This window comes from Pseudomonas sp. P8_241, from assembly GCF_034008315.1.
Taxonomy (GTDB): domain Bacteria; phylum Pseudomonadota; class Gammaproteobacteria; order Pseudomonadales; family Pseudomonadaceae; genus Aquipseudomonas.
This window is the reverse complement of record NZ_CP125377.1, coordinates 2,829,107-2,944,449: the sequence shown is the minus strand read 5'-3', so window position 1 is coordinate 2,944,449 and position 115,343 is coordinate 2,829,107. Positions and strand designations below refer to the sequence as shown.

Sequence of the window (115,343 nt, the reverse complement as noted above, 5' to 3'; positions counted from 1 at the left end):
ACCCAGTGGATTCCGCAGTGGTACGGCAAGACCCACAGCCTGGCACTGCCGGGTATGGCCACCCCGGTGACCACCGAAATCGCCAAGCTCACCGCCATTTGGGCGGTTCAGGCGGCGTTGCTGGTGGGCATCCTCATGGCGCTCGCGTTTGGTTTCCAGGCGATCCGCAGCAAGCTCGCTGAAGGCAGTAAAAGTGCGGTCAGCGGTGCTTTGCTGGCGGCGATGAACACCGCCTCGGAATACGGCTTCGGTGCGGTGATCGCCTCGCTGCCAGGCTTTCTGGTGCTGGCCGACTGGCTCAAGGGCATTCCTAATCCGCTGGTCAATGAAGCGATTACCGTGACCCTGTTGGCCGGTATCACCGGCTCCGCATCGGGTGGCATGAGTATCGCGCTGGCGGCGATGTCCGAACAATTCATCAGTGCCGCCCACGCCGCAAACATTCCCCTGGAAGTCCTGCACCGGGTTGCCGCGATGGCCAGCGGCGGCATGGACACCCTGCCGCACAATGGCGCGGTGATTACCTTGCTGGCGGTCACCGGCCTGACCCACCGCGAGGCTTATAAAGACATTTTCTGTATTACGCTGATCAAGACCCTGGCGGTTTTCGTGGTGATCGGCACCTTCTACGCCACTGGCATTGTGTGAGGTATTCATGACGACTCTTTCGGGCAAGACCGCACTGGTCACCGGTTCTACCAGCGGCATCGGCCTGGGGATTGCCCTCAGCCTGGCCAAGGCTGGGGCCAACCTGATCCTCAACGGGTTCGGCGATGCATCCAAAGTGATTGCCGACGTGGCACAGTTCGGCGGCAAGGTCGGCCATCACCCGGCCGATGTCAGCGACCCGGCGCAAATCGCCGACATGATCGCCTACGCCGAGCGTGAGTTTGGCGGCATCGACATTCTGGTCAACAACGCCGGCATTCAGCATGTTGCCCCCGTCGATGAATTCCCCGTGGAGCGCTGGGATTCGATCATCGCGATCAACCTGTCGTCGGTGTTCCATGGCACTCGACTGAGCCTGCCGGGCATGCGTGCCAAGGGTTGGGGTCGGGTGATCAACATTGCCTCGGTGCACGGGATGGTCGGATCGGTAGGCAAAGCCGCTTATGTCGCGGCCAAGCATGGGGTGATCGGGCTGACCAAGGTGGTCGCCCTGGAAACCGCGACAACCCAAATTACCTGCAACGCCATCTGCCCCGGATGGGTACTGACGCCGCTGGTGCAAAAGCAGATCGATGATCGCGCCGCCACCGGGATCGATCCGCAGCAGGCGCAGCACGATTTGCTGGCCGAGAAGCAGCCGTCGCTGGAGTTCGTGACACCACCGCAATTGGGTGAACTGGTGCTGTTCCTGTGCAGTGATGCGGGGAGTCAGGTACGCGGTGCGGCGTGGAATATCGATGGTGGGTGGTTGGCGCAGTGATCAACTGCCAGACCCTGTGGCGAGGGGGCTTGCCCCCGTTCGGCTGCGAAGCAGTCGTAAATTTTTATCATGAGTTGAAACGGGCGCAGGTTTAGGGCGGCTGCGCCACCCAACGGGGGCAAGCCCCCTCGCCACAAAAGTCCGATTTAATGCGAACATAAGAAGAGGCAAGCCATGTCCGACATCCTCTGGCAACCCAGTACCGCACGCATCGGCAAGACCCGCATTGAAGCGTTCCGGCGCTTGATCAATCAGCGCCATCACCTGCACATCGACGACTACCCCGCCCTCCACCAATGGTCCATCGATCAGCGACAGGACTTCTGGCAAGCCATCGTCGATTTTTTCGATATCCGCTTCCACCAGCAACCCGACGCGGTGCTGCAGGAAGGTTCGCAAATGCCCAACGCCGAGTGGTTCCCCGGCGCCACCCTGAATTTCGCCGAACATCTGCTGCGTCGTCGCGACGATGCCGTGGCGGTGGTGGCGATCGCTGAGAACGGCCAGCGCGAACACTTGACGTGGGCCGATTTGGCGGAGCATGTCGCCGGCTTTCAGAACGGCTTGATCGCTGCCGGTGTCAGCGTCGGCGATCGGGTCGCCGCGTGCATGCCTAACACTTGGCAGACCCTGGTGGCTATGCTCGCGACCACCAGCCTTGGTGCGGTCTGGTCTTGCTCGTCACCGGACTTCGGGACCCAGGGCGTGGTCGACCGCTTCGGCCAGATCGAACCGAAAGTGCTGCTGACCTGCGCCGGCTACCGCTATGCCGGCAAGGACATCGACCAGACCGCCAAGGTCAACGAAATCCTCGAACGCCTGCCGTCGTTGCAGCAACTGGTCGTTGTGCCTTACGCACGGCCAGAAGCGCACATACAAGACTTCCACACAATGGCCAACGTCACGCTGTGGGACGACTTCTATGTTGCCGGCGGCGAGCCGGATTTTGTCGCTGTGCCATTCGCCCATCCGCTGTACATCCTCTATTCCAGCGGTACCACCGGCGTACCCAAATGCATTATCCACGGCACCGGTGGCGTGCTGCTGCAACACGTCAAGGAACACGGTTTGCATTCCGATCTTGGCCCCGGCGAACGCTTGTTCTACTACACCACCTGCGGCTGGATGATGTGGAACTGGCTGGTCTCGGCGCTGGCGGTGGGCAGCGCTGTGGTGTTGTATGACGGTTCCCCCTTCCACCCTGACCCCCAACGCCTGGTCGACCTGATCGATGACGAGCGCATCAGCGTCTTCGGCACCAGCCCGAAGTTTCTCGCGACCCTGGAAAGCAGCGGCGTGAAACCTAGAGCAAGCCATGACCTGAGCGGTCTGAAAACACTGCTCTGCACCGGCTCCGCGCTCTCGCCGCAAAGCTACGATTACGTCTACCGCGACTTCAAGTCCGACCTGTGCCTGGCCTCGATGTCGGGTGGCACCGACATCGTTTCATGCTTCGTCAACGGTAATCCGCTGCAACCGGTACGCCGTGGCGAAATACAAGGCAAGAGCCTGGGCATGGCCGTCGAAGTGTGGAACGACGACGGTCATGCCGTGATCGGCGAGAAAGGCGAACTGGTGTGCACCCGACACTTCCCGGCGATGCCGATCGGACTGTGGAATGATCCGGATGGAGAAAAGCTGCGGGCGTCCTATTTCAGCCAGTTCCCCGGCGTCTGGGCGCAAGGCGATTACGCCGAGCAGTTACCCCATGGCGCGATGATGATCCACGGGCGCTCCGACGCGGTGCTCAACCCCGGCGGCGTGCGTATCGGTACGGCGGAGATCTATCGGCAGGTAGAAAAAGTTCCGCAGGTGCTCGACAGCGTTGCTATCGGTCAGCAATGGCAGGATGACGTGCGGGTGGTGCTGTTCGTGCGCCTGCGCGACGGCGTTGAGCTCGACGAACAACTGCAACAGCAGATCCGCCAGATCATTCGTGCCAATACCACGCCGCGCCACGTGCCGGCGAAAATTGTCGCGGTGACGGACATCCCGCGCACCATCAGCGGCAAGGTCGTGGAGTTGGCGGTGCGTAATGTGGTGCATGGGCAGAAGGTAAAAAACACTGATGCCCTGGCCAATCCCCAGGCACTGGAGCAATTCCGTGACCGACCTGAACTGATGGATTGAAATGGGATTACCTGTAGGAGCAAGCTTACTCGCGATAGCGGAGTGTCAGTTGACATCAATGTAATTTGACCCGACGCCATCGCGAGCAAGCTCACGCCTACATTGACCGCTCAAGCCTCTGAATCAACCGGCGCCTGTCACCTGTGCAAGAATAGCCCCAGCCAAAGCGACTCACGCGCAGGACCTTTTGATGAACGCAACACCGACCGGCAGCGACGCCCAAGCCTTGATCGCCCGAATGGACTGGACCAGCAGTCCACTGGGCGCTGCCAGTACCTGGCCTCAGAGCTTGCGAACCGCCGTGGATATCGTGATTCACTCACCGATGCCGATGCTGTTGCTGTGGGGACCGCAACTCACGCAGATCTACAACGATGGCTTCGCCCTGTTGGCCGGTGGCAAACATCCGCAGGCTTTCGGCCAGCCGACGCACCAGATCTGGCCCGAACTGAAGGACTTCACCGACCCGATCTACAGCGCTGTTTTGCAAGGCCAGGTGCGAACCTACAGTGAACAGCGATTCACCTTGCAGCGTGGCGGCCAGGATTCCGACTTCTGGCTGGATCTGACCTACAGCCCAATTCGCGATGAAAGCGCCCAGGTCGCGGGCATCCTGGTCACGGCGATCGAAACCAACGACCGGCGTCGCATCGCCCTCGAACTCGAACAGCGCTCGGCGGCGAGCCTCAAGGCCCAGCGTGAAACCGAGGAACGCCTGCAACTGGCTCTCGCCGCCACCGACGCGGTCGGCACCTGGGATTGGGACATTGGCGAGGACCGCTTTATCGCCGACGCCCATTTTGCCCAGTTGCACGGCATCGAGCCGTCCATGGCCGGCCGGTTGCCGATCAGTGAGTACCTGCACGGCGTGCACCCCGAAGACCGCACCCTGATCGCCCGCAGCATCAAACACTGCATCACCCACGGCACCGAATACGCCGAGGAATACCGCCTGCTGCAACCCGACGGTCAGCTGCGCTGGGTGTTTGCCCGCGGACGCTGCTACAAGGATCACCATGGCCGGCCGATCCGCTTTCTCGGTGCCGCCCTGGACCTGACCGAGCGCAAACACACCGAGCAGGCGTTGCGCCAGAGTCAGACCGAGCTGCAACTGATCATCAACGCCATGCCGATCCTGATCAGCTACGTCGACCGCGAAGAGCGCTTTCGCCTGAACAACGCCGCCTACCTCGACTGGTACGGCCTGACTCCCCAAGAACTCTACGGCCGCACCATTGTTGAAGTGCTCGGAGAAGAAGCCTACGCCCTGCGCGCCCCCTACATCGCCGAAGCCCTGTCCGGCAAACCCGGTTGCTTCAGCATCAGCACCCCACACCGCGACGGCAGCGTTCGTCAGGCCTTGATGAATTACCTGCCGCGTCACGGTGCCGACGGCGCGGTGAACGGTTTCTACATCTTCGTGATCGACGAAACCGAACGCAAAAAAACCGAAGAAGCCTTGCGTATTCTTAACGAAACCCTTGAAGAACGGGTCGTCGCCCGCACCCGGCAACTGGCTGAAGCGAACGAGCGTCTGCAGAACGAAATGTTCGAACGCGAACGCGCCGAAGACGCCTTGCGCCATGCCCAAAAAATGGAAGCGGTCGGCCAGCTCACCGGCGGCATCGCCCACGACTTCAACAACATGCTCACCGGCATTCTTGGCAGCCTCGACCTGATGCAGCGCTACATTGCCGAGGGGCGAACCGAAGAGATCGGACGTTTTGCCGAGGCAGCAATGTCCTCGGCCAACCGTGCCGCCGCCCTCACCCATCGGTTGCTGGCGTTCTCAAGGCGTCAGTCGCTCAACCGCAAGCCGCTAAATGCCAACGAGTTGATCCATTCACTGGAGGACCTGCTCAGCAGAACCAAGGGCGATCACATCGAGCTTCAATTGCAACTGACCGAGAATCTCTGGAGGGTCAACACCGATGTCAGTCAACTGGAAAACGCGTTGCTCAATCTGGTGATCAACGCCCGGGACGCCATGCCCGATGGCGGTGAACTGCGCATTGAAACAGCCAACGTGTATCTCGACGAGAGTGAAATCACGACCCTGGAACCGGTCAATGCCGGTGACTACGTGATGATCGCAGTCAGTGACAATGGCACCGGCATGACGCCTTCGGTGTTGGCCAAGGCCTTCGACCCGTTCTTCACCACCAAGCCCATCGGCCAGGGCACCGGTCTGGGCCTGTCGATGATCTACGGCTTTGCCCAGCAATCGGGTGGCCATGTCAGCCTGTTCAGCCTGCCCGGTCGTGGCACCAGCGTGCGTTTGTACCTGCCGCGCCTGCATTCGACCGAAGAAGAAAAAGAACCTGCACCGGTCGTTAGCGAAGCACCCGCGGCGATTGCCGGTGAAACCGTGATGCTGGTCGAAGACGATCCGGCGGTGCGCATGCTGGTCCTCGATCTGCTGAATGAACTCGGTTACCGCGCCCACACCGCCGAAGACGCCAGGGGTGCACTGCCCGTGCTTGAGTCCGGCTTGCGCCTGGACCTGCTGGTCACCGACGTCGGGCTGCCGGGCATGAATGGCCGGCAACTGGCGGAGATCGCCCGCCAGCATCGTCCGGGCCTGAAAGTGTTGTTCATGACCGGTTACGCGGAAATCGCCGCCGAGCGCCAGAGCTTCCTGGAAGACGGCATGGACATGGTGACCAAACCGTTTTCGATCGACCTGCTGGCCAACAAGATTCGTACGATGATCAGTCAACCAGGCTGACTTGAGGCATAATCGCGCGCCCCCGCTAGCACCCACATAGCCACCACCGTTGCAAGGTACCGTCGATGAAAGCTCAAGCCCGCCACATTTTGGTGAAAACCTCGGAAGAAGCCGAGCAACTCAAACAACGCATCGCCAAGGGTGAAGCGTTCGATGTGCTGGCCAAGAAGTATTCAACCTGCCCGTCCGGCAAACGCGGTGGTGATCTGGGTGAAGTACGACCGGGGCAGATGGTCGGTGCGATCGATGCGGTGATTTTCAAGAAACCGCTGCGTACCGTGCATGGACCGATCAAGAGCAAGTTTGGTTATCACCTGGTGCAGGTGTTTTACCGGGATTGATGTATCCCCCCTCCTACAGGGATTTGTGAATTGCACCGCTTACCGTGGAATCAATGTCCCCGGCACCTGAATCACCCGGCTCGCCAGCCGATGCCCGGCGTCGGCGGCTTCAACTGGACTCCCGTCCTTGAGCCGCGAGGCCAGATACGCCGCACTGAACGAATCCCCCGCCGCCGTGGTGTCCACCACCCGTTCGACCTTCTGCGCCGGCACCTCGAATGACTCGCCGGCACACCGAATCAGACAGGCATCGGCGCCACGCTTGAGCACTACTTCCGGCGTGCCGATCTGCTCATACGCGGCGAACACTGCATCGTCATCGGCAAACTGAAACAACGCCTGCTCGTCATCCACCGTCAGCAACGCCAGATCGATGTACGGCAACACACCACGATACGCCGCCCGCGCTTCTTCAACCGAAGCCCACAGTCGTGGCCGGTAGTTATTGTCGAACACAATGCGCGCCCCCCTCTGTCGCGCTTCGATCAGGGTTTCCAACAACTTCTGGCGCCCCTGCCCTCCCAGCACTGCCAGGGTTATACCGCTGAAATACAGCACGTCGCAAGCCGGTCTGGAAACCGTACTACCAGAGCTACCTGGCCAGAGGCCTAAAAGGTACTCAAGCCTTGGTTATCCTGGCACGCAAGCTCGCCAGAGTGATGTTCGCGCTGATGAAAAACCAAAGTGAATACACGCCAAATTCTATGCTTGGGGGTTCCCCCCCAAACATAGAATCTCCCACATTGGAGTGCATTCCACCGTAGGAGCCGGCTTGCTGGCGATGGCCGCACCGCAGTTTCTGTCTTAGAAACAGGTTTCCATGGTCTCGATGACATTCAACTGCTCATCCACCAGGCAGCCAACACGCCACTTGTCGAACGTCAGGCAAGGATGCGAAGTACCGAACGAAATGATGTCACCCACGCGCAAATCAATACCCGGCGCCACAATCATGAACGCATGTTGATCCATCACCGCCGTCACCTTGCAGGCGCCGACATCGTCGCCCGTGGCCGGCACCACACCCGCCTTGTAACGCAGCAACGGCACCGGCAGCCCGGCGTCGTAGGCAACGTCGCGCTTGCCCAGGGCAATCACCGCAAAACCCGGTTCCGGCAACGACTGAACGTGCGCCCAGACTTCCAGCGCCGGGCGCAGACCTTCGTGCAAGTCGCTGCGACGGTCGAGCACGCAGCATTGCGCTTCCTTGTAGATGCCATGGTCGTGCGCCACGTAACTGCCGGGGCGCAGCACGCTGAGGAATCGCCCGGCAGCGTTCTGCGCTTCGAAGGACTCGGCAATCAAGTCATACCAGGCCGAGCCCGACGCGGTGATGATCGGCTTGGGAATCGCAAAAGCACCGCTGTCCTGCAACTGCACCGCAAGACGTACCAGCGACGCGGCGAAATCACGAATGCCGGTCACCGCGTGATCGCCATGGATCACGCCTTCGTAGCCTTCAATACCAGTCAACGCCAGCGCCGGTTGCGCCGCAATCGCCTTGGCCAGATCAAGCACTTGCTGTTCGCTGCGGCAACCGCAACGCCCACCGACCACGCCGTATTCGATCATCACGTTCAGACGCACGCCGCGCGAGGCGAAATACGCGCCGAGGTCGGCGACGTTGTCCGGGTGATCGACCATGCAATAGAAGTCGAAGCCCGGGTCGGCCAGCAAATCGGCAATCAGTGCCATATTCGGTATGCCGACCAGTTGGTTGGCCATCAGCACCCGGCGCACGCCATGGGCGTAGGCCGCACGGGTTTGCGTGGCGCTCGCCAATGTGATGCCCCAGGCTCCGGCGTCCAGTTGCCGATGAAACAGCGCCGGAGTCATGCTGGTTTTACCGTGGGGCGCCAGTTGCGCACCGCTGTTGCTCACGAAGTCCTGCATCCAGCGGATGTTGTGTTCCAGCGCCTCGCGGTGCAGCACCAGAGCCGGCAGGCTGACGTCACGGACCAGATGGGCGCCGGTCTGGGCAAAGCCTTTTTCCACACCAGCAGTGTTTGGGGCAGTAGACATGCTCGAACTCCTCACAATCGCGGCAGCAGGCAGCCGCTGTTATTCGTTGATCCGACGGGCCAGGCCGTTTGCGCTGTCGATCAGCACCCGGCGATAGTCGTTGTAGTTTTTCTTCGCATCGGCCCGTGGGGCGACGATGCACAGGGTCGCGACAGCGACGCCGCCGGGGTCTTTGACCGGGGCGGCGAAGCAATGGGTAAAGGTGTCGGCAACGCTATCAAAGGAGAAAAAGCCGTCGATAGCGGCCTGACGGATTTCCTTGAGAAACTGCTCCAGCGGCAAGCGCTCGCCGCCTGGCAGGATGAAGTCGTCGTGATCGATCAGGTCGGTGATTTCCTGATCACTCATGTGCGCCAGCAGCAAACGCCCGGATGCCGTCCAGGGAATGGGGGCGTTCTCACCGATGTCCGAGGAAATGCGGAAATGCCGCTCACCTTCTTTCATCAACGCCACGGTGTATTTGCGCCCGTTGAGCAGGCACATCTGCGCGGTTTCATGGGTCTGTCGCACGATCTCTAGCAGGGCGTGGTCGGCTTCACGGGTCAAGTCGAAATGACGCAGGTGTGCCTGGCCGAGGAAGTACAACTGGCGGCCAAGATAGACATGGCCGTCCTTGCCCACCGGTTCGAGAATCCGTCGCTCCAGCAATGAAGCCACCAGCTCATAGACTGTGGATTTGGGGCTGCCGATGCCATTGGCGATGTCGTTCGGGCGCAGGGGCTGGCCGATTTCCTTGAGAAAATCGAGGATATCGAACGCCCGGTCCAGACCGCGTGCCCGGCGCTTGATGGTGTCTTCGGTCATTGCAGTGGTTCCCATAAAAGTGCCGGGCGAGGTCGCCATCGCCCGCAGGTCAGCTCCCATTCCCCCTGTGGGAGCTAGCCTGCTAGCGATGAAGCCACCTCGGTTCAAGCCTTTTTCTTGTACGCAACGCAGTCAATCTCGACCTTGCAGTCGACCATCATGTTCGCCTGCACACACGCGCGAGCCGGCGCGTGCTCTGGCTTGAAGTACTCGGAAAACACCTTGTTGAAACTCCAGAAATCCCGTGGATCTTCCAGCCAAACGCCGGTGCGCACCACGTCTTCCAGGCCATAACCGGCTTCTTCCAGGATCGCGATCAGGTTCTTCATGGTCTGGTGCGTCTGCTCGACGATGCCACCGACAATAATCTCGCCATCCAGCGCCGGCACTTGTCCAGACACGTGCAACCAGCCATCGGCTTCAACGGCACGGGCGAAGGGACGCGGCTGGCCGCCGCCGGCGGTGCTGCCAGTGCCGTAACGAGTGATGCTCATGAGTGCTTCTCCTGCTCGATGGTGGAGGTTCAAGCGCTTGCTTTCGGAAACACAAGGGAGGCGTGCGCCAGGACATATACGGTTCCGCTATAGCGGAACGTTTGTCGCTATAGCGGAGACTGCCGCAAAGTGTGCCACAAGATCGCAAGGAATGTGAAGAGATCCTGCCAGGTCTGTTCATGCTCCAACCTCAATGCTTGAAGGATGCCATCACCCGTTCGGCGTTTTCTTCGCAGGCCATGCCTTCGGGGCGGGCCTGGATGGTATCGATCCAGCCCAGCAGTTGAGCCTTGCTATGGGCGAGGTGGCGTTGCATTTCCTCGATCTGCCCGATCTTGCGGTTAAGTCCTGCCAGGAGTTCGTCATGCTTGAACGCCCCCGTCAGCGTGTCCGGCAACAGTTGCTTGAGCTCTTCGAGACTGAAACCGGCCTGCTGCGCGCACTGAATGATTTGCAGGGTTTGCAGCGCCTGTTCCGAGTAACGCCGATAGCCGTTTGAAGCGCGCTCGACTTGACGGATCAACCCCTGAGCCTCGTAAAAGCGGATGCGTGAAGCGCTCAGGCCGCTCAACTGTGCCAACTCGCCAATCTTCATAACGACCTCATTTACCTGCTTGACATTAAAGTTAACTTTAAGCTTAGGCTCTGCTCATCACTTCGAGGAGTCAAGCATGTCGCCCTTTCAGACATTGAAATTGCCTAACGGCCAGACCATCGGCAATCGCATCGCCAAAGCCGCGATGGAGGAAAATCTCGCCGACATCGACCAGGCGCCTGATCGCGCATTGTTTAGCCTGTATCAAGCCTGGGCAGGGGGCGAAGCGGGGTTACTGTTGACCGGCAACGTGATGATCGACCGCCGCGCCATGACCGGCCCCGGTGGCGTGGTGCTGGAAGATGAACGTCACCTGCAACGTTTCCGTCAGTGGGCCGACATTGGCCGGGCTGGTGGTGCGCAGTTCTGGATGCAGCTCAATCATCCCGGCCGCCAGACCATGGCCAACCTTGGCCAGCAAGCCTTGGCCCCCTCGGCGGTGGCGCTGGATCTGGGTTCTTTTTCGAAGATGTTTGCCGAACCCAAGCCCATGAGCGTGGGCGATATCGAAGACGTGATCCGACGTTTCGCCAGCAGCGCTGCGCTGGCAGAAAAAGCCGGATTCACCGGCGTGCAGATTCACGCTGCCCACGGCTACCTGATCAGCCAGTTTCTCTCCCCATTGACTAATCGCCGCACGGATCGTTGGGGCGGCACGCTGGAGAATCGTGCGCGCCTGCTGTTGGACGTGGTCCGCGCCGTGCGCAAGACCGTGTCGGCGCAATTCTGTGTCGCGGTTAAGCTCAACTCGGCGGATTTCCAGCGCGGCGGGTTCGACGCCGACGACGCCCGGCAAGTGATCGAATGGCTCAACGATCAACACATCGACCTGCTGGAACTGTCCGGTGGCAGCTACGAAGCACCAGCCATGCAGGGCGAAGCACGGGATGGCCGGACCTTGGCGCGTGAAGCGTACTTTCTGGAAATGGCCGGCGATCTGGCGAGTGCGGCAAACATGCCGGTGATGGTGACGGGCGGGATTCGACGTTTGCCGATTGTCGAACAGGTGCTCGACAGCGGCATCGCCATGGCCGGGATCGGCACGGCACTGGCCGTTGAACCGCTGCTGGTCAAACGCTGGCGCGAAGGACAGGACTGCCACCCGCAATTGCCGCCGATCCGCTGGAAACGCAAACCGCTGGCAGCGCTGGCGAGCATGGCCGTGGTGAAGTTCCAACTGCAGCGCTTGAGCCGAGGCCGCACGACCCAACCGCAGGTTTCAGCGATTTGGGCGTTGATTCTGGATCGTTTGTATATCGCCAGGCGCACGAAGCAGTATCGGCAGGCGATGGGCAAATGATTCAACATTGATAGTGACTGACATGCCGCCATCGCTGGCAAGCCAGCTCCTACAGGGGACTCCACCGTTCCTGTAGGAGCGAGCTTGCTCGCGATGAGGCCAGTGCAGGCAACCTCCAACTCAGCCCTGAAGCAACTCGTCGATATGCCGGTATTCAGCCTGCAACTGCGCTGCCAACACCTTGCTGCGTCCCAGCCGAATCGGCCCACGCTCGATATCAATCAACAATCCCGGACACGCCAGCTCCGACAGAATCGGCCAGTCCTTCAATCGCCCATCCGTCACCAACAACAATCGTTGCTGTTCCGACGGAAAGCGCTTTTGCCGCGCCGCCAGCCAGTGCCTCGCCTCACCCAACGCGGCCAATAACGGCGTCCCGCCACCCGCGCCCAACCCATCAAGCCAACCGCGCAAACCCTTCGACGCCTTCAAACCCTGCACCTGCCATTTCGGTGCGACACCGCTGGCGGTCAGCAGTGCCAGGCGCGCACGCTGGCGATAGGCGTCATCGAACAATTGCGCGAGCACGCCTTTGGCGTCACTCAATGCCTGATGGCGACGGGTCGAGGCCGACGCGTCGACAATCACCAGCCACAGCTCATGGGGTGAACGGGTGCGCAGGTGAAACAACAGATCGTCGCGCTGACGGGGCCGACCGTTAAGCAAAGTGCCAGGCCAATTGACCGGACCACTTCGGGCGGCGTGACGCTTGCCTTGTTTACCGTGATCCAGCCGTCCGGCGCGGGGTCTGGCATTCGCCCCCACATCAGAACGAGGGCGAATGCCTAGGGCTTTTTTGGCCAGCTGGGCACTTCTCGTCGGGCGCCGACCGGCAATGCCTGCGCGGGCATTTCACCCCACTGGCCCTGGCCGTCGTTCGCGTTGGTGTGCTGGGCGGCGGACGGCTGCGGGGCATGGGAGTTTTGCGGCGTCGGCGATGAATGCTCGCGACGACGATGACGCAAGGCGAATTCGGCGACCGCGTCGATATCTTCGTCAGCGATCGCATCGGCGGCGCGCCACGCGGCATGGGCACGCGCAGCGCGCAACCAGACCAGATCGGCGCGCAAGCCATCGACACCCGCGGCAAAACAGCGCTCGGTGATCTGTGCCAGCGCTGCATCGTCGAGGGGAATGCTCGCTAAAGCGCAACGCGCCTTGTGGCAACGCTCACGCAAAGTCGCTTGCTGGTTTTCCCACCTGGCACAGAAGCCTTCAGGATCGCTGTCGAAATCCAGGCGTCGACGGATGATCTGCCCGCGTTCAGTCGGCGCGGTGTGACCGGCAAGTGCAACGTTCAATCCAAAACGGTCAAGCAATTGCGGCCGCAGTTCGCCCTCTTCCGGGTTCATGGTGCCGATCAGCACAAACTTCGCCGAGTGCCGATGGGAGATACCGTCGCGTTCGACCAGGTTGGTGCCGCTGGCGGCCACATCGAGTAGCAGATCCACGAGATGATCGGGCAACAGATTGACCTCGTCGACGTAGAGCACGCCGCCGTCTGCCCTGGCCAGAACGCCGGGTGAAAACTGCGCGCGCCCTTCGCTCAGTGCGGCGTCGAGGTCAAGGGTGCCCACCAGCCGTTCTTCAGTAGCGCCCAGGGGCAAGGTGACCAACTGACCACTGGCCAGCAGGTCCGCCAAGCCACGGGCCAGGGTCGACTTGGCCATCCCGCGGGGGCCTTCGATCAGCACGCCGCCGATTTTCGGGTCGATGGCGGTCAAGCACAACGCGAGCTTCAAATCGTCGGCGCCGACCACGGCACAGAGGGGGAAATGCGGGGTCTCGGTCATCGTAAATACTCAGTCATGGTCGGGGTGTCATAGACGCCTTGAACCCTGTAGGAGCGAGCTTGCTCGCGATAGCGGTTTGTCAGGCAGCATTTTTGTCGACTGAACGAATGTCATCGCGGGCAAGCCCGCTCCCACAGGGTCTACGGCGTATCAACCATCTTCTTCTATGTCCAGCAACAGGTTTTCCAGTGCCTCACGGTACTCGCCGGGCTCCTTCCACATCCCGCGTTGCTGCGCTTCGAGCATCCGCTCGGTCATGTCGCGCAAGGCATGAGGGTTGTGTTCGCGAACAAAATCACGGGTTGCCGGATCAAGCAGATACGCATCGGCCAGCAACGCGTACTGGTGATCGTCGATCAACTGCGTGGTCGCGTCGAAAGCGAACAGGTTATCGACCGTCGCCGCCATCTCAAACGCACCTTTGTAGCCGTGACGCTTGACGCCATCGAGCCACTTCGGATTCGCCGCCCGGGAACGGATCACCCGGTTCAGCTCTTCCTTCAAGGTGCGGATTTTCGGCAGGTCCGGTTGACTGTTATCGCCATGATAGCTGGCCGCTGCTGCGCCGCTGAGGCTTTCGACCGCCGCGAGCATGCCGCCCTGGAACTGGTAGTAATCGTTGGAGTCGAGCAAATCGTGTTCGCGGTTATCCTGGTTCTGCAGCACCGCTTGAACCTGCCCGAGCCGTTGGGCGAACTGATCGCGGGCGGCGGTGCCATCGTCGGAACCGCCGTAAGCGTAGCCGCCCCAGTTCAAATAAACCTCGGCCAGATCCTCGCGGCTTTGCCACAGACGTCCGTCAATCGCACCCTGCACGCCTGCGCCGTAGGCCCCCGGCTTGGCACCGAAAATACGCCAGCCGGCCTGACGCCGCGCCGCGTCTTCGTCCAGCCCCGCGTGCAACAGCGATGCTCGTTCGGCGCGCACTTTGGCTGCCAACGGGTTGAGATCGTCCGGCTCGTCCAGTTCCGCGACCGCTTGAACGGCCGCGTCGAACAGGCGGATCAGGTTGGCAAACGCATCGCGAAAGAAACCTGAAACCCGCAGCGTCACGTCCACCCGAGGACGGTCCAGCAGGCTCAGCGGCAGAATCTCGAAGTCGTCGACCCGTTGACTGCCGGTAGCCCATACCGGGCGCACGCCCATCAGCGCCATGGCCTGGGCGATGTCGTCGCCACCGGTACGCATGGTCGCCGTGCCCCAGACCGACAAACCAAGCTGACGCAAATGATCGCCGTGATCTTGCAGGTGACGTTCAAGAATCAGGTTGGCCGACTGGAAACCGATGCGCCACGCCGTGGTGGTCGGCAGGTTGCGCACGTCCACCGAATAGAAATTGCGCCCGGTGGGCAGCACGTCCAGGCGTCCGCGGCTCGGTGCACCGCTGGGGCCGGCCGGAACGAAGCGCCCACTCAGGGCGTCGAGCAGGCCACGCATCTCTGCGGGACCGCAGGCATCCAGACGTGGGGCGATGACGCCACGCAAACCGTCGAGAATGGCTCGCACCTCGCTCCACTCCGTTTCCTGTAGGAGCGAGCTTGCTCGCGATGGAGTATCAGACGCATGGGTGTCGACTGACACACCATCACGAGCAGGCTCGCTCTCACAGGGATTATTCAACGCGCCCGAAATCAACTGCGTGGCGAACAACTCAAGCCGCTCGCGGGTATCGCCCGCCGTGCGCCAAGTCTCGTCGCTGATCAGCAAAAGAGGCCCGGGACGCGGCCCGGTCCACGGCTCGGCCAAGGCGCAATCGAGCGGATCGAAACCCAATGCGAAAGCCTTCGCCAGCGCTCGCAGCAGACTCGACTGCGCGCCACGACCATCGCCCCGCGGGATGCGCAGCAGCGCCAGCAGTGTGTCGATGCGCAATCGGCCCGTCGGGGACTCGCCAAACACGTGCAGGCCATCGCGAATCTGCGACTCCTTCAAGTCACATAGATACGTGTCCAGGCGCGGCAGCCAGATGGCCGCATCGGCATCGCTGTCGAGTTTTTCGTCCAACTGCAATTCGCGGTCGATGTGGGTGTCACGCACCAGTTGCAAAATGTCCCGTTGCAACTCTCGGGCACGGCGAGGATCGAGCAATTGCGCTTCGTAATACTCGTCGGCCAGCAACTCAAGGTTGCGCAGCGGGCCGTAGGTTTCGGCGCGGGTCAGCGGCGGCATCAGGTGATCAATGATCACCGCCTGGGTGCGACGCTTGGCCTGGGCACCCTCGCCCGGATCGTTGACAATAAATGGATAGATGTTCGGCAACGGCCCAAGCAACGCATCCGGCCAGCAGTTTTCCGACAACCCTACGCCTTTGCCCGGCAGCCATTCCAGGTTGCCGTGCTTGCCGACATGGATCACGCCGTGGGCACCGTAGGTGTTGCGCAACCAGAAGTAGAACGCCAGGTAAGCGTGGGGCGGCACCAGATCCGGGTCGTGGTACACGGCGCTCGGATCCACTTGATAGCCCCGCGCCGGTTGAATGCCGACGAAGGTCAGGCCGAAACGCAGACCGGCGATCATCATCCGGCCATTACGGCACATCGGGTCGGTCTCGGGCGCGCCCCAACGCTCCAGCACGGCCTGACGATTGACCTGCGGCAGCGCGTTGAACATCCTCCAGTAATCATCCATGGCCAGGCTTTGCTGGCAAGGGCGCTGGTCAAGGGTGTCCAGATCGTTGCTGACGCCGCCGAGCAATTGCTGGATCAGCGCAGTGCCGCTGTCCGGCAATTCAGCCGGCAACGGATAACCTTGCGCATGCAGCGCCCGCAGGATATTCAGCGCGGCGGCCGGGGTATCGAGACCGACGCCATTACCGATGCGACCGTCGCGGGTCGGATAATTGGCCAGAATCAGCGCGACGCGTTTTTCACTGTTCGGCACCCGCGCCAGATCGATCCAGCGCCGCGCCAACTGCGCCACGAAATCCATGCGCTCGGGTGCGGGCCGATAGCAGACCACATCCGACTGGCTGCGCTCGCTGCGCCACGCCAGGTCCTTGAAGCTGATCGGGCGGCTGATGATCCGCCCGTCCAGTTCCGGCAAGGCGATGTGCATCGCCAGATCACGCGGACCGAGGCCTTGTTCGCTGGCACGCCAGCCTGGCTCGTTGTCCTGGGCGCAAATCGCCTGGATCACCGGGATATTGCGACGAAACGGACGCAAGTGCGGCGCTTCCGGGCTGGACTGGGCGAATCCGGTGGTGTTCAAAATGACCCCGGCCTCGACCTCATCCAGCCAGTCCTCGACCACCGAGAGGCAGCCGGGTTCTTTCAGACTGGCCAGCGCAATCGGCAACGGGTTCAACCCCGCCGCTTGCAGGCGCTGACAGAAAACATCAATGAAACCGGTATTCGCCGCCTGCAAATGCGAGCGATAGAACAGCACTCCCGCCACCGGTTGATCAGCCTGCCAGTCGGCTTGCCAATCGCTCAATGTGGCCGGGCTTTTTTTCGGGTGATAGATCGCTGTGCGCGGCAGGATTTGTGGTTCGGACCATGCGAAGTCGCGCCCCAGCCACCGTCCGGCCAGACAACGGAACAGATCCAGCGCATTGGCCATGCCGCCCTGGCGCAGGAAATGCCAGAGGCGGTCGCGGTCTTCAGGGGACACGGTGCTCAGATCACTGAGTTCCGGATCCGGACGATCATCTCCCGGCACCAGAATCAATTGCACGCCGCGCTGCGACAGTTCGACCAACCGCTCAACGCCGTAACGCCAATAGGCGATACCGCCGTGCAATGAAATCAGGATCACTTTGGCGTGACGCAGCACTTCGTCGACGTACAGATCCACCGAGGCGTGATTCTGCACCTGCATCGGGTTGGCGAGACGCACGCTGGGATAATCGTCGGGCAACTGCTGCGCCGCTTCGGCGAGCAGCGCCAGGCTGGAGTCGCCGCTGCACAGGATCACCAGTTCGGCGGGGGTTTGTCCGAGGTCGGCAATGTTGTCTTGCGACACAAAACCGCCGGGCTGGGTCCTGAGCAGGTGCATGGCTACACGCTGAGCGCGGCGCGCAATTGCGCTTCGAGCGTGGCGGCATCCAGTGCCTGGCCGATCAGCACCAGGCGCGTGCTGCGCGCCTCGTCGGTCCCCCACTGGCGATCGAAGTGTTTATCGAAACGCGTGCCCACGCCCTGGATCAGCAGGCGCATCGGTTTGTTCGGGATCGCGGCGAAACCTTTGACCCGCAGGATGCCATGCTGGACCACCAACTGGGTCAGTGCATCCATCAGCAGGCTTTCGTCTGCTTGCGGCAGTTCGATGGAGATCGAATCGAAGGCGTCGTGATCGTGGTCGTCATGATCATCGCCGTCAAGATGGTGATCGTGGTGGCTGTGACGGCTGTCGATGTGCTCTTCGGAGCCGGCGCCGAGGCCGATCAACACGTCCAGTGGCAAGCGACCGCTGCTGGCTTCGATGATCTTCACCGCAGGCGGCAGCTCTTCGGCGACTTCTGCGCGTACCCGGGCCAGATCTTGCGGGTTGATCAGGTCGGCTTTGTTGAGGATCACCAGATCGGCGCTGGCCAATTGGTCGGCAAACAGTTCGTGCAGCGGCGATTCGTGGTCCAGGTTCGGGTCGAGTTTGCGCTGCGCGTCGACCTGATCCGGAAAAGCGGCGAAAGTACCGGCCGCGACGGCCGGGCTATCGACCACGGTGATCACCGCGTCGACGGTGCAGGCGCTGCGGATTTCCGGCCACTGGAACGCTTGCACCAACGGTTTTGGCAGCGCCAGTCCCGACGTTTCAATGAGGATGTGGTCGAGATCACCACGACGGGCGACCAGTTCGCGCATCACCGGGAAGAACTCTTCCTGGACGGTGCAGCACAGGCAGCCGTTGGCCAGTTCGTAGACACGGCCGTTGGCTTCTTCTTCGGTGCAACCGATGGAGCACTGCTTGAGGATTTCGCCGTCGATGCCCAGCTCACCGAACTCGTTGACGATCACCGCAATGCGGCGACCCTGGGCGTTGTCGAGCATGTGCCGCAGCAAGGTGGTCTTGCCCGAGCCGAGGAAGCCGGTGACGATCGTGACGGGGAGTTTGGCCAGTGTTTTCATCGGATACCCTTTGGCTTTGGAGGCGGGCATACGGGACGAGAGCCGGCCACGTGCACACGCGCCGGAAGCGTTCGCCACCGGATCACCCCGCCCGGTTGTAGTGAGAATCTGTATCGAGGCAGGTCTCCTGGCTGACGGCGTGCCGGCCTTGGGCCTGGCATTCACTGCGCCTTCCCGCGGGCTCAAGGGTTGAGCGTGCAGTGGCGTGGCAGCGAACATCACCGTTCACAGTTGCGGGGGCAGCCGCGGCATCGACCGCGTTCCCTTCTTAGCTTCGACAAACGCCGAAGAACCTCGAATGCGCAAGGCTACGCATCGTATTGGGGCGGGTCAATCACTGAGAGCGCCTCCTTCCTACAAAGTGCAAATCAACAGAAGACGCCAAGTGAGAACCACTGCCAATTGACGCGAACGCCTCGCCCATGCTCTCCTACACGCTTTGTTACGGGTGCCCTTCACAGGGTGAAACGGGAAACCGGTGAATCATGTGCTTTACTCCAAAGCCATGTCAGTCCGGTGCTGCCCCCGCAACGGTAAGCGAGTGAAGCGTCAAAACCACTGTGCCACTGCGGCATGGGAAGGTGATGCTTTCAGGTTCAGGCAAATGCCTGGCGCCCCTCGTGAGCCCGGAGACCGGCCCGCAACACAAAGTGACCTGTACGTTCACTGAACAACAAACCCGCGGTGGGCGGGCGCTGTTTGCACCCCCTTGCGCGCCCGTTCGTGCCGGGTTTTGCATGCGCCCTTATTCCCCGCTGACAGACCAGAGGGAAACGCCATGTCGATCACCAGCAGCGCCGAACACACCAGCGCCAGCACCACTTCTACCTTGACCCAACGTATGACCGCCGCCATTTTCGCGTCGATCCTGGGTGCCTGCCTTGTGTATTTCGCCGGTTTCTCGCACATCGAAGCGGTACACAATGCCGCGCACGATACCCGTCACAGCGCCGCGTTCCCGTGCCATTGAGACCTGATGACATGATCAAGCGTATCGCGCAAACCGCTGGTTTCACTGGACTGTTGGCCGCCCTGTTGCTCACCCTGCTGCAAAGCTTCTGGGTTTCGCCGCTGATTCTGCAGGCCGAAACCTACGAAAGATCCGGACCGGCTGCCGTTGAGGTCCACGAACACGCTCACACCGAAGGTGCAGTCGCCGCCCACACTCATGACGCCGAAGCCTGGGAGCCAGAAGACGGCTGGCAGCGTGTACTGTCGACCACCGGCGGTAATCTGGTGGTCGCTGTCGGTTTTGCCCTGATGCTGGCGGGCCTGTACACCCTGCGCGCACCGACCAAAACTTCCCAGGGCCTGCTCTGGGGTTTGGCCGGTTACGCAACCTTCGTGCTTGCGCCAACACTTGGCCTGCCACCAGAACTGCCGGGCACCGCTGCGGCCGATCTGGCACAACGGCAAATGTGGTGGATCGGCACCGCCTCTTCTACCGCCGTCGGCATCGCCTTGATCGCCTTCAGCCGCCACTGGTTGATGAAAGTCCTGGGGATGGCGATCCTCGCTGTTCCGCATGTGATTGGCGCACCACAACCGGAGGTGCATTCGATGCTCGCTCCCGAAGCACTGGAGGCCCAATTCAAAATCGCTTCGCAGTTGACCAACGTGGCGTTCTGGCTGGCCCTTGGCCTGATCAGCGCCTGGTTGTTCCGCCGCAAAAGCGACGGCCAATACCACGCATGACTGAAAACAGCGCAGCGCCGACGCTGGTCGTCGGTCTGGGCTGCCAGCGCGGCTGCCCCGTCAGTACGTTGTTGGCGCTGCTCGATCAGGCGTTGGCAGCGCACCAGATCGCACGGCATGAAATCAAAGCGCTGGCCAGCATCGATTTGAAGCGCGATGAACCCGCTCTGATCGAGTTGGCAAATCAACTGGCACTGCCGTTGCAGTACTTCAGTTGCGAAGAACTTGCAGCTTATGAGCACCAGCTAAGTCATCAATCGCAAATCGCCTTCGAGCGCACCGGTTGTTATGGCGTAGCGGAAAGCGCTGCGCTGGCTCTGGCTGAACAACTGGCTCAAGGCCCGGCAAAATTGCTGATTCCACGTCAAAAATATGCCCAGGCAACCCTGGCATTGGCCGGCGCGGCCTGAAACCCCGATAATCCCCGCTCTCGATCATGAACATTCTTCATCTGAAGCCCTGTTCAGCCCCTTTATCCCACAGGAACCGACGATGACCGTCTACTTTATTGGCGCAGGTCCCGGCGACCCGGAACTGATCACCGTCAAAGGCCAGCGACTGATTCGCAGCTGCCCGGTGATCATCTACGCCGGCTCACTGGTTCCCGCTGCGGTTCTGGAAGGTCATTGTGCCGAACAGGTGGTCAACAGCGCCGAACTGCACCTTGAACAGATCATCGACCTGATCAAGGCCGCCCACGCCAAAGGTCAGGATGTGGCGCGAGTGCATTCCGGCGATCCGAGCCTGTATGGCGCCATTGGCGAGCAGATTCGTTATTTGCGTGAGCTGGGCATCCCGTTCGAAATCGTCCCTGGCGTCACCGCCACCGCCGCGTGTGCAGCGCTGCTGGGTACCGAGCTCACGCTGCCGGACATTTCGCAAAGCGTGATCCTGACCCGCTACGCCGACAAGACCGCCATGCCACCGGGCGAGGAATTCTCAAGCCTGGCGCAGCACGGCGCGACCATGGCGATCCATCTGGGGGTTAATCATCTGGTGAAGATTGTTGCCCAGTTGGTGCCGCATTACGGCGTCGATTGCCCGATTGCAGTGGTGCACCGCGCGAGTTGGCCGGATCAGGATTGGGTGGTGGGAACGCTGGCAGATATTGTCGGCAAGGTTGAAGCGAAGGGGTTTCGTCGTACGGCGTTGATTCTGGTAGGACGGGTGTTGGGCAGTGATCACTTCAGCGAGTCATCGCTGTATCGTGCCGGGCATGCGCATCTTTATCGCCCTTGAGTCAAAAAATCGCAGCCTTCGGCAGCTCCTACAGGAGAACGCATTCTCTCGTAGGAGCTGCCGAAGGCTGCGATCTTTTATGCATCACCCATAAAAAAACGGCGCTCACGGGGCGCCGTTTTTTATGCCGCAGCGAACACCTTAGTAGTAGGCGTTTTCTTTCTGCGTGTGGTCGGTCACGTCCCGAACACCCTTGAGCTCCGGAATGCGCTCAAGCAATGTACGCTCGATGCCTTCCTTGAGCGTCACGTCGGCTTGACCGCAACCCTGGCAACCACCGCCGAACTGCAGAACAGCGATGCCGTCCTCGACCACGTCGATCAGGCTCACCTGTCCGCCGTGGCTGGCCAGCCCCGGGTTGATTTCGGTTTGCAGGTAATAGTTGATGCGCTCATTGACCGGGCTGTCAGCGTTGACCATCGGGACTTTGGCGTTTGGCGCCTTGATGGTCAGCTGGCCACCCATGCGGTCGGTGGCGTAGTCGACGACCGCGTCATCCAGGAATGCTTCGCTGAACGAATCGATGTACGCAGTGAAGCTTTTGAGCCCCAGTGCGGTGTCCTCGGGTTTTTCTTCGCCCGGCTTGCAGTAGGCAATGCAGGTTTCGGCGTACTGGGTGCCAGGCTGGGTGATGAAGACGCGGATACCGATACCCGGGGTGTTCTGCTTGGAGAGCAGATCAGCCAGGTAATCGTGGGCGGCGTCGGTAATGGTAATAGCGGTCATGGAAACTCCTCGCAGGCTTGGGCGCAGTTTACGCCAATCAACGCGCCGGACAAAGTCCTAGTATTTTTGTCAGGAAAAGATCTTTTCATACCCTGTAGGAGCTGGCTTGCCGGCGAAGGCGTCAGGTCAGTTGACATTTATATTGAATGTCTTGCCCTCATCGCTGGCAAGCCAGCTCCTACGGGGATTGTGGTGGATCAAAGGTTCTCGTAACGATTCATGTCCAGCACGCCCTCTTCCACCGGATCTGTCTCGTGGATATAGCGGCTCAGGTCATGAAAATACTGCCAGAACTGCGGATGACTGCGGCGAATACCCCAACGTTCGACGATTTTCTCGAAACTGTCGGCGTCCCTGGCGCTTTCCATCGCGCCCACAAACTCAGGCACTTGTCCGGCCGGGATGTTGAACATGAAGTTCGGATAACTGCTTAACACACCCGGGAAAATGGTCAGGGTATCGAGCCCCGGCTGAAAGCGCATCGATTCGCCGAGCATGAACGCCACATTGCTGTGCGCGCGGTTGCGCAGCAGGCTGTAGGCCACACGCTTGCCGCTCGCGGCTTCCACTCGCAGCATGGTGGCTTCGGGCAACTGATCAATGACCTTCAATCCGGCCGCCGGGCGCGAGGCCAGGTGGCTGAGAGCCTGTTCGGCGCTCTGCAGGTCAGGATCGATGTTCGGCCGGGAGCAATAGGCCCCCTCGCAGCGGTTGATGGGATCGGGCTGCGCATTGAGGTCGCCATAACGGGCCAGCAATTGTTTGGCAAAATCGCGCTTGGGGTCTGCCTCGTCGAGTTTCAGTGCAGTCGGCTTATCGTTGTCGATGGACTCGTAATCCAGCCACATTTTGAATTTGCCACTGTTTTGATACCAGTCATCAAGGTAACCATCGCGAGAATCGGCGGGCATCAAACGCAAGAAGTTCTGCTCGGCACCGTTACGGATCAGGTCGAAGTACAGGCGGGTCTGGGCCTGATGGGAAACGTTGCCGAACACATCGAAGTTGACCGCCAACTGGTAATAAGTGCGCTCCAGCAACGGATAGTCGAACAGCCATATCGTTTGCGGCACGTCGCCGATCAGGCCCTTGGTCACCGAGGCGCTGTCGAAGTGACGGAAGATGCTCAGCAACGAATTGTCGTTACCGGCCCAGAGTGTCGACCAGCTCGGCGCCGGTTCATCGGCGTAACTGTCGCGGCGCAAGGCCTCGTATTCGTTGCGTTTGTCACGGTAGTCGTGCCATAGACTCAAGACGCTGCCGACGTCATCGTTCTGCCCCGGCATCGCCAGCAACGGCGTGGCCTGGCCGCGGTAATTCGGGTCGGTGACATAAAGATCGTGGTCCGGCGCCTGGAACAACGCCCAGAAGTTGTCGCGAATTACATCTGTGGCGATCTGGCCGCGGCACACCGGCCCGCGAATAAAGGTGCGAACGAAGTATTCGGCGTTATCGAGCATGAACTGATAACGCGCCTGGGCCGGGATCGCCTCAAAGGTGGCGAAGGGGTTGGCCCGGCTCTGCGGCCCATAACCCGGCAGCGCGTCGACCTGCCAGCTGCCGTTGTAGAACAGGCTTTTGACCCGGGCCATTTTCGCCGGGCTCAGCGGATAGGCAATGTGGGTCTTGTGCACGATCACGCCCTGCACCGGCCACAAACGGTAATAAAAGACGGTACCCGGGTCATCGTTCGGGCGACGGCTGTTGATCAGGTCAATCGGCTGGCCGGTCGGTGTACGCGAACGCACCCACTGAAAGAAATGCCCGGCCTCGCCATCCTTGAAGTAGAGATGCGCAAGGAACCAGTGCTCATATAGCCAACGCCCCACCAGGCTCTGCCTGGCGCCGGGCGAATTGAGCAGGTTTTCCCACTGCACCACCTGCAGGGCCTCTTTGGCGTCAGGGACCAGGCCCTGCTCATCGATGGGTGCGCCGGAGGTCAGCCAGCGTTGCAACGTCTGGTATTGCTGATTGGTCAGGCCGGTCACTGCCAGCGGCATGCCTTCTTTGGGATGGGTTGAGGCATAAGCGTCAAACTCCGCCGGCATGGCGCACATGTTTTCGCGGTTCAGGCCCAGGACAATGTCTTGCGGCAGTTTGGCGTTAGGTTGCAAAGGTGTGTTGTGGCCCAGTTCAAGCATGCGTGCCATCAGTGCGGCCTGACTCGCCTGTGCATCAAGCACCGAATAGAAGCCCTTTTGCTGCCAGGCGGTTTTCCCGGAGGCATCCATAAACAGGCGCGTCGGTGCAACTGCTTTGCTGCGATCGCCATCGTAGACCGGAATTTTCGTCGCGCCTCGCGCCGCGCCTTCACCACTGCCGAGGTTGAGCTGACAGGCTGCATCGTTGCAGGCGTGGCAGGCCACGCACTTTTCAGTGAAGATCGGCTGGATGTCACGGCTGTAGGAAATCGCTGGCAAAATCGCTGGATCTTGCGCCGCAGCGCCCCAGCTTAAAAACAACAGCACAGCGCTGATGATGAAGCGATACGACATGTCCCTGGTCCCGATCCTTTAAAAAACGCCGCGATTCTACAGCTCAGACGCACCAGCCAACATGAGCGATATTCATGCTAAACCCGGTCATGCTCTAAAAGCGCACAAGTTTGTTATGATCCCGGCCCTTCGTCATGGTCTTTCCGAGTAGTCCCAATGTCCGATCGCAGTGTTCGCCTTCAAGCCCTCAAGCACGCCCTCAAAGAGCGCATCCTGATTCTCGATGGCGGCATGGGCACGATGATCCAGAGCTACAAGCTCGAAGAACAGGATTACCGTGGCAAACGCTTCGCCGACTGGCCAAGCGATGTCAAAGGCAACAACGACCTGTTGGTGCTGACGCGCCCGGACGTGATTGGCGGGATCGAGAAAGCCTACCTCGATGCCGGCGCGGACATTCTGGAAACCAACACCTTCAACGCCACCCAGATTTCCCTGGCCGACTACGGCATGCAGGGCCTGGCGTATGAGTTAAACGTTGAAGGCGCTCGCCTGGCCCGCAAGGTGGCCGACGCCAAGACCCTCGAAACCCCGGACAAGCCGCGCTTCGTCGCCGGCGTACTCGGCCCGACCAGCCGTACCTGCTCGCTGTCCCCGGACGTGAACAACCCCGGCTACCGCAACGTGACCTTCGATGAACTGGTGGAAAACTACACCGAGTCCACCAAGGGCCTGATCGAAGGCGGCGCCGACCTGATCCTGATCGAAACCATTTTCGACACCCTGAATGCCAAGGCGGCGATCTTCGCCGTGCAAGGTGTGTTCGAAGAATTGGGCATTGAATTGCCGATCATGATTTCCGGCACCATCACCGACGCCTCCGGTCGCACCCTGTCCGGGCAGACCACCGAAGCGTTCTGGAACTCCGTGGCCCACGCCAGGCCGATCTCGGTCGGCCTGAACTGCGCCCTCGGCGCCAGCGAATTGCGCCCGTACCTGGAGGAGTTGTCGAACAAGGCCAACACCCACGTTTCCGCGCACCCCAACGCCGGTCTGCCGAACGAATTCGGTGAGTACGACGAGCTGCCGTCGCAAACCGCCAAGGTCATCGAAGAATTCGCCCAAAGCGGTTTCCTGAACATCGTTGGCGGCTGCTGCGGCACGACGCCGGGCCACATCGAAGCCATCGCCAAAGCCGTGGCCGGTTACGCGCCGCGCCAGATCCCGGACATCCCGAAGGCTTGCCGCCTCTCGGGCCTGGAGCCGTTCACCATCGATCGCAACTCGCTGTTCGTCAACGTCGGCGAGCGCACCAACATCACCGGTTCCGCCAAGTTCGCCCGCCTGATCCGTGAAGACAATTACACCGAAGCCCTGGAAGTCGCCCTGCAGCAGGTCGAAGCCGGCGCTCAGGTGATCGACATCAACATGGACGAGGGGATGCTCGATTCGAAGAAGGCCATGGTGACCTTCCTCAATCTGATCGCCGGCGAACCGGACATCTCCCGCGTACCGATCATGATCGACTCCTCCAAGTGGGAAGTGATCGAAGCCGGCCTCAAATGCATCCAGGGCAAGGGCATCGTCAACTCGATCAGCATGAAAGAAGGCGTCGAGCAGTTCATTCATCACGCCAAACTGTGCAAGCGCTACGGCGCCGCCGTGGTGGTGATGGCCTTCGACGAAGCCGGCCAGGCCGATACCGAAGCGCGCAAGAAGGAAATCTGCAAACGCTCCTACGACATTCTGGTCAACGAAGTGGACTTCCCGCCGGAAGACATCATCTTCGACCCGAACATCTTCGCCGTGGCCACCGGTATCGAAGAACACAACAACTACGCCGTCGACTTCATCAATGCCTGCGCCTACATTCGTGATGAACTGCCGTACGCGCTGACCTCCGGCGGCGTGTCCAACGTGTCGTTCTCGTTCCGTGGCAACAACCCGGTGCGTGAAGCGATCCACTCGGTGTTCCTCCTGTACGCGATCCGTTCCGGCCTGACCATGGGCATCGTCAACGCCGGTCAACTGGAGATCTACGACCAGATCCCGGCGGAACTGCGCGACGCCGTGGAAGACGTGGTCCTCAACCGCACCCCGGATGGCACCGACGCCCTCCTCGCCATCGCCGACAAGTACAAGGGCGATGGCAGCGTCAAGGAAGCCGAGACCGAAGAGTGGCGCGGCTGGGACGTCAACAAGCGTCTGGAACACGCACTGGTCAAGGGCATCACTACCCATATTGTCGAAGACACCGAAGAATCCCGTCAGTCCTTCGCCCGTCCGATCGAAGTGATCGAAGGCCCGCTGATGTCCGGCATGAACATTGTTGGCGACCTCTTCGGCGCTGGCAAAATGTTCCTGCCCCAGGTAGTGAAATCCGCCCGCGTAATGAAACAGGCCGTCGCGCACCTGATCCCGTTCATCGAGCTGGAAAAAGGCGACAAGCCGGAAGCCAAGGGCAAGATCCTCATGGCCACGGTAAAAGGCGACGTGCACGACATCGGCAAGAACATTGTCGGTGTGGTGCTCGGTTGCAACGGCTACGACATCGTCGACCTCGGCGTGATGGTCCCGGCAGAAAAAATCCTGCAAGTGGCCAAGGAGCAGAAGTGCGACATCATCGGCCTGTCTGGCCTGATCACTCCGTCGCTGGATGAGATGGTCCACGTCGCCCGCGAGATGCAGCGCCAGGATTTCCACCTGCCGCTGATGATCGGTGGCGCCACCACCTCCAAGGCGCACACAGCGGTGAAGATCGAACCCAAGTACAGCAACGATGCCGTGATCTACGTCACCGACGCCTCTCGCGCCGTGGGCGTGGCGACCCAATTGCTGTCCAAGGAACTCAAGGCCGGTTTCGTCGAGAAAACCCGCCAGGACTATATCGAAGTCCGTGAGCGCACCGCCAACCGCAGCGCCCGCACCGAACGCCTGAGCTACGGCGCGGCCATCGCCAAGAAGCCACAGTTCGACTGGGCGAACTACACACCGGTCAAGCCGACCTTCACCGGATCGCGGGTGCTCGACAACATCGACCTCAACGTTCTGGCCGAGTACATCGACTGGACACCCTTCTTCATCTCTTGGGACCTGGCCGGTAAATTCCCGCGCATCCTCGAGGACGAAGTGGTCGGCGAAGCCGCTACCTCGCTCTACAAAGACGCCCGGGAAATGCTCACCAAACTGATCGACGAGAAGCTGATCAGCGCCCGTGCGGTGTTCGGCTTCTGGCCAGCCAATCAGGTACACGACGACGACATCGAACTGTACGGCGACGACGGCAAGCCAATGGCCAAGCTGCATCACTTGCGCCAGCAGATCATCAAGACCGACGGCAAGCCAAACTTCTCCCTGGCCGACTTCGTTGCGCCGAAGGACAGCGAAGTGACCGACTACGTCGGTGGTTTCATCACCACCGCCGGTATTGGTGCCGAAGAAGTGGCCAAGGCTTATCAGGATGCTGGCGACGACTACAACTCGATCATGGTCAAGGCCCTGGCCGACCGCCTGGCCGAGGCATGCGCCGAGTGGCTGCACCAGCAAGTGCGTAAAGAGCATTGGGGTTACGCGAAAGACGAGACCCTGGATAACGAGGCGTTGATCAAGGAACAGTACACCGGTATCCGCCCTGCTCCAGGCTACCCGGCGTGCCCGGATCATACCGAGAAAGCCCAACTGTTCGCCCTGCTCGATCCGCAAGCCCAGGAAATGCGCGCCGGTCGCAGCGGTGTGTTCCTGACCGAACACTACGCCATGTTCCCGGCAGCAGCGGTCAGCGGCTGGTACTTCGCTCACCCGCAAGCGCAATACTTCGCCGTGGGTAAAATCGACAAGGACCAGGTGCAGAGCTACACCTCGCGTAAAGGTCAGGAACTGAGCGTGACCGAGCGCTGGCTGGCACCGAATCTGGGTTACGACAACTAAGCACTTTGCTGGCCACAGTCATGTGGCCAACCAAGCCCCCCAGTGGGAGCGAGTCTGCACGCGATAGCGGACTGACAGTCATCATTGATTTCGACTGTAATGGCCTCATCGAGCAGGTTCGCTCCCACATTTACTTTGTCGATTCGGCGAATTGTCTATGCTTGCCTCACACACATCTGTGGTGAGGGATTTATGGACGATCCAGCCGACAACAAACCGCCGACCTTCTGGCAGATGCTGCACAGCGTCATGGCGGCGGCTTTCGGGGTGCAAAGCGGCAAGAACCGCGCCCGTGACTTCACTCACGGCAAACCCAGTCATTTTGTGGTGTTGGGGATAGTGTTCACGGCGGTGTTCGCGTTGACGCTGTTCGGCATCGTGAAGCTGGTGCTGCACCTGGCCGGCGTCTGACCCGGCTTAGTGCATCAAGGTCTGCAGGGTGAAGGGGTAGCGCCAGGACGTCGGTCGCCCCTTGGCGGACAGCTTATGAAAACTTACACCGAAGTCCTGCTTGGCGCCCAGTCCCAGCAACCGTCTGGCCTGAGTCTTATCAATGACCTCGAGCAAGGGTATCTGCCGGTCGCGGCCACCGAACTGGCTGGTGTCGATTCCTTCGTCGTAATCGTGCAATTGCACCATCGCCCAGCCACCCAGGCTGAAATGACCGCCCAGCAGCACGCTCAGGCGATTGTCCAGCAGAGCCTGCAACGCGGCCGGTGAATTGTTGATGGTGCCAAACAACGCGCCCTGGCCAGGCACGCCTCCCGTTTCGGCGTACGCCTGCATGACGCCAAATGCCATCTCGTCATTGGCAGTCCAGACGAGTGAGGCTCGGGGGTAACGCTTGAACAACAACCTGGCCTGCTCATAAGCACGCTGCCGTGTCCAGCCGCCATACACCAGCTGACGCAGCCGAACTTCAGGATGCTCGGCCAATGCCCGACGCAGACCCTTTTCACGCAACTGCGCCGACGGGGTGACCTTCAACCCGGAAAACGCCAGCAGCTCGATCGTATCCCCAGATGTAACAGGAGGATGTCGACGAATCAGCTCTTTGAGCATCAGATAGCCACCTTCCTCGTCATTGGGCACCAGGCTACCGACCCAACCGGGATACCTGTCCGGCCGCGCACCGAGTAGCTTCACCTGATCCGCTGACAGCGCGTTATTGACCAAAAACAGCTTTACACCGCTGCCTTGCGCCAGACGCAGGATTTCGGGCGCCACGGATTGCTCGTTGACGAACACCAGATAGTCGGGACGATTGTGTCCCTGCAGGGCTTCACGGGCCTGTTTGATGATGTTTTCAGGGACCCGGTCGGCATACTGGATGCGCAGGTCCATCCCCAGATTCGTGGCTGCGGCCTGCATGAACTGCGAATAACTGACCCAGAAAGCTTCTTTGGTGGTTCCCGGATTCAGGAACAACACCGACGCCGCTTGGGCACAATTTCCCGCGGCCAAGCCCAGCGTCAGCAGTACGCCCCTCAGAAACTTCAACATGTGTCGACCGAGCCCCGGAAATTCGCCGCGCATTATAGCCAGCGAATCTCCGCTACAACGGCGACTTTTCCGGTTTTTGCCTGACAATCGTCAGAACATAGGCCCGATGTAGTCGCTTACTGGTGACTGACCCAGAAAACCGCCGTCCCCACGACCAGAATGATCAAAAACAAAATCGCCCAGGCATCGACCGAGCTATCGCTTTTTTGTGCTTTGGTTGGGTTGCTCATTGCATCGCCTCTTGTCGGTTTTATCGGTGATTGCATAAAGACTCGATCACAGTAAAGACGACGATTGCCCGCACCACAAACAGGGTCTTTGCGACAACGATTCTCATTAGGCGATTTGGTTCTTTACATATGCTCAAACATCACTTTTACGCATAACTGCAAACTGGTATCTTGCCCCGGCTCCGTAGGGAGAGCGCGGCCGTGCGCGCAGAATTGCAGAGGTTTTATCGGACTCCGGCAAGCACAAAAACGCAGCTGTATCCGAGCGACCCAAGCCTGAGAACAGGACTTATATGTACGTATACGACGAATACGATCAGCGGATCATCGAGGACCGCGTCAAGCAGTTCCGTGATCAGACCCGACGCTATCTGGCAGGGGAGCTGAGCGAAGAAGAGTTCCGCCCGCTGCGCCTGCAAAATGGCCTTTATATCCAGCGTTTCGCCCCGATGTTGCGGGTCGCCGTGCCTTATGGCCAACTGACTTCGCGCCAGATGCGAATGATGGCCAAAATCGCCCGCGACTACGACAAGGGCTACGCCCACATCAGTACCCGGCAGAACGTGCAGTTCAACTGGCCGGCCGTGGAAGACATTCCGGACATCCTCGCTGAGCTGGCCACCGTGCAGATGCACGCGATCCAGACCAGCGGCAACTGCCTGCGCAACGTCACTACCGACCAGTTTGCCGGCGTTGCCGCCGATGAACTGATCGATCCGCGCCCATGGTGCGAGATCGTCCGCCAGTGGACAACGTTCCACCCGGAATTCGCCTACCTGCCGCGTAAGTTCAAGATTGCCGTCAACGGGTCGACTTCCGACCGTGCCGCCATCGAAGTCCACGACATCGGCCTTGAGCCGGTGCACAACGCCGCTGGCGAACTGGGCTTCCGTGTATTGGTGGGTGGCGGCCTGGGCCGTACGCCGGTGGTGGGCGCATTCATCAATGAATTCCTGCCGTGGCAAGACCTGTTGAGCTACCTCGACGCCATCCTGCGGGTCTACAACCGCTACGGCCGTCGTGACAACAAGTACAAGGCGCGGATCAAGATCCTGGTGAAAGCGCTGACGCCTGAAGTCTTCGCGCAGAAAGTCGATGCGGAAATGGAACACCTTCGCGGTGGCCAGACCACACTGACCGAAGCCGAAGTTCATCGTGTCGCCAAGCACTTCGTCGACCCTGAGTACAAGTCCCTGGACAACCAGGCCGGTGCATTGGCCGATCTGGACAAAGAACACCCGGGCTTCGCTCGCTGGCGTGTTCGCAATACCCTGGCCCACAAGAAGCCGGGTTATGTCGCCGTGACCCTGTCCCTGAAGCCGACCGGCGTTGCGCCGGGCGACATCACTGACAAGCAACTAGACGCCGTTGCCGATCTGGCCGACCGCTACAGCTATGGCCAATTGCGCACGTCCCACGAGCAGAACATCATTCTGGCCGACGTCGAGCAGGACAAGCTGTTCACCCTGTGGGGCGAGTTGCGCGAGCAAGGTTTCGCTACGCCGAACATCGGCCTGCTGACCGACATCATCTGCTGCCCCGGTGGTGACTTCTGCTCCCTGGCCAACGCCAAGTCGATCCCGATCGCCGAATCCATCCAGCGTCGTTTCGATGACCTGGACTACCTGTTCGACATCGGCGAACTGGACCTGAACATCTCCGGTTGCATGAACGCCTGCGGTCACCACCACGTCGGCCACATCGGCATCCTCGGGGTGGACAAAAAAGGCGAAGAGTTCTACCAGGTGTCTCTCGGCGGCAGCGCCAGCCGTGACGCCAGCCTGGGCAAGATCCTCGGGCCGTCCTTTGCCCAGGAAGCCATGCCTGACGTGATCGAAAAGCTGATCGACGTGTACATCGAACAACGTACCGAAGACGAGCGTTTCATCGACACCTACCAGCGTATTGGCATCGACCTCTTCAAGGAACGCGTCTATGCAGCGAATCATTAAGAACAACGAAGTCGTCGACGAAACCTGGCACTTGCTGCCGAAGGACTTCAACATCGACGAGATCACCAACTGCGACGACTACATTGTCCCGTTGCAGCTGTGGCGCGAACACAGCCGCATGCTCCTGGCCCGCGACGGCGGCCTGGGCATCTGGCTGGATGCCGATGAGGAAGCCGAGGAAATCAGTGAAGACGTGGCGCAGTTCCAAGTCATCGCCCTGAACTTCCCGGCCTTCACCGATGGCCGCAACTACTCCAACGCCCGCCTGCTGCGCGACCGTTACGGTTTCAAAGGCGAACTGCGGGCCATTGGCGATGTGCTGCGTGATCAACTGTTCTACCTGCATCGCTGCGGTTTCGATGCCTTTGCAATTCGCCCCGATAAAGACCCGTATGAAGCCCTTGAGGGACTCAAGGACTTCTCGGTAACCTATCAGGCCGCCACTGACGAACCGCTGCCGCTGTTTCGTCGCCGGTGATCATGAAGCCTCGAGCCCCTTGCGGGGCTCGAGGCTTTTTTACGTCTACAAGGCACCCTCTCCAGTCGGAAACGGCCGCCCCAATGCCACCCAGTCGTTATAGAGCCTCGCCCCATCCTCCAGCGCTGTGAACACGGCAAACGGGTTGTCAAACGCTCCCGATGGCAATCGAATATTGCGGGGCAATCGCGCCCACAGTTCCTGCGAAGCCTCTGCTTCAGTCAACAGCTGCCAGACCCGTGCCTGAAGATCCAGATAATCAACCTGGAAGTCCGCGGTCAGGGTCAATGCATTGATGGTCCCCAAAAATCGCGCCCCTCCCGGTCTGAGCGCCAGCCGTTGCCAGATCTGTAGCCCCGCCTCGCGCGGCGCCCCTTCAATTGCGCGCAACCAGGCGGCAGGGCCCGAATAGTCATGACCCGGCACGCTCAGCCACAAATTGACGCCCGTTCGTTGTCGATGGCTGACCAGCCGTCGTAACGTGTCTTCATCATCCAGAGGGTTGTTCCACAGCAGCACCCGATCCCTGGCGATGGCCTGGTTCAAGATGGCCTGCGGCACACGGCGAATCTGGTTGTCACGCAAGTCCAGAGTCGTCAGGTAGGGCTGGTCCATGATCCCGGCCGGGCACGTCGTGATGCCGGTATTGCTCAGATTGAGCGAACGCAACTGCGCCATCCCCATCACCATCGGCGGGACGCCCAATGGGTTATCGCTCAGATCCAGCGATTGCAGCTGGGTCAGCGAACTCAACTGTCCCGCTGTGGCCTCTTCGAAGGTCAGTTGGGTGGCACGCAGATTCAACACAGTCAGGTGCTGTAACTGCGCAATGGTGGGTGGCAAGGCGCTTTCAAGCTCACCGTCGATGTTGGGCAATCGCAGGTCGGTGTCTTGCAGATCGAGAGTGCGCAAATTGGGGAACCGCTCAAGGAAGCCGTTCAGCGTCTCCCTTTCGGTCAAGTGGAAGTTTCGCAGGTTCAGCTCCACGACATCGTTGAAACGCACATTCAGCGCTGGCAGCCGGTGGTAGTCTTCATGGCTCAGGTTCATGACGAAACCGTCCACGTGATTGCCTGAATAGTGACTTTGTTGTTGCGGTGAGCGTTTCTTCCAGATATCGATCAATTCATCGGCCAGATCGTTTCGGGTCGCGGCTTCCTGGCGCATGGCGTCTTGTAACGTTCGGGCATTTTGTGCAGCGAGTTGCGTGTGATCAAGGCCTTCGGTACCGGGATCGCCCATTTGCAGGAACGCTACCTCCATATCGTCGATGTCCACCCCCACTTGATCGATCCAGGTGTCTATATCGCTATAGAGTTGATGCATCTGCCGCCTCAGCTCCTCGAGATGACGCTGAGCGTTACCTCCCAGGCGCTGCAACACTTCATCGGCCTCGGCGTCGGAAAACTCGGGATAGATATCCTTGACTTGCAACCTCGATACCTGCCAGGTCAGGGCTGCCGCTTGAGGCGTGCCCGGATAACCGCCGCCTCTGAGTCCGTAAGCCTCGAAGGGCAAACCTGAATCCATCCTGCCCAGACCGAGTATCAGCTCTGAACGAGATAGGAGTCGTTCGCCAACTTGCAGTTTCAATTGCCCACCGAGATCCCGTGATCGCAGCCCCAGCGCTGAACGCTCATCCTTGGACAACACCCCAGCAACAGCTTCATAAAAATCTGTCACCGAACTACCGGACAGATAGCCCGTCCCCGACTTGATCACCATTCGACAATCCACTGCGTCGAGCGGACCGCTGCGATCGAGCAACCGACCTGCAATCGAGCCATCACGCACGTCGATGCGCAGGCCCTTGGACCAGCCGGGCAGGTTTTTCAGTGAGTGCAAAGCCAGGGTGTCCGCCTCGGGATTGGCGACCGAGTGCAGGTAAAGTCCTTCAAACGCCCGATTGAGGCGCACATGCTGCTGAAATTGGCGAGCCTTGCTGTTCAATTGTCTGAACAGTCGTCGCGCCTCGGCGGCGTCCGGCTCAGCCTTGAAGTCAACGCCGTAGCGGTCGAGCAGCTGCTCGAGGGCGAGTTTGGGCACGTCGGGATATTGCCGTTGAAACAATTGCACCCACTGGTGCTCCGACCGTTGCAGCGCCTGGTAAAGGCGGTTGAATCTTTCGCCGGGCGTGCCGAAAGTGTCCGGCAGCGCCCGAACCTCCTGATCGATCCTGAACCGGTCAATAGTGTCCGCCAGCAAAGGGGTCGGAGCTCTGCCCGACTGCATCAGACGCAGCATGTCGTCACTGACAGCACTGACCCTGCCAATCTGTGCCAGCACCTCATCATTGAATGTACCCGCCGGAGCACCGACGCCACGCAGCAAGTCGGTACGTGACAGCATTGGCGAGGTCGATTGCCCGGGCACGGCGATGACCGCTGGTTCGGGACCAGGGACTAACGAGGGTTCGCCCTGTGCATCCTCAAGTTTGATCTGCGCGCCTGCCTCCGTGCCTTTGCTGACTGAGGAAGCGGCATCCGCAACCAGCGGCAGCGCATTGAGCAAGCCGAAAACGGTGCGGGTCACGCCCTCGGAACGTTGCTCGGCCGTCTCGCCATTGAGGGCCTGATCCAGGCCGTAGGCGGCGTCGATCGCCCCGGCCAGGGCCAGCAACCCTTCACCGCCTGGTACAAACAGCGCCAGAGGACCAAACTGGCTCACCCAGTGGACAATCGGTTCAACGACCGCACTCAAGTTGTCGCGGTTGACTTGAGCATCATCACGGATAGTGTCGACACTGGCCTGGGCGGCCTGTTTCATGCTCAACACCAGTTGCGCAAAAGGGTCGGTTTTTGCGGGGGCAGGATCGAAACCGATGTAATCCTCAGGATTCCAATAGCCATCGTTGTTGAAAAATCCGGCTTCCTTGGTCAACCGATGTTGTTGCGGATATTTCACCATGCCATCCAGCGCGGTGAGCACGCCAGCGTGAAACGTACCGTCGCGGCGATCGTCTTCGGCGAAGTGTGAAGCCAACGCCTGCCTGGTTTCGGTCAACCTGCCCTGGTCGACGATCCAGCGGCGCAGCAAGTGTCCATCGGCAAATTCATGCAGGGGCGAGGAATTGCCCGGAATGTACATCAGCACCTTGCCGCTGGTGCGGTCGCGATAGCACCAGATATCCGTCGCGCTGTATCGATAGAGCAGCAGACGGCTTACCTCGACACCTGAGGCGATCCGGGTCGGCGCTTGCAACTGTTGAATCGTCAGGGTTTCCCAAGCCTGATCGATGGGCAATCCCGCCGACCGCATGGCCAGATGCAGGCCCTCTTCGCTCAAACAACCCTCCTTGCGCTGCAGCCAGGCCGCCATGACAAACGCGGCTTTGGTGGACATTCTCAAGGCGAAGGGTTTGACCGCCTCGATGGCCTCATCCGCGGGCCAGGCACTCTCGACATACGCTTGGTACAAGTCCTTGAAAGACAGGAGCCAGACCCATTTTTTGAAGTCGGCAGGCCTGAGACTGATCTGTGTCTGCGGCCCATAGGTTTGCGGTAGCGTACTGCGATAGATGCCCTCATAAGTTTTGTGATTACCGCTGCCGTCGTAGGCAAATTCGTCGACATTTTCAACGATTCGAACCGACGGGCCGACGTCTGGTGGCGTGAATAAACCGAAGGCGTTTTCCCCAAAGCGTCCGTCGGCGACGGTCTGGTAATTGGATAACAACGCTTGCACCAGTGTTTGCGAACGCGTCACTTGCCCCTGGTAAAGGCCGTTCTGGGCAGGATGCCCCGCGTAATCGTAATCGAGCGTAACCAGCAAGGCTGATTGCGGGTCGACGTCCCACCTTTTCTTGATCTCGCATTCAGCGAACTGGGCAGGTGTTTGTGGAAGCACCCTGGCCACGACAGCTTTCAGTTCGTCGAGCAGGGGCAGAGGTTGCGCGGAATTCGCTTCAGACAACTCGTTCATTTTGCATTCCGTTGCAGTTAGAGGAACTTCACCCTAACCAATCTCGGTGGTCTGCAACGTGGGAGTGATCGACAGCTTCTTTCGGAAAATTCGCGGTTTCCAGGCGGAAACCATAACGCTGTCAACTGCAGGGGCGAGCTTGCTTGCGATAGCCGTCTGGATACGTGCGCTCCCCAGACGGGGCGCGTTATCGCTGATGTCCATCGCGAGCAAGCTCGCGCCTACAGTATCGGGCTTACCAAAAACGTTGCTGGGTCAACCGGCTCCACCAACTCAGCAATACGCGATCGACCGAGCCGCTGGCAGCCATGCCGATGCGTTCCGGCAGACTTTTGCGCTCGGCATAGTGCAGGTGATAGAGCTCGGACTGTTTTGCGCGCTCGGCCAGGTACTCGTCGCTGGTCTTGAGCTCGTCCACCAGTTGTTTGTCCAGTGCCGCCACACCCAGCCATATCTCGCCGGTAGCGACATCATCGATGGCCAGTTGGGGGCGATAGCGGGACACGAAGTTCTTGAACAGTTGATGGGTGATATCCAGGTCTTCCTGAAACTTTTCCCGCCCCTTTTCGGTGTTTTCGCCAAACACCGTCAGAGTGCGTTTGTATTCACCGGCGGTGAGGACTTCGAAGTCGATGTCGTGCTTCTTCAGCAGGCGATTGACGTTGGGCAACTGCGCCACCACACCGATCGAGCCGAGAATCGCGAACGGTGCGCTGATGATCTTCTGCCCGATGCACGCCATCATGTAGCCGCCACTGGCGGCGACTTTGTCGATGCACACGGTCAGCGGCACACCCGCGTCACGGATGCGTGCCAGTTGCGAAGACGCCAGGCCATAACTGTGAACCATCCCGCCGCCGCTTTCGAGTCGCAGCACCACTTCGTCCTTGGGTGTGGCGAGGGTCAGAAGTGCGGTGATTTCATGGCGCAGGCTCTCGGTGGCCGAGGCCTTGATATCGCCATTGAAATCCAGCACGAACACCCGAGGTTTGGTCTCGGGTTTCTTCTTTTGCTTTTTATCGGTTTTAGCCTGGGATTTACGCAGCGCCTTGAGTTGATCCTTGTCGAGCAAGGTTTGCTCCAGGCGTTCGCGCAGCCCTTTGTAGAAATCATTGAGCTTGCTGACCTGCAACTGACCGGCCGTCTTGCGTCGGCCCTTGCTGCGCAGGGCCGCAAAACTGGCCAGGACCACCAGAATGGCGATCACCAGGGTCACGGTTTTGGCAAGAAAGATGCCGTACTCGGTGAAAAACTCCACAGGGACTCCTTGAACGATGCGCGACTTGGTACGCGCGCGGGATACCTCAAGCATACCCATGCGCCAGCTCATCGGCCAGCCGTGAAACCTCTGGCAACAGGCGTGTAACGAGCATTTCAAACAAGCGTATGTTTTTTCATTGACAGCTCACCGCCATCCCCATAACCTCGCCAAACCTTCAACGTACCGGGATGACGCGGACGTGGGCAGTATCTATTTGATTCGACATGGCCAGGCCTCCTTTGGTGCAGACGACTATGACGTCCTGTCGCCGACCGGTATTCGCCAGGCAGAAATCCTCGGCCAGCACCTGGCCGAACTCGGGATCAGCTTCGATCGCTGCCTCGCGGGCGATTTGCGCCGTCAGCAGCATACCGCCAACAGCGCGCTGGAACAGTTCGCTGCCGTGGGCCTGCCGGTGCCGATCCTGGAGACTGATTCAGCGTTCAACGAATTCGATGCTGACGCAGTCATCCGCGCACTGTTGCCGGCGATGTTGGCAGACGAGCCAGACGCCTTGAACATCCTGCGCAACGCGACGCAAAACCGCGGTGAGTTCCAGCGCATTTTTGCCCTGATCATCGAACGCTGGCTCGCCGGCACCCATGACACCCCCGGGCTGGAAAGCTGGTTGGGCTTCGTCGAGCGGGTTCAGGCTGGCCTGCACCGAATCCTTGAACAAGCCGACAATACCCAGAAAATCGCCGTGTTTACTTCCGGTGGCACCATCACTGCCCTGCTCCACCTTATTACGCAAATGCCTGCAAAACAGGCCTTTGAATTGAACTGGCAAATCGTCAACACCTCGCTCAACCACTTGAAATTCCGTGGTCGCGAGGTGTCGCTGGCTTCCTTCAACAGTCAAACGCACCTGCAACTGTTGAAGGCCCCGGAACTCATCACATTTCGCTGAGTCCGGACTATTGTGACCCTGGCTGTATTCACCCAGCTCTTTTTACCCAAGAAAGGATCGAACCATGACCTCCGTAGCTGATGCCGTACAAGCAATGAAAGCCAAGTTCAACCCAGCCGCTGCCGCCGGTCTGGACCTGGTCTTCGGTTTTCGCATCGACGACACCAAGAACTTCTCGCTGATCGTCAAGGACAGCACCTGTGAGTTGCAGGAAGGCGAAAACCCGGACGCCCAGGTGACCCTGGTGATGGACGAGGAAACCTTGAAAGGCATCGTCAGCGGCGAAACCGACGGCATGCAAGCGTTCATGGGCGGCAAGCTGCGCGCTGAAGGCGACATGATGCTGGCCATGAAACTGTCCGAGCTGTTCCCAAGCTAAGCACGCTGCTCCCGATCTTCGGGAGTCGTCTGGCTGCAAGCGAATCCCGCCCCTCGTGGCGGGATTTGTTGTTTGAGTCTTTCACAATCCTGTATCTGTGCCCGGCAGGCACTCCTACAATACGAGCACCTTCAACACCGGCCTGCCCATGGATATCGACCTCGCCCGCACCTTCCTCGAAATCGTCCGCCACGGCAGCCTGGCTGCGGCGGCGGAAAAACTGCATGTGACACAAACCGCAATCACCGCCCGCGTGCAGAAACTTGAAGGCCAACTGGGCAGCACTCTGTTTATACGAAATCGCGCAGGAGCACGCTTGACGCCCAACGGTGAAGCCTTTGTGGTCTACGCCAATCAACTGGTGGAAACCTGGGAAGCCGCACGACGGGACCTGCCGTTGCCAGAGGGTTATCACAATGTGTTGCACATTGGTGGCGAGGTCAGTCTGTGCAACCCGCTGATGCTCGGCTGGGCCCGCCAAATTCGAGTGAAGATCCCCAGCCATGCCTTGCGCATGGAAATCCGTGACGGCGAAAACCTGCTGCGTCAGCTGGAACTGGGGGTTTTGGATGCGGCGCTGGTGTATCAACCCCAATACTGGCCACGCCTTCAGGTCGAGCAGGTTCTCGAAGAAAAACTCATCCTGGTGCGCCTGGCCAATCGACCCGATCCTTATGTTTACATCGACTGGGGCCCTGATTTCCGGCGCCAACACGATACTGCCCTGCCGGAAAACTCCAAGGCTGCCTTGAGCTTCAACCTGGGGCCGCTGGGTTTGCAGTACATCCTTGAAAACGGTGGCAGCGGCTATTTCCGGACCCGCGTCGTACAGAGCTATCTGGAAAGCGGAGCAATGGAACGGGTGCCAAAGGCCCCGGAATTCAATTACCCGACCTATCTGGTTTACTCCCGCGACCGCGACTCGCCAACCCTGCAACAGGCCTTTGATCTGCTGCGCGAAGTCATCGACTCCAACGAAGACTGGTCGCAACGCTGGGATCCGCTGACCTGAATGCATTTTTCACCGGAGCATGGCGGTTGTGTCCTTCAGGTTCACCTGTCTGAACGCCGAAATCGACTAATCTGCTGGGGATAACAAAAACGACAGGTGATTGCAGTGAGGCAGACCACCGATGCATTCCGCAGCCGCTACCGTGCCGCCGTTCATCCACGCTACAACCCATGGCTACACGGCACATTTGTCTTGCTGTTCGGGTCGGTGGCCATCAGCGCTTTCTGGAGCAATGTGCATCAGGTTCGGCCAGCAGAATGGCTTGCGGTGCCCGTGACCCTGCTGCTCTTGAACCTCGGGGTATATGGCGCCCACCGTCACCTTGGGCATCACAAAAAAAGCTTCTCCCGAATGTTTTATGCCCGACATGCCGGCGACCACCACAGCTTTTTCGCTCCCGGCCACATGACCTACGAAGATGCGCGGGACTGGCGGGTGATTCTGTTTCCAGCGTGGCTGATTGTGTTGCACACCTTGGTCATCACCCTGCCGCTGTGGTGGTTGCTCAAACAATGGAATACCAATGTCGCCGGACTGGTCGCGGGTTGCCTGGTCGTCGGCTACCTGGCCTATGAAGTGTTCCATGCCTGCGAACACTTGCCCCCGCACATCCCGATTTCGCGTCTGCCGTGGATTCGCCAGATGCGCCGCCTGCATGAGCTGCATCATCGCCGCGAACTGATGCAGGAGCGCAATTTCAACATCGTTTTTCCGCTGATGGACTACCTGTTTGGCACCCTCTACTGGGAGCCGGAACCTGAACTGTTCAACCTGACGAGAATCCCCATGACCCGCATGCAGCATCAGACCGTCATTGCCGGACATCCAATCCAGGTACTTGCCTACGCCAGCACTGTGTCTCTGTGGCCGCAATGGCATCCGTCGTCGCTGCGGATCGACGGCCCAAAAGGTCCGTTGCATGCCGGTGCGCGCTTCGAGGAAGACATTCGCGCCGGTGGACGCGATGGTCACCTGAGCTGGGAAGTGCAGGAATATTTGCCCGGGCGACGTTGGAGTGCGCAGGCTCAGGGTGACAATGGTTTGTCCTTGATCGTGACCTACGAGTGCAGCCGCGAAGGTGAAGACACCCGCTTCACCCGTACGCTGGAGTACCGCTTCAGTAGCCTGGCGATGCGAATTGCCAACCAGTTGCTGCTCAAGCGTCGTATCGATCACGAGTCGGCGGCATCACTGCGGGCGTTGCGCGAGAAGGCTCAACACCACCTGGCGGCGGGAGTTGACGCGTGAAGGTGCGCCATTTCGTGCTGGCCCTGATCATCGCGATTGGTGCCTTCTTGCTGTTGATGCCGACCAAGGTCAAACCGGTGGCCTGGACACCTCAACCAGCGCCCTCTCTCACCGATGGCCCCTTTGCCGAGAATCAGCGCCTCAAAGGCGTGGAGCGCGTAGGCGCATCGGACATCGACGGGCCAGAAGCCTTGCTGCTGGAGAACGACAGCCTCATCACCGGACTGCACGATGGCCGTCTGATCCGCACCAGCCTTGACGGCAAGACCACCAAAGTTTTGGCCGATACGGGTGGCCGCCCCTTGGGGCTGGCTCGCCATCCCAATGGTTTGCTGGTGATCGCCGATGCGATCAAAGGACTATTGTCACTGGACGCCCAGGGACGGCTGGTCGCGCTGACCACCGAGGCTGGCGGCACGCCGTTTGGTTTTACCGACGATGTGATCATCGACAAGCCTGGTCATTACGCTTATTTCAGCGACGCATCCAGCCGCTTCGGTTACGGCCATGATGGAGAGGCAGTGCTTGAGCATGGCGGTGACGGTCGTTTGCTGCGCTATGACTTCCAGACGGGCAAGACAACCGTACTGCTCGACAAACTGGAATTCGCCAACGGCGTCGCCATGGGGCCGGACGATGCGTTTGTGCTGGTCAACGAAACCGGCGCCTACCGCATCAGCCGTTACTGGCTCAGCGGGCCGAAAGCGGGCACCCACGACCTGTTCATCGACAACTTGCCCGGTTTACCGGACAACCTGTCGTTCAACGGTCACGACCGCTTCTGGGTAGCGCTGTATGCGCCGCGCAATGCACTGCTCGACGCCACCGCCCCACACCCGTTCGTGCGCAAGATGATTGTTCGGGCCCTGACCGTGCTGCCCAAACCGGTAGAGAAACACGGGTTCGCCCTCGGCCTTGACCTTGAGGGCAAGGTCATTGCCAACCTGCAGGATGCTGGCGCAGGCAATTACTCGCCGATTACCACGGTGCGCGAATATGGGGACTGGTTGTATTTTGGTTCGCTAAAGGCGCAGCACATGGTGCGGTTGCCGTTGAGCAAGGCATTCTGACAAACAACTGAAGGAGCGAGACTGCTCGCGATGGGCCAGTCAACCAACATCAATGTTGAATGGACTGGCATCATCGCGGGCGAGCCTGCTCCTACAAGGGCGGGTTCAGTCTGCCTCTTCTTCCGGGTCAGGACGAAGACTGCAGTTGCTCGACGATCTTGTCCTTGACCTCCAAACGCTTCGCCTTGAGCTTTGTCACCGTGTCATCGCTGGATTTTGCTTCCTCTGCCTTCAACACTTCGGCATCTGCCTGTGAGTACTTGTTGAGCAACGAATCCAGTAATGGATCCTTGGAGCGTTTCTGCTGGATTTCTTCCTTTGAACGTTTCAGATCCTGATAAAGGTCATGGGACACCGGCATGGAACACCTCCGTATGATGATCGGTAGTGAAACGCGATCGATTGCGTTCACCAACTATCAGAATGGCCTTGGTTGGGCGGTTCTGTCGACCACCTGTCAGACCAGCGGTGTCCGTTCGTCGTCCTGTCGCAAATGCGATAAAACCTTTGTGTCTGAATCGGCCTCCACACGTTAACGATCACCGGATCACCCATGAAAACCCGTGTGGAGAAAGACCAATGGACGGATTGAACTTGCGCCACCTCGCCCTGGCCGTAGCCCTGAGTACCAGCATGGGCACGGCTTTCGCTGCCACTTCCAATGATTTTGTCGATAAAGCAGCCGCCGGCGGCATTGCGGAAATCGAAACCAGCCGCCTGGCGCTGGAAAAAAGTGCCTCTGCCGACGTGAAGTCGTTCGCCAACATGATGATCACCGATCATTCCAAGGCCAACGATGAACTGGCAGCCATTGCAAAAAAAAATGACATCGAGGTGCCAGACACCACCACGCTGGTGAAGCAGGCCAAGGAAAAGATCCTCGACATGCGCGATGAATCCTTCGACGAGGCCTACGCCAACAACCAGGTCAAGGCCCACGAAGACACCATTGAGTTGTTCAAGAAAGAAGCCAATACCGTGACGGACGATAAAACCAAAGGCGCCACCGAGCTCAAGGGCTTTGCGCAGAAAATGCTGCCGGCGCTGGAAAAACACCTGGAGATGGCGAAAAAACTTCAGGCTGCTCATCCGAGCAAATAATTGCCTCGCACAATCACCAAAAGCCGCGTCCCCTGGCGCGGCTTTTTTATTGGACGACGTTCGGCAAACGCAAAAAAAAAGATCGCAGGCTTCGCCAGCTCCTACAGTTCTGGGTGCACACAAGAAAAATTCCTGCCCGGGACGAACAACTATTTCGTACGGCAAATGTCACTGACTTGCGCCGATCATTTTTTGGAGAATCGGCACACACTTTCAAGGAGTCAAAGCACATGGCGGCACTGCAGACCAGCACACTCGATGCAATGATCAAAAACCAGGCTCAATTGCTGACCGAATGGAAAAACGGCCTGGAAGCCAGCGGTGCCACACGCAACCTTAAAGAGCAGGATTTGCAGCAGCAGACGTCCGACTTTCTGCAATTGATCGTCGCCGGCCTGCAAAACGGCAACGGCCAGAACATCACCGCCGCCGGCTGGAACGATATCCGTCAATTCCTCGAAAAACTCTCCCATAGTCGCGCCCTCCTCGGGCAGGACTCGCACCAGACCGCCAGTTTCATTTTTTCGTTGAAAGGTCCGCTCTTTGCACTGCTGCAAAATCAGTATCAGGACAGCCCGGCGCTGCTGGCCGAACAGCTCTGGGAGATTTCCGAACTGCTCGATGCCCTCGGCATGCACACCATTCGCACGTTCCAGAAGTCCCGCGAGGCGGTAATCAAGCGCCAGCAGGAAGAATTGCTTGAACTGTCGACACCCGTGGTCAAACTGTGGGACGGCGTGCTGGCACTGCCAATGATCGGCACCCTCGACTCACAACGCACCCAAGTAGTGATGGAATCGTTGCTGCAACGCATCGTCGACACGGGTTCGGAGATTGCAATCATCGACATCACTGGCGTGCCGACAGTTGACACTCTGGTGGCGCAACACTTGCTCAAAACGGTCACGGCGATTCGCCTGATGGGTGCCGATTGCATCATCAGCGGCGTGCGCCCGCAGATCGCCCAGACGATCGTGCACCTGGGCCTGGACCTGCAAGGTGTGGTGACCAAAGCCAACCTGGCCGATGCCCTGAAACTCGCGCTGACCCGACTCGGGCTGACTGTCAGCAAGGTGGATTGAGCCCATGGAGCGCATTCCTATTTTGCAGATGGGCGACTTTCTGCTGGTGACCATTCAGGTCGACATGCATGACCAGTTGGCCCTGACCCTTCAAGACGATCTGTCCGAGCGCATCAGCCGAACATCCGCCCGGGGTGTGCTGATCGATATCTCGGCCCTGGACATGGTCGACTCGTTCATCGGCCGGATGATTGGCACCATTTCCGGGCTCTCGAGCATCATGGATGCCCAGACCGTGCTGGTGGGCATGCAACCCGCGGTCGCCATCACCCTGGTTGAACTGGGCCTGACGTTACCCGGCGTGAAAACCGCGCTGAATGTCGAACGCGGGATGAAACTGTTGCAGGACCGAGTACGTGAGCAATGAACGTGCGCAGCAGCGGCACTCAGTCGATCAACATCGAGCAGGACGTGGTGCTGGCCCGCCAGACCGCGCGCAAACTCGCGCAGGAATGCGGCATGCGCCTGATCGACCTGACCAAACTGGTCACCGCCGTCAGCGAGCTGGCGCGCAATACCATGGTCTACGGCGGTGGCGGTGACATGGACTGGCAAATCCTCGATGACGATGCCCGTTGTGGCTTGCGCCTGACCTTCCGCGATGAAGGGCCGGGCATCCCGGACATCAAACTGGCGATGACCGACGGTTGGACCTCCGGTTCCGGTCTGGGTCTGGGCCTGACCGGCGCCAAGCGCCTGGTGGACGAGTTTGAGCTCGACACCGCGCCAGGCCAAGGCACTCGCGTTACGATCACCCGATGGACATGAACATCGGCGGGTCGATGACCCAAGTCCTGGCGATCGAGGACAGCAGCCAGATCGGCCATGCCCGGCGCACCGCGCAAAACCTGGCGCAAATACACGGTTTCGATGCGACCGATGCCGGGCGGGTTGCGTTGGTGGCCACGGAACTGGCGAGCAATATCCTCAAGCATGCAGCCCGGGGCGAAATGCACTTGCGCGTCTTGCCGCGCAAGGGTGGCTTCGGTATCGAAATGCTCGCCGTCGACCGCGCCCAAGGCTTTGATTTGCAGGCGTGCCTCACCGATGGTTTTTCCACGGGGGGCACACAGGGCATCGGATTGGGCGCGGTGTCACGCCAGGCACAGGTATTTGATGTGTACGCCGACCACCGTGGCGCTGTGTTGTTGACCCGACTTTACCCACGCGAAGACAAGGCCCCGGACCGGCGAATCGGCGTCAGCCAGCATTCTTTGCACAACGACCCGGCCTGCGGCGATGTCTGGCATCTGGCCTTTGACGGTCCACACATCAGCGCCCTGGTGATCGACGGACTCGGGCATGGCGAAGACGCCGAAGTGGCCGCACGCGCCGGCGAAAAAGCCTTCGCGTTGTCGCCATTTGTCTCACCGGTACTGATGATGGAGGACCTTCACCAAGCCATGACCGCCACCCGTGGCGGTGCCGTGGCCGTTGCGCAGGTCGATACGGCCCGCAATTCATTGACCTTCACCGGCATCGGCAACATCGGCGCCTGCCTGATTGCACCGGAAAAATCCCGCGGCCTCGCCTCGCACCCCGGCATCGTCGGCGTGCAATATCGAAAGGCACAACCCTTTGACTATGCTCAAGTGAACGGACAATTGTTGATCATGTACAGCGACGGCCTGCAATCACGCTGGAACCTGCAGGACTATCCCGGTCTGGTGCACCGGCACCCCGCCGTGATCGCCGCCGTCCTGCACCGCGATTTCTGTCGCGGTCGGGACGATGTCACGGTGTTGGTCATTGCTCTGGAGGCCACCCATGGCTGAATCACCCTTGAGCCCGCTTGATGAGCAAGCCGCGCAAATCGCCCGACTGCAAAGCGAAGCCACGGCATTGCGCGAAGAGCTCGATGAAACCAATCAGGGCGTACTGGCGCTGTACGCCGAACTCGATACCCAGGCCGAGCAGTTGCGCCAGGCGTCTGATCTCAAAAGTCGCTTCCTGTCGTACATGAGCCACGAATTCCGCACCCCGCTCGGCTCGATCCTGAGTATTGCCAGCCTGCTGAGCGATGAGCTCGACGGACCTTTGAGCCCTGAGCAGCACAAGCAGGTCGCCTTCGTCAGCACGTCGGCCCGCGAGTTGAGCGACATGGTCGACGACTTGCTGGACCTGGCGAAGATCGAAGCCGGGCGCATCACCATTTCCCCGGCCTGGTTCGACATGTTCGACCTGTTCGCGGCTCTGCGCGGCATGTTCCGGCCCATTGTCGATACCAGTGCCGTCGACCTGATTTTCGAGGAACCCGTTGGCCTCCCGCGCCTGTACACCGACGACAAGAAGCTCGCGCAGATCTTGCGTAACTTCATTTCCAACTCGCTGAAGTTCACCACCCATGGCGAAGTGCGGGTCTCGGCACGACTGGAAGACGCGACGCACGTGCGATTTGCCGTCACCGACACCGGAATCGGTATCGCCCAGCAGCTACATGGCGCATTGTTCGAGGACTTCTCCCAGGTCGACTCGCCGCTGCAAAAACGCCTGCGTGGAACCGGGCTCGGCCTATCCCTGTGCAAACGCTTCGCGGGCCTGCTCGGCGGCGAAGTCGGGGTACAGAGCGCGCCGGGCGTGGGCTCGACCTTTTTCGTGATCATCCCGCTGGCCATCGCCATGGAGCCTGCCGATGAAACGTGACCTGCGCTTGCTCATCGTCGACGACAACGTCGCCACGCGCTATGCCTTGCGCCGTCGCCTGGAACGCCACGGTTATGAAGTGCTCGAGGCCGGTACTGGCACCGAGGGCCTGGAACTGGTCGCGAGTGTTGCCATCGATGCGCTGATCCTCGACGTCAACCTGCCCGACATGAGTGGTTTCGACATCGTGCGCAAATTGCGCTCCGAAGGCGCTACCGCCCTGCTCCCGGTTATTCACGTGTCAGCCGCGTCGATCCAGACCGGCGACATCATCACCGGACTCGACGCCGGTGCCGATGCCTACCTGATTCACCCGGTGGACCCGGATGTGCTGCTGGCCACCCTGCGCACGTTGATGCGGGTGCGCGACACCGAAAATGCCCTGCGTGAAAGCGAAGCGCGGTTTCGCGAGATCTTCGTCAATGTATCCGCGCCCATTGCCGTACTGGATGCGCAGTTGAAGGTACATGAATGCAACCACGCATTCGCGCAACTGGTGCAGGACAACCTGGACCCGGACACGCTGCGTGAGTGCTTCGCCGACGACCAGATTGCTATCATCGACGAGTTGCGTCTGCGCCTGGCCTATGGCGAGCGCTGGAAAGGCACGCTGAACATGCAGGTGCAGGGCGAAACACGAGAGACCCTGTGGCAGATTTCACCTTACCGCACACCCGAACTGAGCCTGGTGTTTGTCGAGGACGTCACCGAGCACCGCCATCGCGAACGCTCGCACCTGGCCCGACTGGATGACGCCACCACGCAACTGGCCAAGGAAGTCGCCGAACGGGCGCGCACCGAAGCTCAACTGCTGCAAGTGCAAAAAATGGATGCGCTGGGCAAATTGACCGGAGGCATCGCCCATGACTTCAATAACCTGCTCACCGGCATCATCACCAGCCTGGAACTGATCCAGAAACGCGTCGCCGAATCGCGCACCGAAAAGGTCGAGTTCTATGCCGAAGCCGCATTGAGCTCAGCCATGAGCGCCGCCTCACTGACCCACCGTTTGCTGGCGTTCGCCCGTCAACAGCCCCTCGACACGCGGCCAGTGGACATCAACGAACACATTCGCTCCCTAGAAGAATTGCTGGTGCGTACCATCGGCGAACGCATTGCGCTGAAACTGGAATTGACTTCAAAACCGGCTATCGCGCTGGTCGACCCGATTCAACTTGAAAGCGCCATGCTCAACCTGGTGATCAACGCCCGCGATGCCTTGCCCCAGGGCGGCAACATCTGGGTCAACACCTATGCCGCGTACTCCCATGGCGATCCGAACCTGGCCGATGGCGCGTACGTTGCACTGTCGGTCCGTGATGACGGGACCGGTATCGACCACAGCGTGATCGGCAAGGTGTTCGATCCGTTCTTCACCACCAAGCCGCTGGGCCAGGGTACAGGGCTCGGGCTGTCGAGCATTTACGGTTTCGCCCGGCAATCGGGTGGCGATGCGCACATCCGCAGCGTGGCACGACGCGGCACTGAAGTGACCATCATGCTGCCTGCCAGCACCGATCCCACGGCCAGCCTGGTCGAACCGGCCAATGTCGATCCGCAGGGAGCCGGTGAGCATGTGTTGATCGTCGAGGACACACCCTCGGTACGGCTGTTCGTCGCTGAGGTACTCGCCGATGCCGGTTATCGTTGTACTCAAGTCAGCGACATCGAAAGCGCGCTGGAGCGCCTGCAAAACGACCCGTCCATCGACCTGCTGCTGACGGATGTCGGCCTGCCACGTATGAGTGGCCGGGAACTGGCCGATATTGCCAGGGGCTGGCGCGAAGCGTTGCCGATCCTGTTCATGACCGGTTACGCCGAAACCGCGATCAATCGCCAGGTGTTCCTGGGCAGCGGCATGGAAATGCTGATCAAGCCATTTCAGATCAATGAACTGCTGGATAAGGTGCGCCGGACCCTGGACGGTGTCTGAAATTTAGTCCAATCCCCTGTAGGAGCGAGCAGTCTCGCGCCTACAGGGGTTTCGTCGCACACGGACGTTATGCTCACCGCAGATCCACTGTAGGAACGAGCATGCTCGCGATGGCGGTGTGTCATTCAGCGCATTTGCCGGCTGATACACCATCGCGACCAGGGGGCGGTCAGCCGTTGAGGACGGTGCGCACCATTTGCGTCAGCGCCTGCGGGCCATAGGGTTTGCTCAACAGATGGGTGTCGGGGCTGAGTTGGTGGTTGCGCGAGATGATGTCGCGGGTATGCCCTGATGTGAACAGCACAGCCACTGGCGGAACCTGGACTTTTGCCCAGGCGGCCAGATCCGAACTCTTGATCAGGCCGGGCATGACCACGTCAGTGAAAATCAGGTCCACCGCCGCCCCCTCCAGCAACATTTGCATGGCCATGTCCGCGTTGGTGGCCGTCAGGATTTCATACCCCTCGTCCCGCAGCAGCTCTACCACCGAAGCGCGTACCGCATCATTGTCCTCGACCACCAGAATGCGTTCATGCCCGCCAGGTTGATGCACATCAGGATTCGGCGTTTGCGCCGGTGCCAAGCGGTGGGTGCGAGGAAAATACAACTGCACCCGTGTCCCCTGCCCGACCTCGCTGGTGATCTCGATATGGCCGCCGCTTTGCTTGACGAAGCCAAATACCATGCTCAGTCCCAACCCGGTGCCCTGCCCGTCAGCCTTGGTGGTGAAGAATGGCTCGAACGCCTGTGTCAGCACCTGCGGCGGCATGCCAACGCCGGTATCCGCGACCGACACACGCACGAAATCGCCGGCGACGATGCCCTTGCCGACACAAAAATTGCGGTCGAGGCGGATGTTCTCGGCGCTCAGATCAATGTTGCCTTCGCCTTGCATGGCATCCCGGGCGTTGATCGCCAGATTGAGAATGGCATTTTCCAGTTGGTTGCGATCGACAAAGACACTCCAGGCATTTTCGGACGCGGTCATGTGCACCTGGAGCGTTTCACCCAGCGCGCGCTGCAACAGCTCTGCCAGATCGTCGAAGATCTGCCGCAACGTGAAGACCGCTGGCGACAACGGTTGCCGACGAGCGAACGCGAGCAATTGCGAGGACAGTTTTGCGCCACGCTCGACAGCGGCAATCGAGGCGGCAACCCGGCGCTGCACATTGGCATTGTCACGCTCGTGGCGCGCCAGCAAGTGCAGGTTGCCGGCGATCACTTGCAGCAGGTTGTTGAAGTCATGCGCCACACCACCGGTGAGGCCGCCGATGGCTTCAAGTTTCTGTGACTGGCGCAGTTGCTCTTCTGCCGCCAGCCGCGCCTCAACTTCGTCGGCCACCCGCTGCTCCAGATTGCGGGTGAACCTGAGCAGGGATTCTTCGGCGGTCTTGCGCTCGTGGATGTCGATCAATACGCCGGGGAAACGAAACGCTTCGCCTTGCTCATTGAACTCGCAACAGCCGCTGGCGAGTACCCAGAGATAGCTGCCGTCGGGACGCAGGACGCGGTATTCGACGTTGAACGGTTCGCCGGTTTGAACCGAATGCCTGACTTGCTCCTGAACCCAATCGAAGTCATCGACATGAATGCGCGCCTCCGCGATTTCCTGTGGCAGGTTTTCCAGAGTCTGCCCGGGCGGATAGGAAAACGTGCGGGCGAAACGCTCGTCACCGGACAGCACATTGGCCTTGATGTCCCACACGAACGAACCGAGCAAGGCCCCGGCATTCAGTGCCAGGCGCACCCGTTCGTTGTCGGCGCGATAAGCGTCCTCGGCAGATTGCCGACGACGTTCGGATATCACCCGCTCCGTGGTTTCGACCACCATGGCCAGAACCCCGGCCGGGCCTCCGTGATCATCAGCGACCGGACTGTAATAAAGATCCATCCAGACTTCTTCCGGAACCCCGTCACGTAATAGCACCAACTCTTTGTTGCGATAGGACAAGGTTCCACCTGCCAGGCAGGTATCGACCACATGCCGATTGAATTCGGCGACTTCCGGCCAGCCCAGTTCCACCGGAGAACCCAGCAGATAAGGGTGCCGCCCACCGGCAAATAACGAGTAGGCATCGTTATAAATCATGTATCCGGACTGGCCCCAGAGCATCACCATCGGCAACGGTGACGCGAGCATCATTTGCACGGTGCTGCTCAAGCTCCTGGACCAGGTGTCGAGCGGGCCCAGTTCGGTCTGGCTCCAGTCGAACGCACGAATGCGCCCGGCCATCTCGCCGCTCCAGCCCGAACATCCGTGACTATCCTCTAGAAACTGCATCGCTTGGCTCTATCCCGCTCATCTGCGCCCGTTTGATTCGAGCATCAGGCACGCCATTCGTTTCATAGAGGTATAGCTGATTCTCTCAGCCCTCAGCAGATCCCCTTGCAGGAGCGAGCCTGCTCGCGAAAAACGCCAACGATAATGCGGGGTGCCTGACGAATTGCGGCGTCCTGTCGTCCATCGCGAGCAGGCTCGCGCCTACAGGAATTACGGGTTCAGTGAAAATCCCGGCTACGCACATGGATACCGTCCAGCAACTCACTCAAGTCACTCAAGCGCCCGGCTATCAGGTGCCGGACCTCGCCCTCTTTCTCCCAGCGTCCATCGACCTTGAGCAACTGCGAACCGACCAGAACCTGACGCTGGCGCTCAGCGAGGTCGCGCCAGACCACCACATTGACGTTGCCGAACTCGTCTTCCAGGGTGACGAAGGTCACTCCGCTGGCGGTACTCGGACGTTGCCTGCCTGTCACCAGTCCGGCAACGCTGACCGGTCGCCCGTGTTCGACTTCAAGCAGCTCTTTTGAACTGCGGCAGCGCCGGGCTTTCAGTTCACTGCGCAACAACGCCAACGGATGCGGCCCGAGGGTGGTACCCAGACTGTTGTAATCGGCGAGCAGGTCTTCGCCGACCGTGGGTTTGGGCAGCGCCACCGCGCCCTCCTCCTGACTCGGCAACCCGGCGAACAGGCCGAGCTGTTTCTGCACACCCGCCACTTCCCAGCGCGCCCGATGCCGATCACCGGCCAATCCACGCAACGCACCGGCATCGGCCAGTAGCTCCCGGGCACGGGCATCGAGCCCCGCCCGCTCGCCGAGGTCGGCGATGTCGGCAAACGCTCCGTTCCCACGCGCCGCCTCGATGCGCCGGGCATCGTCCTCGCGAAAACCCTTGATCATGCGCAGGCCCATGCGAATCGCCGGTTGCGCACCGGCAAGCGGTTCCAGACTGCAATCCCAGTCGCTGGCGCGCACGTCCACCGGGCGAACCTGCAAATGATGACGGCGCGCATCCTGCAGAATCTGGTCCGGGCTGTAGAAGCCCATCGGCCAGCTGTTGATCAGCGCACAGGCGAAGGCCGCCGGTTCGTGGCACTTCAACCAGCAACTGGCGTAGGTCAGCAAGGCAAAACTGGCGGCGTGGGACTCAGGAAAACCATAACTGCCGAAGCCCTTGATCTGCTCGAAAATCTGCGCGGCGAATTCGGCGGTATAGCCCTTTTTCTTCATGCCCGCGGCCAGGCGCTCCTGGTGCGGTTCCAGCCCACCGTGACGCTTCCAGGCCGCCATGGACCGACGCAACTGATCGGCCTCGCCGGGGCTGTAGTCGGCAGCGACAATGGCGATCTGCATCACCTGTTCCTGAAACAGCGGCACACCGAGGGTGCGCTTCAACACTTCCCGCAACTCTTCGGAGGGGTAGCTTTCGAGTTCTTCCTTGTTTCGACGACGCAGGTACGGGTGCACCATGCCCCCCTGAATCGGCCCCGGACGGACAATCGCGACCTCGATCACCAAGTCATAGAATTTGCGAGGCTTGAGCCTGGGCAGCATCGACATTTGTGCCCTGGATTCGATCTGGAACACGCCGACGGTGTCGGCCCGGCCAATCATGTCGTAGGTTTGCGAGTCTTCAGAAGGCACCGTTGCCAGGCTCAAATCGCGGTTGCGATGGCGACGCAGCAAATCGAAACAACGACGAATCGCGCTGAGCATGCCCAAGGCCAAAATGTCGACCTTGAGCAGGCCGACCGCGTCGAGGTCGTCCTTGTCCCACTGAATGATGGTGCGATCGGCCATGGCCGCATTTTCCACCGGTACGAGGTGGTCCAGCGGCTGCTCGGAAATGACGAAGCCGCCGGGGTGCTGGGACAGGTGTCGGGGGAAACCGATCAACTGCTGCGTCAGGCTCAGCACCCGGCGCAGCACCGGGCTTTCGGGGTCGAAGCCACCTTCACACAAACGTTCTACGGGCGGTGTTTGATCACTCCAGTGGCCACAACAATCGGCCAGGGCATTGATCTGGTCCGGTGGCAAACCCAACGCCTTGGCCACATCACGCACCGCGCCGGCGGCATGGTAAGTGCTGACCACCGCGGTCAGCGCCGCGCGCCCCCGCCCATAGCGATTGAACACGTACTGCAGGACTTCCTCGCGGCGTTCGTGCTCGAAGTCCACATCGATATCCGGCGGCTCGTTGCGCTCCTTGGAAATGAAGCGCTCAAACAGCATGTTCATCCGGTCAGGGTCGATCTCGGTGATGCCCAAGGCGAAACATACCGCCGAGTTGGCCGCCGAGCCCCGACCCTGGCACAGGATTTTCTCGCGTCGGGCGAAGGAGACGATGTCCTGAACGGTCAGGAAATAACTTTCATAACCCAGCTCGGCGATCAGCCCGAGCTCCTTGTCGATCAGCCCGCGCACCTTTTCGCTGGCGCCTTTGGGCCAACGCTCGCGGATGCCGCGCTCGGTCAACTCGCTCAGCCAGGAGGTGGCGGTATGCCCCTCAGGCACCAGTTCGCGGGGATATTGATAGCTCAATTGACCCAGATCGAAGGTGCAACGCCGGGCGATCACCTGCGTTTCTTCCAGCAGGGCTGGCGGATAAAGCGCCTGCAGAACATCGACACTGCGCAGATGCCGCTCGCCGTTGGGGTGCAGACGCAAGCCGGCGTCGGCCACCGGCAAGTGATGACGGATCGCGGTCATGGTGTCCTGCAAGGCCCGCCGACCACGTGCGTGCATGTGCACATCGCCGCTGGCCACCGCGGGAATTCGCAACTCCCTGGCCAGGGTCAACAGCTCGCTCAGGCGCCGGGCATCGTCCTGGCCGCGATGCAATTGCACCGCCAGCCACAGGCGTTCGGCAAAGACTTGTTTGAGCCAATGCCCTTGCTCAAAAGCGTTGACTGCATCCGGCACCCACAACGCCAGCAGCCCCGGCAGCGGTTCGCTGAAGTCTTCACGAAGCACCTGATACTGGCCTTTGTGCGTGCGGCGTCGGGCACGTGTAATCAAGCGACACAACGATTGATAGCCCTCAAGACTCTCCACCAGCAGCACCAGTTTCGGGCCGTTTTCGATACGCACTTCACTGCCGATGATCAGCGGCAGCTCCACGGATTTCGCTGCCTGCCAAGCACGAACAATCCCCGACAAGGTGCACTCATCAGTGATCGCCAGTGCCTGATAGCCCAGCTTTTTGGCTCGCTGAAACAGCTCGAGCGCACTGGAGGCGCCGCGCTGGAAGCTGAAGTTCGACAGGCAGTGCAGCTCGGCATATTCGATGTTCATGCGAACCAGCCCTGCAACCACAACGGGCCGTCCTCACCCACCGCCCGGTAGGCCCAGCCCTGCTGGCCGGCGCGGGTTTCGATCAGGTAATAATCCCGGCGTACATCACCGCCGTCCCACCAGCCAGACTCGATACGCTCCGGCCCCATGAGGATGCGTGCCGAGCCTTGGTGCACGGCCAAGGGTTCCGTCAGCAGCCAGCCCGGCCGTTTGGCGGCGCCAAGACCTGCACAGGGCTGATGGTCGGCGCTGGCCTGCCAGGCGCACTCGGGTCGATGATCGGCCTGAAAGCGCAGGCCATGCACCGCGTCATCCCCCAGCCGTGCGCGCAAGCGTTCGCGCAGTTGTTCCCAGGGCAAGGATTGCTGCGGACGATCATCGAACAGTTCCTGATGCTGGGGTACGAAGCTCGGCAAGTCTTCGGCGCGCAGACGGAAGCCGCGCACCGGCGCCTCGACCTGGACTTGCTCCAGTCGCCCCCGGGCCAGTTCAAAGAGCATTGCCGGATCGCGCTCGGCGCTGAGCAGACCGACCTTGATCAGCGTGTCCGGCAACCCGGCGTGCTCCAGGTGCAGGTCAAAACGCTGTACGCCACTGTCACGACCGCAGAGGAATGCCGCCAGATCACCAGTCAACCGGCGCAATGGAAACAGCAAGGCCTGATGGGACTGCACATCGAAATTGAGCTCGATGCGCACATCGAAACGGTCCGGCGGCAGGTAGAACGCCAGCGCGAGCCGGCGTACCCCGAGCAGCGCGTCCAGATGCTTGAGCACCTGGGCCTCGAAACGCCGAGCGAGGCTATGCCGGGGCAACGCCTGCACCTGGTTCAAGGTGCGCAGCCCCATGCGCGACAACGCCGTGGCAACCGATGCCTCCAGCCCGATCCGGTCGACGGGCAATTGTCCCAGGTGATGCTGCAAGGCCTGATCGTCTGGCACCACGAGGCCGTCATATGCGTTGGCCAGGACCCGTGCCGCCACCGGATTGGGCGCGGCGACGATGCGATGACGAAAACCCAGTTCGCCAAGTTCGCGACGCAAGCGTGCCTCGAATTGCGGCCAGTCACCGAACAGCCCGAGGCTGGACTCGATTTCAAACACCACGGCTCGCGGGTAATGCACGCTGACCTGGGAACTGAAGCCATAGGCCCAGGCGGCGAGAAACTGCTGCCAGTGCTCGATGTCGGCGGCGTCATATTCAGCCGTGACAAAACCTTTGCTCAAGGCCTGGGCGGCGCTCATGGACTGACCGGGGCGCAAGCCCAAAGCCCGCGCCGGACCATTGACAGCCTGCAACACCCGGCGCTGGGCCGGGCCGGTCAGCAAAACCAGAGGCTCATCGGGATCGGCACGCTGACGCAGTACCGCGTCCAGCGCCAATTGCGGGAAGAGAATGCAAACCCAGCGCATGGCAACCTCAATGCCCCACGGCGAAGGCAATCGGCGCCGAACGGGCCAGACCGCCCCGGCACTTGAGCACCCGCAATTGCGCCGGTTGCGCGTCGATGGCGATACGCAGGGCCGCAGGCGAAGGGTTGATGGCTTCACTGAGCGGGCGATAGGCAAACGCCAGGGTCTGGCCGGTCTCCGCCGCCACCTGCAAGCGACGTAATGCACGATCATCGGCCTTGTGCGGCCAGCACAGCACCGCGCCGCAACTGCCGGAACGCAGGCATTGTTCCGTCGCCCACAGCGCATCGCGCTCGCTGGCCTGGATGATCGACAACTGACGCAGGTCGACCCCGGCGCTCTGCCACGCCTGGGGATACGGTACGTAGGGCGGCGCCACCAGCACGATGCGTTCGCCCGCCGCCGCCAGCCGCGCCAGCGCAGGCCACACCAGTTGCAACTCGCCGACGCCCTGCCCGGCCAGGAGGATTTCCGTCAATGCCGCCTCCGGCCAGCCACCGGTGGGCAACACGGCATCCAGCGTGGCATGCCCGGTGGGTTGCGGGCTGACGGCCGGCGGTGCAGGCCGGCCCTTCCAGACCTGGCCGCCATTGAACAGGGTATCCAACGCAACGACGGCACCCATCAACCTTTCCTCACCAGACCACAGAACACCCCTTCGATGGCCAGATCCTGATCGGCTTCGACGATGATCGGCTGGTAGGCCGGGTTACGCGGCAACAGGCGCACAACGTCACCCACCCGTTCGAAACGCTTGATGGTGACCTCGCCGTCGAGCCGCGCAACGACGATCTGGCCGTTGAGCGCCTCGGGATTGCGGTGCACACCCACCAGGTCACCGTCGAGAATGCCGTCTTCGATCATCGAATCACCCCGGACCCGCAGCATATAGTCCGGTACCCGGGAGAAAAACGATGGATCGAGCAGCAAACGGCTGTGTACCTCGGCATCGGCGCCGATGGGCGCACCGGCCGCGACCCGACCGAGGACTGGAATGTCCAGCAGTTCGGGGCGTGGGGGTTGCCCAAGCAAGCGAATGCCCCGGGCCTGATGAGGATTGACCTCGATAAAACCGGCCTCGGTCAGGGCCAGCACATGCTTGCGTGCCACGCTTCGGGAGGCAAAGCCGAACGCCTCGCTGATTTCAGCGAGGCTCGGGGACTGACCCTGTTCGGCGATGCGATCGCGGATAAAGGTCAGGATGGCGGTACGGCGGGGCGTTAAAGTCGTCATGGAGTACATTTGTACTCTTTCAGGTTTTTCCTGGCAAGGGCCGCCAGTCAGCTGAGACACAAAAAACTGTACATGCATACAGATAAAGATTGCTCAGACACGCATCAGCCGCCATTCTGTGCACCTCTCGTACTTGATCGACGATGGTGGTTATGCAGCTGTACCTCTGTGAAAAACCTTCCCAGGCCAAAGACATCGCGGCTGTACTCGGCGCCAGGCGCCGGGGCGATGGCTGCTGGCTGGGAACGGACGTCACGGTGACCTGGTGCATCGGCCACCTGCTGGAAACCGCACCGCCGGATGCCTACGACGCGCGTTACAAACGCTGGGTGCTGGCTGACCTGCCGATCATTCCGGAAAAATGGAAGATGACTGTCAAGCCGCGCACGGCCAGCCAGTACAAAGCAGTCAAGCGCCTGCTTGGCGAAGCTTCAGAGCTGATCATCGCCACCGACGCCGACCGCGAAGGCGAAATGATCGCCCGGGAGCTGGTCGAACATTGCCGTTACCGCGGGCCGATCCGCCGCCTCTGGTTGTCGGCGCTGGACGATGCCTCGATCCGCAAGGCCCTTGCCGCGCTCAAACCGGGAGCCGACACGTTCAACCTCTATCATTCGGCCTTGGGCCGATCTCGGGCTGACTGGCTGATCGGCATGAACATGAGCCGGCTTTTTACTTTGCTCGGGCGCCAATCCGGTTATCAAGGGGTGTTGCCGGTCGGGCGCGTACAAACGCCGACCTTGCGCCTGGTGGTGGATCGCGATCGCAGCATTGCCGACTTCGTACCGGTCGCCTACTGGGCCATCGACGTGCAACTGCTGCACAACGGCACCACGTTCACCGCGCAATGGCGGGCGGCCTCCGAGGCTTGCGACGACCAGGACCGCTGCCTGAACCAGGCACTGGCACAACAAGCGGCAACGGCCATGGGCCGCGCACCCACCGCCCGGGTGATCAAGTTGCGCACCGAGCGGATGCGCGAAGTCGCCCCCCTGCCCTTCGATCTGGGCACCCTGCAGGAAGTCTGTTCGAAAAAGCTCGGCCTCGGCGCCCAGGAAACCCTCGACATCGCCCAGGCGCTTTACGAAACCCACAAAGTCATCACCTATCCGCGCAGTGATTGCGGTTACCTGCCGGTCAGCCAGCACAGCGAGGCGCCGGCGATTCTGGCAGCGCTGCGTCAGGCCGACCCGGCCCTGAACATCTTGCAAGATCACCTTGAGCCGCACCGTCGCTCGCGGGCCTGGAACGACGCCAAGGTCAGCGCTCACCACGGCATCATTCCCACCGCGGCCGCGAAAAACCTGGAACGCCTGACCGGCAAGCACCGTGCGGTCTACACGCTGATCCGCGCCCGTTACCTGGCGCAGTTCCTGCCCAATCACGAATACGACCGCACCCAGGCCGATTTCGACTGTGCCGGCGAGGCGTTGCGCGCCGTGGGAAAACAAATCATCGAACCGGGCTGGAAACGCGCCCTGCCCGAAGCGCTGGCACCGGCCAAGGGGCGCGAAGCGCCAACGCCGCAAACACTGCCGAACCTGGCCGAAGGCATCGATTGCGCGGTGGCTGGCGTGCAGTTCAAGGACCTCTGGACCCAGCCACCCAAGCCTTTTACCGAAGGCGATCTGATCAAGGCGATGAAGAACGTCGCCAAACTGGTGGAAGATCCACTGCTCAAGCAGAAACTCAAGGACACCACCGGTATAGGCACCGAAGCGACCCGTGCCTCGATCATCCAGGGCTTGCTCGACCGTGGTTATCTGATCAAGAACGGCAAAGCCCTGGCCGCAACACCCGCAGCGTTCAGCCTGATCGACGCCGTGCCGCGTGCCATTGCCGATCCGGGGACTACGGCAATATGGGAACAGGCCCTGGACATGGTGCAAAGCGGGGAAATGAGTCTTGAGGAGTTTGTCACCAAACAAGCGGCATGGATGAGCAGGCAAGTCAGCCGCTGTTCCGGGTTGAGCCTGACCATCAGCGGCCCGGCAAGTCCCGCGGGGCGAGGAGCGACTCCGTGGAAAAACAAGCGCAAGACCGCCAGTGGCAAACCTTCGAGCAGCGGCAAGCGGACAACGGGCAAGCGCGCGGCAAAACCGGCCAAGCCCTCGTAATGTTCATTTATTCGACATCACAAAAAAAGAGAGGGCATCCATTGCCCTCTCTTGCGCTGTTGACGCTCCTGCGTCAGAACTGATCTGGACCTCAAGAAGCCAGAATGAAGTCCGTGGTCGTGATGGTTGTTGCGTCGCCCACCCCTACCAGGCGGATGGAGTCAGCACCGGCAAAGCTGATCAAGGTATCGGCACCGACATCGGCGATGGTGACATTGCCGACAAAGGTTGCAGCCGTAATGTTGAACCCGGAAATATCCAGCCGATCCTGGCCACCCTGCCCCGGGTTGGCATCGAAGCCGGTGATCTGATCAACCCCGAAGCCCGCCGAGAACAAGAAGATATCGTTGCCACCGCTGGCAACCATCGTGTCGTTGCCAGCACCGCCGGTCACCCTGTCGTTGCCATTACCGCCATCGATAAAGTCATTGCCGATACCGCCCAGCAATGTGTCGTTATCGTTACCACCGAGCAGCGTGTCGTTGCCATCGCCTCCCTGGAGCAGATCAATGCCGTTACCGCCATCCAGGCTGTCATTGCCCAGCCCGCCGAGCAGCGTGTCGTTGCCTGTTCCACCACTGAGCACATCGGCCCCGTCACCGCCGTCGAGGCTGTCATCACCCGTGCCGCCGCTCAGGGTATCGGTACCAATGCCACCCAACAGCTGGTCGTTACCGCCGTCACCATTGAGTGTGTCGTTACCGCCGTTGCCGGTGAGGATGTCATCGCCGCCGCCGCCACTGAGAATGTCATTACCCGCCCCGGAGGTGATGGCGTTGTTCGACCCATTGCCGGTGCCGGTGAAGTTGCCGACCCCGGTGTAGGTCAGATTCTCGACATTGGCACTGAGCGAGTAATTGACCAGCGATGTCTGCACGGAATCCGTACCGCCACCCTGCGCCTCGACCACCACGTCATCGACGTTGTCGACGACGTAGGAATCGTTGCCGGCCAGACCCACCATCCGGTCAGCACCCGCACCGCCATTGAGGACGTCATTTCCGACCCCGCCGGTGAGGGTGTTGGCCAGCGCATTACCGTTACCCGTGAAGTTGGCGGTACCGGTATAGGTCAGGTTCTCGACGTTTGCGTTGAGCAGGTAGGTCGCCAGACTGGTTTGCACCAGATCGGTACCGCCACCCACCGCCTCAATGACGGTGTCACCGACGTTATCGACCACGAAGGTATCGTTGCCGGTTCCACCGTTCATGGCATCCGCGCCGAGTCCCCCGTTGAGGGTGTCGTTGTCGGCCTCGCCATTGAGGATGTCGTTGTCGTCTCCGCCGTTGAGAATGTCGTTGCCGGTGCCACCAAACAACTGGTCAATACCGACCAGGCCGTTGAGCGTATCGTTCCCACCGAGGCCAATCAGCACGTCGTCACCGGCGCCGCCGGTAAGCAGGTTTGCCGCCGCAGTGCCCTGCAATACCACACCAGCCGGAACCGTGATCGCCGCAGTTGCCACAGAGGTCAACGACTCCAGCTTGCCGAAGCCATCGGTGTAGCGCACGATCACCCGCAATTGCAGAATGCCCTGCGCCGCACCAGGGGTGAAGGACGCAGCGGTCGCTCCGTTGATGTCGGTGAAGGAAGCACCGGTACCTTGCTGCCATTGGAAGCTGAAGGTGCCCAGCCCGTCCGCATCGGCAATCCCGCCAGTCAGCGCGGTGAGCACCTGTCCTCGGGCAGGTGTCGTATCGCTGATCAGCAACGCACCTGTCGGCGCATCGTTGACGTTGGCGACCGGATCCGAGGGGTCGGACGCAATGCTTTCGTGCACACCGAAGTCATCCACGTAACTGACCACCACGCGCACCTGATCCCCGACCTGAGCCTGGGTCAGTGAGAATGTGCTACCGGTGGCGCCCGGGATGTTGACGAAGTTGACCCCGTTGGTCGCCTGCCACTGGAAGGTGAACTGCGGGTTGCTCAGGCCATCAACGTCGATGATGCTCGATGGGTCAGCGGTCAACAGCTGGTTCTGCACCAAAAGCCCGGTGACCGTCGGCCTTGCGCTCGCTGTGCTGTTTGGCGATGAATCGACGATCTCCAGCGTGCCCTTGGCATCCTGATACACCGCCCGGACACGGATGTTCAGCCCCGCGACATCGTCCGCCACCCGGTACGTAGTGCCGACCGCCCGCGATGCCTCACCCGCGGCAAGAAAGGTGATGTCTTCATAGACGCCCGAACCGACAACGTTTTCGACCTGCCAGTAGTAAGACACTGGACCTGCAACCGCACCGGTCAGGTTGGTCGCACTGACATTGTCCGCGTCGTGCACCCGCAGATCGCTCACACGCAGCAACTGGCCGGCGACAGGGGTGTCGTCCCGTACGCCAGAAGTCGCATCAAGGATCGCCAGGTGACCCGACGGACCGGCGTTCACCGCTGTGCCCACGCCCGACGACTGCGCCACGTCAGAGAACTGCAGACGCTCGATGCCCGTCAGCCGATCGACGCCATCACGCCCTGCTACCGTGTCGGTCACAATGACCGTGTCACCCTCGACGACAATGTTGTAGTCCGTCGCAACACCGGAGAACAGCGCTGTGTCGAATTTGTCATCGCCGGTCAGAATCTCCCGCACGATGACCAACTGGCCAGGGTTGTAAGTACCGTTCAACATGAACGGCACCATCGGCTCCATACTGTCGAACGAGGCGATTTCCGGGCCCGTGCCATCAAGGTTTGCCCGTACGCTGATGCGTACGTTCAGCCACTTGTCACCATCAATGATGTCGTCACCGCCGCGGCCTTCGATCAGGTCGCTGCCGCTGCCACCGAGGATGATGTTGCCACCGTCGAAGAACGTCGCGCCGGCAGGCAGCAGATCCGCCAGGCCGTCGATCAGGTCGATGTTGGTCAGCACACTGCCGGTTGCACCGGCGGTAGGCAGCGAAGCGGCATCTTCGTTGTCACCGCGCAGGAAGTCACCGTGGGACGAACCCGACAGGCCTTCCATGATGTCGAAGCGCACCAGTGCCGAAGCACCTGAACCCGGCACCGGAGGTACATCGAAGAAGCGGTCGGTGAAGTCGATGCTCACCCCCTGGGCAAGCCCCTTGAACGTCGCCCAGTCATAGCCGGAGCCGCCGATATAGCGGTCACCCAAGCCGAGACTGCCGACCATGATGTCGTCACCGCCTTCGCCGTTGAACTTATCGTTCTCGCCGGCGCCGATGTAGACATCGTTGCCGACTATCGGGTCGTTGCCAAACGGGTCGAAGTTATCGCCTGGCGCACCGTCCGAGGTGCCTTTCTCCATCCAGTCGTCGCCTTCGTTACCCATGTCCTGCTCGTTGGCTTTGCTGCCCAGGATAAAGTCGTTGCCCTGGCCACCAATGGCATCGGAAGCGTCCTCACCGGTAACGATGAAGTCGTTGCCGAACCCGCCGATGATCAGGTTGACGCCATTGCCGCCGTGCAGCACGTCGTTGCCGTCGCCGCCCTGGATGTTATCGTCGCCGCCGACATCGGTGATGATGTCGTCGCCGGCACCACCGCGCAGCTGATCGTTGCCGTTACCGCCCTCGATGCGATCGTTGCCGCCATCGCCCCAGACCGTGTCGTCGCCTTCACTGGAGACCAGAATGTCTGCGCCGTTGGTGCCGCCCAGCACGATGTGCTCTGCGCCCGTGTAGCGGATGTAGTTGCTGTCCGGTCCGACGGTCAGCGTGTTGTCGCGGAAGACCACCTGCTCGTTGTTGTCGCCAAGCGGATCGGCGTTGCCCAGGCCTTCGTTGAACTGCTTGCTGGGGTCCACTTCCAGATAGAACCCAGGGTCCGAGAACACCAGGCCCGGTAAGTGCGTAGCCGAGGTGTTGGCCATGATCAGCTTGGCGAACGAGTTGCTTTCCAGCTCGGCATTCATCGACAGGCCAGAGGTACGCTCCAGATAGTAGAAGCGGTCGCCGTCCTGCAGTTTTTCCAGCTGGTTCTCGAACACGAAGTTGAAGGTCGAACCGAGCATGCCGCCGAACGGGGTTTTCTCTTCGGCCAGACCGCCGATCCAGAGGTCGATGGCATCGACGCCCGTGATAGTTACACCCTTCAGATCGTCGGCGGTACCCAGTACCCCATCCTTGCCGGCCCGAGTTACGTTGGCCCAGGTAGACGTTCCATTGAGGAAGTCCAGGCGATCAGACGGCGCACCTGCGCCACCGAACACCAGCAACATCGCTGCCGCGCGCTTACCTTCCAGCGTGGTCGCCGCCGTGATCGTGTCATGTGTGCCATAGGCAGCGATGAAGTTGATCAACGACTCCGGATGCTTGAGGTGTTGCAACAAGTCCACCCAACTGGTGTAAGGCTTGAGCTGGGTATCACCGGTCTGGCTGTAGATGTCGCGGCGAATCGCGTTGAGTGAGGGGATCCCCACATCACGGCCACGGGCGATGTTGATCGCCGGCAGGTCGAGCGGCAGGCCGAGCAGGTTGTTGCGCAGCGCCTCGGTGACGAACTCGTCGATTTCGTTACCGGATTGCCGAGTCACCCCACGAACGATCGCGCTGGTTGCATCCTCTGGCGTCACCCCGCTGGCGGCGTACGCCAATGGATTGAGGAACGCCGCAATCAAGCCCAGTTGCTGATCGGGATTGGTAGGGCTGGCCGGATCGCCCACTACGTTGAAGTCCACATCGTAGCGGTCGACGGTCTCGGTCAGCATCGAGTGGCCAAACCGGTACACGGTATGGGCGAACTCGGCGACGATCGAGGCATCGAGGTCGACGTCATAGACCTGGGTCGGTGCGAAGAACAGGTCGATGTTGGGCTGGATGGTCCGCGCAAACTCTTCGAACACCAAGTGTTGATACTGCATCTCGGTGCCGAACTTGGCAGCCTGGAACAAACGTTCGCCGTTCCACACCAGTGCATCGATTTCAGCCTGGTTGACTGGCAATGCGCTCACCGGAGTGAGCAGCCACTCGTTGAGGAAGGCCAGGTCCGCCGAATCGAGCACGGTGTCCATGGTCTGCGCAACCAGGCGGTTGTGCTCGGAGTGGAAGATCGCATGCACGGCAGTCAGGCCGATGTTTTCGTTGACCCGGCCGTCGCCTGCAATGTAGTGCGCATCCAGCAATTCGTTGTCGTAAACCAGGTTGGCCCCGGTCTGCGGATTGGATGGCACCGTGTTGCCTGCAATGTTATCGATATCAGGAGCCAGCACACCACCGCTGAACACCGGCGCTGCACTGTTGGCAATGTCGGCGAGGAACTGGTGTCCGGTGCGTACGGCATTGGTCAGGCTGATCGGGGCAGTCGGATCGCCTTCGACAAGGACGTCATCTGCCGTGCCGCCAATACCATCGAGCCCCTTCATCACGACCATCGGGAAGCCGTTCGGCCCCTTGATGAAATTGCCATAGGCATCGGTCGCCAACAACGGCGAGTTACCGACATCGGCATCCGTCAGGCGGATACCCAGAACGTCGGCAGCCTGCGCCTTGACCACCTTCCAGGTCGCCATGCCACCGATTTCAGCGTCGTCCGAGGTCCCGTATTTGCCATCAGCGCCCAGGTCACGGTTGGTGATCAGCCGGCCGGTCGCTATGGGGCCATTGTCAGTCAGCTCATAAGCGCGCAAGAACACCTGATGCGAGGGGTGCGAGCTGTAGGTCTGGTTCTGGTCCACAAACGGCGAGGTGGTGTTGGTGTGCTCATGGATGTCGTCGGACGTACCAAGAACGCCATCCGCCCCTGGCTGGTTGGTTGCGCGGGTCAGCACCATGAAGTTGGTGTTGCCGCCTGGCACATACAGCGGATCATCCGGTTGCAGCGGGATGTAGACGGTGCCCGAACCGCCCTTGGTGAGCAGGTCCAGACCGTGATCGAAGAACTGCCCGAAGAAGGTCATCCACGCGTTGAACGGCGCGGACAATCCCGCATCCGCCGTGGTGTTTTCGAACAGGTACACATCATGGTCATCGGCCGTACCGAATTTTCCATCCATGCCTGGGCTGGCGACGATCCGTACGCCATCCTTGAGCACGTCGTCATTGCCTGGCCCTGTCAGGCCGAAGTCGAGCGTACCGTTCGCACCCACATCGTGCGCCGTGGCGTAGGCGGCCGGGTTGTTCGACGTCTGGTCGACGATCAGGTTACTGATGGTGCGCGGCTGCGAGTCAAACACAGCACCGCTGGTCTGCTGATACGATGAGCCGCTAAACGCCGGCGAACCGGGGCCGAAGAAGCCGGCACCCACACCCTCCGCAGAATTGAACACCGGATCGCTAATGCGCGGAAAGAGGTTGTCGGCGGCACCAAACTCGGTGTTGTTGATGCCATTGAGGTTCAGCAGGTTGTTGTTCGAGCCATCGACTGCCCGCAGGCCCAACGCCGAACGGATGTTGGGGATCAGCGAGAGAATGTCCTGACCGGCCGCGTCTGCTTCGGCAATCTTGATCTGATCAAGAATGAAGTTGAGGTCGGAGCGAACCATGTGCAGCCCTTCGCCACCCGCGGTTGCATCACCTACAGGTGCCGGCGTCGTTGGCGTGACCGCCGCGCCGGGAGCCACCACGGACGTTGGCTGCGAGAACACTACCTCCGTAGTGCCATGCCCGTCCTGGTAAATCGCCTTGACCCGCAACGTCAGTCCGGCAAGGTCAGGAGAGACCTTGAACGTGGTGCCGTCGGCACTCTGGAACGCCAGGTCACCGGCGGGCAACAGAATGATGTCCTCAAACACGCCGCTGGCTGGGTCGGCCTCGAACTGCCAGTAGTAGGACACCGAGGTACTGTTGAGAGTACCCAACGGATTAGCCGGGGAGATGTTGTTGGTGTCACGCACCAAGGCTGAGCTGACTGTCAGCGTGTCGCCCACCGTGATTGCTCCGCCGTTTCCATCGGCGATGGTCGGCCTGCCCGTCGGTTGTGCATTGAGCCCCGGCACCAGCTCTCGCTGACCATCGGAGAATTGCAGGCGTTCGATATGCAGCAGCGTATCGGTGCCGTCGCGACCCGCGACGGTATCCGTCACCGTCCACACATCGTCCGTCAGAGTCTCCGTGCCGCGAGTGTTCTGAGTGACCGTGTACTCGCTCTGAACTCCGGAGAAAATGGCGGTATCGAAAGCTGCCCCGCCTATCGAGGTGCCGGGCAGGATTTCCCGCACAGCCTTGAGTTGGCCCGGGTTATAGGTGCCATCGAGCATGAACGGAATCATGTCTTCCATGCTGTTGAAGCTGGCGACTTCGGGGCCGGTATGGTTGACGTCATTCGGGCCATAGACCGCAATTCTGACGTTGATCCATTTGTCGCCATCGATCAGATCGTCGCCACCGCGACCCTCGATCAAGTCACTGCCATTGCCGCCGAGGATGATGTTGCCCGTGGCAAAACCGGTGGTCGGCAAGCCGGCATCGGAGAGAAACTGTGCCAGCCCCCGGATCAACGCCACATTGGTCAGCGCACTGCCTGTGGTACCGCCGTGGTTGATGATGGTGTCGGCATCGACATCATCGCCTTTGAGCACGTCACCGAATTGCGAACCGGACAGGCCTTCGACCTCGGCAAAGCGGTCGAGGATCGAAGCCGGTGAGGCACCGACCGGGTTGAACACCCCGGTGTTCTGGTTGGGCGCATTGCCATGGGGCTGCGCCAGCGCGGCCATGCTCAGGTCGGCGGTCACGCCAATCCGGTCATTTTTATAGGTCACCCAGTCGAAACCGGACATGCCGTCCATGTTGTCCTGGGCATCGCTGCCGACAAAGATGTCATCGCCACCCTCGCCGATCATTTCATCGAAACCAGGACCGCCGACAAAGACGTCGTTGCCGATCACGTCGTCATTGAGCAGCGGCGAGGCGTTATCGCCAGGCGCCCCGTCCTGGGTGCCCTTCTCGATCCAGTCATCACCTTCGCCACCGGTAGCGGGCAGGTTGGTCTTGGCACCGAGGATGAAATCGTCACCCTGACCGCCGAAGATCGTGCTGATGTCTTCGGTGGTGATGATGAAGTCCTGACCGTCGCCGCCCAGAATCAGGTTACCGGCCCCAGCCATGCTGCCGGCCACGATCACGTCGTTACCGGCATTCCCTTCCAGACGGTTATCGCCGAACGAGTCGCTGATGATGTCATCGCCCGCCCCGCCCAGTACCGCATCGTTGCCCGCGCCGCCTTCGAGGCGGTCATTGCCGCCATCGCCATAAACGGTGTCATCGCCGTCACCCGAAATAATGATGTCATTGCCGGCGGTGCCGCCGAGGACAACATGATCCTCACCGGTGTACTGCAGAAAATTACTATCGGTCCCTGCGGTATTGGGGTTGTTGCGGATCACCAGCGGCACGATTTCCACGCCGTTGATCATCAATCCGCCCGTCGGATCTGCTTTGCCGTCCAGGCCAAGGTCGGTGAACTGATTGGCCTGATTGACCTCGAGGGTGAAGGTCGGCGTCAGGAACACAGTGTTCGACAGGTGGGTAACATCGGTATTGAGCATGATCAGTTTGGCAAAGGAGTTGTTTTCCAACTCGGTACCGAAGTTCAGGCCCGCGGTACGCGACAGGTAATAGAACCGGTCGCCGTCCTGCAACGCTTCCATCTGGGTTTCAAACACGAAGTTGAACGACGAGCCGAGCATGCCGCCGAACGGCATCTTCTTCTCGGCAAGGCCACCGATCCAGAAGTCGATGTCATCGACGCCGGTGGTGGTGACGCCATTGTTCATCGCGTAGATGCCCGCACTGTTCAGAAAGTCCAGGCGATCCGCCAGATTGGCGGTGAAGGTTCGCTCCTCGGGCGTGCCCGAATTGATCACCGCAGTACCGCCAAACACCAGGGCAGCCGCGACCGCACGCATCTCGACCAGCGTATCCACGTCGGCCGCTGTCAATGCGCTGTGGGTACCGAACGCCGCGATGAAGTTGACCAGCGACTCGGGGTGCTTGAGGTTCTCCGCCAGGTCGGCCCAGCTGATGTACGGCTTGAGTTGGCTGTCACCGGTAGCGGCATAGAACTCGCGACGCGCTTCATTCAACGTGGGAATACCGGTTTCTCGACCACGTGCCAGGTTCAGGGCAGGCAAATCGAGCGGCAGGCCGAGCAGGTTATTGCGCAACGCTTCGGTGACGAACTCATCGATCTCGTTGCCGAGCTGGCGGGTCGCACCGCGAATGATCGCCCCGGCCGCTTCGTCCGCAGTCGCACCGCTGCCGGCGAACGCCAGCGGGTTGAGGAAGGCGGCGATCAGACCAAGTTGCGAATCCTGGTTGGCAGGATCGGTGAGAAGCGGATTGAACTCGGGATCGAAGCGATCCACCGTCTCGGTCAACATCGAGTGACCGAAGCGGTACACCACGTGCGCGAACTCGGCGAAAATGGCCGGGTTGATCGAAGTGTCATAGCCGTTGGGTGCAAGGAACGCGTCGATCTGCGGTTGAAGGGTCCGGCCAAATTCCTCGAACACCAGATGCTGGTACTGCATCTCGGTGCCGAACTTGGCTGCCTGGAACAGGCGTTCGCCATCCCAGACCAACGCTGCGATGTCGGCGGCTGTCGTCGGTATGGCGGCGACGTCGTCTATCAGCCACTCATTGAGGAAGGCCAGATCGCCAGCGGCCAGGAGGGTGTCCTTGGTTTGCTGAATCAGGCGGTTGTGTTCGGAGTGGAACACGTGGTGCACGGCGGTCAGGCCGATGTTTTCGTTCGCCCGGCCATCGCCGGCGATGTAATGCGCGTCGAGCAGTTCGTTGTCATAGGTCAGGTTATTGCCTTGCGTGCCAACGTCCTGCGCATTGCCGACATCGGTGTCAGCATCCGCCTGCAGAACGCCGCCGACGACAACTGGCGCTGCGTTGTGCGCGATGTCGTCGAGAAAGCCATGCCCGGTGCTCACGGCGTTGGCCAGGCTGATCGGCGCATCCCGGTTGCCTTCGACCAGCTGCGTGACGTCATCAGCCGTCCCCGCGGTGCCGTCAGCCCCATTACCGACGCGCATCACCACCTGCGGCATGCCACTGGGCCCACGGAGGAAGTTGCCATACGCATCCGTTGCCAGCAGCGGCACGCTGTGCACATCGGCGTCGGTCAGGTTGATACCGAGAATATCGCGGGCCTGGGCCTTGACGACTGCCCAGGTGGCCATGCCGCCATTGCCACTGTCGCTGTCATCGGCCGTGCCGAATTTGCCGTCGTCACCGAGATTGCGATTGGTGATCAAACGCCCCGTGGACACAGGATCACCTGCCGCATTGATGACGTACTCGCGCAGGAACACCTGATGCGACGGGTGTGAGCTATAGGTCTGGCTTTGGTCCACGAACGGCGAGGTAGTGTTGACCTGGCTATCGTCGGCCGTGCCCATCACACCGTCCGCACCGGCTGCGCGCACTGCACGCGAGAGCACCATGAAATTGGGGCCGCCCGGCACGAACAACGGATCGTCCGGTTGCAACGCAATAAACACGATTTCAGAAGGAAGATTGCTCTTGGTGACCAGGTCGAGACCATGGTCGAAGAACTGGCCGAAAAAGGTCATCCACGAGTTGAAACCGGCGGTCAGGCCAACGTCCGGCGACTCGTTGGGGATGAAAAAAACCTGCTTGTCGTCTTCGGTGCCGAAGACACCATCCAGACCGGGACTGATCACCGGATCGGCACCACCGTTCGCCGCAACGGCGGCCGGGTTACTGGCGGTCTGGTCGGCGATCAGGTTGCTGATGATCCGGGGTTGCGGGTCGATCACGGTCCCTGATGCGGCATAAGCCGCTCGATACTGGGCATCCAGCAGGCGCAGGAAGGAGTTGTCCGCGGCGCCGAACTCGGTTTGCCCGGCGACCAGGTTGTTGAAACTGCCATCAACGGTACGCAGGCCATATGGCACCTGAGTGTTGGGTAACAAATCACTCAGGCTGGTGCCATCGGCATGCGCCTCTGCGATGAAGATTTGCTTGAGGATGAACTCCAGGTCCGACTTGCTGAAATTAGCCATTTTCGATTGCCCTCGATCTATCTGGGGAAGAGCACGGGACGAAACAATCCTCCCGCGCCCAGTCAGGTGCAGGCTTGCGCAGTGTGTTGGTTCTTGTTTTTTTGGCGAGCGCTGGCGCAGGAAACCGTTACCCGGGACCCGGGATACGCGCCTGGAATTCGCGAAATGTATTGCTTGCCAAGCAATCAGGCAGAGCGATCCGTGACCCTGGGTGGGCCATGGAAACTGGAAGAAAAGGCGAACCTCCTGGACAGCCCTTTCACTCTGCGAGAGTACGAAAGGTCCGACATTTTTTTGCTCCCTCAGAAGATCTACCGCCTCTCACACTGACAAAACGTTGACAGGATTCAGGCGCAAGTCCTCCGATAACAGAGACTAAAGTTGCAGAAGAAAAGATTGTCAATTTAACGTCATTAAAACGGACGACCGGCAAATAGGATCCATAAATAGCTGTTTTAAAAAGATATATAGAAAGACTGAAGTAGCTATAGAGCGAAAAGATATTTCAGACTGTTACAACGCCACCTACGCTGCGATTGTGGGAGCAAAGCAGTGATTGGAGCCTCGCCAACAGAGCGACCCGCCTGCGCATTGAATAGCTACCTACTGAATTAGTTAGACTTTTAGCCGTTGCACCGTCATGCAATTGGCTTTCGAAGAGGGAGGCCCCCAAATGCAAAAGCCGCCGAGCACCCGCTCTGAACTGGCTGACGCGCTCTTTCGCCTGCGTCACAGTTTTTACTCCCTGGCAGGCTTCAGCGGCGTCATAAACGTCATGATGTTGACGCCAGCCGTGTACATGCTTCAGGTCTATGATCGGGCATTGGTCAGTCGAAACGTCACAACATTGACGATGCTGACGGTGCTGGTGATCGGCCTGTTCCTGCTGATGTCCACCCTGGAAATGATCCGCACCCGCCTGCTGATCCGGGTCGGCAACTGCCTCGACATGGACCTCAACCGTCGCGTCTTCACTGCCGCATTCGAGCGCAACCTGAATCGCGCCGGAGGTAACCCGGCCCAGGCTCTGCAAGATCTCGCGCAGGTACGCCAGTTCCTCACCGGCAACTCCCTGTTCGCTTTCTTCGACGCGCCGTGGACGCCAATCTACCTGCTGGTTGCTTATATGATCCACCCGCTGCTCGGCTTGCTCACCCTGATCGGCTCGCTGATTCTCATGGGTTTGGCTTATCTCACCGAAAAGGCGACGCAAAAACCCCTGGCCGAAGCCAATCAGGCCGCCCTCTCCTCCGCCCAATATGCCAACAACAACTTGCGCAACGCCGAGGTCATCGAGGCCATGGGCATGCTGCCGTCAATCAGCAAGCGCTGGTACCACAGCCATTTGCGCATTCTGGAAATGCAGACCCTGGCCTCCGACCGCGCCGCCGTGATCAGCAGCACCGGGCGCTTCGTGCGGATCACCTTGCAGTCGCTGATTCTCGGCGCCGGTGCGCTGCTGGCGATTGAAGGCAAGATCACCCCGGGGATGATGATTGCCTGCTCGATCCTCACCGGTCGTGCTTTGGGACCGGTGGAACAGGTCATCGCATCATGGAAGCAACTGCTTGGCTGCCGTTCGGCCTGGGGCCGGCTCAATGAGATGCTGCGTGACAATCCGCGCCGCCCACCGAGCATGTCGCTGCAACGGCCGATGGGCATGATCGCAGTGGAAAACGTGTACGCCGGTTCGCCCGGCACCAACAACACGATTCTGCGCGGCGTGAGCTTCAGCCTTGTGCCAGGCGAAAGCCTTGGCGTGATCGGCCCTTCCGCCTCGGGCAAATCCACCCTCGCCCGTTTGCTGGTTGGCGTCTGGCCAGCGCAGGCCGGCAAGGTGCGCCTGGACGGTGCGGACATGTTCACCTGGAACAAGGCTGAACTGGGTCCCTGGCTCGGTTACCTGCCCCAGGACGTGGAGCTGTTCGAGGGCAGCATCGCCGACAACATCGCACGCTTTGGTGAAGTGGACAGCGACGCGGTCATTCGCGCCGCCAAAAGCACTGGCGTACACGAAATGGTCCTGCGTTTCCCGCAGGGTTATGACACCCACCTGAGCGCCGATGGCAGCCCGCTTTCCGGCGGCCAGAAGCAACGCATCGCCTTGGCCCGCGCACTGTATGGCGAACCCAATCTGATTGTGCTGGATGAACCGAACGCCAACCTCGACGACGTCGGTGAAAAAGCCTTGGTCGACGCAATGGCCGAACTCAAGGCTCGCGGCGCTACCGTCATTCTGATTTCCCACCGCCCCAACGTGCTTTGCGCCGTCGACAAAGTGCTGATGCTGCGTGACGGCGGCGTGCAGATGCTCGGCACCCGCGACGAAGTGTTCGCCGCGCTGCGCAAAGCCAGTGTGATACCTGCCGGCGCGTCGACTCCGTTGGCCTCCGTCAAGACACGGGAGTGATCGATCATGCAACACACCGAGATGATTCGCAGCGACCCCAAGAGCGTCATCGATCTGGATGTCGGCAAACCTGCGCGATGGGGCGTGTGGCTGGTGATCGCCGGCTTCGGCGGCTTCCTGCTATGGTCCTGGCTGGCGCCGCTGGATGCCGGCGTAGTCGCCACCGGCACGGTCAAAGTCACCAGCAATCGCAAAGCCGTGCAGCACCTGAGCGGCGGCACCGTGGAGGCTATCCTCGTTCGCGAAGGTGACATGGTAAAAAAGGGTCAGGAGGTGGTTCGCCTCGACTCGTTGCGCGCACTGGCTGAACAAGGTGCGGTCAGCGCCCAGTACATCGTCAGCAAGACCGTGGAAAATCGTCTGGAAGCGGAACGCGATAACCACGCTGTGGTGAACTACGACCCCATGCTGCTCGAGCGTTTCGGCGACGACCACCGTCTGGTAGCCGCCATGGATCTGCAACAGCGCCTGTTGGACACCCGGCGCGCCGGTCTCGCTGGCGAAATCAGCATCCTGCAGGAAAACCTCGTGGCATCGGCGGTGCAGCTCAAGGGCCTGCAACAGGTCTACGGCGCTCGCGCCTCGCAGATCAACTTCCTCAATCAGGAACTGCAAGGCACCCGCGTACTGGCAGCCGAAGGTTATGTGCCGCGCAACCGCCTGCTTGAACTGGAGCGCAGCAATGCCGACCTTTCCGCCGGCCAGGCAGAAAATCTCAATAACATCGCTCGCGTGCGCAGCCAGACCACCGAAATCAAGCTGCGCATCCTGCAGCGCCAGCACGATTACCTCAAGGAGGTCGAATCGCAGCTGACCGACACCGCCAAGGAAAACACCACCCTGGCCGACCGCTTGCGCGCGCTGGACTATGAAGTTTCCCACACGGTCATTCGCTCGCCGATCGATGGCATGGTCCACTCCCTGAGCATCGCCACGGTCGGCGGGATCATTCAGCCCGGTTTCAAGATCATGGAAATCGTCCCGGTCAACGAACCGCTGCAAGTCGACGCAATGATTCCGGTACAAGCCATCGACAAGATGGTCCCTGGCCTCGCCGTGGACATAGCGTTCCCGGCGTTCAACCATGCCCAGACGCCCAACATCCCCGGCCGCGTGAAGACCATTTCCGCCGACCGCCTGCTGGACGAGGAAAGCAAGCAACCGTTCTATCTGGCCCAGGTGGAAGTCACGCCCGATGGCATGGATCTGCTTGGCAGCAATCACATTCGCCCCGGCATGCCCGCCAGCGTCACCATCAAGACTGGCGAGCGCAACATGATGAGCTATCTTCTCAAACCGATGCTCGAACGTGTGGACAGCTCTTTCAAGGAACAATGAAATGGACCGTCATTGCCTGTTCTTCTGCCTTCTGAGTCTGAGCCTGCCGGCCAGCGCCATGGACCTCAAACAAGCCTGGGATCTGTTGCAGTACCAAGGCCCTGTCTACCAGGCCGCGGTGCATGAAAAAGAAGCCGGCGGGGAAAATCGCGCCATCGGCGTGGCCGGCCTGTTGCCGCAGATCAATGCTTCGGCTTACGACAACAAGGTCAATGGCAGCCAACGCCAGAGTGGTATCGATAAAGACCTCGACTACAACTCCAAGGGCGCAAACGTGCGCTTGCGTCAGCCGCTGTTCAACAAACAGAAGATGGCCGAGTACCGTCAGGGTCAACAACGTGCCGATTACAGTGTCGCGGTGTTCGATGCCAAGAGTCAGGACGCCGCGGTGCGCCTGGCCGAAAGCTATTTCGACGTGCTTCTGGCCAGCGAAACGATTGTCCTGGCCAAATCCAAGCTCAGTGCCTTCGAAGAGCAACTCGCCTCGGCTAAGCGGCGTATGGAACTGGGTGCCGGCACCGTCACCGATATTGACGAGTCGGTCGCTCGCCGCGACCTCGCCGAGGCCGAGCTGATTGAAGCGCAGGACAATCTGGTCAATACGCGGCTCAAGCTGCAGGAATATATCGGTGAGCCCCCGGAATCGCTGACCACCTTGCGCCCAAGTTTCGACACACCACCCCTGCTGCCGAGCAATGTGCAGGACTGGCTGATCAAAGCCCAGACCGATAGCCCGCTGATCCATGCGCGCCGTCATAGCCACGATCTTGCCGAAGAGGAAGTGCAACGCGCCAAGGCCGGGCACTGGCCAACGCTGGACTTCATTGCCGGCTACACCGCAGGCGAAAGCCAATCACTCTCCGAGTTGAATCAACGCAACCACTACGGCTCTGTCGGGCTGGAAGTGAACTTCCCGTTGTTCAGCGGCGGCGGCGTCAGCGCGTTGACACGCCAGGCCAGCGCCAACAGCAGCAAGGCCATGGACGAACTCGACGCAACGAAACAGGAAGTCATCTCTGGCACCCACCGTGAATTCCGCGGCGTACAGAGCGGAGCCAAACGCATTCGCGCGCTGGAGAAAGCCGTCGAGTCCAACGAACGCTCACTGACCTCGGCACGCAAGGGTTTCAAAGAAGGCGGCACCAGCACCAACTCGGACGTGCTTAATGCCGAAGAGCTGCTCTTCGTGGCGCGCCATGATCTGTTCGAGGCCAAGTTGCGCTACTTGATGTCGCGCCTGCGCCTGGCGTCTTCGGTGGGCAGCCTGGGCGACGACGATATCAATCAGATCAACGATTACCTCGGCCCGGAACTGCTGGTCACCAACTGACACTATCCTGTACCGCAAGCGCATTCGCGCCTGCTGATCAGGAGCCCTCACCATGCCTTCAATCGAATTGCACGCTGCTCAACGCGATGAACTTGAAACCATCGAGAACCTGATGCAGTTCTACACCTACGACTTTAGCGAATGGCTACCGCTGAAACTGGGAGAGAACGGTTTTTTCAATATTCAGCCCCTGCAGGACTACTGGCGAAAACCAACGACCCAAGCGTTTCTGATCAAGGTCAACAAAGAACTGGCGGGCTTCGTAACCGTGGATGACGAAACCCATCTGCAAGGCGCCCGGTACAACATGGGCTACCTGTTTATCAGTCGACGCTTTCGTGGCCAGGGTGTCGGGCGTTTTGTCGTGTCTACCCTCTTGAGCCGACTCCCCGGTCAATGGCAGATTTTCCATATCGAGGCCAACCCGCCAGCGCGGCTGTTTTGGGCTGCAGTGATGCCAACGCTCTGCGCCGGGCCTTTCACCCGGCACGCGCTGACAGTTGATGAGCGTCCCTGCACGTTTTATCGCTTTGAGTCTTCGCTGCCATCACCCTGAACGGCACGTTGACGTCTCGTTTTCTAATTCCGAACAGCTTTGTCCGACAATATGTAGTGACTGAACATATTCACTACAAAACCGTTGACGCCTTCGATTTGCCCTTGCATGATGCAGACGTCTCCCCGATCGGGAGAACAGGCAACACGTTTGAGCAAGCTCGTCTGACCGCCGAGCTGTTTTCCCCGGATACACGCTGCCCACAAGGCAGATTGAAGAAGCTGACCTGGCCTGAACGTCCAGTACAAGGGCGAGAAGACTTGGCGAGCCATCCTCATGAAGCTTGTGGCCGACCCTGAAAAAGTCGGCAGTGACTTCCAGGTTTCGCCGCTTCTCTTCGTTGTGACGCTATTGCGTAGCAGTTATTCAACACGACTACATGCAACAGACGCAGGACCCCGCCCGATAAGGCGGTCGAACGCTGACGTCCTGGTTTCGGTGCCAGGGATCAACTAACCGATGGGCTACCTGTATTAGCGAATCAACTTTGAAAGATCACCAATTGGTCAAGGGGTTTATATGATGAATCTGAACAATCAACCAACTATCGAAGAACTGGCACGTATGTTCGCGGCTAAAAAAGACAGCCACGACAACCATATTCTCTGGATCAGCAAGTCGGGCCAGGTTCATATCGATTGCCTGTCGCCACATGCCCATGAAGCCGAGTTCGACCAGAACAACCAGAACCTGCTGGCCCGACTGAAGATGTACCGTCGCGGCCAGGGTTATGTCGGCAAGAAAGCGGCGGCCGACAAGGACTTTATCGGGAGTGTTCTGCAAACCCTGAAACAGGCTTGGGCCTCGATGCAGAACCAGAACGAAGTTCGGGTGATTGATCGTCTGTATTGATTATTGATTGATTCACCAGAAGGGCCTGCTCCCATAAAGAGCAGGCCCTTTTTAATGCGTGCTTACCGGAAGGAGCCGGCTTGCTGGCGAAGGCGGCCTTGAACTTTGCATCAAGCCTGCGGACTTCTTCTCTGGCAAGTCGGATCGCCACATCGCAATGCCTACAAAGAGAAGCCTCTAAGCAGTTCCATAAACGCCAGTGCCGCCGCACTGTGATAGTTGTTTTTGCGCCGAAGCAACGCGGCCCCGCGCTGAGGCGCCCCCGTCAAGGGAATACTGTGCAGTGCACGGTCCCGGTGGGCGATGGCGACCGGAAGGATCGTGGCAATGGCCGTGCTGCGAACGACTTCCAGCAGCGTGTTGACCGAATTGACCTCAATCACCACTTTGGGCGCGATGTAGCGCTGGGCAAAGTACTCATCAATACACGTGCGAGTGATGTAGTCCGGTGTCAGCAACGCAAACTCCAGTTGCGCCAGCGAATCGACAGATAAGGCAGCCTGACGTTCATACATCGGATGATCACGCCCGACCATCAATCCCAGGTTCTCGGTAAAGGTCGGAATCGACTCGATCTCGTTGTTTCTGACTTGATCAAATGCAATCGCTACATCCAGCGAATCATCGGCCAGACCCGCCTCGATGTCGTCCATCGACAACTCGAAAATCTCCAGATGAATATTCGGATAACGCGCCGTGTAGTCCCGTACCAGCGGCCCTACCAGATAGGCCATGAAGGTCGGCGTCATGGCCAGGCGCAAGCTGCCGCGAGACAGGTCCTTGACGTCATGCAGCGCCCGCTTGCCCGCCTCCAGTTCCACCAACACCCGGCGCGCGCACTCGATGTACGCCTCACCGGCATCCGTGGGTTTGACCATGCGCGAGGTACGGTCGAACAGGCTGACACCCAGGGTTTCTTCCAGTTGGCGGATCTGTTGCGACAGGGTCGGCTGGGACACGTGCAGCGCCTCGGCGGCTCGGGTGAAACCACCGTGGTCGGCGACTGCCAGCAAATAACGCAAATGGCGAAGCAGCATGGGAAAACTCATCTATAGGCAATGCTTATATATTGCATTGTATATCGATCTTGGACGCTATGAGTGTATCGGCAGAAGATGGCTTCACACCCAAGCAACACCCCGTCCGACAGGAGATTCACCATGCAACAGTCCCACGCCTACAACGACACCAGCCTGGCCCTGACCACTTCCATTCTCGACGCCAAGGCACGCAAGAATCTGTCCTGGCAGGACCTGACCGACGGCACCGGGCTGAGTCTGGCCTATGTCACCGCTGCCCTGCTCGGCCAGCATCCTCTGCCGGAAAATGCCGCCCAGGTCGTTGGCGACAAGCTCGAACTGGATGCTGACGCCGTGGCCTACCTGCAGATCATCCCGCTGCGCGGTAGTCTCGCGGGCGTGCCGACAGACCCGACCATCTACCGCTTCTACGAGATGATCCAGATCTACGGCACCACGCTCAAAGCCCTGGTTCATGAGCAGTTCGGCGACGGCATCATCAGTGCAATCAACTTCAAGCTCGACATGAAAAAAGTCGAGGACCCGGAAGGCGGCTCCCGCGCCGTGATCACCCTCGACGGCAAGTTCCTGCCCCTGCGTCCTTTCTGATCGAATGCCGGCCCGTAGCGTTCGTGCGGGCCGTCGATCACCACGTTGATTTGGAGCAAGCCCCATGAAAGCGCTCATCGAAGGTTTTTTGAAATTCCAGACAGAAGCGTTTCCACAACGCACCGACCTGTTCAAACACCTCGCAACCACGCAACACCCCGGCACCTTGTTCATCACCTGCTCCGACAGCCGCGTCGTACCGGAACTGCTGACCCAGCAGGAACCCGGCGAACTGTTTGTGATCCGCAACGCCGGCAACATCGTGCCGTCGTACAGTCCGCATCCCGGGGGTGTATCAGCAACCGTTGAATACGCCGTCGCCGTGCTCGGCGTGACCGACATCGTGATCTGCGGCCATTCCGACTGCGGTGCCATGACCGCCGTGGCCAAGTGCACCTGCATGGATCACCTGCCCGCCGTCAGCGGCTGGCTGCAACATACCGCGTCGGCGAAGGTGATCAACGAGTCGCGCCCTCACGCCAATGAAGCAGCCAAGGTGAGTTCAATGGTGCGGGAAAATGTCATCGCTCAACTGGCCAATATCCAGACCCATCCGAGCGTGCGCCTGGCACAGGAAAAAGGCCTGTTGAACCTGCATGGCTGGGTATACGACATCGAGACCGGTTCGATCGACGCACTGGACACCGACAGCCGCAGCTTCGTGTCACTGGCCGAGCACCCGGTGACTTGCGCCGTGTACGGTAGAGCGACTGAGGCCGCATGACGAACATGACAGCGACCGCACACTGGCGGTCGCTGGAGGGAGGGTTTCAGCGTTTGACGTCCAGGTCGACCTGGGTCATGCGGCTACGGATGGTGAACACGCCATCGCCCGAGAGAATCGCGCTGCGGGCAAACAGTCGCCCGCTTTCCCAATTCGAAAGGCCCAGTTCCGGTTTGTTCAGCGCGTACTGGCCGTCAACCCAGCGGGTAATGCCGTTGCCGACAAAGGGTGCGTTGACCGCGTGGTAGAAACGGTCCTGAGACTCTGCGCTGTCGCTGATCAACGACACCGTGAATTGTGGGCTGTAGCGGTTGAACAAGGCGATGGCGCTGTCCAGGTCATCGACGATTTTCAGGCTGACTTCCGGGGTTTCTTCCCATTCCCACTCTCGGCCCAACTGATCTTCGGGCAGGGGCTCGGCCAATGCTTCAGTCTGATAGCCTTCGGCGCGATGTACCTGGACAGTTGCCGTTTGCCAATCACTGGGCAAGTACAGCTCGCTGCCTTCGACGATGTGCAATTTGCAGCCCTGCCCGCGCGCCTTGCCCGCCTGCTGCAAAGCATCGAGAAACAGCGGCACCAGCTCAGCGGCACGGTCGCGGTGAATCAGGCATACGTTCAGGGTGTTGCAGACTTTGCGGTCCAGGGAGTTGCGCACCACGCTGGCGAAGCGCTGGGCATCCGCATCAGCATGGGCGACCAGCCAGGCACCACCGGTGCCGTGCAAACTGACAGCGGTGCCCGCCTGCTGCGCGATGCTGCCCAACTGGCTGACAGCACGACCCGAACCACGAGCCACGGCCAGCGACAGGCGCCGGTCGGCAAACATCGCCCAACCGGCGGCATGATTGACGCTTTCCACCAGCGATACCGCGCCCTGGGGCAAACCGGCATCGGCCAGCGCCGGATTCAGCGCGTGGCTGACGATTGCCTGGGCCGTGCCCAACGCATCGCTGCCAATGCGCAGTACGGCAGTGTTGCCGGTGCGCAATACGCCGGCAGCGTCGGCGAACACGTTCGGCCGACCTTCGAAGACAAACGCGACGATGCCCAGCGGCGAAACCACTTGCTCGACTTTCCAGCCGTCATGCTCGACGCAACTGACCACTTTGCCGCGTGTGGCCGAGGCATCGCGCCAGGCGCGCAGCCCGGCAATCATGTCGCGGCGCATGCGCTCATCGGCCAGCAGGCGCGTGGTCGAACGCCCACGGGCCTTGGCCCGCTCGATGTCAGCCAGGTTTGCGGCCTCGATCAAGGTCCAGCACGCCGGGGTTTCCAGGCGCTGGGCAAACAGGTCGAAAAATGTGCTGATCGCCTGATCGGAAACCGCAGACATTGCCGTGAATGCCGCTTCGGCCTGTTCGATCGCCACCGCTGCCGCGTGCTGGTCGGCCACCGGAATCAGCAACAGTTCACCGCTGACCTGCTCCACCAACAAGTGGTCACCGGGCTGGAAGCGTGCTGCCAGTTCGGGGCTGACCACCGTGACACGGTTACCAGCGAAAGGGATCGGCGTGCCAGCGATTAGACGTTCGAGCGCAAGAGACATGAAGCGGTATCACCATGCTGAGGGGCGGCCGGAAAATGTATAGCAATTGCGCGAGAGCGTCACTGCCCTTTGTGGGTGACCTTTGTGGGAGCGAGCCTGCTCGCGATAGCGGTGGGTCAGCCACATTGATGTATCTGAAGCAGGCTCGCTCCCACGGGGGGATAAGCGGTGCTTGAAGTATCACAGTGTGTACAGCCCCGCCCGTGACACTCCAAACACTCAAAACCCCACCCAGGCGACACATCGCAGATACATCCCGTTGATGCAATACGCCTGTCGATTGGCCAAGCCGATCCCGGCGCTCAACTCAATCAAGGGGACCATCGCCCATGAACACCGCCATCTCCTCGGCCGTCAAAGGCCTGCACCTCAACCTCGACCGCGTCGGCGAATGGATCGCGCCCCTGGCCTTGCGGGTGTTCGTCGCCTGGGAATTCTTCGAGTCGGGCCTGGAAAAATTCAATGGCCAGAATTGGTTCGCCGATATTCAGTCGCGCTTCCCGTTTCCGTTCAACCACGTGTCGACGACGTTGAACTGGGAGTTGTCGATGTGGGCTGAACTGATCTGCGCCCTGGCGATTCTGGTGGGCCTCGGCACACGGATTTCGGCATTCATTCTGATAGTCGTAACCCTTGTCGCGACCGCAGCCGTGCACTGGCCAGCCGACTGGTCCACCTTAAGCGAACTCGCCCAGGGCTACGCGATCAGCAACAAGGGTTTCGGCAACTTCAAACTGCCACTGATCTACCTCGTGGCCTTTATGCCGCTGCTGTTCTCCGGCCCCGGCAAACTGAGTCTCGATGCGCTGCTGACTCGTTATTTCTGGCATCGCTGAAACACGCCATGGGCGTTCAAGACGAACGCTCATGGTCGCCTTCGCTCAGAGCTGGTTGGCCACGGCCATGTTCACGAAGCGGCTATCGAAGCGCAGCTTGATGTTGTTCTTATCACCAAGGGTCGAGCCGTCGGCAAACTGCATGCCCACCGCATCGGCGCTGGTGGCGGCCTGGCCCAGCAAGCCTTTGGCAAAGGAGAAGGTGCGCACCTTGTCCATGGTATGGCGGATGGCGTCGGAGTTGGCGAACTCGAACGCGGTGCCCGGCGTATAGAACAACATGGTTTGCGTGAGTTGTTCCTCGTAGCCTTTAAGGTCGGTACCCGAGCGCTCGGCCATCGAAGTACGTGCGGCGATGGCCTGCCTGCTGTCGCCGCTCATCAATTGCAAGGTCTCGAACCACGCACCGACCAACGCCTTGCCCAGTTCCGGATTGGCCGCCAGCGTCTCGGTGTTCACCGCCATCATGTCAATGATCTCCCCCGGTATTTCTTTGGAGGTGAAGACCTGAACCGCCGTCGGTGACTGCTTCATCACCATGCTCAATTGCGGATTCCACAATGCTGCCGCTGTCACCCCGGACGTGGAGAACGAAGCCACGGCATCAGCATCGGAGGTGTTCATGATCTTGATATCGCGCTGGCTCAGGCCATGAATGTCCAGGGCCCGGGACATCAGGTAGTCGGACACCGACAACTCCACCAGATTGACCTGCTGGCCCTTGATGTCGGCAAAGGTCTTGCCGTTCTTCAGGACGATGGCGTCGTTGCCATTGGAGTAATCGCCCAGAATCAGCCCCGTGGTGTCCACGCCATTGGCGCTCGGGATGGTCAAGGCATCCATGTTGGTCATACCGCAGGCATCGAATGCACCCGCGGCGTACTGGTTGATCGACTCGATGTAGTCGTTGAGTTGCACCAGTTCAATCTGGATGCCGTACTTTTTCGCCCATTTGTCGATGATCCCGTGTTCGCTGGCGTAGCCCCACGGCATCCACCCGGAATAGATCGACCAGGCCACCTTGAACGACTGTTTTTTCTCGGCCGCAGAAGCACCGAAAGCCACACAGGACAACGCCAGCAACACGACTGCAACACGGTAGAACACGCACGAGAATGCCTTCATGGAAACCTCACGGGTTATGAATGGGGTGACGCATTGGGTTCAAACGAGCGGCCGGGTGTAGCGGCTCAATGTCGGGGATTCGCGCTCGTACCATTGCGCGGCACGGTCGGTGAATCCGGTGGCGGATGAATAGCTGACCTGCGGCTCCAGAGTGTCGATCACGAACAACCGCTCGCGGACAACGCCGTCGACCTGAAGCAACTGGCAAACGTGCTGACCGTCAGGGTGAATCTCGAAGCCTTCCAGCGAGATCAACGGCTGGCCGATGCGTGCAGCGCAGGTCGAAAGGGTCACATTGAAGCCCTCTGCGAGGGAGCCACAGGCGACTGAAGTTTCGAAATTGAAGGCACGACTGAGCCATTGCAGATCGTCGGCATGGCGCGCAACCGCCTCACGCAGATCGAGGGGGCCGCACTCAAGCACCTCGGCCCGCCCGAGCACCAGCGCCGCATGATCGCCGCACACGATCAGCCCGCCACCACGGTGGTGCACGCGACCACTGCCCAGCTCCTTTTCGTGCAGCAGTCGCAAGCCGATCAATGCCCCCGGTGCCGATGATTGCAAGCGCCAGTCTTCGACGTAGGCGTCACTGGGTGAGAACTCGATCATGCAGTCACCGATGCGCTTGAGAAGCCCAGGCTCCGGCCAGCGATTGTGCACCTGCAAGGACGTGTCCGTGTGCCAGCTCAGGGTCTCGCCTTCCCAGGAACACAAGGCTTCCCAGCCTTCGTAATTGGCGAGCACTTGCAGCTCTTGCGCGCTGTACCCCGACAAGGGCTTGGCCGGCACTTGTTGATGCTCAAGCGGCAGGCGCAGATCGATGGTGAAATTGCGGCTCTGGAACCAGCACACGTGGGTCTGCACATCGGTCAGGCCGTCGGCAAAACTGATCGCTCGGCGCTTGTAGAAACCGAGCATCCAGTCGGGAACACCCTGGGGTGGTTGTTGTGCGAATTGCTCGACAAGCTGGTGAAGGTGCATGTCAAACCTCCTCGCCGATGGCGGCGTAGCCGAATGACGACAAGCCTTTGGCGCCACTGGGCAAGCTCAGCTCGCCCCGTGCCATGCGTTGCTTGAGATAGCGAAAGGTTTGCAGGGTCTGTGCGTACAGATGCTCCCCGCAAACCACCGGCCCATAGCGGCTCGGAGCTGCCGGTTCGAGCAGTTGCGCGATAGGTTCGATGACCGTGTCATAGTCGCAAGCGCAGAACATCGGGAAGGAATAACGCTCTTCACTGACCTTGCGCACCCGATGGGCCGTGGCGACATAGGTGCCATTGCTCAGCACCTCCATCATGTCGCCGATATTGATCACAAATGCACCTTCGACCAGCGGCACGTCGATCCACTGCCCTGCTCCGTTCAACACTTCAAGCCCCGGCGCAGTCGGCAGCAGGATGGTGAAGCATTCGTAGTCGGTGTGCGCGCCAATACCCGGACGATCCTGCGGTGCATCCTTTGAATACGGATAGTGAATCAACCGAAGTTGGCTGGGCGGATGATTGACCCATTGGCTGATGGCGTTTTCCGGTAACCCCAAGGCCAGCGCAAAGCCCCGAAACAGCGCAAGGCTGAGGCTGAACACCGCGTCGTAGTAAGCCTTGATGTCCTGCTTGAAACCCGGCAACACTGGCCAGCGATTGGCCCCCAGCATGGGGCGCTGCCCCTCTGGCAGGACATAGTCGAAGCCAACGTCGAAGGCCTCCTTGTGATCGATGCTGCCCTCGACAAACTGCTCCTCGCCCTCCGGGACATACCCGCAGTGATTGCTCGAAAGCCCGATGTAATCCTGCATCTTGCGCTCGACCGGCTGGGCGAAGTATTCAACGGTCCGTTGCTTGAGACGATTGATGATCTGCGGATCGATACCGTGCCCGGTCACATAGAGGAAACCCGCCTGCTGCGCGGCGTTCCCCAACGCTGCGGCGGCTTGGATGCGATCGGCGGCGCAGTCGGAAAACAGTCCGCCAATGTCCACCAGGGGCAGGTGTTCGAACGCTGAATGAGGGGTAGTTCGAGGCGTGGGCGCCATAAGTAACCTCCTGATGATTAGTCAAAATGTCACCTGGTCGTCCAGATATCGCAGAGCCGCTAGGCCTCCGGGTCGTCCCGGATCATTCGCACCAGAACCGGTGCCAAAGAAATGGAGCAATGTGCGTGCCACGTTCGGACTGATCATCGAACGAGTTACGATCGCATTGATTTGAAAGATATTTTAATTATTTTCAGATCAAGCAACTCCCAACCCTTTCACCTCCAGACAGCACCACGATGGAGCGTCTCGCACATCGGCGAGTGCAGGCGGATAATGCACGGGTTTGCACTTGGCCGAGGGACCGAAAGATGCCGCTGACTCTCTACTTCCACCCGCTCTCGTCGTACTGTCACAAAGTGTTGATCGCACTCTACGAACACCAGGTCGAATTTGAAAAAAGGATCATCGACCTGGGCAACGATGCCGACCGGGCGGAGCTTCAAGCCCTGTGGCCGCTGGTCAAATTTCCGGTGGTCCACGATCACACCCGTCAGCGCGACGTGGCGGAGTCGAGCATCATCATTGAGTATCTGGACCACTTTCAAGCCGGCCAACACCGCCTGATACCCGGCGATTGGGAGTCCGCGCTGCAGGTTCGTTTTTGGGATCGCTTTTTCGACCTCCACGTCCAGGGCCCGATGAACCAGATAGTCCTCGATCGCCTGCGCTCGGCGAACGGCGACCTGACCCGGGAGCGCGCAGCCCTTACCACTGCGTACGGCATGCTCGAGCGTCAACTGGCGTCCACAACCTGGGCCGCCGGGGACGTGTTCAGCATGGCCGATTGCGCCGCCTGCCCGGCCCTGTTCTACGCCAGCATGCTGGTGCCGTTTGCCGATGAGCATCGCCATTTGAATACGTATTTCGACCGTTTGACCACCCGGCCGTCCTGCCAGCGGGTCATCGACGAAGCGCGACCGTACTTCTCCATGTTTCCGTTTGCCGAGGCAATCGCGCAAAGGTTTCGTTAACCAAGGGTGATGGGAGGAAAGGGGCAGTCACACTGCCCTTTTCCGTTACTTCACCAGCCTGACTTCCCTGGACGGCCGATAGCCGAAGTAAGCGCTGTAGCATTTGCTGAAGTGGCTGGGCGAGACGAACCCGCAGGCCACCGAGACTTCAACGATGGTCAACGTCGTGTGCTGCAGCAAGCGCCGCGCCTCGGTGATCCGCAAATCCATGTAATAGCGCTGGGGCGTGGTGCCCAGCTGCTCCTTGAACAGGCGCTCGATCTGCCGACGAGACCGTCCCGCGTAAAGACAGAGCGCATCCATTTCCAGCGGCTCCTCCAGGTTGGCGTCCATCAGGTTGACTACCTCCCGCAGCGGGCCACTGACAGACACGCTCAGCGTGGGCTTGATGCGCCGGTAACGCGACGCTTCAAAGGCCAGAATGTCTTCGATGGCGTCCGTGAGCGCCTTGTCGTGCAACCCCCTGATCCATTCCAGCGCCATGTAAAAAGTGCCATTCGGACTGGACGCGGTCAGTCGATCGCGATCCACCACATACGCTTCACTGGTGACTTGGCTCAGCTTGGCGATTTCCGCCAGCGCAGGGCGATGCTCCGGATGAATCGCACAACGATAGCCATCCAGAACCCCGGCTCGCCCAAGAAACCACGCGCCATTCCAGATCCCCGCCAGCGTAATGCCCTGCTCGGCCGCGTCGTGCAACAAACCGATCAGCGCGTCGTCGGCCTTGAGCGCCGTTCGGTAACCGCCACAGACCACCAGTAGATCCAGCTGCTGAATCTCGGCATGACTGAGACGGGCATCGGGTCGAATCACCAACCCCAGATCGCTGATCACTTCGCCTTCGGTCAAACCGAAGGTCTTGGTCAAGAACAACTCGGGCCGCAAGAGGTTGGCCGTGACGACCGTATCGAGTGCCTGGGTGAACGCCGGCAACGAAAAATGCTCCAGCAACAGAAAACCTGCCAGCGCCTGCGGGACCGACGGGTCTTCATGCTCTTTGAGGTAGCGAAGATTCTTGCCCTTCATCGCACCGCTGAACTGACGTCGCTCTACCAACACTCGCCTCGCTTACAATTGAACATACACACCGCCGTCGCTGTTGAGCGCTTAAACGAATTTGCGTGGAGAATGCCGCTGCAATGCACCGCGTGACAAGCGATCCCTCGACGTAGCGGTCGGCCACTCGACTTCTAACAGAATTGAACGCCAGCGTCGCATCGTCGGCGGCACTCATCAGCTTTCAATAGTCGTTAACAGGAAGGTTGGGGTCGCGGACGGGATGGACGTCGATCTGGTTTAAAGGAAGGCTGCTTCAATAGACACAATCATCCCAGGCGGGCGCGTTATCGGCCGACTGACTGGATGCTTGTAAGGAAAATGGCAGGGGCGGCTGGATTCGAACCAACGCATGGCAGGATCAAAACCTGCTGCCTTACCGCTTGGCGACGCCCCTGTAGGTATTGCGACGAGAGCGTGCTGCTCTCTATAGAAGCCCCTGCGCTGCACGCCCTGAAAGGGTTGCTGCAAGAACGGGCGGAAATTTATCAACTTTTACTCTGCCTGGGAAGCCCTTTTAGTAAAAATTGTTTGTTAAAACAGACGCTTACTGAGAGGTAAAACACCCAACGACTGTGAAACCGCTGAAGCAGGCGGTTCGGCGGCCTACTGCCCCAACCTGGCACGCGCCGAGCCATACGCCACCGGCAGCTGATTTTCGTCTGCTACGCTTTTCTTTGCTCGAACGGAGTCGGGTAATGGATGCAAAATAGATTTCTCTTGCCACCCACAAGGTACGGAATGTGAAAGGCAAACTGATTACCGCCGCGGTCACCCTCATCGTCACCGGTGCCGCGCTCTACGGCTTCAATAGCTGGAATCTGGAGCAGAGCCACAGACAGGAAGTTCTGTGCACGACCGCGCAACAGCATCTCAAAGACCTGGAAACCCAGGCTCGGGCGATGGCTGCCGGACTGACGATCGAGGCCTATGCCGAGGCCGAGAAAGCCGAGGCAGGCAAACTTGTCAGCGCCCTCGATACCGCAAAAAACCAGGCGGAGGTCGATGCCGTCATCGATCAGCATGCCACCGCCATCGAAGCACAGATCGTGGCCGAAAATGCCGAAGTCCAGTCCCGAGGCGAGCAACCATTTCTCGGTCAGGAAATGAAAAAGCAGAAAATCACCACGGACGTCAGCCAGGAATTCAAACGCGCTGAAAAGGCCGTCGCTGAAGCCTGTAATTAGGGGCGATTTTTTAAGGGTAGAATTTGCGAATGCGTCTAGACTCCATCAAAGGCTGTTGCATCCTGGCTCCGCGATTAAAACAAAAAGCCAAAGCACAACGAGGAAGCCCAGACGGTGAACACTTCAGCATTCTGCGCCTTGGCGATCCTGTTGGTTTCGTCCGCGGCTTCTGCAACCGGCGTCATGCCTGTCTTCGACCTGGACTTCACCCGGTCAGCGGATGAAACGCTGAAAAAAATGGGTATCAATGACGCGTGCATCATTGGCGCCAAAAATCCGGTCTCTTTCACTTATTGCCGCGAGGGCTCGTCAACGCTGTGGAAGTATCAAGCGCTGGATCTGGAGCAACTCGCATCAATCCAGAACGATGCGAAACGGTACTCATCGACTTATCAGCCAATTTCGGTGATTGAAATCGACAGCGCCGCTTGCGAAGACGAAATGGTTACACCTGCACAAAAACCGACAAGCGCCCGCTGGTTTGCCCTTGGACTGATTGCTCTCTCACTGCTGATCAGCTTGCAGTACAGCTATAAGTCCATCAGGCACCACCGCAGAAAACCCTCGCAGGCTTCCTCATCCTACTCGCCACAAATCACCGAATTCGTACCTTTACCCCATTTAACGGTAAAAGCACTGGCGTCATTCGGCATTGCCGTCACCGTGGCAATCATTTACTTCAGCTGTTGCAGGATTTGACCACTGTGAACGCGGCACCACGACCGCGCTCACAACCAGTCAATCAATGCGGCGCGCGCGCGATGGTCTTGAGCAGGTCTTCAGGGCTGATGTGACCCACCACACTGCCGGGTTGCGGCAGGTTGAGGATGTGGCCTTTCATCTTGCCGATGATGTGCATTTCGCAAGGCTTGCAGTCGAACTTCAGCGTCAGCACCTCGTCGCCATGAATCAATTGCATTGGCGCGACCTTGGTGCGCACGCCAGTGACGCCCTTGGCCTGTTTCGGACACAGGTTGAAGGAGAATCGCAGGCAGTGCTTGGTGATCATCACCGGGACGTCGCCGGTTTCCTCGTGAGCCTCGTAGGCCGCGTCGATCAATTTCACACCGTGGCGATGATAGAAGTCGCGGGCCTTCTGGTTGTAGACGTTGGCCAGGAATGACAGGTGCGATTCCGGGTACACCGGTGGCGGTGTGGTCTCGGCCTTGCGACCACCGCGTGGGTGAGCGGCGATGCGCGCTTCGGTCAAGGCTTCAATCACTTCACGGCGCAAGGCTTTGAGCTGCGAGTTCGGAATGAAGTACGCCTGCGGCGCGTCCAGCTTGATATCGATGGCGTGGTACTGCGTAGTGCCCAACTGACCAAGCAGATCCTGCAATTGCTCCAGTGCCTGCTCCGGCTTGTTGGCGGCACCGAACGGCCCTTTCAGGGTGACGCTGGCGCTGATGCCCTCTTCGCTGGTCGCGGTGAGTTCCAGCTGCTCTTCACGCAGGCAAGCGACCCAACGCAGGGCCACGCGACGCTCGGCTGAGGTCTTTTGCAGCGCCTGTTGCCAGTTGTGATCGAGGTTGCGATTCAGCGGATGGTTGGGGCGCAGTTTGTACATCCCCTCCGGCATCTCGTTTGGCTCGACGCGATAGCGATAACGCTTCTCGCCGTCCTCCTCGAATTCACCTTTCGGCTCGGCGATGTTGGCGCGGAAACCCACCACTTCGCGCTTGACCAGCACGTTGAGACCGTCGCCGTTGGACAGCGGCTCGTGCGTCACGACCTGCATGTCACGCTTGGCGACTTTCTCGACCACACCCACCGGCAAACCGGTGAAGGTCGGTGAGTCGAAGGCACCGATGTCGATCTTGCGATCCGTGACGAAGTAATCGGTGCTGCCACGGTGGAAGGTTTTTTCCGGGTCGGGCAGGAAGAAATGCGCGGTGCGGCCGCTGGAGGCGCGGGCCAGGTCCGGGCGGTCTTCGAGCACGGCGTCGAGGCGCTGGCGGTAATAGGCCGTGATGTTTTTCACATAGCCCATGTCCTTGTAGCGCCCTTCGATCTTGAACGAGCGCACGCCGGCTTCGACCAGGGCGCGGATGTTGGCGCTCTGGTTATTGTCCTTCATCGACAGCAGGTGTTTTTCGTAAGCGATCACACCGCCCTTCTCGTCCTTGAGGGTGTAAGGCAAACGGCACGCCTGGGAGCAATCGCCGCGGTTGGCGCTGCGACCGGTGTGGGCGTGGGAAATGTTGCACTGCCCGGAAAACGCCACGCACAACGCACCGTGGATGAAGAACTCGATGGCCGCGTCGGTCTCGTTGGCAATCGCACGGATCTCTTGCAGGTTCAGCTCACGGGCCAGCACCAACTGGGAGAAGCCGGCCTGATCGAGGAACTTTGCCCGTTCCAGGGTGCGGATGTCAGTCTGGGTGCTGGCGTGCAACTCAATGGGTGGAATGTCCAGTTCCATCACGCCCAGGTCCTGGACGATCAGCGCATCGACACCGGCATCGTACAACTGGTGGATCAGCTTGCGGGCCGGCTCCAGTTCGTTGTCGTGCAGGATAGTGTTGATGGTGGTGAACACCCGCGCGTGATAACGACGGGCGAATTCCACCAATTCGGCGATTTCGCTGACTTCGTTGCAGGCATTGTGGCGGGCACCGAAGCTCGGGCCGCCGATGTAAATCGCATCAGCGCCATGCAGGATCGCCTCACGGGCGATGGCCACGTCACGGGCGGGGCTGAGCAATTCCAGATGATGTTTGGGCAGGGACATAATATTTTTTTAGTCAGGCTGTCACGGTCGAGGCGTGCATTGTAGCGGTGAAACGCTTTAGGAGCACCCGTGTGCTGCCAGGTGGTGGCCCTGGGAAGATCTGACAGCCTTAATCCTTGTAGGAGCAAGCTTGCTCGCGATGGACGTTAACGATGACGCGGGCATTCTGAGTGCATGCGTCGCCCTTGTGTTCATCGCGAGCAGGCTCGCTCCTACAGGGTTTTGTGTATGTCTGGCCGAGATCAGGCCTTGGCCGCCATCGCGGTGACTTCCACGCGCATGCCTTCGACCGCCAGTGCAGCCACGCCCACGGCGGCGCGCACCGGCCAGGGCTTGGCGAAGTAACGCTTGTAAACCTCGTTGAACGCGGCGCGGTCGGCCATGTCGGTAAGGTAGATGGTCAGGTGCATCACGCGGTCCATGGAACTGCCCGCGCGCTCCAGCGCCACCTTCAGCGCTTGCAGGGTGCATTCGCTTTGCAGGGTGATGTCGCCCAGTTCGAGGCTGCCGTCGGCGCGGGTCGGAATCTGCGTGGAGACCAGCACGCCGCCGAAACCGACGACGTCGGAGGAAATCGAATCCGCATCAGGATCGGGCGTAAAGGTCAGGTCGTGGTTTGCCATGGGAACTCTCTTGCTTGAATGGGTAAGGCGAATGCCTTTTACACAGCCAGTTTACAGGCCAATCCCGACGCGTCGCTAATCCAGACTCGACGACTGCTCCAGACCGGTCGCCTGCCGGTATTGACGCGGCGTGAATCCGGTCGAGGCTTTGAACTGCCGAGTGAACGCACTGTGGTCGGTGTAGCCGCATTGCAAGGCAACGTCGGTGATGGGCATTTCGGTGTGCAGCAGGCGATGGGCATGTTCCAGGCGAATTTTCTGGATCATCTGCCGCGGGGTCAGGTGGAACACGCGCTTGCAATAGCGCTCCAGTTGCGCCACTGAAATACCGGCGATGCGCGTCAGTTCGCCGAGGGTCACACGACGATTGAAGTGCGCGCGAATGTGCTCATCGACCGCCGCCAGACGCTGATACGCCGGGTGCGTGTCGCTTGCCGATTGCAGGTCGACCGAGATCCCGGCCAGGCCGATGATTTCATTGCGACGGTTATACAGCGGCCGCTTGTGAGTCAGGCACCAACCCGGTTCTCGACTGCCGTACAGGTGCAGCTCCAGTTGATCCTCCAGGACAAAACCCTGCTCCAGTACGCGTCGGTCCTGCTCGGTATAACCGGGGCCCAATTGCGCCGGAAACACTTCGGCGCTGGTTTTCCCCAAGAGCGGTTTCAACTGCTTCAAGCCGCAGCGTTGCACCAGCGTGCGATTGGCCATGACATAGCGCGCCTGCAAATCCTTGATGAAGATCGCGGCATTGGGAATGACATCCAGCATGGGCAGCAACAGCGCAACGCCGGCCAGCAATTGCTCGATGGATTCGGGGCGATTCGAGTCGTCGCCCTGGCACAACATCGCAAACGCATCCTGAGTCATCAACCCGCCCTTCGCAAAAATCAGACCTGCCCATTGTGCTGATTTCGTCATCGACACCCAAGAAAAACATCAATCGCGAGTTCGCCGCCACGTTCAATCTATGGCCACCGCCCTCCTCGGCAAAACCGACCGGGGCGACTTGAAGTGCACACCTGCCTATCCAATAACTCACAAGAAGGCGATGCCATGTCAGGCCAAGGCAAGTTCAAAAAACAACTGTCGTTGATAGACCTTACGTTTATCGGACTGGGGGCCATTTTCGGCTCCGGTTGGCTGTTCGCAGCCAGTCACGTCTCCGCGATTGCGGGGCCGGCGGGGATTTTTTCCTGGTTGCTGGGCGGGTTTGCCGTTCTGCTGTTGGGCATCGTTTACTGTGAATTGGGTGCGGCGTTGCCGCGTGCCGGTGGCGTGGTTCGCTACCCGGTGTTCTCCCATGGCCCACTGCTCGGCTACCTGATGGGCTTCATCACGCTGATCGCATTTTCCAGCCTGGTGGCGATCGAAGTGGTCGCCGCACGCCAGTATGCCGCGGCATGGTTTCCCTCATTGACCCAGGCCGGTTCCAGCAATCCAACGGCGATCGGCTGGCTGGTCCAGTTCGGCCTGCTGTGCCTGTTCTTCATGCTCAACTACTACAGTGTGAAGACCTTCGCCAAGGCCAACAACCTGATCAGTATGTTCAAGTTCATCGTGCCGTTGCTGGTGATCGGCGTGCTGTTCACCTTTTTCAAACCGGAGAACTTCCAGTCCCAGGGCTTCATGCCGTTCGGGCTGTCCGGTGTCGAGATGGCGGTGTCCGCCGGCGGCATTATCTTCGCCTATCTGGGGCTGACGCCGATCATCTCGGTGGCCAGCGAAGTGAAGAATCCGCAACGCACCATACCGATTGCACTGATCCTGTCGGTGCTGCTCTCCACCGCGATTTATGTCTTGCTGCAAGTGGCCTTCCTCGGCGGCGTCCCGACCGAAATGCTCGCCAACGGCTGGGCCGGCGTCGCCAAAGAACTGGCCCTGCCATACCGCGACATCGCCTTGGCATTGGGCGTGGGCTGGCTGGCTTATCTGGTAGTGGCTGACGCGGTGATCTCCCCGAGCGGTTGCGGCAACATCTACATGAACGCTACGCCACGTGTGATTTACGGCTGGGCGCAGACCGGCACCTTCTTCAAGATCTTCACCCGTATCGACGAAAAGTCCGGCATTCCGCGGCCGGCGCTGTGGCTGACCTTTGCCTTGTCGGTGTTCTGGACCCTGCCCTTCCCGTCGTGGGAAGCCCTGATCAACGTGGTCTCCGCCGCGCTGGTGTTGAGCTATGCCGTGGCGCCGGTCTCCGTTGCCGCCCTGCGTCGCAATGCACCGGACATGCCGCGCCCATTCAGGGTCAAGCACATGGGTGTCCTCGGCCCCGTGTCGTTCATCATCGCCGCGCTGATCGTCTACTGGTCGGGCTGGGGCACGGTGTCCTGGCTACTCGGCCTGCAAATCCTGATGTTCGTGATTTACCTGCTGTGCGCACGTTTTGTACCGACGCACCACCTGAGCCTGGCCCAGCAAGTGCGCTCTTCGGCATGGCTGATCGGCTTCTACGCCGTGACCATCGTGCTGTCCTGGCTCGGCAGTTTCGGCGGCATGGGCGTGCTCACCCATCCGTTCGACACCGTGGTCGTGGCGGCTTGTGCGATGGGCATTTACTACTGGGGCGCGGCCACCGGCGTGCCGGCGCATCTGGTTCGCCTGGAAGAAGAGGACGGTGAAAGCGAAGCCGATCCTGTTCACACCGGCACGACCACAGGCCAGCGCCCAATCGGTGTGTCCGCCCAGACCTCTCGCTGAAATTCAGGCCAGCAATGCCTGCGTGTTCCTCTGAATGGAAAGGTTTATGAAAAAAGTACATGTCATTGATTCCCACACCGGCGGCGAACCGACTCGCCTGGTGATGTCGGGCCTGCCCCAGTTGTCCGGCCGGACCATGGCCGAAAAGCGCGATGCCCTGCGCGAACTGCATGACCCATGGCGTCGCGCCTGCCTGCTAGAGCCCCGTGGCAACGATGTGCTGGTGGGTGCGTTGTACTGCGAACCGGTGTCGCCGGATGCCACCTGCGGCGTGATCTTCTTCAACAACACCGGCTACCTCGGCATGTGCGGCCACGGCACCATCGGCCTGGTCAACTCGCTGCATTACCTGGGGCATATCCAGCCCGGCGTGCACAAGATCGACACCCCGGTCGGCCCGGTCAACGCGACGTTGCATGAGGACGGCAACGTCACCCTGCGCAACGTGCCCGCTTACCGCTACCGCCAACAAGTGCCGGTCGAGGTGCCTGGCCATGGTCGTGTCTATGGCGATATCGCCTGGGGCGGCAACTGGTTTTTCCTGGTGTCCGACCACGGCAAAACGTTGCAGATGGATAACGTCGACGCCCTGACCGAGTTCACCTGGGCAATGCTCAAGGCCCTCGAAGCCCAAGGCATCCACGGCGAGAACGGTGCGCTGATCGACCACGTCGAGTTGTTTGCCGAGGACGACCGGGCCGACAGCCGCAACTTCGTCATGTGCCCGGGCAAAGCCTACGACCGCTCACCCTGCGGCACCGGCACCAGCGCCAAACTGGCCTGCCTGGCGGCCGACGCAAAACTCGCCGTCGGTGAGCGCTGGGTCCAGGCCAGCATCACCGGCAGCCAGTTCGTCGGCCGCTATGAATGGGACGGCGAACGCATCATCCCTTTCATCACCGGCCGCGCCTACATGACCGCCGACGCCACGCTGCTGATCGACGAACAAGATCCCTTTGCGTGGGGCATTTGAGCCCCACGCCAATTCCCTCAATAAAACTGAATGAATGCTTCAAGGAGTTACAACAATGAGCGACAACATTTTCACTGGCTGCATTCCTGCACTGATGACCCCGTGCACCGCCGACCGCAAGCCGGACTTCGACGCCCTCGTCGCCAAGGGTCGCGAACTGATCGACATCGGCATGAGCGCCGTCGTGTATTGCGGTTCCATGGGTGACTGGCCACTGCTGACCGAGGCCGAGCGTCAGGAAGGCGTAGCCCGTCTGGTGGCTGCCGGCATTGCGACCATCGTCGGTACTGGTGCGGTCAACAGCCGCGAGGCGGTTTCCCATGCGGCGCATGCGGCCGAGGTTGGCGCCCATGGCCTGATGGTCATTCCTCGTGTGCTGTCCCGTGGCGCTTCGGCCACCGCGCAAAAAGCTCACTTCGCCGCGATTCTGAAAGCCGCACCGGGCTTGCCCGCCGTGATCTACAACAGCCCTTACTACGGCTTCGCCACCCGTGCCGACCTGTTCTTCGAACTGCGTCGCGAGTACCCGAACCTCATCGGTTTCAAAGAGTTCGGCGGTGCCGCCGACCTGCGCTACGCCGCCGAACACATCACCTCCAGGGATGACGCCGTCACCCTGATGGTCGGTGTCGACACCCAAGTGGTGCACGGTTTCGTCAACTGCAACGCCACTGGCGCCATCACCGGCATCGGCAACGCCCTGCCCCGCGAAGTGCTGCAACTGGTGGCCCTGAGCAAGCAAGCCGCCAAAGGTGACGCCAAGGCCCGCCGTCAGGCCCGCGAGCTGGAATCGGCACTGGCCGTGCTGTCGTCCTTCGACGAGGGTTGCGACCTGGTGCTCTATTACAAGCACCTGATGGTGCTCAACGGTGACAAGGGATACGCCCTGCACTTCAACGAAACCGATGTCCTGAGCGATGCCCAGCGTCGTTACGCCGAGAACCAGTACGCGCTGTTCCGCCAGTGGTACGAGCACTGGTCGGCCGAACAGAACGTCGCCTGACGTTCACCCGGCTTGCACGGCGGCGCGCTGGGTCGCGCCGCTTTTGTTTTCGTCCCCACCTATTTTTTTCAGGAACAACCATGACTCTGACAGGCAACCTGCTGATCGGTCAGCAAGCCGTTACCGGGCATCGCGAAGCGATCCGGGCCATTAATCCCGCCACTGGCGTGCAACTCGAACCGGCCTACCTCGGAGGTGGCCGCGAGCACGTCGAACAGGCGTGTGCCCTGGCATCGGCCGCCTTCGACGGCTATCGCACAACCTCGCCGGAGGCACGCGCCGAATTCCTCGAAACCATCGCCAGCGAGATCGAAGCCCTCGGCGATGAACTGGTCGACCGCGCTGTGGCTGAGACCGGCCTGCCGCGTCCGCGCATCCAGGGCGAACGGGGCCGCACCTGTCAGCAACTGCGCCTGTTTGCCCGCACCGTACGGGCCGGCGAATGGCTGGATGTACGCGTCGACAACGCGCTGCCGGAGCGCCAACCCCTGCCCCGTCCGGACCTGCGTCAGCGGCAGATCCCCGTAGGCCCGGTGGCTGTGTTCGGTGCAAGCAATTTTCCGCTGGCCTTCTCCGTCGCCGGTGGCGACACCGCGTCAGCATTGGCCGCCGGGTGCCCGGTGGTGGTCAAGGCGCACAGCGCACATCCGGGGACCAGCGAACTGGTCGGTCGTGCGGTGGCGCTTGCAGTGAAAAAGTGCGCGCTGCCCGAGGGTGTGTTTTCGCTGTTGTTCGGTTCCGGTCGCGAAGTCGGCATCGCCCTGGTCACCGATCCGCGCATCAAGGCCGTGGGGTTTACCGGTTCGCGCAGTGGTGGCATCGCTTTGTGCCAAGCAGCCCAGGCGCGTCCAGAGCCGATCCCGGTGTACGCGGAAATGAGTTCGATCAACCCGGTGTTGCTGTTCCCGGCCGCCCTGCAAGCACGCGGCGAAGCACTGGCTCAAGGCTTCGTCGCGTCGCTGACCCAGGGTGCCGGTCAGTTCTGCACCAATCCCGGTCTGGTGATCGCCCGCCAAGGGCCGGCCCTCGATCGTTTCATCAGCGCAGCAGCCGACATTGTGCGTCGCAGCCCCGCGCAAACCATGCTCACGCCCGGGATTTTCAGTGCCTACGAGGCCGGCGTCGGCTCTCTGGTCGAGCATGCGCATGCCCAGGCAGCAGCCGTCGGTTTGGCGGGTGAAACACCCAACCAATGCCAGACCCATTTGTTCGTCACCCGTGCACAGGATTTTCTCGCGGACCCCGCGTTACAGGCTGAAATGTTCGGCGCCGCTTCGCTGATCGTGCAATGCGCCGATGACAATGAAATGCGTCAGGTCATCGAGCACCTCGAAGGCCAATTGACCGCCACGTTGCAGCTCGATGACGCCGATCTGGACAGCGCTCGGGCCTTGTTGCCGGTGCTTGAACGCAAGGCTGGCCGCTTGCTGGTCAACGGTTGGCCGACCGGCGTCGAAGTGTGTGATGCCATGGTCCATGGCGGACCGTTCCCGGCGACGTCCGACCCACGTACCACCTCGGTCGGCACCGCTGCTATCCAGCGTTTCCTGCGCCCGGTGTGTTATCAGGACTTCCCGGACGCCCTGCTCCCCGCTGCGCTCCAGCAGGGTAATCCGCTGCAACTGCGGCGCCTGCTCGACGGCCAGAGAGAAGCCTAGGCCATGTCGAATCTTTCTTCGTCCAACCCTGCCCATGACATTGCCGTGGTCGGCGCCGGCATCATCGGCGTCGCCTGCGCCTTGCAGCTCGCCCGCCAGGGCCATCGAGTGGTGGTCATCGACCAGCAGGAGCCCGGTCGCGGCGCTTCGTTTGGCAACGCCGGGCACCTGGCCACCGAGCAGGTGTTCCCCATCGCCGACCTGTCGATCCTCAAGCGCCTGCCCGCCATGCTCATGGACCCGATGGGCCCGCTGCGCCTGGACTGGAAATACATGCCCCGCGCCCTGCCCTGGTTCATGCGCCTGCTGCTGAACCTGCGCCCGGCGCCGTTCCAGCGAACCGTGGCCGGCATCCGCGCCTTGAATGAAAGCAGCCTGGACGCCTGGCAACGGCTGCTCGTCGGGATCGCTCGTCCTGATCTGCTGAAAGAAGACGGCTCGCTGCTGGTGTTCGAACGGCCCGATTCACAACCAGCCATCGAAGCAGTGCTGGCACGCATGCGTCAGCAACAGGTGCCCGTCGATTTCTGGCAGGCCAAAGCGGTGCGCGATACGGCCCCGCAACTGAGCGAAGGCATCCGGGGCGGATTGTTCTTCCCGCGCACGGGGCATTTTCTCGACCCGTTTCGGGTGGTTGGCGAACTGGTCCACGCAGCCAAGGCCAGCGGTGTGCAGTTCCTCAAGCAACGGGTCGAGGGCGGACAGCTCACTGAGCACGGTGTTTCGTTGATCACCGATCAAGGCCGAGTCTCCAGCCGACACGTCTTGATCGCCTGCGGTGCTCACTCAGCGAAACTCACGGCTGCCCTGACCGGCAAAAAAGTCCCGCTGGACACCGAGCGCGGTTATCACCTGATGTTGCCCCTTGAGCTCGAACGGTTGCCGTTTGCCGTGACCTCGCTGGAGCGCAAGTTCATCATGACGCCCATGGCCGAAGGCTTGAGGTTGGCGGGGACGGTCGAGTTCGCCGGACTTGATCAGCCACCGAGCATGGAGCGCGCCTGGCAATTGCACCGCTTGAGCAAAGGCTTGTTCCGTCGCGACTTGAACGCAGAAGCCGCAACGCCGTGGATGGGATTTCGCCCTTCGCTGCCGGATTCACTGCCGATCATCGACCGGGTGTGCGACGGCAAGGTGCTGCTTGCCTTCGGTCATCAGCACTTGGGGTTGACGCAAGCAGCGGTCACCGCCGAACTCATCGCACAACTGGCCCTGCCCGGGAGTGTCGCAGCCTCTACAGGATTACCCGCGACTGAGCCCTACAGACTGGATCGTTTTTGAGGGAAACTGTAGAACCATCAAGTGATGGTTCACATTTCAAAGGATGATCAAGGTATGTCCCGGCACGACACCTCCCTACAAGACACCGCCGCGCCCGATGGCGTTTGTTATGGCTGCGGCCCCGACAACCCGCACGGGCTGCACATCAAGAGCTTCTGGCACGAAGACGGCGTGCACGTCATGGCCGAGCACGTACCGGACGCCCGATATTGCGGCTGGCCGGACCTGGTGTACGGCGGCCTGATCGCGATGCTGGTCGACTGTCACTCCAACTGGACGGCGATGGCGTACCACTACCGCGCCGAACAGCGGGATGCCGCCAGCCTGCCGCGGATCAATTGCGTCACCGGCAACCTGGGCATCAAGTTCATCAAACCGACACCCATGGGATTGCCGCTGACCCTGCGCGCCAAAGTCGAAGGCGAGGTCGGACGCAAAACCCGTGTCGTCTGCGAGGTCTACGCCGGTGAAGTGCTGACCGCCGTTGGTGATTCGACATTTGTGCGCGTAGACACCGAACAACTGGCGGCCGCCGCTCACGGCCGGGACGCCAGCTGACCGATCATTGCAACGGTGAAAATTTCGCCGGCAGATAGATCGTCGAACACATGTCCTGCAATTGCGGACCGGAGTTTTCCGGCGGCCAGACGCCGTCGGCAACGGCTTGGGTCCGTACTTGCAGGCGCTCTTCCAGCGTGGCCCACGGCCAGATGTGCAGATAACGTGGCAGCGAACCATCAGTGGCGTAAAACGCCGCATACACCGGTGAGTACTGTTCGGCGGTGCGCGCTTCGATGGCTTTGCTCCAACCGTCGAGCGTGGGCTTGAGACCGCTGCTGATCAGGTCGTAGACGCGCATCTCGTAGAACGGGCCATGCTGGCCGGCACGCAAGGGTTCGAGGAAAGGAAACAGCGTGTAGTTTTCGATGCGCAGATCGGTGATGAGCTCGCCGATACCGAACACTTCGCCGCCCAACAGGAAGCGCTCACGCTCAGCCTGCCGCAGGCTTTCGTCTTCATAGCCGCGCAGTACGGTGATCTGGTTCAACTGGCCGATCTCCGACGCCCAGCAGCCCATCAACGCCCCACCGACTTCTGGCTTCGCCAACGCAGTTTCGATGCGCACCAGTGCATCGTTCACCGTGCGCACCCGCACGGTCAAAGTGATCAGTTCAAAAAAACGCATACCACGCTCCGGCGATTGTCAGCCCGTGCGGGCCTCCCTTGGCGCACAGCGTATGCCAGACCCCACAGGCAAAATATTGAGGCAACCACCATCGGTCATGGTGATTACCGCAGTGTGGTAGGTAGTTTCTTTACAACGATCGAGAGCGCCTTCCTTCATACCCGCTGTTATCGGCTCAGCCGATTCAAACCTGCGAATTATCGATTTGTGCAGCAGTGCGCAGACCGCGAGCATGGCGTCACTTCCAACAACAAAAACAAAGGACCCGCCATGACCGCCCGATTTCACAATCCAGTGGATACCCGTTTCGGCTGGGGCAGCCTGCAAGAGCTTGCCGCCATCACTGAGAACCAGAGCGTTGCCGTTGTGACCTTTCCCGAAGCCCGAGGCCTGGGGCTGGTGGATCGCCTTCAAGCGCTACTGGGCGACCGACTGGTCTATGTGATCGAAGACGTCCAGCCCAATCCCGATGTCGCGCAACTGCGTGAGACCTATGAACGTTTCTGGAAAGAAGCCGGCGAGTGCCACGCCGTGATTGCCGTTGGTGGCGGCAGCGCCATCGACACGGCGAAGGCGCTGATTGTCGGCACCGAGTCAGGTCGTTTCGATGAGCTGCTGGCATTGCTGGCAAGCGGCAAACCCTTCGTTCCGGTTCGCAGTAAACAGCTGATCGCCGCCCCGACCACCGCGGGCACGGGCAGTGAGGTCACGCCCTGGGCGACGATCTGGGACGCGGCCAATCACAAGAAGTACTCGCTGCACCTGGACTGCACCTGGCCAAGTGTCGCCATCATCGATCCGCAATTGATGCTCACGGTTCCGGGCGGCGTCACCGTCTCCACGGGCCTGGACGCCCTGTCCCATGCGCTGGAATCGATCTGGAACATTAACGCCAACCCGATTTCCGACACCTTCGCCATCTCGGCCATCGAAGACATCCTCGAATGCCTGCCCTTACTGCGGCAGGACCTGTCCAATCAGGAACTGCGCTCAAGAATGGCCCTGGCGGCACTCAAGGCCGGGCTGGCGTTCTCCAACACCAAGACTGCACTGGCCCATTCCATTTCCTATGAGATGACCTTGCGCTACGGCTTGCCCCACGGCATTGCGTGTTCCTTCACCCTGCCGCTGGTTTTGGGCCTTGCCTGGGGCCACGACGCAACGCGTGACAAAACCCTGCAACGGGTTTTCGGACCGGACCTGGACCAGGCCCAGTCCCGGTTGCGCGCCTTCCTGCACAGCCTCGATGTCAAAACCGAGTTCGCCGACTACGGCGTAACGGCCGACGAAGCCGAAGCCATGATCGATTTCGCCCTGCAGGGTGCCCGCGGCAAGAACTTCATCGGTTCACGCGCGGCCTAGGTTTCACCGCTCATAAATCACTACACTGCCAGCGGCGTTACGAGCCGCGACGATTTCCTGCCGCACCTGAAAAAGAGTGCACCCTCCGTTACCACACGGAGGGACCGAACAAGAATAAGGAAAAGATCATGAATCGTGCCCAAACCTTGCCAGGTCTTGCCGTACACACCGCGTCGTTCCGTGTCGCCCAGTGGCGCATGTTGCTGGCAGCGATGTTTTGTTATCTGTTTTTCTACACCGGGCGGCAAACATTCGGCTTCGCCATTCCGGGTATCCAGGCCGAGTTCGGCTTTACCAAGGAGCATCTGGGTTGGGCCTCGGCCGCCATGCTCTGGGCGTACGCGATTGGCCAGGCCATCAACGGCAACCTCGCCGACAAATATGGTGGCCGACGCATCATGACCGTGGGCGCAGTGCTGTCCTGTGGCGCCAACTGGGTGACGAGCTTCGCCGGCAACTTTGCAGCGTTGATTTTGCCTTGGGGCATCAATGGCTACTTCCAGGCATTGGGCTGGGCCCCGGGCAGTCGACTGATCTCCAACTGGTGGAGTGCGGGCGAACGCGGCAAAGTGTATGGCTTCTATGTGTTCGCGGCCGGGTGCGCCTCTGTCCTGTCTTACGTGACGTCGATCGTCGTACTGGAAGTGATGCACCTGGAATGGCGCTGGATCTTCCGCTTGCCCGTGCTGCTCATGTTGGCGGGGGGCATCATTTTCTACCTCGTGGCTCGGGAGCGTCCGCAGGACTTGGGGTTCGAACCGCTTGCCGACACTGGCGTAGCCAACGCCGAGGACAAGAACCACGAAGTGGCCCACGGCGAAGTCGAAACATCGGCGCAACGCTACAAAGCCGTGCTGAAGAACTTCCGTTTGATCATCGCAGCCGTGTCCCTCGGGTTTCAGAACGCTGCCCGCTATGGCTTGATCGTCTGGGTGCCGGTGCACTTTCTGGGCGCCAACTGGAAGACCGGCGACAGCATGATCGATCCGAAGTGGATCACCGTGGCACTTCCCGTCGGCATGGCCATCGGCGCACTGAGCAATGGCTGGATCTCCGACAAACTGTTCGGTTCCAAACGCTATCTGGCGATCATGCTTTACATGTTCCTCGGTGCAGCGACCAGCTTGTGGATGTGGACCCTGGCGCCGCACAGTGCGACCGGCCTGGTCGCGTTGTTCCTCTGCGGTTTCTTCGTGTACGGCCCCGCCTCCAGTTTCTGGGCGCTGTGCCCGGACCTGGTGGGTGCCAAACGCGCGGGGACGGCGACCGGTGTGATGAACTTCTCGTCCTACCTGTTCGCCGGCCTGGCGGAACCGCTGATCGGCAGTATGCTCGACAGTACCGGCAACACCTCGCTGATCTTCATCGTAGTCACCGCTGCCTGTCTCTGCAGCGCGTCGGTGGCGCTGTTCATCAGGCGTTGATGGCCCGGCTGGACAGATTGAATCAATGGCAGCGGCTCAGGAACAGGATCGTCTATGTACCAGTACCACAAGTGGCTACGTTCATTTCATGCGGTGGCCAAGACCGGCAGCTTCACCCTCGCCGCCGAGTATTTGAGCGTCGGCCAGCCCACGGTCAGTGAGCAGGTCAACGCCCTGGAGAAGAAGTTCTCCGTGGAACTGTTCCACCGCCGCGGCCGCTTTATCGAAATGAGTGCAGCTGGACACCAGCTCTACGCAATCACTCAGGGCCTGTTTGGCCAGGAGGATGAAGCCGTGCAATTGCTGCAAAGTTTCAAGCAACGCAAGACTGGCATGCTGCGCCTGGGCGCCGTCTCGCCGCCGATTGCGATGAACCTGACCTACGAACTGATGCAACGTCATCCGGACATTGAACTGGAAACCTCGTTCTCCCCGGAAAAAGAGACCCTGGATCGCCTGTTCAACTTCGATATCGATGTGGCGATCCTGGCGTTGTCCGAATTCGACCAACGCTTCGACACGCAGCTTTACCGACGCTACCCGATCATTGCCGTGGTGCGCGAGGACCATCCCTGGGCCCGGCAGAAGGAAGTGCACGTCGAGCAGATCAGCGAAGAGAAATGGGTCATGCGGGAAAAAAGTTCTCGCACCCGCCAATTGGTAGAAGAAAGCTGCAAGCAACTGGGCGTCGCCCTGAACTGCGTCATGCAGTTGAACAGCCGCGAAGCCATTGTGCATGCCATCGCCAAAGGCATCGGGATCGGTTTCGTTTCGGCTGTCGAGTACACCGAAACACCGGGGACTCGGCCCATCACCTTCGTCAATCACCCGTTTTCCATCGACTACCACTTGTGCTGTCTGGGCATCCGCCGAAACCGGCCAATGATCGCAGAGCTGTTCGACGCAAGCCCCACACCGGCCACCTGATTTCGCCTCACCCTTGAGCAATCCACAGGCCTACTTCTCGATCTCGAGAGGGACGGCCTGCCCACAACAAAAAATGGAGAATCACCATGAATTACCAACAACCGACCCAACTGCAAGCCGTGGTCCTGGACTGGGCCGGCACCGTCGTCGATTTCGGCTCCTTTGCCCCGACGCAGATTTTCGTCGAAGCGTTTGCCGAGTTCGGCGTCGCGGTTTCCCTGGAAGAAGCGCGGGGGCCGATGGGCATGGGCAAGTGGGATCACATCCGCACCCTGTGCAATCAACCGCAAATTGCCGAACGCTACCGCGCAGCCTTTGATCGCCTGCCGACCGATGACGATGTCACCGCGCTGTATGAGCGATTCATGCCGCTGCAGATCGAGAAAATCGCGCTGCACTCGGCGCTGATTCCGGGGGCCCTGAACACCATCGACGCGTTGCGCGACCAAGGCCTGAAGATCGGCTCCTGCTCCGGCTACCCGGCCGTTGTCATGGAGAAAGTGGTGGAGCTGGCGCGGCATAACGGCTACGTCGCCGACCACGTCGTCGCCACCGATGAAGTACCCAACGGTCGCCCCTACCCTGCCCAGGCCTTGGCCAACGTGATTGCCTTGGGGATCAGCGATGTCGCCGCGTGCGTGAAGGTCGACGACACTTGGCCTGGCATTCTCGAAGGCCGGGCCGCCGGGATGTGGACGGTCGCCCTGACCTGCTCCGGCAATGCGCTGGGCTTGACCTACGATCAATTCAAGGCCCTGCCCTCAGACAGGCTGGACAGCGAGCGGGCACGCATAATCAAGATGTTCGAAGGCGCACGTCCACACTATTTGATCGACACCATCGTCGATCTGCCGGCAGTGATCGAAGACATCAATGCCCGTCTGATGCGGGGTGAAACGCCGCAAGGATCCTGACCCAATCCCGGCGCCAAGCGGCCGTCCCACGGACGGTCGCCATCACTTGAAAAACTCGCTCGGCGTCTTGCCGAACTGTTTCTTGAACATGGTGGTGAACGCGCTCGGGCTGTCGTAGCCCAGCTCCCCGGCGATGTCGATGATCTTCTCCCCCACGGCGATACGCTCCAAAGCCAGCAGCAACCGAGACTGCTGACGCCACTGGCCGAAGGTCATGCCGGTTTCCTTGCGGAAGCGGCGCTGGATGGTTTTTTCGTCGAGGCCTAGCCGGGCGCTCCAGTCGGCCAGGGTCGAGCCATTTCCGGGATCACGCTGCAGTGCGCTGCAGATCTGGTTGATGCGTGGGTCGCCAGGCTGCGGCAAATTCAGTGGCAAGGTCGGCAGGATTGTCAGCTCATCCAGAATCAGGCGCAGCACGCGGGCCTCCCTTGAGTCCGGTTCACCGCTGAAGTCGAACTCGACCGAGACTTTGATCAGCTCGCTCAGCAGTGCAGAAACACTCACCGCGCGGGGTTCGACAGGCAATCCGATGCTCGCATCCGGGTGCACAAAGACACTGCGCATCTTGATCGACCCGACGCAGCGAATCGAGTGCACTTCGCCGCTCGGCATCCAGATGCCACGGCTCGGCGGCACGGTCCACTGGCTGCTTGCCGAATGCACCACCATCACGCCTTCGATGGCGTAGATCAGTTGATGCTTCTCGTGGGAGTGCGGCTGGATAAACCAGTTTTCCGGGTAATCGGTCGCGCTGCTGCGAACGTCCCATTCGCCCTGGTCGATATCCGCGAGAAATTTGTCCAGTGGCTTGATCATACTGCCCTTTTTACGATAGTAGGCGCCCGATCTGCGCGAGACGGGCGATTTCAAGGCCCCTAGGATAACGCCGAACCCTGAAATTGGCTGCGCCTTGCGTGCGCAGTTCGCGTTTTTTATCCGGAAGATCGCCCATGTCGACCACCACCCTCAGCTCCCCCTCACCCACCGCCTCGGTGGCCGCGCAAGCGAGTCCCTTGGTCATGCGCGTCGTCGGCGCCTGCGCGTTGGCGCACCTGATCAACGATTTGATCCAGGCCGTGCTGCCGTCGATCTACCCGATGCTCAAGGCCAATTACGGCCTGACGTTCACCCAGGTCGGGCTGATCACCCTGACGTTCCAGCTCACCGCTTCGCTGCTGCAACCATGGATCGGTTTCCATACCGACCGCCACCCAAAACCGTGGTTGTTGCCGGCGGGCATGGTCTGCACGCTGATTGGTATCTTGATGTTGTCCATGGTCGGCAGCTTCCCGGCGATTCTGGTCGCCTCAGCGCTGGTCGGCGTTGGCTCGTCAACCTTTCACCCGGAAACCTCGCGGGTTGCGCGACTGGCCTCAGGCGGTCGCTACGGTCTGGCGCAGTCCACCTTCCAGGTCGGTGGCAACGCCGGCAGCGCATTCGGCCCGCTGCTGGCCGCCGCGATTATCATTCCCTACGGCCAAGGCAACGTGGCCTGGTTCGGCCTGTTCGCGGTGTTCGCCATCCTCGTGCAATACGGCCTGAGCCGCTGGTATCGCAACCACCTCACCCTGTTCAAGCTCAAGCAAGGCAGCCAAGCCACCCACGGCTTGTCAAAACGCCGGGTAACCTTCGCCTTGGTCGTGCTGGCGCTGCTGGTGTTTTCCAAATACTTCTACATGGCCAGTTTCACCAGCTACTTCACCTTCTACCTGATCGAGAAGTTCGACCTGTCGGTGGCCAGTTCGCAGCTGTACCTGTTCCTGTTTCTCGGTGCCGTCGCGGCTGGGACCTTTTTTGGTGGCCCGATTGGCGACCGGATCGGCCGCAAGCAAGTGATCTGGTTCTCGATCCTTGGCGCAGCGCCCTTCACCCTCGCCCTGCCCTATGTCGACCTGTTCTGGACCGGTGTGCTGAGCATGATCATCGGCTTCATCCTCGCCTCGGCGTTCTCGGCCATCGTGGTCTTCGCCCAGGAACTGGTGCCCGGCAACGTTGGCATGATCGCCGGGGTATTCTTCGGTCTGATGTTCGGTTTCGGCGGGATCGGTGCGGCGCTGCTGGGGCATCTGGCGGATAGCCATGGCATCGAATACGTGTACACGTTGTGCTCCTTCCTGCCGCTGCTGGGAATCCTGACGATTCTGTTGCCGTCGATCAAGGAACGCCGCTGAGATGGCGACTTACCCTCGGCTTTCTTGCAGCAGCAGATCCACCACCTGCTGCATGCACAGGGCGGGCTCGAAGAGACGAGCGCTGGCCCGCGCATGACACGCCCGTTGTCGCTCAGCGCTGTTGCCGGCAAGCAACACCGCCTGGGCTTGATCGAACAACCGCGGCTCGCCCATGCGCACCGCGGTGTCTTCAAAGGTCGTCCTGGCCTGGTCCAGCCACTGCCGGGCATTCATCACAGCACCTTCGGCATCCATTACAAAACGTCCTTGCGCGCCATGGCGCTTGGCTTGCCAGCGGTTCTCCTCCAGTAACCAGCGTGTCGCCGGGTCGTGTCCTGCACACGGTCTGGCAGCCGAAATGGCGAAGGCCACCATCACTCGAAAAAGCGTCGCCAGCAGCACGGTTTCACTCAGCCGTGGGCAAGCGTCGGTCATGCGCAATTCCAGGGTTGGATAGCGGATCGCCGGACGCAGTCCCCACCAGCCATTGCCGTCGGCCTCCATCGCACCGGTGCGCCGCAGCAATGCGAGAAAGCGCCGATACTCGCCCTCGTCCTTGAAGTGTTCAGGCAGGCCCATACGTGGCCAACCTTCACAAACGACTTGGCGATAACTCATGAAACCGCTGTCAGCGCCTTCCCAGAAGGGTGAGGAACAACTGAGCAGCAGCAACAACGGCAGCCAGGGCATTACCGCGTTCATGACCGTTATGCGGTCGACGTCTTCGGGGACTTCGACGTGTACATGCAGGCCGCAAAGCACACTGCGCTGCGCCACCGATTGATACTCGCCAAACAATGAATCGAAGTGCGGTTGCGCGGTGGCGCGCTGTTCCCGCCAGCGTGCCAGCGGATGCGTGCCTGCGCAAAGCAAACCCAGGCCATGAGCGGCGAGCGTGCGATTAAGCTGTGAGCGGACATTATGGAAAAAATCGGCAGCCTGATCTGTAGAAGTGAAAACCGGTGAAGCCACCTCGATCTGTCCCTGGAACATTTCGTAGGCAAAGCTGCGGCCGACCGTCTCCCGGCATTCGTGCAACAGGTTTTTACTCGGTTCGGCGAGCATTTGCCGGGTGTCGAGGTCCGTCAGGAAATACTCTTCCTCGATGCCGAACCGGGGGCCGGGATTCATCGGGTCGCTCCGCTCACTGCCTGCGGGTCACGGTCAACGCCACGACGGCAATGCGCTCAACCCGTTCGTATCCGGGCTTGAGCAGCTCCTCGCCGAACACGTCGGGGTCCAGCTCCCGATAGGTCCAGCCAAAGGCATCGCCGGATACCAGCGGCAAGACGGACTCCAGAAACGGGTCGTGACCTGCCACCATCGCCACGCCGGTGTACAGCACCAGGCTTGCGCCCAACGCCAGGCGCGGCAACGATTCGCGCACGATGCGCAGCGACAGGCCTTCCCCCAGCGCGCCTCCGCCGTGGCGATACGCACGCTGCTGGCTGTCGTTCATGTATGGCGGGTTGGCGATGATCAGGTCGAACGGGCCTTCGACACTGCCCAGCACATCGCTGTGATAAACCGCGACATTGTTGAGGCCGGCCAACTCGGCATTGACCGCCGACAAGCGCAGCGCGCCGGGGTTGATGTCCACCGCCAGCACCTCGGCCTCGTGTCGGCTGCGCGCAGCGATCAGCGCCCCGACACCGGCGCCACAGCCGATATCGACCACACGGCGCACAGGCTCGAAACAGTGCTGCAGGTGTGCTTCGATCAGTTGCGCAAAGCGGTAGCTATCGGGGCCAAAAAAAATCGCGTCAGTCTGGGTGGTCGGATACGCCGAGTGGGCGAACAGCATGCCTTCAAGGGAAGACCAGCGCACGGTGCTGCGCCACAGCGCGCCATCGCGTTCAACAATGCCTGCGCGTTCCAGGTCTGCCAGTTCGTCAGCCGGGAACAGACTGTGCTCGAACGGCATCGACCAGCCAAAAACATCGCGCATGTCCTTGGCCAGCGGCGTAGCCAAGCGTTGATAGACGCGTTCGTGGGTCAGCGGCGTCGGTGTGATGAAGTGATATCGGTCGGCGATCAAGTGCCTGCCCAGTTCCAGCAATGTCCGATCAGCGAAGGATTGTGCCGACATGGGGTGCTCCTGTGGTCGGTGCTGGATGTTCAACGCAAAGCGCTGCGCAATTCAACGAAGCGGCGGGTGGCGTAGAGCCCGGCCGGACGGCAATGCCGCTGCGCCGACAGCCACGGAATCAACTGCTGCAGCTGCAGCTGCGGCTCGAGGTTGCGCAGTGACGCTTGCAGCGTCTTGAGTTCTGGATCGTCCGCCCACCTATCATCGGGAAGGTCTGCGGTGTGATCCCGGTGGCGCGATGGGCGAGGTTGCGGTTCTCGCCAATCGCCCGCAATCCAGTCCTTCAAAAGCTGTTTTTCATACCCGCTGAACACCCCGAACATCGCCGCACTGCTGCCTTCGATCAGTTGCCAGAATCGGCTGTCCTGCGGCGCCTGATGGCGCTTGATCCAACCCTTTTTCTCCAGAGCAACCAGAAAGCCTTCAATTTGACCGGGCGCCGCCAGCCACTGATTGACGGTTTTTCCTTCGACCCGGCAATAGTCCGAATGCATGTGCTGACCAAAGCGGCGCTTGCGTTCCAGCATGGCGATGACTTCGCGTTGCAGGTCGAACCCTTTGATCACCAACGTCGAACCGAGGCCCAGGTCATTCAGGCGATAGCCCAGCGTCATGCGACGATAAAACTCAGCCCTGCCCTCGCCCAAGGGCAACAGGTCCAGAACCGATTGCACAGCCTTGCAGCCGTGGCCACTGCTGACGTTGTCGATCGTCACGTGCAGGGTGAAATAGTACGGGTCGATCCCCAGCTCACGCAGTTCAAAAGCGGTGATCAACAGGTGCAGGGGCAGTTGCTCGTAACCGAGGTTGTAGCCAATGACCTCGGGCAAAAACTGTTCCGCGCAACGACCGAGCGCCAGTTGCACAGCGCCTTGCAGGAAAAGTTCGTCATTGAGCGCCTGCTTGTCGCCGCAGTCGTGGGCGGCGAGCAACTTGCGATAAATCACCACATGGTTCTGTCGCGGGTCGCCGTTGCCGAGTTCTTCAAGGTAAGTGCTGAGCAAGCCATCGAAGCGCCAGTCCTGCCAATGCTCCAGCACACCTTCCAGCCACGCGCCGTCGACTTCTTTGGTCGGTGCCACGCGTTGCAGGAAATACAGCGCATGAGCCTTGTTCTGAAAATAACGAGGCCCGTCTCCTTGCCTGCGCGCTTCAAGGTATTGGGCATACGCACCGGCGACTTCGGCGCAATGGTCTTGCGCCCATGACGACAATTGCTCCGGACTCTCGGGCACATCGCTCGGCAGTTCGGCGGCAAGTGCCAGTTGCTGGCGCAGGAATTGTTCAGCCCGTTGATCGGCATCGGGGGCGTTGCTGTAAAGCGCATCATAGAGTTCGCGCAACGGGCCAGCGGTTGCCTGTGCAACCGTTGAGGGGGAGCCGGATAACGGGGTGAACAATGTCATGGGGCTAATCTCCTGCCGCTGTCTTTGGCGCCGACGCAAATGCGTGTGCGTTCAACAGAAGATTTGGCTCGACAGGGAAAATTCCATCGGCTTGCGGGTACCACGGACCGGTGGCTGATCACTTTTGCTACCAACCCTGTAGCACTCGGTAACACCCGGCCCCGTTGCGGTGCGTATTTTCATGGGTTCGGCCCTGCCGGCCCCGCCAACACCGGGAAACACGCCATGGCGTAGTTTGTGCATCCCAACGCCATCTTCTTCAGTCTGTAGTCGCCATGCGCCCCAAGGAACTCAAACTCTGGACCACCGGTGTCGCCCATCTGCTGGACCTGCCTGCCGGGCATGCACGGCTGTCGGGCTTGAGCCACTGGCTACGGCAGATTTGCCCGGTCGATCATTTCGTGTTGTTCGTCTACGAAGGCAATCACCGGCCCCTGGCGTTGTTCGACACCTTCTCGGCGGACAAACGCGCGGTGTATGTCGACGACTACCAGTGCGGGCCATACTTGCTCGACCCGTTCTACCTGGCCTGCACCCGCGGGCAGGCGCCCGGGTTGTGGCGATTGCGCCAGTTCGCGCCCGACCACTTCTACCTCGGCGAATACTTTCTGACGTATTACCAGCAAACCGGACTGGCCGAGGAAGTGGCGTTCTTCGTCGACCTCGGCGATGGCGCCATGGCGGTGTTGTCGCTGATGCGTTCCAGCGCCAATTGCGCGTTCAGCCGTGACGAAATGCAGTTGGTCGAATGCGCGCAAGCAGTGGTCGAGCAAGTCATCAGCGAAGCCTGGCGCCTGCGTCAGGCCCAGCAACCGCGCCCGGCACAGGACCTGGACTTCAAGATCCGCGAAGCCTTCGACCACTTTGGCGCACACATCCTTACCGGACGTGAGCAGGAAATCGTGCAACTGCTGCTGCGCGGCCACTCCAGTGCCTCGGTGGCCGAACAACTGAACATCAGCCCCGGCACGGTGAAGATCCACCGCAAGAACATCTACGCCAAGTTGGGAATCGGCAGCCAGTCGGAGTTGTTGGGGTTGTTTATTCGGGAGTTGACGGAGGAACCCTTGCAAGCCTGAAAAAACGCACGACACCTCCCCCCGCAGGAACTGCCGCAGGCTGCGATCTTTTGATTTTTTTTGCACTTGAACGCCGAAGATCAAGATCAAAGGATCGCAGCCTGCGCCAGCTCCTACAGGGATAGCGCCTATCCCCCAAGGGATATATACAGCGCAAAACCCCGATTGCTAGTTTGGCCCCCGACGCACTGATTGATCACTGCAAGGGAGCCCGACCGTGAACGACACCCCGCCAAGCGATATCGAATTCTGCAATGTGGTCAAACGCTACGGCGAGGTGCAGGCCGTCAGCGGTCTGGATTTCGCGGTGCGGCGTGGCTCGTTTCATTCCTTTCTCGGCGGTTCGGGCTGTGGCAAGACCACCACCCTGCGCATGATCGCCGGTTTCGAACAGCCCACCAGCGGCGAGGTTCGTCTGGCGGGTAAAAACGTGGCCGGTGTGCCGGCGTACGAGCGACCGGTGAACATGGTGTTCCAGCATTACGCGCTGTTCCCGCACCTGAGCGTGGCGCAAAACATTGCCTACGGCTTGCGCTATCGCAATCCGCGCCCGGACAAAAAGCAGCAACTGCGCATGGCCGATGAAGCGTTGGAGATGGTTCGCCTGAGCGGCTTTGGCCAGCGCAAGCCAAGTGAATTGTCCGGCGGCCAGCAACAGCGCGTCGCCCTCGCCCGCGCCCTGGTCAACAAGCCGACGGTGTTGCTGCTCGACGAGCCCCTGGCCGCGCTTGACCGCAAGCTGCGCAAGGAAATGCAATCGGAGCTACTGCGCCTGCAACGGGAGGTCGGCATCACCTTCGTGCTGGTCACCCACGACCAGGAAGAAGCCCTGTCGATGAGCGACAGCATCAGCGTGATGCACAACGGCTCGATCATCCAGACCGCCACTCCGGAACAACTCTACGAAGCTCCGGCCAGTCGCTACGTGGCTGACTTTATCGGCGAGTCCAACCTGTTCGACGGCACCGTGCGCCAGCTCAACGGCAACTCGGTGGTGCTGCGCACCGAGCAAGGGCTGGAACTGATCAGCCCGCTGACGCCTACCGGCAAAGGCCTGAGCGCCAACGCCGCCGGTTGCATCGCCGTGCGCCCGGAACTGATCAGCATCGCCAGCGCCAACGCTGAAATGACCCGGGAAGTGAAGCTGCAAGGTTGCGTGGAAGATCGCATTTACCTGGGCAACTCCACCGAATACCGCGTGCGCACCCAGGCCTTCGGCGTGGTCTGCGTGCGGGTGCCGCGCCAGCAGGACCACGGCGCCAATGCATTTGAACACGGCGCGCCAGTGCGCGTCGGCTGGGATCACGCCAATGGCCTGGCCATGGCGTTGTAAATCATCGATTCGTTTCATCAACCGGATGTGGAGCGTGCTATGGACCAGAAGACTTTTATAAAAACCCTGCGCAGCTGGCAGAACGGCTCGATCAGCCGCCGCGAGTTCCTTGGCCGCACCGGCCTGGGTATCGCCGCCGCCGTCGTCGCCACCAACATGCCCGGCCTGCTGACCTCCACCGCCGAGGCCGCAGAGCAAGGCAAACTGGGGGATCGCCTGTCGCTGGCGACCTGGCCGAACTACCACAGCCAGGAAAACCTCGACGCTTTCGGTAAGACCACCGGCGCCCGGGTCTCCATGAGCGTGTTCGGTTCCAACGAAGAAATGCTCGCCAAATTGCAGGCCGGCGGCAGTGGCTGGGACGTATTGGTACCAACCAACTACACCATCAGCACCTACGTCGGCCTGGGGCTGATCGAACCGCTGGACCTGTCGCGTCTTCCCAACTTCGACGCGTCGGCGTTCCAGCAGAAGTTCATGGCCCAAGGCACGGTAGACGGCAAGGTCTACGCGGTGCCGAAAAACTGGGGCACCACCGGCATGCTCTACGATGCCGGCAAACTGAAAAACGGCCCGACCAGCTGGAAGGAATTCTGGGCCGCCGCACAAGGTCCGGCCAGCGGCCGCACGATGGTCCACGACTACCAGTTGACTGCCATCGGCAACGCCCTGAAAAGCTTCGGCTACAGCTTCAACTCCCTGGACCCGAAAGAACTGGCCGACGCGGAAAAACTACTGATCGAGGTCAAGCCGCACCTGTTCGCGATCAACTCCGACATCCAACCGTCGATGCGCAGCGGCGATGCCTGGCTGGCGATGTCCTGGACCGGCGATGCCTCGCAACTGCACCGCGACAACGCGCAAATGCAGTTCGAGCTGGGCAAGGAAGGCGGCGAGCTGTGGAGCGACTTCTTCGCCATCCCCAAAAGTTCGGAGCACAAGGACGCCGCGTACGCTTTCATCAACTACCTGCTCGATCCGCAGCACAACAAGCTTGAAGTGCTGAGCCACGGCTACCCGAGCGGCGACAAGCGTGTCGACGCGCTGCTGCCGGTGGCGATGCTCGACGATCCGATCATGTACCCGGCCGCCGAGGCCCTGAGCCCGTTGGAGTTCGGTGCCGCCGCGACGCTGACCAGCCCGGCGCGCGCTGAACTGATGGCGCGTTTCAAGTCCGCCTGATCGCCTGACCATGGCCAATGAGGAGTCACCCATGAATGCCGCCGCCCACCCGCAAACGGTGCAGCCGGGCCATGCCCTGTCGGTCGAGGTGCGCCAACGGCGCAGCCTCGGCCGGCGCATCACCCTGCTGATGCTTTTGCCTTCGACCTTGTGGTTCCTGCTGCTGTTGTTGATGCCGCTGGTGATCATCCTGGTCTTCAGTTTCGGCGAGCGCAGCGCCGTGGGCGGTTACGCCGGTGGCTTCACGGTGGCCAACTACCTGAACCTCGGTTCTCGCGGCGCGGCGTTCAGCAACACGCTGATGCTGGCGCCGCTGGGCACCCTGGTGTGCCTGGTGGCGGCTTATCCATTGGCGTACTTCCTGGCGGTCAAGGTCACAAGGAACCGCTCGCTGTTGCTGACCCTGGTGATCGTGCCGTTCTGGACCAGTTTCCTGATCCGCACCTACGCGTGGATTTTCATCCTCAGCGGCAAGGGCATTCCGGCGCTGCTGGCCAGCCTGGGTCTTGAGGATGTGCGGCTGATCAATACGCCGTGGGCGGTGCTGATCGGGATCGTCTACGGCTACCTGCCGCTGATGGTGTTCCCGATCTACGTCAGCCTGGAAAAACTCGACAAGCGCCTGCTCGAAGCCTCGGCGGACCTGGGCGCCAGCGCCTTCGAAAGCTTTCGCCGGATCACTCTGCCGCTGTCCGCGCCGGGGATTATTACCGGGGTGATGCTGGTGTTCATCCTGTTGATGGGCGAGTTCCTGATCCCGGCCATTCTCGGCGGCGGCAAGGTGTTCTTTGTCGGCAACGCGCTGGTCGACCTGTTCCTGCAATCGCGCAACTGGCCGTTCGGCAGTGCGCTGGCGATGACGCTGGTGGCGATGATGCTGCTGATCATCGGCGTGTATCTGAAACTGGTGGCGCGCTACGGCGGCCGCCCTGCCGATGGAGGCCTGTGACATGTGGCTGCGCAGCTATTCAACCTCGCT

88 protein-coding genes, 1 tRNA gene, 2 pseudogenes and 2 riboswitches (2 of these 93 running past the window's edge) are annotated in these 115,343 nt (G+C 60.4%); of the genes and pseudogenes, 55 read left to right on the top strand and 36 right to left on the bottom strand.

What is annotated here, in order from left to right; all coding sequences use genetic code 11:
* The 5 genes from QMK58_RS13415 to QMK58_RS13395 form a co-directional block, all read left to right on the top strand.
* Nucleotides 1-648, top strand: partial view of a GntP family permease gene (locus QMK58_RS13415; RefSeq protein WP_320396428.1) — the 3' end only. It extends 744 nt beyond the left edge of the window; 648 of the gene's 1,392 nt are visible here — the last part of the coding sequence; the start codon falls outside the window, past its left edge; it ends in the stop codon at nt 646-648.
* A 7-nt stretch (nt 649-655) separates the two neighbouring features.
* The gene (locus tag QMK58_RS13410) at nt 656-1,429 is read left to right on the top strand and encodes a 3-hydroxybutyrate dehydrogenase (protein ID WP_053160879.1); all 774 of its coding nucleotides are present in this window, start codon (nt 656-658) and stop codon (nt 1,427-1,429) included.
* 174 nt (nt 1,430-1,603) lie between these two features.
* Nucleotides 1,604-3,559, top strand: coding sequence for an acetoacetate--CoA ligase (locus tag QMK58_RS13405; RefSeq protein WP_053160880.1), 1,956 nt, complete (start codon nt 1,604-1,606; stop codon nt 3,557-3,559).
* A gap of 190 nt (nt 3,560-3,749) precedes the next feature.
* On the top strand, nt 3,750-6,287 hold the full coding sequence (locus QMK58_RS13400; protein WP_320396427.1) for a PAS domain-containing protein: 2,538 nt from the start codon (nt 3,750-3,752) through the stop codon (nt 6,285-6,287).
* A 65-nt stretch (nt 6,288-6,352) separates the two neighbouring features.
* A complete protein-coding gene (locus tag QMK58_RS13395) occupies nt 6,353-6,628 on the top strand; it encodes a peptidylprolyl isomerase (RefSeq protein WP_053160882.1) in 276 nt (91 codons plus the stop codon).
* Nucleotides 6,629-6,667: 39 nt separating this feature from the next.
* On the opposite strand, the pseudogene QMK58_RS13390 reads toward QMK58_RS13395, so the two are convergent.
* Nucleotides 6,668-7,198 (bottom strand): annotated as a pseudogene (locus QMK58_RS13390) (sugar kinase); the annotation flags it as partial.
* On the opposite strand from QMK58_RS13390, the pseudogene QMK58_RS13385 reads away from it, so the two are divergent.
* Nucleotides 7,183-7,392 (top strand): annotated as a pseudogene (locus QMK58_RS13385) (hypothetical protein); the annotation flags it as partial. The pseudogenes QMK58_RS13390 and QMK58_RS13385 overlap by 16 nt on opposite strands.
* Nucleotides 7,393-7,432: 40 nt before the next feature.
* Here the strand turns inward: QMK58_RS13385 and QMK58_RS13380 are convergent.
* The 4 genes from QMK58_RS13380 to QMK58_RS13365 form a co-directional block, all read right to left on the bottom strand.
* Nucleotides 7,433-8,650: an amino acid deaminase gene (locus QMK58_RS13380; RefSeq protein ID WP_320396426.1), complete on the bottom strand. Its 1,218-nt coding sequence runs from the start codon at nt 8,648-8,650 to the stop codon at nt 7,433-7,435.
* 39 nt (nt 8,651-8,689) lie between these two features.
* Complete coding sequence (locus QMK58_RS13375) at nt 8,690-9,454, bottom strand: IclR family transcriptional regulator (protein WP_053160884.1); 765 nt, start codon at nt 9,452-9,454, stop codon at nt 8,690-8,692.
* A 104-nt stretch (nt 9,455-9,558) separates the two neighbouring features.
* Nucleotides 9,559-9,948, bottom strand: coding sequence for a RidA family protein (locus QMK58_RS13370; protein ID WP_053160885.1), 390 nt, complete (start codon nt 9,946-9,948; stop codon nt 9,559-9,561).
* 190 nt (nt 9,949-10,138) lie between these two features.
* Nucleotides 10,139-10,543, bottom strand: a complete 405-nt coding sequence (locus QMK58_RS13365; protein WP_320396425.1) for a MerR family transcriptional regulator — start codon at nt 10,541-10,543, stop codon at nt 10,139-10,141.
* A 76-nt stretch (nt 10,544-10,619) separates the two neighbouring features.
* On the opposite strand from QMK58_RS13365, the gene QMK58_RS13360 reads away from it, so the two are divergent.
* A complete protein-coding gene (locus QMK58_RS13360; protein WP_053160887.1) occupies nt 10,620-11,843 on the top strand; it encodes an NADH:flavin oxidoreductase/NADH oxidase family protein in 1,224 nt (407 codons plus the stop codon).
* Between the two features lie 120 nt (nt 11,844-11,963).
* Here the strand turns inward: QMK58_RS13360 and QMK58_RS13355 are convergent, their stop codons facing one another.
* The 4 genes from QMK58_RS13355 to cobW form a co-directional block, all read right to left on the bottom strand.
* Complete coding sequence (locus tag QMK58_RS13355; protein ID WP_053160888.1) at nt 11,964-12,509, bottom strand: vWA domain-containing protein; 546 nt, start codon at nt 12,507-12,509, stop codon at nt 11,964-11,966.
* Nucleotides 12,510-12,628: 119 nt separating this feature from the next.
* A complete protein-coding gene (locus tag QMK58_RS13350; RefSeq protein WP_320396424.1) occupies nt 12,629-13,636 on the bottom strand; it encodes an ATP-binding protein in 1,008 nt (335 codons plus the stop codon).
* A 150-nt stretch (nt 13,637-13,786) separates the two neighbouring features.
* Nucleotides 13,787-17,629: a cobaltochelatase subunit CobN gene (cobN, locus tag QMK58_RS13345; RefSeq protein ID WP_320396423.1), complete on the bottom strand. Its 3,843-nt coding sequence runs from the start codon at nt 17,627-17,629 to the stop codon at nt 13,787-13,789.
* A gap of 2 nt (nt 17,630-17,631) precedes the next feature.
* On the bottom strand, nt 17,632-18,699 hold the full coding sequence (cobW, locus tag QMK58_RS13340) for a cobalamin biosynthesis protein CobW (RefSeq protein WP_320396422.1): 1,068 nt from the start codon (nt 18,697-18,699) through the stop codon (nt 17,632-17,634).
* A gap of 99 nt (nt 18,700-18,798) precedes the next feature.
* Nucleotides 18,799-19,011: riboswitch (cobalamin riboswitch) on the bottom strand.
* A 117-nt stretch (nt 19,012-19,128) separates the two neighbouring features.
* A riboswitch (cobalamin riboswitch) is annotated at nt 19,129-19,356 on the top strand.
* Between the two features lie 121 nt (nt 19,357-19,477).
* Here cobW and QMK58_RS13335 point away from each other — a divergent pair.
* From QMK58_RS13335 to cobM, 4 genes are all read left to right on the top strand, one after another.
* A complete protein-coding gene (locus tag QMK58_RS13335) occupies nt 19,478-19,669 on the top strand; it encodes a CbtB domain-containing protein (RefSeq protein ID WP_053160892.1) in 192 nt (63 codons plus the stop codon).
* Nucleotides 19,670-19,680: 11 nt separating this feature from the next.
* Nucleotides 19,681-20,394, top strand: coding sequence for a CbtA family protein (locus QMK58_RS13330; RefSeq protein ID WP_053160893.1), 714 nt, complete (start codon nt 19,681-19,683; stop codon nt 20,392-20,394).
* On the top strand, nt 20,391-20,804 hold the full coding sequence (locus QMK58_RS13325; RefSeq protein WP_053160894.1) for a cobalamin biosynthesis protein: 414 nt from the start codon (nt 20,391-20,393) through the stop codon (nt 20,802-20,804). The genes QMK58_RS13330 and QMK58_RS13325 overlap by 4 nt, the downstream gene beginning before the upstream one ends.
* Nucleotides 20,805-20,886: 82 nt before the next feature.
* A complete protein-coding gene (cobM, locus tag QMK58_RS13320; protein WP_320396421.1) occupies nt 20,887-21,633 on the top strand; it encodes a precorrin-4 C(11)-methyltransferase in 747 nt (248 codons plus the stop codon).
* 141 nt (nt 21,634-21,774) lie between these two features.
* Here cobM and nfuA read toward each other — a convergent pair whose 3' ends face one another.
* Both nfuA and QMK58_RS13310 read right to left on the bottom strand, forming a co-directional pair.
* Nucleotides 21,775-22,359, bottom strand: coding sequence for a Fe-S biogenesis protein NfuA (nfuA, locus tag QMK58_RS13315; RefSeq protein WP_003225494.1), 585 nt, complete (start codon nt 22,357-22,359; stop codon nt 21,775-21,777).
* A gap of 197 nt (nt 22,360-22,556) precedes the next feature.
* Nucleotides 22,557-24,854 carry a fatty acid cis/trans isomerase gene (locus tag QMK58_RS13310; protein WP_053160896.1) on the bottom strand — a complete coding sequence of 766 codons (2,298 nt, stop codon included), beginning with the start codon at nt 24,852-24,854 and terminating at the stop codon, nt 22,557-22,559.
* Nucleotides 24,855-25,010: 156 nt separating this feature from the next.
* Here QMK58_RS13310 and metH point away from each other — a divergent pair, with 156 nt between their 5' ends.
* A complete protein-coding gene (metH, locus tag QMK58_RS13305) occupies nt 25,011-28,721 on the top strand; it encodes a methionine synthase (protein WP_053160897.1) in 3,711 nt (1,236 codons plus the stop codon).
* A gap of 192 nt (nt 28,722-28,913) precedes the next feature.
* Nucleotides 28,914-29,132, top strand: a complete 219-nt coding sequence (locus tag QMK58_RS13300) for a DUF2970 domain-containing protein (protein WP_053160898.1) — start codon at nt 28,914-28,916, stop codon at nt 29,130-29,132.
* A 6-nt stretch (nt 29,133-29,138) separates the two neighbouring features.
* Here the strand turns inward: QMK58_RS13300 and QMK58_RS13295 are convergent, their stop codons facing one another.
* Entirely contained in the window at nt 29,139-30,224 is a 1,086-nt protein-coding gene (locus tag QMK58_RS13295) for an ABC transporter substrate-binding protein (RefSeq protein ID WP_053161354.1), read from the bottom strand.
* Between the two features lie 523 nt (nt 30,225-30,747).
* On the opposite strand from QMK58_RS13295, the gene QMK58_RS13290 reads away from it, so the two are divergent.
* Nucleotides 30,748-32,406, top strand: a complete 1,659-nt coding sequence (locus QMK58_RS13290; RefSeq protein WP_053160899.1) for a nitrite/sulfite reductase — start codon at nt 30,748-30,750, stop codon at nt 32,404-32,406.
* Nucleotides 32,390-32,884, top strand: coding sequence for a DUF934 domain-containing protein (locus QMK58_RS13285; protein ID WP_053160900.1), 495 nt, complete (start codon nt 32,390-32,392; stop codon nt 32,882-32,884). Before QMK58_RS13290 ends, QMK58_RS13285 begins: the two co-directional genes overlap by 17 nt.
* Before the next feature lie 45 nt (nt 32,885-32,929).
* Here the strand turns inward: QMK58_RS13285 and QMK58_RS13280 are convergent, their stop codons facing one another.
* Nucleotides 32,930-36,805: a dermonecrotic toxin domain-containing protein gene (locus QMK58_RS13280; RefSeq protein ID WP_320396420.1), complete on the bottom strand. Its 3,876-nt coding sequence runs from the start codon at nt 36,803-36,805 to the stop codon at nt 32,930-32,932.
* A gap of 235 nt (nt 36,806-37,040) precedes the next feature.
* Complete coding sequence (gene sohB / locus QMK58_RS13275; protein WP_053160902.1) at nt 37,041-38,063, bottom strand: protease SohB; 1,023 nt, start codon at nt 38,061-38,063, stop codon at nt 37,041-37,043.
* 202 nt (nt 38,064-38,265) lie between these two features.
* Here sohB and QMK58_RS13270 point away from each other — a divergent pair, with 202 nt between their 5' ends.
* The 5 genes from QMK58_RS13270 to QMK58_RS13250 all read left to right on the top strand — a co-directional run bounded on the left by QMK58_RS13270 (nt 38,266) and on the right by QMK58_RS13250 (nt 42,685).
* Nucleotides 38,266-38,976 (top strand): histidine phosphatase family protein, encoded by a 711-nt coding sequence (locus tag QMK58_RS13270; RefSeq protein WP_053160903.1) that lies wholly within the window; start codon nt 38,266-38,268, stop codon nt 38,974-38,976.
* A 64-nt stretch (nt 38,977-39,040) separates the two neighbouring features.
* Nucleotides 39,041-39,355 carry an SCP2 sterol-binding domain-containing protein gene (locus QMK58_RS13265; RefSeq protein ID WP_053160904.1) on the top strand — a complete coding sequence of 105 codons (315 nt, stop codon included), beginning with the start codon at nt 39,041-39,043 and terminating at the stop codon, nt 39,353-39,355.
* Between the two features lie 148 nt (nt 39,356-39,503).
* Entirely contained in the window at nt 39,504-40,367 is an 864-nt protein-coding gene (locus tag QMK58_RS13260) for a LysR family transcriptional regulator (RefSeq protein ID WP_053160905.1), read from the top strand.
* A gap of 105 nt (nt 40,368-40,472) precedes the next feature.
* Complete coding sequence (locus QMK58_RS13255) at nt 40,473-41,615, top strand: SRPBCC family protein (RefSeq protein WP_053160906.1); 1,143 nt, start codon at nt 40,473-40,475, stop codon at nt 41,613-41,615.
* Nucleotides 41,616-41,671: 56 nt separating this feature from the next.
* Complete coding sequence (locus tag QMK58_RS13250) at nt 41,672-42,685, top strand: SMP-30/gluconolactonase/LRE family protein (RefSeq protein WP_320396534.1); 1,014 nt, start codon at nt 41,672-41,674, stop codon at nt 42,683-42,685.
* A gap of 127 nt (nt 42,686-42,812) precedes the next feature.
* On the opposite strand, the gene QMK58_RS13245 is transcribed toward QMK58_RS13250, so the two are convergent.
* Complete coding sequence (locus tag QMK58_RS13245) at nt 42,813-43,046, bottom strand: DUF465 domain-containing protein (RefSeq protein ID WP_053160908.1); 234 nt, start codon at nt 43,044-43,046, stop codon at nt 42,813-42,815.
* A gap of 218 nt (nt 43,047-43,264) precedes the next feature.
* Between QMK58_RS13245 and QMK58_RS13240 the strand changes: the two genes are divergently transcribed.
* The 7 genes from QMK58_RS13240 (at nt 43,265) to QMK58_RS13210 (ending at nt 49,444) form a co-directional block, all read left to right on the top strand.
* Complete coding sequence (locus QMK58_RS13240; protein WP_053160909.1) at nt 43,265-43,786, top strand: DUF4142 domain-containing protein; 522 nt, start codon at nt 43,265-43,267, stop codon at nt 43,784-43,786.
* Nucleotides 43,787-44,016: 230 nt separating this feature from the next.
* Nucleotides 44,017-44,868 (top strand): STAS domain-containing protein, encoded by an 852-nt coding sequence (locus tag QMK58_RS13235; protein ID WP_053160912.1) that lies wholly within the window; start codon nt 44,017-44,019, stop codon nt 44,866-44,868.
* A gap of 4 nt (nt 44,869-44,872) precedes the next feature.
* Complete coding sequence (locus QMK58_RS13230; RefSeq protein ID WP_053160913.1) at nt 44,873-45,235, top strand: STAS domain-containing protein; 363 nt, start codon at nt 44,873-44,875, stop codon at nt 45,233-45,235.
* Nucleotides 45,232-45,636 carry an anti-sigma regulatory factor gene (locus tag QMK58_RS13225; protein WP_053160915.1) on the top strand — a complete coding sequence of 135 codons (405 nt, stop codon included), beginning with the start codon at nt 45,232-45,234 and terminating at the stop codon, nt 45,634-45,636. Before QMK58_RS13230 ends, QMK58_RS13225 begins: the two co-directional genes overlap by 4 nt.
* Nucleotides 45,633-46,643: an ATP-binding protein gene (locus tag QMK58_RS13220; RefSeq protein WP_053161356.1), complete on the top strand. Its 1,011-nt coding sequence runs from the start codon at nt 45,633-45,635 to the stop codon at nt 46,641-46,643. Before QMK58_RS13225 ends, QMK58_RS13220 begins: the two co-directional genes overlap by 4 nt.
* On the top strand, nt 46,636-47,511 hold the full coding sequence (locus tag QMK58_RS13215) for a sensor histidine kinase (protein WP_053160918.1): 876 nt from the start codon (nt 46,636-46,638) through the stop codon (nt 47,509-47,511). Before QMK58_RS13220 ends, QMK58_RS13215 begins: the two co-directional genes overlap by 8 nt.
* Nucleotides 47,501-49,444: a response regulator gene (locus tag QMK58_RS13210; protein WP_053160919.1), complete on the top strand. Its 1,944-nt coding sequence runs from the start codon at nt 47,501-47,503 to the stop codon at nt 49,442-49,444. The genes QMK58_RS13215 and QMK58_RS13210 overlap by 11 nt, the downstream gene beginning before the upstream one ends.
* A gap of 169 nt (nt 49,445-49,613) precedes the next feature.
* On the opposite strand, the gene QMK58_RS13205 is transcribed toward QMK58_RS13210, so the two are convergent.
* From QMK58_RS13205 to lexA, 5 genes are all read right to left on the bottom strand, one after another.
* The gene (locus QMK58_RS13205; protein WP_053160920.1) at nt 49,614-51,725 is read right to left on the bottom strand and encodes a PAS domain-containing sensor histidine kinase; all 2,112 of its coding nucleotides are present in this window, start codon (nt 51,723-51,725) and stop codon (nt 49,614-49,616) included.
* A 218-nt stretch (nt 51,726-51,943) separates the two neighbouring features.
* Entirely contained in the window at nt 51,944-55,042 is a 3,099-nt protein-coding gene (locus QMK58_RS13200) for an error-prone DNA polymerase (RefSeq protein WP_320396419.1), read from the bottom strand.
* The gene (locus tag QMK58_RS13195; protein ID WP_320396418.1) at nt 55,018-56,433 is read right to left on the bottom strand and encodes a DNA polymerase Y family protein; all 1,416 of its coding nucleotides are present in this window, start codon (nt 56,431-56,433) and stop codon (nt 55,018-55,020) included. Before QMK58_RS13195 ends, QMK58_RS13200 begins: the two co-directional genes overlap by 25 nt.
* A gap of 7 nt (nt 56,434-56,440) precedes the next feature.
* Nucleotides 56,441-57,058, bottom strand: a complete 618-nt coding sequence (imuA, locus tag QMK58_RS13190) for a translesion DNA synthesis-associated protein ImuA (protein WP_053160924.1) — start codon at nt 57,056-57,058, stop codon at nt 56,441-56,443.
* A complete protein-coding gene (gene lexA / locus QMK58_RS13185) occupies nt 57,058-57,675 on the bottom strand; it encodes a transcriptional repressor LexA (RefSeq protein WP_053160926.1) in 618 nt (205 codons plus the stop codon). The genes imuA and lexA overlap by 1 nt, the downstream gene beginning before the upstream one ends.
* A gap of 143 nt (nt 57,676-57,818) precedes the next feature.
* Here lexA and QMK58_RS13180 point away from each other — a divergent pair, with 143 nt between their 5' ends.
* Entirely contained in the window at nt 57,819-59,783 is a 1,965-nt protein-coding gene (locus QMK58_RS13180) for a DNA topoisomerase III (protein ID WP_053161358.1), read from the top strand.
* A gap of 91 nt (nt 59,784-59,874) precedes the next feature.
* Here QMK58_RS13180 and QMK58_RS13175 read toward each other — a convergent pair whose 3' ends face one another.
* Nucleotides 59,875-70,719: a peroxidase family protein gene (locus QMK58_RS13175; protein WP_320396417.1), complete on the bottom strand. Its 10,845-nt coding sequence runs from the start codon at nt 70,717-70,719 to the stop codon at nt 59,875-59,877.
* A gap of 673 nt (nt 70,720-71,392) precedes the next feature.
* Between QMK58_RS13175 and QMK58_RS13170 the strand changes: the two genes are divergently transcribed.
* From QMK58_RS13170 to QMK58_RS13150, 5 genes are all read left to right on the top strand, one after another.
* A complete protein-coding gene (locus tag QMK58_RS13170; protein WP_053160929.1) occupies nt 71,393-73,129 on the top strand; it encodes a type I secretion system permease/ATPase in 1,737 nt (578 codons plus the stop codon).
* A gap of 6 nt (nt 73,130-73,135) precedes the next feature.
* Nucleotides 73,136-74,467 (top strand): HlyD family type I secretion periplasmic adaptor subunit, encoded by a 1,332-nt coding sequence (locus tag QMK58_RS13165; protein WP_053160930.1) that lies wholly within the window; start codon nt 73,136-73,138, stop codon nt 74,465-74,467.
* A gap of 1 nt (nt 74,468) precedes the next feature.
* Nucleotides 74,469-75,797, top strand: coding sequence for a TolC family outer membrane protein (locus QMK58_RS13160; RefSeq protein WP_320396416.1), 1,329 nt, complete (start codon nt 74,469-74,471; stop codon nt 75,795-75,797).
* A gap of 52 nt (nt 75,798-75,849) precedes the next feature.
* Entirely contained in the window at nt 75,850-76,353 is a 504-nt protein-coding gene (locus QMK58_RS13155) for a GNAT family N-acetyltransferase (RefSeq protein WP_053160933.1), read from the top strand.
* 522 nt (nt 76,354-76,875) lie between these two features.
* Nucleotides 76,876-77,205: a hypothetical protein gene (locus tag QMK58_RS13150; protein WP_053161360.1), complete on the top strand. Its 330-nt coding sequence runs from the start codon at nt 76,876-76,878 to the stop codon at nt 77,203-77,205.
* Nucleotides 77,206-77,366: 161 nt separating this feature from the next.
* Here QMK58_RS13150 and cynR read toward each other — a convergent pair whose 3' ends face one another.
* Complete coding sequence (gene cynR / locus QMK58_RS13145; protein ID WP_320396415.1) at nt 77,367-78,242, bottom strand: transcriptional regulator CynR; 876 nt, start codon at nt 78,240-78,242, stop codon at nt 77,367-77,369.
* A 123-nt stretch (nt 78,243-78,365) separates the two neighbouring features.
* Here cynR and cynS point away from each other — a divergent pair, with 123 nt between their 5' ends.
* Complete coding sequence (gene cynS / locus QMK58_RS13140) at nt 78,366-78,833, top strand: cyanase (protein WP_320396414.1); 468 nt, start codon at nt 78,366-78,368, stop codon at nt 78,831-78,833.
* 64 nt (nt 78,834-78,897) lie between these two features.
* On the top strand, nt 78,898-79,557 hold the full coding sequence (locus QMK58_RS13135) for a carbonic anhydrase (protein ID WP_320396413.1): 660 nt from the start codon (nt 78,898-78,900) through the stop codon (nt 79,555-79,557).
* Nucleotides 79,558-79,603: 46 nt separating this feature from the next.
* Here QMK58_RS13135 and QMK58_RS13130 read toward each other — a convergent pair whose 3' ends face one another.
* Nucleotides 79,604-81,106 (bottom strand): aldehyde dehydrogenase family protein, encoded by a 1,503-nt coding sequence (locus QMK58_RS13130; RefSeq protein WP_053160941.1) that lies wholly within the window; start codon nt 81,104-81,106, stop codon nt 79,604-79,606.
* Nucleotides 81,107-81,435: 329 nt separating this feature from the next.
* Between QMK58_RS13130 and QMK58_RS13125 the strand changes: the two genes are divergently transcribed.
* Nucleotides 81,436-81,942, top strand: a complete 507-nt coding sequence (locus tag QMK58_RS13125) for a DoxX family protein (protein ID WP_320396412.1) — start codon at nt 81,436-81,438, stop codon at nt 81,940-81,942.
* 45 nt (nt 81,943-81,987) lie between these two features.
* Here the strand turns inward: QMK58_RS13125 and QMK58_RS13120 are convergent, their stop codons facing one another.
* From QMK58_RS13120 to QMK58_RS13110, 3 genes are read right to left on the bottom strand one after another with little or no spacing between them, the layout of a single operon-like run.
* Nucleotides 81,988-83,067 carry a putative urea ABC transporter substrate-binding protein gene (locus QMK58_RS13120; protein WP_053160944.1) on the bottom strand — a complete coding sequence of 360 codons (1,080 nt, stop codon included), beginning with the start codon at nt 83,065-83,067 and terminating at the stop codon, nt 81,988-81,990.
* Between the two features lie 39 nt (nt 83,068-83,106).
* Nucleotides 83,107-84,048, bottom strand: coding sequence for a hypothetical protein (locus QMK58_RS13115; RefSeq protein WP_320396411.1), 942 nt, complete (start codon nt 84,046-84,048; stop codon nt 83,107-83,109).
* A 1-nt stretch (nt 84,049) separates the two neighbouring features.
* Nucleotides 84,050-85,099 carry an isopenicillin N synthase family dioxygenase gene (locus QMK58_RS13110; RefSeq protein ID WP_053160948.1) on the bottom strand — a complete coding sequence of 350 codons (1,050 nt, stop codon included), beginning with the start codon at nt 85,097-85,099 and terminating at the stop codon, nt 84,050-84,052.
* Between the two features lie 311 nt (nt 85,100-85,410).
* On the opposite strand from QMK58_RS13110, the gene QMK58_RS13105 reads away from it, so the two are divergent.
* On the top strand, nt 85,411-86,073 hold the full coding sequence (locus tag QMK58_RS13105) for a glutathione S-transferase family protein (protein WP_053160949.1): 663 nt from the start codon (nt 85,411-85,413) through the stop codon (nt 86,071-86,073).
* A 45-nt stretch (nt 86,074-86,118) separates the two neighbouring features.
* Here QMK58_RS13105 and QMK58_RS13100 read toward each other — a convergent pair whose 3' ends face one another.
* Together QMK58_RS13100 and QMK58_RS13095 are read right to left on the bottom strand one after the other, a co-directional pair.
* Complete coding sequence (locus QMK58_RS13100) at nt 86,119-87,132, bottom strand: GlxA family transcriptional regulator (protein ID WP_320396533.1); 1,014 nt, start codon at nt 87,130-87,132, stop codon at nt 86,119-86,121.
* Between the two features lie 322 nt (nt 87,133-87,454).
* A tRNA-Gln gene (locus tag QMK58_RS13095) sits at nt 87,455-87,529 on the bottom strand.
* A gap of 346 nt (nt 87,530-87,875) precedes the next feature.
* Here QMK58_RS13095 and QMK58_RS13090 point away from each other — a divergent pair.
* Both QMK58_RS13090 and QMK58_RS13085 read left to right on the top strand, forming a co-directional pair.
* Nucleotides 87,876-88,319, top strand: a complete 444-nt coding sequence (locus QMK58_RS13090; protein ID WP_053160951.1) for a hypothetical protein — start codon at nt 87,876-87,878, stop codon at nt 88,317-88,319.
* Nucleotides 88,320-88,433: 114 nt separating this feature from the next.
* Nucleotides 88,434-89,018 carry a hypothetical protein gene (locus QMK58_RS13085; protein WP_320396410.1) on the top strand — a complete coding sequence of 195 codons (585 nt, stop codon included), beginning with the start codon at nt 88,434-88,436 and terminating at the stop codon, nt 89,016-89,018.
* Between the two features lie 43 nt (nt 89,019-89,061).
* On the opposite strand, the gene QMK58_RS13080 is transcribed toward QMK58_RS13085, so the two are convergent.
* The 3 genes from QMK58_RS13080 to QMK58_RS13070 all read right to left on the bottom strand — a co-directional run bounded on the left by QMK58_RS13080 (nt 89,062) and on the right by QMK58_RS13070 (nt 92,543).
* Nucleotides 89,062-91,050 carry a U32 family peptidase gene (locus tag QMK58_RS13080; RefSeq protein ID WP_320396409.1) on the bottom strand — a complete coding sequence of 663 codons (1,989 nt, stop codon included), beginning with the start codon at nt 91,048-91,050 and terminating at the stop codon, nt 89,062-89,064.
* A 242-nt stretch (nt 91,051-91,292) separates the two neighbouring features.
* A complete protein-coding gene (locus tag QMK58_RS13075; protein WP_053160956.1) occupies nt 91,293-91,673 on the bottom strand; it encodes a RidA family protein in 381 nt (126 codons plus the stop codon).
* Between the two features lie 75 nt (nt 91,674-91,748).
* A complete protein-coding gene (locus tag QMK58_RS13070; protein WP_053161362.1) occupies nt 91,749-92,543 on the bottom strand; it encodes an AraC family transcriptional regulator in 795 nt (264 codons plus the stop codon).
* Between the two features lie 186 nt (nt 92,544-92,729).
* On the opposite strand from QMK58_RS13070, the gene QMK58_RS13065 reads away from it, so the two are divergent.
* The 6 genes from QMK58_RS13065 (at nt 92,730) to QMK58_RS13040 (ending at nt 99,849) form a co-directional block, all read left to right on the top strand.
* Entirely contained in the window at nt 92,730-94,376 is a 1,647-nt protein-coding gene (locus tag QMK58_RS13065) for an APC family permease (protein WP_053160958.1), read from the top strand.
* 46 nt (nt 94,377-94,422) lie between these two features.
* Nucleotides 94,423-95,349, top strand: a complete 927-nt coding sequence (locus QMK58_RS13060; protein ID WP_053160959.1) for a 4-hydroxyproline epimerase — start codon at nt 94,423-94,425, stop codon at nt 95,347-95,349.
* Nucleotides 95,350-95,404: 55 nt separating this feature from the next.
* Nucleotides 95,405-96,352 (top strand): dihydrodipicolinate synthase family protein, encoded by a 948-nt coding sequence (locus QMK58_RS13055; protein WP_053160960.1) that lies wholly within the window; start codon nt 95,405-95,407, stop codon nt 96,350-96,352.
* An 80-nt stretch (nt 96,353-96,432) separates the two neighbouring features.
* The gene (locus QMK58_RS13050; protein WP_320396408.1) at nt 96,433-98,010 is read left to right on the top strand and encodes an aldehyde dehydrogenase (NADP(+)); all 1,578 of its coding nucleotides are present in this window, start codon (nt 96,433-96,435) and stop codon (nt 98,008-98,010) included.
* A gap of 3 nt (nt 98,011-98,013) precedes the next feature.
* Nucleotides 98,014-99,291, top strand: coding sequence for an NAD(P)/FAD-dependent oxidoreductase (locus QMK58_RS13045; protein ID WP_053160964.1), 1,278 nt, complete (start codon nt 98,014-98,016; stop codon nt 99,289-99,291).
* 54 nt (nt 99,292-99,345) lie between these two features.
* On the top strand, nt 99,346-99,849 hold the full coding sequence (locus QMK58_RS13040; protein WP_320396407.1) for a PaaI family thioesterase: 504 nt from the start codon (nt 99,346-99,348) through the stop codon (nt 99,847-99,849).
* 4 nt (nt 99,850-99,853) lie between these two features.
* On the opposite strand, the gene QMK58_RS13035 is transcribed toward QMK58_RS13040, so the two are convergent.
* Nucleotides 99,854-100,477, bottom strand: coding sequence for an NIPSNAP family protein (locus tag QMK58_RS13035; RefSeq protein ID WP_320396406.1), 624 nt, complete (start codon nt 100,475-100,477; stop codon nt 99,854-99,856).
* Between the two features lie 270 nt (nt 100,478-100,747).
* On the opposite strand from QMK58_RS13035, the gene psrA reads away from it, so the two are divergent.
* The 4 genes from psrA to phnX all read left to right on the top strand — a co-directional run bounded on the left by psrA (nt 100,748) and on the right by phnX (nt 105,104).
* Entirely contained in the window at nt 100,748-101,839 is a 1,092-nt protein-coding gene (psrA, locus tag QMK58_RS13030; protein ID WP_095058525.1) for an iron-containing alcohol dehydrogenase PsrA, read from the top strand.
* 128 nt (nt 101,840-101,967) lie between these two features.
* Nucleotides 101,968-103,263: an MFS transporter gene (locus tag QMK58_RS13025; protein WP_053160971.1), complete on the top strand. Its 1,296-nt coding sequence runs from the start codon at nt 101,968-101,970 to the stop codon at nt 103,261-103,263.
* A 54-nt stretch (nt 103,264-103,317) separates the two neighbouring features.
* On the top strand, nt 103,318-104,190 hold the full coding sequence (locus QMK58_RS13020) for a LysR substrate-binding domain-containing protein (protein ID WP_053160973.1): 873 nt from the start codon (nt 103,318-103,320) through the stop codon (nt 104,188-104,190).
* A gap of 86 nt (nt 104,191-104,276) precedes the next feature.
* Entirely contained in the window at nt 104,277-105,104 is an 828-nt protein-coding gene (gene phnX / locus QMK58_RS13015; protein WP_053160975.1) for a phosphonoacetaldehyde hydrolase, read from the top strand.
* 42 nt (nt 105,105-105,146) lie between these two features.
* Here phnX and QMK58_RS13010 read toward each other — a convergent pair whose 3' ends face one another.
* Nucleotides 105,147-105,920, bottom strand: a complete 774-nt coding sequence (locus tag QMK58_RS13010; protein WP_053160977.1) for an AraC family transcriptional regulator — start codon at nt 105,918-105,920, stop codon at nt 105,147-105,149.
* Between the two features lie 134 nt (nt 105,921-106,054).
* On the opposite strand from QMK58_RS13010, the gene QMK58_RS13005 reads away from it, so the two are divergent.
* Nucleotides 106,055-107,275 carry an MFS transporter gene (locus QMK58_RS13005; RefSeq protein WP_053160979.1) on the top strand — a complete coding sequence of 407 codons (1,221 nt, stop codon included), beginning with the start codon at nt 106,055-106,057 and terminating at the stop codon, nt 107,273-107,275.
* A gap of 9 nt (nt 107,276-107,284) precedes the next feature.
* On the opposite strand, the gene QMK58_RS13000 is transcribed toward QMK58_RS13005, so the two are convergent.
* Genes QMK58_RS13000 through QMK58_RS12990 form a run of 3 tightly spaced genes read right to left on the bottom strand, consistent with a single transcriptional unit; the run spans nt 107,285 to nt 110,770 of the window.
* Nucleotides 107,285-108,406 (bottom strand): carboxylate-amine ligase, encoded by a 1,122-nt coding sequence (locus QMK58_RS13000; RefSeq protein ID WP_053160981.1) that lies wholly within the window; start codon nt 108,404-108,406, stop codon nt 107,285-107,287.
* Between the two features lie 13 nt (nt 108,407-108,419).
* The gene (locus QMK58_RS12995; protein ID WP_053160983.1) at nt 108,420-109,364 is read right to left on the bottom strand and encodes a methyltransferase; all 945 of its coding nucleotides are present in this window, start codon (nt 109,362-109,364) and stop codon (nt 108,420-108,422) included.
* 29 nt (nt 109,365-109,393) lie between these two features.
* On the bottom strand, nt 109,394-110,770 hold the full coding sequence (locus tag QMK58_RS12990) for an iron-containing redox enzyme family protein (protein ID WP_053160985.1): 1,377 nt from the start codon (nt 110,768-110,770) through the stop codon (nt 109,394-109,396).
* A gap of 275 nt (nt 110,771-111,045) precedes the next feature.
* Between QMK58_RS12990 and QMK58_RS12985 the strand changes: the two genes are divergently transcribed.
* From QMK58_RS12985 to QMK58_RS12965, 5 genes are all read left to right on the top strand, one after another.
* Entirely contained in the window at nt 111,046-111,849 is an 804-nt protein-coding gene (locus tag QMK58_RS12985) for a response regulator transcription factor (protein ID WP_053160987.1), read from the top strand.
* Between the two features lie 217 nt (nt 111,850-112,066).
* Nucleotides 112,067-113,182 (top strand): ABC transporter ATP-binding protein, encoded by a 1,116-nt coding sequence (locus QMK58_RS12980; protein WP_053160989.1) that lies wholly within the window; start codon nt 112,067-112,069, stop codon nt 113,180-113,182.
* 39 nt (nt 113,183-113,221) lie between these two features.
* Nucleotides 113,222-114,364: an ABC transporter substrate-binding protein gene (locus QMK58_RS12975; protein ID WP_053160991.1), complete on the top strand. Its 1,143-nt coding sequence runs from the start codon at nt 113,222-113,224 to the stop codon at nt 114,362-114,364.
* Nucleotides 114,365-114,395: 31 nt separating this feature from the next.
* Nucleotides 114,396-115,313 (top strand): ABC transporter permease, encoded by a 918-nt coding sequence (locus QMK58_RS12970; protein ID WP_053160994.1) that lies wholly within the window; start codon nt 114,396-114,398, stop codon nt 115,311-115,313.
* 1 nt (nt 115,314) lies between these two features.
* Nucleotides 115,315-115,343: the start of an ABC transporter permease gene (locus QMK58_RS12965; protein ID WP_053160996.1), read on the top strand. It continues 799 nt past the right edge of the window; 29 of the gene's 828 nt are visible here — the first part of the coding sequence; its start codon is at nt 115,315-115,317; the stop codon falls past the right edge of the window.

What these genes read in the sequence shown, in the direction of transcription:
- QMK58_RS13220 (WP_053161356.1), top strand. Translation starts at nt 45,633, where the DNA reads ATGAACATCGGCGGGTCGATGACCCAAGTCCTGGCGATCGAGGACAGC.
- phnX (WP_053160975.1), top strand. Translation starts at nt 104,277, where the DNA reads ATGAATTACCAACAACCGACCCAACTGCAAGCCGTGGTCCTGGACTGG.
- QMK58_RS13005 (WP_053160979.1), top strand. Translation starts at nt 106,055, where the DNA reads ATGTCGACCACCACCCTCAGCTCCCCCTCACCCACCGCCTCGGTGGCC.
- QMK58_RS13210 (WP_053160919.1), top strand. Translation starts at nt 47,501, where the DNA reads ATGAAACGTGACCTGCGCTTGCTCATCGTCGACGACAACGTCGCCACG.
- lexA (WP_053160926.1), bottom strand. Translation starts at nt 57,675, where the DNA reads ATGTACTCCATGACGACTTTAACGCCCCGCCGTACCGCCATCCTGACC.
- QMK58_RS13265 (WP_053160904.1), top strand. Translation starts at nt 39,041, where the DNA reads ATGACCTCCGTAGCTGATGCCGTACAAGCAATGAAAGCCAAGTTCAAC.
- QMK58_RS13285 (WP_053160900.1), top strand. Translation starts at nt 32,390, where the DNA reads ATGCAGCGAATCATTAAGAACAACGAAGTCGTCGACGAAACCTGGCAC.
- QMK58_RS13040 (WP_320396407.1), top strand. Translation starts at nt 99,346, where the DNA reads ATGTCCCGGCACGACACCTCCCTACAAGACACCGCCGCGCCCGATGGC.
- QMK58_RS13000 (WP_053160981.1), bottom strand. Translation starts at nt 108,406, where the DNA reads ATGAATCCCGGCCCCCGGTTCGGCATCGAGGAAGAGTATTTCCTGACG.
- QMK58_RS12990 (WP_053160985.1), bottom strand. Translation starts at nt 110,770, where the DNA reads ATGACATTGTTCACCCCGTTATCCGGCTCCCCCTCAACGGTTGCACAG.
- cobM (WP_320396421.1), top strand. Translation starts at nt 20,887, where the DNA reads ATGACCGTCTACTTTATTGGCGCAGGTCCCGGCGACCCGGAACTGATC.
- QMK58_RS13370 (WP_053160885.1), bottom strand. Translation starts at nt 9,948, where the DNA reads ATGAGCATCACTCGTTACGGCACTGGCAGCACCGCCGGCGGCGGCCAG.
- psrA (WP_095058525.1), top strand. Translation starts at nt 100,748, where the DNA reads ATGACCGCCCGATTTCACAATCCAGTGGATACCCGTTTCGGCTGGGGC.
- QMK58_RS13175 (WP_320396417.1), bottom strand. Translation starts at nt 70,719, where the DNA reads ATGGCTAATTTCAGCAAGTCGGACCTGGAGTTCATCCTCAAGCAAATC.
- QMK58_RS13245 (WP_053160908.1), bottom strand. Translation starts at nt 43,046, where the DNA reads ATGCCGGTGTCCCATGACCTTTATCAGGATCTGAAACGTTCAAAGGAA.
- QMK58_RS13300 (WP_053160898.1), top strand. Translation starts at nt 28,914, where the DNA reads ATGGACGATCCAGCCGACAACAAACCGCCGACCTTCTGGCAGATGCTG.
- QMK58_RS13080 (WP_320396409.1), bottom strand. Translation starts at nt 91,050, where the DNA reads ATGTCCCTGCCCAAACATCATCTGGAATTGCTCAGCCCCGCCCGTGAC.
- QMK58_RS13020 (WP_053160973.1), top strand. Translation starts at nt 103,318, where the DNA reads ATGTACCAGTACCACAAGTGGCTACGTTCATTTCATGCGGTGGCCAAG.
- QMK58_RS13170 (WP_053160929.1), top strand. Translation starts at nt 71,393, where the DNA reads ATGCAAAAGCCGCCGAGCACCCGCTCTGAACTGGCTGACGCGCTCTTT.
- cobN (WP_320396423.1), bottom strand. Translation starts at nt 17,629, where the DNA reads ATGCACCTGCTCAGGACCCAGCCCGGCGGTTTTGTGTCGCAAGACAAC.
- QMK58_RS13350 (WP_320396424.1), bottom strand. Translation starts at nt 13,636, where the DNA reads ATGACCGAGACCCCGCATTTCCCCCTCTGTGCCGTGGTCGGCGCCGAC.
- QMK58_RS13110 (WP_053160948.1), bottom strand. Translation starts at nt 85,099, where the DNA reads ATGGCGCCCACGCCTCGAACTACCCCTCATTCAGCGTTCGAACACCTG.
- QMK58_RS13310 (WP_053160896.1), bottom strand. Translation starts at nt 24,854, where the DNA reads ATGTCGTATCGCTTCATCATCAGCGCTGTGCTGTTGTTTTTAAGCTGG.
- QMK58_RS13160 (WP_320396416.1), top strand. Translation starts at nt 74,469, where the DNA reads ATGGACCGTCATTGCCTGTTCTTCTGCCTTCTGAGTCTGAGCCTGCCG.
- nfuA (WP_003225494.1), bottom strand. Translation starts at nt 22,359, where the DNA reads ATGACCGCTATTACCATTACCGACGCCGCCCACGATTACCTGGCTGAT.
- QMK58_RS13055 (WP_053160960.1), top strand. Translation starts at nt 95,405, where the DNA reads ATGAGCGACAACATTTTCACTGGCTGCATTCCTGCACTGATGACCCCG.
- QMK58_RS13120 (WP_053160944.1), bottom strand. Translation starts at nt 83,067, where the DNA reads ATGAAGGCATTCTCGTGCGTGTTCTACCGTGTTGCAGTCGTGTTGCTG.
- cobW (WP_320396422.1), bottom strand. Translation starts at nt 18,699, where the DNA reads ATGAAAACACTGGCCAAACTCCCCGTCACGATCGTCACCGGCTTCCTC.
- QMK58_RS13065 (WP_053160958.1), top strand. Translation starts at nt 92,730, where the DNA reads ATGTCAGGCCAAGGCAAGTTCAAAAAACAACTGTCGTTGATAGACCTT.
- QMK58_RS12970 (WP_053160994.1), top strand. Translation starts at nt 114,396, where the DNA reads ATGAATGCCGCCGCCCACCCGCAAACGGTGCAGCCGGGCCATGCCCTG.
- QMK58_RS13360 (WP_053160887.1), top strand. Translation starts at nt 10,620, where the DNA reads ATGTCGCCCTTTCAGACATTGAAATTGCCTAACGGCCAGACCATCGGC.
- QMK58_RS13195 (WP_320396418.1), bottom strand. Translation starts at nt 56,433, where the DNA reads ATGCGCTGGGTTTGCATTCTCTTCCCGCAATTGGCGCTGGACGCGGTA.
- QMK58_RS13260 (WP_053160905.1), top strand. Translation starts at nt 39,504, where the DNA reads ATGGATATCGACCTCGCCCGCACCTTCCTCGAAATCGTCCGCCACGGC.
- QMK58_RS12995 (WP_053160983.1), bottom strand. Translation starts at nt 109,364, where the DNA reads ATGTCGGCACAATCCTTCGCTGATCGGACATTGCTGGAACTGGGCAGG.
- QMK58_RS13400 (WP_320396427.1), top strand. Translation starts at nt 3,750, where the DNA reads ATGAACGCAACACCGACCGGCAGCGACGCCCAAGCCTTGATCGCCCGA.
- QMK58_RS13165 (WP_053160930.1), top strand. Translation starts at nt 73,136, where the DNA reads ATGCAACACACCGAGATGATTCGCAGCGACCCCAAGAGCGTCATCGAT.
- QMK58_RS13130 (WP_053160941.1), bottom strand. Translation starts at nt 81,106, where the DNA reads ATGTCTCTTGCGCTCGAACGTCTAATCGCTGGCACGCCGATCCCTTTC.
- QMK58_RS13250 (WP_320396534.1), top strand. Translation starts at nt 41,672, where the DNA reads ATGCCGACCAAGGTCAAACCGGTGGCCTGGACACCTCAACCAGCGCCC.
- QMK58_RS13230 (WP_053160913.1), top strand. Translation starts at nt 44,873, where the DNA reads ATGGAGCGCATTCCTATTTTGCAGATGGGCGACTTTCTGCTGGTGACC.
- QMK58_RS13380 (WP_320396426.1), bottom strand. Translation starts at nt 8,650, where the DNA reads ATGTCTACTGCCCCAAACACTGCTGGTGTGGAAAAAGGCTTTGCCCAG.
- QMK58_RS13365 (WP_320396425.1), bottom strand. Translation starts at nt 10,543, where the DNA reads ATGAAGATTGGCGAGTTGGCACAGTTGAGCGGCCTGAGCGCTTCACGC.
- QMK58_RS13375 (WP_053160884.1), bottom strand. Translation starts at nt 9,454, where the DNA reads ATGACCGAAGACACCATCAAGCGCCGGGCACGCGGTCTGGACCGGGCG.
- QMK58_RS13205 (WP_053160920.1), bottom strand. Translation starts at nt 51,725, where the DNA reads ATGCAGTTTCTAGAGGATAGTCACGGATGTTCGGGCTGGAGCGGCGAG.
- QMK58_RS13105 (WP_053160949.1), top strand. Translation starts at nt 85,411, where the DNA reads ATGCCGCTGACTCTCTACTTCCACCCGCTCTCGTCGTACTGTCACAAA.
- QMK58_RS13155 (WP_053160933.1), top strand. Translation starts at nt 75,850, where the DNA reads ATGCCTTCAATCGAATTGCACGCTGCTCAACGCGATGAACTTGAAACC.
- QMK58_RS13225 (WP_053160915.1), top strand. Translation starts at nt 45,232, where the DNA reads ATGAACGTGCGCAGCAGCGGCACTCAGTCGATCAACATCGAGCAGGAC.
- QMK58_RS13335 (WP_053160892.1), top strand. Translation starts at nt 19,478, where the DNA reads ATGTCGATCACCAGCAGCGCCGAACACACCAGCGCCAGCACCACTTCT.
- QMK58_RS13075 (WP_053160956.1), bottom strand. Translation starts at nt 91,673, where the DNA reads ATGGCAAACCACGACCTGACCTTTACGCCCGATCCTGATGCGGATTCG.
- QMK58_RS13010 (WP_053160977.1), bottom strand. Translation starts at nt 105,920, where the DNA reads ATGATCAAGCCACTGGACAAATTTCTCGCGGATATCGACCAGGGCGAA.
- imuA (WP_053160924.1), bottom strand. Translation starts at nt 57,058, where the DNA reads ATGGGTGCCGTCGTTGCGTTGGATACCCTGTTCAATGGCGGCCAGGTC.
- QMK58_RS13405 (WP_053160880.1), top strand. Translation starts at nt 1,604, where the DNA reads ATGTCCGACATCCTCTGGCAACCCAGTACCGCACGCATCGGCAAGACC.
- QMK58_RS12985 (WP_053160987.1), top strand. Translation starts at nt 111,046, where the DNA reads ATGCGCCCCAAGGAACTCAAACTCTGGACCACCGGTGTCGCCCATCTG.
- QMK58_RS13135 (WP_320396413.1), top strand. Translation starts at nt 78,898, where the DNA reads ATGAAAGCGCTCATCGAAGGTTTTTTGAAATTCCAGACAGAAGCGTTT.
- QMK58_RS13215 (WP_053160918.1), top strand. Translation starts at nt 46,636, where the DNA reads ATGGCTGAATCACCCTTGAGCCCGCTTGATGAGCAAGCCGCGCAAATC.
- QMK58_RS13025 (WP_053160971.1), top strand. Translation starts at nt 101,968, where the DNA reads ATGAATCGTGCCCAAACCTTGCCAGGTCTTGCCGTACACACCGCGTCG.
- QMK58_RS13070 (WP_053161362.1), bottom strand. Translation starts at nt 92,543, where the DNA reads ATGACTCAGGATGCGTTTGCGATGTTGTGCCAGGGCGACGACTCGAAT.
- QMK58_RS13395 (WP_053160882.1), top strand. Translation starts at nt 6,353, where the DNA reads ATGAAAGCTCAAGCCCGCCACATTTTGGTGAAAACCTCGGAAGAAGCC.
- cynS (WP_320396414.1), top strand. Translation starts at nt 78,366, where the DNA reads ATGCAACAGTCCCACGCCTACAACGACACCAGCCTGGCCCTGACCACT.
- QMK58_RS13050 (WP_320396408.1), top strand. Translation starts at nt 96,433, where the DNA reads ATGACTCTGACAGGCAACCTGCTGATCGGTCAGCAAGCCGTTACCGGG.
- QMK58_RS13035 (WP_320396406.1), bottom strand. Translation starts at nt 100,477, where the DNA reads ATGCGTTTTTTTGAACTGATCACTTTGACCGTGCGGGTGCGCACGGTG.
- QMK58_RS13060 (WP_053160959.1), top strand. Translation starts at nt 94,423, where the DNA reads ATGAAAAAAGTACATGTCATTGATTCCCACACCGGCGGCGAACCGACT.
- QMK58_RS13045 (WP_053160964.1), top strand. Translation starts at nt 98,014, where the DNA reads ATGTCGAATCTTTCTTCGTCCAACCCTGCCCATGACATTGCCGTGGTC.
- cynR (WP_320396415.1), bottom strand. Translation starts at nt 78,242, where the DNA reads ATGCTGCTTCGCCATTTGCGTTATTTGCTGGCAGTCGCCGACCACGGT.
- QMK58_RS13235 (WP_053160912.1), top strand. Translation starts at nt 44,017, where the DNA reads ATGGCGGCACTGCAGACCAGCACACTCGATGCAATGATCAAAAACCAG.
- QMK58_RS13180 (WP_053161358.1), top strand. Translation starts at nt 57,819, where the DNA reads ATGCAGCTGTACCTCTGTGAAAAACCTTCCCAGGCCAAAGACATCGCG.
- QMK58_RS13330 (WP_053160893.1), top strand. Translation starts at nt 19,681, where the DNA reads ATGATCAAGCGTATCGCGCAAACCGCTGGTTTCACTGGACTGTTGGCC.
- QMK58_RS13150 (WP_053161360.1), top strand. Translation starts at nt 76,876, where the DNA reads ATGAATCTGAACAATCAACCAACTATCGAAGAACTGGCACGTATGTTC.
- QMK58_RS13295 (WP_053161354.1), bottom strand. Translation starts at nt 30,224, where the DNA reads ATGTTGAAGTTTCTGAGGGGCGTACTGCTGACGCTGGGCTTGGCCGCG.
- QMK58_RS13280 (WP_320396420.1), bottom strand. Translation starts at nt 36,805, where the DNA reads ATGAACGAGTTGTCTGAAGCGAATTCCGCGCAACCTCTGCCCCTGCTC.
- QMK58_RS13290 (WP_053160899.1), top strand. Translation starts at nt 30,748, where the DNA reads ATGTACGTATACGACGAATACGATCAGCGGATCATCGAGGACCGCGTC.
- QMK58_RS13125 (WP_320396412.1), top strand. Translation starts at nt 81,436, where the DNA reads ATGAACACCGCCATCTCCTCGGCCGTCAAAGGCCTGCACCTCAACCTC.
- QMK58_RS13325 (WP_053160894.1), top strand. Translation starts at nt 20,391, where the DNA reads ATGACTGAAAACAGCGCAGCGCCGACGCTGGTCGTCGGTCTGGGCTGC.
- QMK58_RS13240 (WP_053160909.1), top strand. Translation starts at nt 43,265, where the DNA reads ATGGACGGATTGAACTTGCGCCACCTCGCCCTGGCCGTAGCCCTGAGT.
- QMK58_RS13115 (WP_320396411.1), bottom strand. Translation starts at nt 84,048, where the DNA reads ATGCACCTTCACCAGCTTGTCGAGCAATTCGCACAACAACCACCCCAG.
- metH (WP_053160897.1), top strand. Translation starts at nt 25,011, where the DNA reads ATGTCCGATCGCAGTGTTCGCCTTCAAGCCCTCAAGCACGCCCTCAAA.
- QMK58_RS12975 (WP_053160991.1), top strand. Translation starts at nt 113,222, where the DNA reads ATGGACCAGAAGACTTTTATAAAAACCCTGCGCAGCTGGCAGAACGGC.
- QMK58_RS13410 (WP_053160879.1), top strand. Translation starts at nt 656, where the DNA reads ATGACGACTCTTTCGGGCAAGACCGCACTGGTCACCGGTTCTACCAGC.